The sequence below is a fragment of the Nonomuraea sp. B19D2 genome (genome assembly GCF_040137845.1).
Lineage (GTDB): Bacteria > Actinomycetota > Actinomycetes > Streptosporangiales > Streptosporangiaceae > Nonomuraea.
This window is the reverse complement of sequence record NZ_JBEFAK010000002.1, coordinates 281977-396210: the sequence shown is the minus strand read 5'-3', so window position 1 is coordinate 396210 and position 114234 is coordinate 281977. Positions and strand designations below refer to the sequence as shown.

Sequence of the window (114234 nt, the reverse complement as noted above, 5' to 3'; positions counted from 1 at the left end):
AGGCCCTGTCCAAGGTGGACAAGGGCGAGTTCATCGAGCCGTCCAAGCAAACCACGGGCGGCTACCTCGACGACTGGGTGAACGGCCTGCGCAAAGCTGACAGCACTGTCGCCTCGTACAAGAAGAACATCCGGCTGCACCTCAAGCCGTACATCGGCAGCATCCCCCTGGCCTCCCTCACCTCCGCGAAGATCACGGCGCTGTACGTGATGTTGGAGAAAGAGGGCATGCGCAACGGCAAGGGAGAGCTGATCGGCGAGGGTCTGTCCGCGCGTACGGTCCGTTACATCCACACCATCCTGCGGTCGGCGCTACAGGCCGCCGTGGGTGCCGAGCCTGCCCTTCTCGCCAAGAACCCCGCGGACAAGGCCAAGCCGCCGACCGCGAAGGAGGCCAAGGCCCCCGAGATGCACCCGTGGAACGACGAGCAGCTCCGGACCTTCCTCGACTGGTCGCGGCATAACAGCGCCCTCCACAGTGCGTGGCTCGTGCTGGCCTATACAGGCATCCGGCGCGGTGAACTCCTCGCGCTCCGCTGGCGGGACCTCGACCTCGACAAGGGCAAGATGAGCGTTCGGCGGTCGGTCGGGCTGATCAGGGTGAAGGGGGAGGGGAAGAAGATCCAGGAGGGCACCACGAAGAGTTGCAAAGCCCGCGTGATCGACCTCGACCCCGCGACGGTGGCGCTCCTTCGTCAGCACAAGAAGGAGCGCGGCGGCTTGGCCCTCAAGCTCGCCCAGGGCGACGCTCTCGTGTTCGGTGACCATGAGGGCGTGTGGCGGCACCCTGAGCGGTTCAGCCGCACGTTCAAGGAGCATCTCGCCCGCTGTCGTAGGGAACTGGCCAAGCAGGGGATCGAGCCGCCGACCGACATCCGGCTCCACGACCTCCGCCACACGCACGCCACGATCATGCTGATTGCCGGCGTGAACCCGAAGATCGTGAGCGAGCGCCTCGGGCACTCCACGGTGAGCATCACGCTCGACATCTACTCGCACTGCCTCCCGACGATTCAGCGTGAAGCCGTCGAGAGGTTCGCCGCCATCATGGGCGGCAACGGCTGATCAAGGCCGGGAAGTATCAGAGCAGTATCACGGCTCGTTCTGGTGGCGAAAAAGCAAAAGCCCCGAGCCTGTGACCTGCACAAGCTCGGGGTCTCCTGGGTGTCCGAGGGGGGACTTGAACCCCCATGCCCATCACTGGGCACTAGCACCTCAAGCTAGCGCGTCTGCCTATTCCGCCACCCGGACTTGGTGCCTGCACGCGAGACCGTCATCTCGCGTCGGCTCAGTAAGGTTAGCAAACTCTGGGGACTGCGTCATACCGAGAATCTCCGGGGCTGAGCAGTGGCTCAGTGACATGCGCGGCTCGAGGTTCTGATGGGGCTTCTGTGGCCTGCGGCTGGTGTACGGGGGAGGGTATTGGGGCAGTTGGGAGCGGTTTGGGCTAAGGGGAGTTGGTGAATTTCTGGCTCTCAGGTGAAAAGCCCTTGCGACAACCTTGAGTGCTGCTACGGTTACGGACCGTTGAGGGGTGAGTCCACGGACCGGCCTCACGGCATGAGGCCGGTTCTGGAATTGCGGGAGGTCACGTGGCACGCGCGGTGGTGTTGCAGCTGGGGGCGAAGGCCCTCGGTGCGCATCGCCTGCCCGTGACCGTCCCGGCGCAGGGCGCGACCACCGATCGGGTTGACCGGATGGCGCGGTTCGCGGCCGGTGCCCGTCGGCTCGTCGTGCGGGCAGTCACGATTGGTGCCCTGGTGGCCGCCGGGTGGTTGCTTGCTGTCGTGTTCGGCATGCTCATCGCCGACCCGGCGGCCGCCGAAACAGCGGTGACCGCAGATGTGACTGCGGTGAGTGACGCCGTGGCGCCTCAATCCCTCATCCACCCGGACCGTGTCTCGGAGTCGGACAACGCCGAGGCCATGGCCGGGCGTACGGTTGACGGGCTCAACAGCCAGCAGGATCCTGGCCTGCCAGCACCATCCACCGCCGGAAAGATCCTGGACACCAACGGCTTGGTGCCCAACGGCGGTGCCGGCGGCCTTTTCGGGGCCGCTCCGGGGGACGTCGCGAGGTCCGTGTTCGACCCGCGGCTCCAGGCGCGGCGCGCCCTCCTGGCGCGTGTGCTGCCCCCCGTTGTCCGCACAGCGGCGGACGACCCCTCCTTCTCGCCTGACTGACCCCCGCCCCCAGGTGCCGGTCTTCTTCCAGAACCGGTCACGAATCACGAAGTAGTGCGGCGGAGCGTGGTCTGACACCCCTTCGCCGGCGGGTGAAACACGTCAGTTCAGCTGGTTCGCGAAGTTGATCCGAGGTCTCCGCTGTGCGCGAAATCTCGTACGACCTCGGCTGCCCGCGAACCGTTCAGCTATCTCCCAAGTTCAGGTATCCCCCCAAGAAGAACCACTAGGAGCATTCATCATGCGTACGTGGGCAAAGGCATCTACTCCTGCGGCCCTGCTCGCAGTGGCCGCCATGTCGTTCGGCGGCGGCGGCACCGCGCTGGCCGACACCTCGGGCGACGGGTCCGTCGGCGGCGGCAACCAGGTCAACCTGCCGATCTCCCTTCCCATCGACATCAGCGGCAACTCCCTCGCCGCGGTCGGCTCGTCCGAGGCCTCCTCGCAGGGCGGCGCGACGGTCGTCAACAGGGGCGGCAACTCCAACAGGACCTCGGGCGACGGGAGCGTGCTCGGCGGCAACCAGGTGAACGCGCCCATCAGCGCCCCGATCAACGCCTGCGGCAACGCCGTCTCGCTGATCGGCAAGTCCGACGCGGGCTGCAAGGGCGGCGCCACCGTCCGTAACCAGGGCAAGGGCGGCGCGGGCGGCAACCGCACCTCGGGCGACGGCAGCGTGCTCGGCGGCAACCAGGTCACCGCGCCGATCAGCGCGCCGCTGAACGTCTGCGGCAACGCGGTGGCGATCTTCGGCGGCGCGACGGCGGGCTGCAGGGGCGGCTCCAGCGTCCACAACACCGGGACGGGCGCGGGCGGCAACCGCACCTCAGGCAACGGGAGCGTGCTCGGCGGCAACCAGGTCATCGCGCCGATCAGCGCGCCGATCAACATCTGCGGCAACTCCGCGGCGGTGGTCGGACGGGCGTTCGCGGGCTGCAAGGGCGGCTCCAGCGTGACCAACAACGGCGGCTCGCACGGCTACCACAAGGCCGTGGGCTCGACCGGCAACGACACTGACGGGCGCTTCGGGGTCGGCAGCGGCAACCAGGTCATCGCCCCGGTCAGCCTGCCCGTGGAGGTCTGCGGCAACGCCGCCGGCAACGCGGCCGCCGGGTGCAAGGGCGGCGCCAAGGTCGAGAACAGCGGCGGCGGCTCTGGGGCGGGCGGCAACGTCACCTCGGGCCGTGGCGGTGTGCTGAGCGGCAACCAGGTGATCGCGCCGGTCAGCGCCCCGGTCAACGTCTGCGGCAACGCGGCGGCCGTGCTCGGCCACGCGTTCGCCGGCTGCAAGGGCGGCGCCCGCGTGAAGAACGGCGGCAGGGGCGCGGGCGGCAACTACACGTCCGGCCGTGGCGGTGTGCTGAGCGGCAACCAGGTCATCGCGCCGATCAGCGCCCCGATCAACATCTGCGGCAACGCGGCCGCGGTGCTCGGCAAGTCCGAGGCCCACTGCAAGGGCGGGGCCAAGGTCAACAACACCGGGGGCGGCGGAAACTACACCTCCGGTCGCGGCGGGGTGCTCGCCGGCAACCAGGTGATCGCGCCGATCGCCGCTCCGGTCAACGTCTGCGGCAACGCGGCGGCCGTGCTGGGCGACGCCGCCGCCGGGTGCCTCGGCGGGGCGAACGTCGGCAAGCCGGGGCACGGGTACAACCACCTCGCCGGCGCCACCGCGACCAAGGAGGCCAAGCGCGGGCTGCTGCCCATGCTCCCCGCCGTCCCGGCGCTGGGCGGCATGCAGGACGTCGCCGGCGTCACGCAGAAGGTGCACGGCGTCGGCGGAGTCCCCCAGGAACTGGGCGTGACCTCGCTCCCGCTGGTCGAGGACGTCTCCAGGACGTTCGGCCTGCCGCAGCTGCCCGAGCTGCCCGGCCTGCCCGCCCAGGCGCAGGCCCCGGCCCAGCCGAAGAAGACCCGCGTCGCCGCCACCGCTGACGGCGCCCGGCGTCCCGCCACCTCGGCCGGCGCCGTGGCCGTGCTCGACCCGGCGACCCAGCTGGTGGCCTCCACCCCGGTCGGCGGTGCGGTCACCTCGGCCACCCGCGGCCTGCCGGTCAGCGGCCTGGGCCTGATGAGCGCCGAGCAGCCCGCCGGCCTCACCGGGATGAACTCGAGCTCCCTGCTGGCCCTGGTGCTCGGCTCGATGTTCGCCGCCTCGGCCGCGCTGTTCGGGACCGCCCGCCGGTTCCGGTTCGGCCGCAAGTAAGGGAATCAGACAGTACACATACAAAGTTCGGCTACTGCTCACAGCCTGTGAGTAGTCAGCGATAGACGCTTTGCCCGTTCCGGGGGCGCGGCCCGGGACGGGCAAAGCCATACCCATGTTCAGAGCGTGCTGCGTACCCGCATGACCTTGCGGCGTAGCCGTACGTGACGGCTCCCGTCAGGGTGCACGCGTACGCGGGCGAGCTCCCACTGGCCGTACTCTGCGTGTTCGGTCAGCAGTTGACGTGCTGCTTCGCGAGTGAGGTCGCGTGGAATGAAGATATCCATGTAGGAGTAGTCGAGCACAACGATTAGTCTCCAGGGTGAGTCAGGGCGCCATGCCGCTCGATGGGCCTTATTCTGCGTGCTTGTGGGTGGACCCGGAAGCTAGTGGGTAGCCCGCGGGGGAAGGAAATTTCCGCGAGTCGGGTTACCTTTCAGTCTGTGCCGACTCCCGGCAGGGGGATTTTGCAAGCGAACAGCGAGGTAGGAAGCAGCGTGCCAGCCAAGAACGGCAGCGCCGGCGGAACACGCCTGGTGATCGTCGAGTCGCCGGCCAAGGCGAAGACGATCGCCGGGTACCTCGGGCGCGGCTACATCGTCGAATCGAGCATCGGCCACATCCGCGACCTGCCGGAGAAGGCCGACGACATTCCCGAGAAGTACAAGGGCGCGCCATGGGCGCGGCTCGGGGTCAACGTCGAGCACGAGTTCGAGCCGCTGTACGTCGTCAACCCCGACAAGCGGTCGCAGGTCAACAAGCTGCGGCAGTTGCTGAAGGACGCTGACGAGCTCTATCTGGCCACTGACGAGGACCGCGAGGGCGAGGCCATCGCCTGGCACCTGCGCGAGGTGCTCAAGCCCAAGGTCCCCGTGCACCGCATGGTGTTCCACGAAATCACCCCCCAGGCCATCCAGGATGCCGTGGCCAACCCGCGCGACCTCAACCTCCGCCTCGTGGACGCCCAGGAGACGCGGCGTATCCTCGACCGTCTCTACGGTTACGAGGTCAGCCCGGTCCTGTGGAAGAAGGTCAAGCCCCGCCTGTCGGCCGGTCGGGTCCAGTCGGTGGCGACGAGGCTGGTGGTGGAGCGGGAACGGGAGCGCATGGCGTTCACGCCTGCGCATTACTGGGACCTGCAGGCGCTCTTCGACACCAACAAGCCCGAGGAGCGGCCGCGCGACTTCACGGCGACGCTGACCGGGGTGAACGGCAAGCGGGTGGCGCAGGGACGCGACTTCGCCAGCACGGGGCAGCTCAAGAACGCCGACGTGCTCCACCTGACCGAGGCCGCCGCGGGTGAGCTGGCCGGCAGGCTCAGGGATTCGTCGTTCGCGGTCAAGTCCGTCGAGCGCAAGCCGTACACGCGTAAGCCCTACGCGCCGTTCCGGACGACCACATTGCAGCAGGAGGCCAGCCGGAAGCTGGGGTTCTCCGCGAAATACACGATGCAGGTGGCGCAGCGGCTCTACGAGAACGGCTTCATCACCTACATGCGTACCGACAGCATCACGCTGTCGGAGACCGCGGTGGCGGCCGCGCGGTCGCAGGCGATCAAGCTGTACGGCGCCGCGTACGTGCCCGACAAGCCGCGCGTCTACAGCAGCAAGGTGAAGAGCGCGCAGGAGGCGCACGAGGCGATCCGGCCGTCGGGTGAGGAGTTCCGCACACCGGGCGAGACCGGGCTGTCCGGCGACATGTTCCGGCTGTACGAGCTGATCTGGCAGCGGACCGTGTCCTCGCAGATGAAGGACGCGGTCGGCGAGTCGGTCACGGTCAAGGTGAGCGGCAGGTCGTCCGGGGGCGAGGACGTCGAGTTCAGCGCGTCCGGACGGACGATCACGTTCTACGGGTTCCTCAAGGCGTACGTCGAGGGGGCCGACGATCCCTCGACCGACCGCGACGACTCCGAGAAGCGGCTGCCGAACCTGGCGGAAGGCGACGCGCTCAGCGTGTCCAGGCTCGACGTGGCGGGCCACTCGACCAAGCCGCCCGCGCGTTACACCGAGGCGTCGCTGGTCAAGGAGCTGGAGGACCGGGAGATCGGGCGGCCTTCGACGTACGCCTCGATCATCGGGACCATCCTCGACCGCGGCTACGTGTTCAAGAAGGGCACGGCGCTGGTGCCGTCGTTCCTGGCGTTCGCCGTGGTCAACCTGCTCGAGCAACATTTCGGCAACCTCGTCGACTACGACTTCACGGCCGAGATGGAGAAGGTGCTCGACGACATCGCCAACGACCGGGCGGAGCGGGTGCCGGAGCTGCACCGCTTCTACTACGGTTCCGACGGCGACGAGGGGCTGAAGGAGATGGTCACCGATCTCGGTGACATCGACGCCAAGGAGATCAGCTCGTTCCCGGTCAAGGGCACGGACATCGTCCTGCGGGTCGGACGGTACGGCCCGTACCTGGACAGGGACGGCGCACGGGTCAACGTGCCCGAGGACATGACGCCCGACGAGCTGACGGCCGAGAAGGCCGAGGAGCTGTTCTCGCGGCCGACGGGCGACCGGCAGCTGGGGCACGACCCGGTGACCGGCAACATGATCGTCGCCAAGGACGGCCGGTACGGGCCTTACGTGACGGAGATCCTGCCCGAGGCGCCGGAGGAGGAGGCGCCCAAGAGGCGGACGAAGAAGGCCGACGCGCCCAAGCCGCGCACCAGCTCGCTGTTCAAGACGATGTCGCTGGACACCATCACGCTGGAGGACGCGCTCAAGCTGCTGACGATCCCCAGGGCCGTGGGCGAGCTGGAGGGCGAGGAGGTCGTGGCGTACAACGGGAAGTTCGGCCCGTACCTGAAGAAGGGGACGGACTCCCGGTCGCTGGCCTCGGAAGAAGACCTGCTGACCGTCACGATCGACCAGGCCAAGGAGCTGTTCGCGCAGCCCAAGCAGCGCGGGCGGCGGGCCGCTGCCGCGGCGCCGCTGCGCGAGCTGGGCGACGACCCCAACTCCAAGAAGCCCGTCGTGGTGAAGGAGGGGCGGTTCGGGCCCTACGTGACCGACGGCGAGACGAACGCGTCGCTGCGCAAGGGCGACACGGTCGAGGACATCACGATCGAGCGGGCGGCCGAGCTGCTGGCCGAGCGTCGTGAGCGGGCGCCGGCGCCCAAGAAGACCACTCGGAAGGCGCCCGCGAAGAAGCCCGCGGCGAAGAAGCCGGCGGCCAAGTCGTAGTGCACACTCCGCTACTGCAGCGGCCGCTGTAGCGCACACCCTGCTACTGCGGCGACCGCTGGAGCGCGCGGCTTTCGGATTTCGGAGCCGCGGGCCCCGGTCGCAGGGAGAACGCGACTTCCCGAGGCGCCAGAAGCGGCTGCCGGAAAGTAGCATCGATGACGTGATCGTCTTGGTGTTTGCGGGCTTGATCCTGCTTGCGCACTTTTATCTGTGGCATCGGATGGTGCGCTCCACGACCGGCCCTGGGCGGCTGCGTACGGCGCTGACCTGGTGCGTGGTGGGTCTGGCCGTCCTCGTGGTGGCGACGTTCGCGGGCACCCGGATGGAGCTCGGCCACTGGCTGGCCTGGCCCGGATACGTCTGGCTGGCCCTGATGTTCTACCTGCTGGTCTTCCTCGCGGTGCTGGAGGTGCCGCGGGCGGTGGCCGCGTTCTTCGTCCGCAGGGCGGAGCGGCGGGCGGCGCCCGAGCCGGAGCCCGTGCCGGCCGTGGCGGGCGGCCCGGCGCTCCCCGAGCCGGCGCTTCCCGAGCCCGCGCCTGAGACGCCCCCGCTGAGCAGGAGGCTCTTCCTCGGGCGGGCCACCGCCGCCGTCGCGGGCGTGGGGGCGTTGAGCACGGTCGGGTACGGCATGACGAGCGCACTCGGCGACCCCGTGATCGAACGGGTGAAGGTGGCGCTGCCGAAGCTGGATGCACGGCTCAGCGGCCTGCGGTTCGCCGTGGTGAGCGACATCCACCTGGGGCCGCTGACGGGCAGGGGGCACACCGAGCGGATCGTCCGCATGATCAACGGGCTCGAGGCCGACGTGGTGGCGATCGTGGGCGACCTGGTGGACGGGTCGGTCGCCCAGCTGGGGGCGCTGGCGCAGCCGCTGAAGAGTCTTGAGTCCCGCTACGGGGCATATTTCGTGACCGGCAACCATGAATACTTCGCCCCAAGCGGGCCCATGGAGTGGATCGAGGAGCTCGACCAGCTCGGCGTACGGTCGCTGCGAAACGAGCGGGTGGAGATCAAGCACCAGGGGGCCGTGCTCGACCTGGCCGGCGTGAACGACCTCAACGGCGAGTCCGCGGGCGACGGCCCCGACTTCGACAAGGCGCTGGGCGGCCGGGACACCGGCCGGTCCACCGTGCTGCTCGCGCACCAGCCGCTCCAGGTGGAACAGGCCGCACGGCACGGCGTCGACCTGCAGCTGTCCGGCCACACTCACGGCGGGCAGATCGTGCCGTTCAACTTCGTGGTGGGGCTGCAGCAGCCCGTGGTCTCCGGCCTGGCCACGGTCGACGGGGTGCAGGTCTACGTCACCAGGGGCGCGGGGTTCTGGGGCCCGCCCGTACGCGTCGGCGCGCCGCCGGAGATCACGATGCTTGAGTTGAGCACCTGACTTTGCGCGATCCGCTAGCCACATGCTGTCATCGTGGCGTAGAGTATCCGACCGGATACCAAGCGGAGGTGGGCATGGTCTCTTCGCCGATGGAGGCGGCACACGCCGCCTTCTGGGCCAAGCGCGGCGGGCTGCTGTTCAGGCAGGCCAGGCATGCGGCGAGCATGAACCAGCGGCTCCTGGCGAGCGTGAGCGGCACGTCGAGGACCACGCTGTCGGCCTACGAGCACGGCAGGAAGTCGCCGACGCTCGAGACCGCGGGGCGCATTCTCGACGCGGCGGGGTTCCGGCTGGCACTGGAGGCGAAGATCGAGTTCGCGGCTCGCGTGAGCGAGCGGCGGACGTTCTACGTGCCGAGCCGGTTGCGGCGGCTGCCGGTCGGGGCCGCGCTGGGCGTCGTGCGGCTCCGGGAGCGGGTGTACGACCTGGCCGACCGGGGCGCGCGCCGGGCCGCCTACACCCTGTTGCTGTGCGAGGGCGGGCCCCAGGAGCTGCTCGACCACGTGGACGGGGTGCTGCTCGTCGAGCTGTGGGACGAGCTGGCGCTGCCCGCGGTCATCCGTGCCGAGTGGGAGCCATTGGTGGAAGAGGCCAGACATGAGGCCGGAGTTATCAATTGATGACCTTTTTGAGGACCCATTCGAGGCGGGTAACCTGCGCGCGAGCCCGCGGACGTAATACCCTCGGCCCGGAATATCCGGCTCGTCTGTTGTCCGCTCTCTCCCTGGATACGCTGAACTCATGACTGCCCTTGGCCGACGCCGCCCGACCCATGTGCTGGCCAATGCGCCGTTTCGACGGCTGTGGATGGCCATGTCGGTGTGCAGTCTGGGCGACTGGCTCAACCTCCTGGCCCTGACCGCCCTGGCCGCCAACATCACGCAGGGCGACTACCGGGTGCAGTCGCTCGCCGTCGGCGGCGTGTTCATCGCCAAGATGCTGCCGGCCGTGCTGCTCGGGCCGCTCGCGGGCGTGTTCGCCGACCGGTTCGACCGGCGGCTGACGATGTTCGTGGCCGATCTGGCCAGGTTCGCCGTGGTGCTGTCGATCCCGTTGATCTACAGCTTCGAGTGGGTGATCGGCTACCAATGGGTGATCATCGCGACCATCCTGGTCGAGTGCGTCAACCTGTTCTGGGTCCCGGCCAAGGAAGCCACCGTTCCCAACCTGGTGCCCAAGGATCAGCTCGAGTCCGCCAACCGGCTCAACCTGCTGGTCACGTACGGCACCGCGCCGGTCGCGGCCATGCTGTTCGCCGCGCTGTCCGTGCTGGGCGACACGTTCGGGAGCCTGATGCCCTTCGCGTCCGGCACGGACGCCACGGGGCTGGCTCTGATCGTCAACGCCTGCGCCTACCTCGTCTCGGCCTTCCTGATCTTCACGCTGCGTGACATCCCCAAGCGCGACGGCGCGATCTCCGCGCCTTCCGTGCTCAAGCAGATCGTCGAGGGCTGGCGGTACGTCGGCGGCAACCGGCTGGTGCGCGGGCTGATCATCGGCATGCTGGGGGCGTTCGCGGCGGGCGGTGCCGTGGTCGGGGTCGCGAAGATCTACGTGGGCGCGCTCGGCGGCGGCGACGCGGCCTACGGCGTGGTGTTCGGCGCGGTGTTCTCCGGCATGGCGCTGGGCATGTTCTTCGGGCTCAGGCTGCTCCGCGAGCTGTCGAGGAGGCGGCTGTTCGGCCTGGCCATCACGGTCGCCGGCCTGGTGCTCGTGGCCACCGCGCTGGTGCACAACCTGGTGATCGTGGTCATGCTGACCGTGCTGCTGGGGGCGTGCGCGGGCATCGCCTGGATCATCGGCTACACGTTGATCGGGCTCGAGGTCGAAGACGGGCTGCGCGGCCGTACGTTCTCGTTCCTGCAGTCCACGGCGCGGGTGACGTTGCTGCTGGTGGTCGCCGTGGCCAACCCGCTGGCGGCGATCTTCGGCGTGCACGTGCTGCGGGTGGGCGAGGTCGCCTACCGGTTCGACGGCTCCAACCTGGTGCTGGTGATCGGCGGGGCGCTCGCGATGGTCGTGGGCATCCTGGCGCTGCGGCACATGGACGACAGGAAGGGCGTTCCCCTGTCGGCCGACCTGATCGCGACGGTGCGGGGCGAACGGTTCCCGGCGGAGGCGGCCGAGCACGTGCCCGGGCTGTTCGTGGCGTTCGAGGGCGGCGAGGGGTCGGGCAAGACGACCCAGTCGCGGCTGATCGCCATCTGGCTGCGCGACCAGGGTTACGACGTGGTGCAGACGCGCGAGCCGGGCTCGACCAAGGTCGGCATGCGACTGCGGGCGATCCTGCTCGACGCGGCCGAGCGCGGGCTGTCGGCGCGGTCCGAGGCGCTGCTCTACGCCGCCGACCGGGCCGAGCACGTGGAGAAGGTGATCCGGCCCGCCCTGTACCGGGGCGCGCTGGTGATCACCGACCGCTACGTCGACTCTTCGCTGGCCTACCAGGGGGCGGGGCGGGCGCTCGACCCCAAGGACGTGTCCAAGATCAACGCTTGGGCCACGGGCGGGCTGGTGCCGCATCTGACCGTGCTCATCGACACGCCTCCCCAGGTGGGGCTGACCCGGCTGGGCGGGGCCGCCGACCGGATCGAGGCGGAGCCGCTGGATTTCCACGAGCGGGTGCGCAAGGAGTTCCGCGCGCTGGCCGCGGCGGCGCCCGAGCGTTACCTCGTGGTGGACGGCACGCTGGCAGCCGAGCTGATCACCCGCCAGATCCAGGACCGGATCCGCGAGATCCTGCCGGACCCGGTGCCGCAGGAGTCGGAGGACGCCACGGGCACGATGCCCGCCATCACCGACACCATGTTCTCCACACGCCGCCGCGACTGACCTGCCCCCGGCCGCGCTTCGGCGAAGGGCCTTGGGGAGGAGGGGTGCGGGGCGCCACTCGCGGCCGGCGGGGCGTTGTCGGCGGTCGGTACGGGCGTAAGGCGATGTGCAGCTAGCCTTACGTCGTGGCAGTTTTCGATGACCTCATCGGGCAGGACCAGGCGGTGGCCGTGCTGTCGCGGGCCGCGGCGGCGGCCGGAGAGGTCGTCGAGGGCGGGCGCGGCGCGGGCATGACCCACGCGTGGCTGTTCACCGGGCCGCCGGGCTCGGGCAGGGAGCACGCCGCCCGCGCCTTCGCCGCGGCGCTGTTGTGCCCCGATGGGGGCTGCGGCCACTGCGACCAGTGCCACCAGGTGTTCATCGGCTCGCATCCCGACCTGGAGTCCGTACGCCCCGAGGGGCTGTCCTACAGCGTCAAGCAGACCCGCGAGCTCATCCTGCGGGCGGCCGGGGCGCCGACGCAGGGGCGGTGGCGGGTCATCCTGTTCGAGGACGCCGACCGGGCCACGGAGTCCGCCGCGAACGCCCTGCTCAAGGCCATCGAGGAGCCGCCGCCCCGTACGGTGTGGCTGCTGTGCGCGCCGGCGCCGGACGACTTGATGATCACTATCAGATCGCGCTGCCGGGTGGTCAACCTGACCACCCCAGCCGCGGAGGCCGTCGCCCACGTGCTGGCCACGCGCGACAGCGTGCCGCCGGAGGTGGCCAGGTTCGCCGCCAGGGCCGCCCAGGGGCACGTCAGCAGGGCGCGGGCGCTGGCGCTCGACGAGGGCGTCAGGCGGCGTCGTGAGGCGGTGCTGAGCATTCCACGCTCGCTGACCGGCGTGGGGGAGTGCGTTTCGGCGGCCGAGCGGCTGGTGAAGACGGCGGAGGAGGAGGCCGCCGCGGCCACGGCCATGCTCAACGAGAGCGAGACCGCCGAGCTGCGCAAGCTCTACGGTGAGGGGTCCACAGGGAAGGGGCTCAACCGGGGGCTGGTACGCGGCGGGGCGGGGGCCTTGAAGGAGCTGGAGGACCGGCAGAAGTCGCGGGCCACCCGGATCAAGCGCGATTCGCTGGACTCGGCGCTGCTGGAGCTGGTGTCGTTCTATCGGGACGTGCTGGCCATGCAGTTCGGGGCCGGCGTCGAGCTGGCCAATGACGACCTCCGCTTCGATCTCGACCAGCTGGCCAAGGCATCCACGCCGGAGGAGACCTTGCGGCGGATCGACGCGATCATGCAGTGCCGTGAACGGCTGGCGGCGAACGTCAATCCGCAGATGGCCGTCGAGGCGATGATGCTGGCGCTGCGTTCCTGATCCACGCTCCTCCGAAACGGACCCGTGACGCGAGCAGCAGATGAGGCTGTGAGGCGTCTCTGATACGTGGAAGTCGAACTACTCACCCAACAAGAGGTCCTGGCGCGGCAGCGGGTCGACGTGGCGTCGATCTTCGCCGAGCACCACGTGGGCCTCGTCCGGCTGGCTCTGATCATGGTCGGCGATCAGGCGAGCGCGGAGGACGTCGTGCAGGAGGCGTTCGCGCGCACTCACGCGGGCCGCGGCCGGTTACGCGATGCCGACAAGGCGCTGGCCTACGTGCGTTCCGCGGTGCTCAACGGGTGCCGGTCCGTGCTGCGCAGGCGGGCTACGGTGTTCCGGCGCGCGGTGCCGTACGAGCCGCCCGTCTGGTCGGCGGAGAGCGCCGCGCTCATGGGCGAGGAGCACCGCGAGGTGCTGCTGGCCCTGCGTGAACTGCCGCGCAGGCAGCGCGAGGCGCTGACGCTGCGCTACTACTTCGACCTGTCCGACCAGGAGATCGCCGACACCATGGGGATCGGCGCCAGCACGGTCAGGTCCACGGTCGCACGAGGGCTGGCGGCCCTCGCCCGGGTGCTTGGGGAGGATTCATGACCAGCCGTGTGGAAGACAGACTGCGCGAGGCTCTCGTGGAGGCAGGGGCGACGGTCGACGCCAGCGCGCTCAGGCCGTTGCGGGAGCCGCAGCGGACGCGGTTCCGGGTGGACTTCCGGCTCGTGACGGTGGCGGCGGCGGTCGTGGTGCTCGCGGGGGCGGCGACCGCCGTGTGGCTGAGCGGCCCGGGTGACGAGGATCGTGCGGTGGCGGCCGACCCCGGGTCCGCCGAGAGCACGGAGGTAGCCGTCTTCCTGTGTACGAAGTCGGCGCCGAAGAAGACGTCGTGCCAGGGGCGCGACGCCAGCCGTGCGGAGAGGGCGGCGATCGAGCGGGCGCTGAAGGAGTTGCCGCAGCTCAAAGAGGTGCTCTACACAGACCAGACCACCGCCTACACGAATTTCCGAGCCACTTTCGCGCACAACAAGACGGTGCTGGACGAAGTCAAGCTCACCGACCTGCCGGCGTCGTTCAGGTTGAGGTTCAAGAAGGGGGCCGACCCGAAGGAGGTGGAGAAGGCGCTTCGGGGAATGTCCGGCGTGCGGAGCGTCATGCCGCAGGCTCTTCCCTCGGCCGAGCAACTGAAGCCGGTGATCAGCGTGTTCCTCTGCAGTAAGGGATCCGCCGTGCCAGCGTGTGGTGCCGAGCTTGAGTCCCGGGGGAAGAACGACTTCAAGGTCACCAAGGAAGGAAAGGCAGCGACGGCCGCCCAGATACGGGCCATAGAGAAGGCGATCAAGGCCATGCCTGGAGTACAGGAGGTCGTCTTCGAGGACCAGGCGGCGGCGTACGAGAACTTGAGGCGCACGTATCGGGACAACAAGAGGCTGGTCGAAGCCGTCAAGGTGACGGACATGCCGGAATCGTTCAAAGTGATGATGATGCCCGAGGCGGAGTGGGCCCCGGTGGTCCGCAAAATGAGGCGGCAGCCGGGGGTGAGTCAGGTCACCTACGCCCCGTGTTACGTCGATAAAGCCGTGTTGGACACCGCCTTTGGGCTGCTCCTGCCGGACGACAAGGTGTGCCCGGTAGGCATGTGATCCGGCTCCGCCCGCACTCTCCGCCCGCGGCGCACGTAATGTGGCAGGGAAGGCCGTACAACCCCCTAGGCCGTCAGGAGGCGAGCTCGAGCCCATGGGAATGATCATGGCTGTGAGCTTCACCCGCTACGGGAGGCTCTACTACCTCGACCCCGGCGAGCACAGCCCGAAGGTGGGGGACAAGGTGCTCGTCCCGACCGACTCGGGTCCCGAGGTGGCGGAGTGCGTGTGGGCGCCGCAGTACTCGAGCGAGGACATCGACGGGCTACCGGTGTGCGCGGGCCTCGCGGGCGAGGAGCATCTCGCCCGCGACGAGGCCAACAAGCGGCGCAGGGCCGAGGCGCGCAGCGTGTCCAAGCGGCTGATCAAACGGCACACGCTGCCGATGAAGGTCGTCGGGATCGACTACCTCGACGAGGACAACGTCTACACGGTCTACTTCTCGGCCCCGCACCGGGTCGACTTCCGTGCCCTGGTACGCGATCTCGCCCGCAACCTCCGGGCCAGGGTCGAGCTGCGGCAGATCGGGCCGAGGGACGAGGCGCGGCTGCAGGGCGGCATCGGCCCCTGCGGCCGCGACCTGTGCTGCGCCACGTTCCTGAAGGACTTCGAGCCGGTTTCGGTGCGGATGGCCAAGGACCAGGACCTTCCCGTCAATCCGCTGCGGATCGCGGGGGCGTGCGGGCGGCTCATGTGCTGCCTCAAGTACGAGCACCCGTTGTACGTCGAGACGCGATACCGGATGCCCCGCAACGGAAGCCGCGTGAGCACGCCGCAGGGCGACGGGACCGTGGTCGGGCACAACGTGCCCTCCGACACGGTGACGGTGCGCCTGGACGACGGCGGAAGGCGCTGCGCGTGCCCCTCGGCGTCGGTGTGCTCGCCTCGTATCCAGCACGAGACGATGTACGGCAAAGGGCAGGAATCGGCCGATCAGCCCCCTTCCGCATAGCGAACAAATCAGGATTTAGCAGCACGACCAGGTATAAGTCAGGAAGATTCCTTCGGCCTGTTGCGGGAGCTAGATGACAGCGTGGCCAAAAAGTTTTCGCGGTCCAGATCCCGTACGTCGTGTCGTGTGGGAGTATCTTCGAGCGGGCATGACACTTATCCCGTCGGCACCCGAAGCGCGTACAGGATCGGATGAAAATGATCACGGTTGAGGACGGGGAGCTGGTCTCCGAGGTCAAGGATCTGCGCGATGTTCCCTTCGGCGATATCGGGGCCCCGGGGGAGCGGATGCTCGAAAGCAATCTGCGCCGCGTGCTGCCAGACCGTTCCGCAACGCCTCCGGTGCCGGTCGCGGCCTTCTCGAACTTCGTCTAGCTTCTAGACAGGGATGGCTGAGTGGAGTGGTTACTCCTTTCCGGCAATTCGTACTGAAAGTACACAGTAGATGCGATCTTGCCTGTAACCACTGTTACGTATATGAGCATGCCGATCAGAGCTGGCGTAGCCGTCCCAAAGTCATATCCGCACACACCGTTGGCCGCGTCGCCGCGCGGATAGCCGAGCATGTGCGGCGGCACGATGTAGACAAGATCGATGTCGTGCTGCACGGCGGCGAGCCGTTGCTCGCCGGACACGAGCGCCTGGACGAGATCGCTCGGGAGCTGCGTGGTGCGCTCGACGGAGCCTGTCAGGTCGACCTCCACATCCAGACCAACGGGATCCTGCTCGATGAGCGCCACTGCGATCTGTTCGCCGAGCACGGCATCCAGGTCGGTGTCTCGCTGGATGGCGACAAGGCCGCCAATGACCGCCATCGCCTGTACGCGTCGGGCAGGAGCAGTTATGACCAGGTCCTCCGGGCCGTGGAGCTGCTCAGGAAGCGGCCTGAGGTCTATGCGGGCCTCCTGTGCACGATCGACGTGGCCAACGAGCCGATCACGGTGTACGAGGCGCTGCGGGAGCTCCAGCCGCCCAAAATCGACTTCCTACTGCCCTACGCCACCTGGGACAACCTCCCTGAGCGGCCGTCCCCGACCGCGTACGCCGACTGGCTGATCGCCGTCTTCGAGCGCTGGAACGCGGACGGCCGGCCGATGTCCGTGCGCCTGTTCGAGTCGATCATCCGGACGACCAGAGGCGAGGCGAGTCTGTCCGAGGCGGTCGGGCTCGAGCCGAGCACGATGATCGTCATCGACACCGACGGCTCGTACGAACTCGTCGACTCGCTGAAGGTCGCATATGACGGCGCCCCGGCGACCGGCCACGACGTCTTCCAGCACGCGCTGGACGAGGTCGCCACGCATCCCGGCGTCCTCGCCAGGCAGGGCGGGCTGGAGAAGCTGTCGGCCACCTGCCGGGAATGCCCCATCGTCACGAGTTGCGGGGGCGGGCTCTACACGCACAGGTTCCGCGCGGGGTCGTTCGACAATCCCAGCGTCTACTGCGCGGACCTCGTCAAGCTGATCTCTCACATCCGGGACGAGACCGAGATGCCCGCACACAAGATCCCCTACGCCGGCCTGGACTCGCTCGCGACCGGCTTCGGCAGCGCGGCCGACATAGAGCGGTTGGCGGACGCGCAGCTCAGCCTGCGCCGAGCGCTGATCGCCGCGCTGCGCCCGCGTGCCGCCGATGAGGTGTGGGATCTGTTCAGCAGGCTCGACCGGCACCACCGCGAAGCGCTGGAAGCGGTGCTGGCGCATCCGTATGTCCGGGTGTGGGCGGTCGAGTGCCTGCAGGGTGCGGGCGAGGCCACGTACCTGGCGAACATCGCGGCGGCGGCGATGATCCGTGCGGGCCAGGATGTGACACTGCGGGTGGCCGCCGTCCACGGCGCCGTCCACCTGCCGACCGTGGGCACGCTGCACGGCGTCGGCGGGGACACGGTGACGCTCGTCGCGCAGGCCGGCGAAATCGGGATCGCCGGAACCCCGAGGCACGGGGCCGGCCCGGAGTGGCGTCCGATTCGTACGGTGAGCTGTGGCGACTTCTCGCTCGTGCTGGAGGACGCCGATCCCCATCGTGACTGCCACCAGTGGCCGGCCGCCGACCGGCTGGACGCGAGCGCCTTGAGCGCCTGGCGGCACTCGTTCGAGGCGGCGTGGTTCCTCATCGAGAAGGAATACCCGCAGTACGCCCAGGGGCTGCGAGGCGGGCTCACCACGCTGACGCCGCTGGCCCCCGCGCCCACCGGGCGCGACGTGAGCTCCACCGCCCGCCACGCCTTCGGCGCCGTCGCGGCGGCGCTGCCCGCCGATCCCGCGACGCTCGCCCTGCTGCTCATTCACGAGTTCCAGCACGTCAAGCTGGGCGCCGTGCTCGACCTGTTCGACCTGTTCGACAAGAGCGACACCCGGCTCTACCACGCACCCTGGCGGGAGGATCCGAGGCCGCTGGAGGGGTTGTTGCAGGGGACGTACGCACACATCGGGGTGACCGATTTCTGGCGGACGCGGCGAACCGTCGTACGAGGTGCGGCGCAGGTCAAGGCGGAGGAAGAGTTCGCCCGCTGGTGTGGGCACACCCTCGCGGCCGCCGGCACGCTGGCCGGCAGCCAGGCGCTGACTCCGCTGGGTGAGAGGTTCGTCGCCCGGATGCGAGAGACGGTGGCGGCATGGCAGGCGGGCGAGGAAACCCCGTGGTCGTAACCGGCTAAAGGCTCCCGGTCTATTCTCCACACGGTGATATGTGCCGTGACTGCGAACGATTTTGAAAAGCCCGAATGTGTGACAGGTGGGCGTGCCTGGTAAGGGCACGTGCTTGATGTCCCATTCGGTAGACAGCCCGGATTACGTCCCCCACGCGGGGTAGGCCAGTCAGATGAATCGCGCGAGATAGGAGCTTTCTCCGAAGCTGCCCGAGTGTATAGTGAATCGTTCCGCAGTGAGGGAGGTTGATGTCAAGAATGTCGCCTTCCGGGGGGATCGGGCAAGTACCATATTTTTTCCTTAGTTATGCGCATGCGCCCGACGACGGCAACATGGGTGGCGGTGACCCGGACAGATGGGTGCACCGGCTGTTTCTCGAGTTATGCACTGACCTTCTCCAGATCACCGGGTTGGAGAAGGCCGCGCACGCGGGCTTCATGGACCGCAGGCTGCGCCTGGGCGAGCAGTGGTCCCCCGAGGTCTCCCGGGCCCTGGCCACGTGCCGGGTGTTCGTTCCCCTGTACTCGCCTCGCTACTTCTCCAGCGAGCACTGCGGCAAGGAATGGGCGGCCATCCAGATGCGAATGGCCGCCCACACAGCCGAACCCCCACCGGTGATCATCCCCATCGTGTGGACGGCCATCGAATCGTCGAGCATGCCCGAGTGCGCGACTAAGATCCAATTTCACGAAAACGGCATGCGCTCGCACGATCTCCAAGGCGGCCTGTACGGCATCATCAAGGTGTCATCGAGGCGCGCGGCACGCGAGCGGGTCATACTCCAGCTCGCCAGGCGCATCAAAGAAGTCGCCGAGTCGTCCCCGTTGCTGGAGGCGAGGGACGTTCCCGACTACACGGCACTTCCCAATGCCTTCGTCGGCTACAAGCTTCCGCGCACCATCAAGGTGACGGTGGTGGCGCCCGATATAGATCACCTCCCCGAGGGCCGTACCCCGTACTACTACGGTCAAATGCCGCACGAATGGAGCCCGTACCGTCACGAGGGCAACCACCGGCCGCTCGTATCCGAGCTGGCCGATTTCGCGCGAATGCGCGGGAGCGACACCGAGGTGGCCCCGCTCGACATGTCCGACGGCGAGCAACAGGAGCCTGACGCTCCTGGAATGGTGCTGGTGGATCCGTGGGCCACGCAGGTCCCTGACATGCGGGACACGCTCAGCAAGTTCGGCAGCTCGGGCAGGCGCTGGTACCCCGTCATGGTGCCGTGGAACGACGCGGACGTGCAGACCAGCAGGGCCGAGCCCCAGCTGCGCCGTTCGCTGGGCATGGTCATCCCGGGCGACTGCGGCGGGCCCGCCGCCCACGATGTGCAGTCCCTCGACGACCTGCGGCAGAAGATGCCCAAGATGCTGGCGCGCGCGTCCGAGCGCTTCCTGCAGACGGCCCAGGTGAACTCGCCGCCTTCGGGCAAGAGACCGAGACTGATAGAGCCAGGAGATGGCGATGCCCAAGGACGAAAGTGAAGGCCGGATCGTCACGTTCTACTCCTACAAGGGCGGGACCGGGCGGACGATGGCGGTGGCCAACGTCGCCTGGCTGCTGGCCAGCAACGGCCTGCGCGTGCTGGCCATGGACTGGGATCTGGAGTCGCCCGGGCTGCATCGCTTCTTCCGTCCGTTCCTCGACGACAGCGTGATGAGCGCGACCACCGGCGTGATCGACATCGTCAACGAATACCGGTGGGAGGCCGCGAGCTCGCGCGAGCACGACGCCGACTGGCATCTCGAGTACGCCAAGGTGGTGCCGCACGCGGTGTCGCTGGAGTGGCGGTTCCCGCAGCAGGGCACCCTGGACTTCCTCTCCGCCGGACAGCAGAACCGCGACTACTCCTCGCTGGTGTCCGCCTTCGACTGGGACACCTTCTACGAGAGGCTGGCCGGCGGCAGCTTCCTGGAGGCCCTGCGAGCCGACATCAAGCGCAACTACGACTACTGCCTGATCGACAGCAGAACGGGCCTGAGCGACATCGCTGACATCTGCACGATCGACATGCCGGACATCGTCGTCGACTGCTTCACCATGAGCGATCAGGGCATCGACGGGGCGGCAAGGGTCGCGGGGGCCATCAGCGGGCGTCATGACCGTCACCGCAGGATCCTGCCTGTTCCGATGCGGGTGGACGACGGCGAGAAGAAGAAGGCGGATGCCGGCCGGGCGTACGCGCGTTCCCGGTTCGAAAGCTTCCTCACGGACATGTCCGCCGAGGACCGAGAGCGCTACTGGGGCGCGGTGGAGGTGCCGTACAAGCGCTTCTACGCCTTCGAGGAGACCCTGGCCGTCTTCGGCGACGCCCCGCAGTCACCCGGATCGCTGCTCGCGTCCTTCGAGCGGCTGACGGAGATGATCACGCGAGGCCAGGTCACCGGGCTCGTGCCGATGGAGGAGCCGGTACGGCTGCGCTGGCTGGAGTCGTTCACGCGAAGAGAGCCCGCTCTGCACGAGGAGATCCTGCTCAGCTACGCGCCGGAAGACCGCATGTGGGCCGACTGGATCGCGATCGTGCTCCGCCAGGCCAACTTCCGGGTCATCCCGCAGGCGTTGTCGGCGGTCGGGGACGGCAACGGCGCCACGTCCGCGGACGGCGTCGTGGCCGTGGTGTCCGCGGCCTACCTGCAGGATTTCCAGGCCGCGGCCTGGGCGACGGCCACCGAGGACGGGCTGAACCTGGCGCCCCGGCTGACGATGCTGCGGGTCTCGGGTGACCTGCGGCTCGACCCGCCCTTCTCGGAGCAGCCGACCGTCGATCTCTTCAGGCTCTCCTCCTCGCAGGCCGCCGAGGCGATCCTGCGCGCGGTCGGCAAGCCCACCGCCGTCGTCAACGACCCGGCCGTGCTGAGCGCCCGTTTCCCCGGCACGGTGCCGGCCATCTGGAACGTCCCACCGCGGAACGCCGCCTTCACGGGGCGGGACAAGGCGCTGGAAACCCTGCGCGACCAACTCGTCGGCGGCAACCAGGCGGTGGTGCTCCCGCAGGCGCTGTACGGGCTCGGCGGCGTCGGCAAGACACAGGTGGCGCTGGAGTACGCCTACCGCTTCCAGGCCGACTACGACGTGGTGTGGTGGATCGCGGCGGAACAACCGGATCTGATCAATCCTGCCCTGGCCGAACTCGCCCGGCGGCTCCACCTGCCCGTCAGCGACAGCATCGTGGAGGCGGCCGAAGCGGTTCGCGAGACGCTGCGCCGAGGTGAGCCCTACAAGCGCTGGCTGCTGATCTTCGACAATGCCGGTGAGCCGGAGGACCTGCGGAGGTACATGCCCGGGGGCTCCGGGCACATCATCGTCACCTCACGCAATCCGACCTGGGTCAGCATCGCCAAGCCGCTCGAAGTCGACGTGTTCAGCCGGGAGGAGGGCCTGGAGCACCTGATGCGGACGGTGCCCGGCCTCAACCCCGAAGACGCCCTGCGGGTGGCGGAGGCGCTGGGCTACCTGCCGCTCGCCATCGCGCAGGCCGCGGCGTGGCTGAGAGAGACCGGCCAGCCGGCCTCCGACTACGTCGAGCTGCTGCAGAGCCAGGCGGCCGTCGTGCTGTCGGCGAACCAGGCCGCCGACTACCCCAGCCCGGTGGCGGCCACGTGGAACGTCTCGTTGAGCCAGCTCAAGGAGCGTTCACCCGCCGCCGAGCGGCTGCTGCAGCTGTGCGCCTTCTTCTCGCCCGACCCCATCTCGCTGTCGCTGCTCTACAGCAAAGAGACGATGAAAGTGCTCGTGCCGTTCGACAAGTCGCTCCAGGGGGAGAAGCTTGTGCTCGGCCGGGTCATCAGGGAGATCAGCAGGTTCGCCCTGGCCAAAACCGATCAGGGCAGCAACACGCTGCAGGTCCACCGTCTCGTCCAGGCCGTGATCCGCGACCAGATGACGCAGGAGGAGAGAGACAAGGTCTCCCACGTGGTGCACCGCATCCTGGTGGAAGCCCGGCCCCGCCAGGGAGAGGTGGACGACCCGGAGAACTGGGAGAAGTACGACCTCATCTGGCCACACCTGCTCCCGTCCAACGCGGAGACGTGTGTGGAAGAGGAAACCAAGCAGCTCCTGACCGAGCGCGTGCGGTACTGGTGGAAGCGTGGCGACTACGACAACGCCCTGCAACTCGGCGAGCGCCTGTCCGGCTACTGGGAGCAGAAGTTCGGCCAGCTGGAACAGCAACGGCTGCACCTGCTGACCAACATCGCCAACGTGCAACGCTCGCTTGGCATGTTGCAGGAGGCGTACGAGCTGGAGCAGTGGGTCTGGGGCCACCAGCGCGAGCTGTTCGGCGAGGACCACCCGCACACGCTGCTGACCGCCAGCGGGATCGCCGCGGACCTGCGGGCGCTCGGGCAGTTCCGCGAGGCGCTGGCACAGGACAGGGACGTCTATGAACGTTGGAAGGAGGTGTACGGCGAGGACCACCCGAGGGCGTTGCGGTCGGCGAACAACCTGGCCGTCTCCTACCGTCTCGTCGGCGACTGGCGCAACGCTAAGGAACTCGACGGCGACATCTACCAGCGCATGCTCCAGGCACTGGGGCCGATGAACCCCAACACGCTCAACTCGGCCCAGAACTTCGCCAGGGACATGCGGGAGGCGGGAGATTTCGAGGCCTCGATCGCTCTGCTGCGGCAGACGCTGCAGCATTACGCGGACCTGAATTTCGACGACTACCCCATCGCGCTGCGAGCCACGAAGAGCCTCGCCGTGTCGCTGCGCAGGGCCGGGCAGCGCAAGGAGGCGGCGGAGCACGCCCGGGACGTTTACAGCCGTTACATCCGGCTCTATCCGTCCGATCCCGAGGCCAAGGCCGCCGCGCTGGAGCTCGCCTGCTGCATGTCCTCCGCGGGAGACAAGGCGGGGGCCAGGGACATGGCGCGCAACGTGATGAAGGACTACAGCGAGCTGCTCGGTCCTGAGCACCCGTTCACGTCCGCCGCGGCCAACAACCTCTGCTCGTACCTGCGCGGACTCGGAGCCCTCGACGAGGCCCGTGGCATGGGGGAGCGCAGTCTCGCCGCGCTGCGCCGCCACCTCGGTGACACGCACCCGTTCACGCTGACGTGCTCGATCAACGTGGCGAACTGCGCCGCGGACCAGGCAGAGCTGGAGACGGCCGAGCGCATGGAGCAGCGCACGCTGGTCGGTCTCATCGCCACGCTGGGCAATGATCATCCCGATGTGCTGGCCTGCCAGGCCAACCTGTCGATCACCCTGCGTTCGCTCGGCAGGGACAAGGAGGCGGACGAACTACGCAGAAGGACCCTCACCGCGGTGACCGTCAAGCTGGGCGAAACGCATCCGTGCACCGAGGCCCTGCAGAAATGGCGGCGCGTCAACAGGGACCTCGAACCGCAGCCGACCTGACGCTCAGCCTGCCGGTTCGACGAGTTCGCGGGTGAGCCAGGGCAGCACCCTGGGCAGGACGCTCAGGGCGTCGAGATGCGCCAGCCCGCGCTGGATGCAGACCGTCGCGTTCGGGATGCGCCGCCCCAGCCAGCGGGCGTGCCCCACCGGGGCGAACACGTCGTTCTCGCCGTGCCACACCAGGGTGGGCACCCGGATGACGGCCGGATCGAACCCCCAATCCGAGCTGAACGCCAGCACGTCGTCCACCCACCCGTCCGCCGAGTGGCGCAGGGCCTCGGTGAAGTTGCGGACCATCATCCGGCGCAGGCCGTGGTCGGAGACGATCCGGCGGTCGGCGCGACCGCCCTCCTGGCCGATGGACAGCACCTTGCTCTCGGGATCCGCCCGGATCTGGTTCGCGAGCGAGGTCAGGCGGGTGGCCGCGAGATGCGGACCCGTCCGTGCGACCAGGTATTCGAGCACGTTCGACTCCGCCATGCCCGCGAACCAGTCGAGCCCCTCGGCGCTGTGCGGGGCGAGGCTGACCAGCGCGGCCGCTCGCCTCGTGCGCTCGGGAAGCAGCGCGGCGCAGGCGAGCGCGTGCGGCGCGCCGCCCGAACGCCCCACGACGGCGAACCTGTCGATCTCGAGCGCGTCCGCGATCGCCGCCACATCCGCGGCGATGCTGGCCACCGTCCTGCTCGGCATCCTGTCCGACAGCCCGTATCCCGGCCGGTCAAAGGTGATCAGCCGGACACCCAGCCGGTAGAGCACCTGCGCGCGGGGAGACGGGCCGAGCCTGCTGCCGGGAGTGCCGTGCAGGAGGAAGATCGGGGTGCCGCCGGGCTTTCCCCGCTCCTCGACCGCCAGCCTTCTGCCGTCCGGAGCGACCACGATACGGGGCAAGACATCCTCCGTCTGATCTTGGGAGAAACCCGTCACAGAGTCTTTCGGCGATCTGTCTTCTCTTGGAGAAACCCCGAGCAACCGGACGTACGCGTGCCCGGACAGTACGGTCACGGTACTACGGCGCAGCGGACCGGTGAATACCCGTACGAGACCGCCGCCCGGGGACGGTAGATCGATGGGAGCGAGAACCCCTTGGGCTCCTGTAGACTCTTCGAAGCTGCAGAGCCCGCCGCCTTAGCTCAGTCGGCCAGAGCACTTCACTCGTAATGAAGGGGTCTCGGGTTCGAATCCCGAAGGCGGCTCCAGTTCAGAAGCCCCCTGAGATCACTCAGGGGGCTTCTGTGTGACTGTCGCTCCCGTATCGACCTGTTGCGGGAGATCTTTCGTGGTCCATCATGGCGCGATGAATGTTCGCTACAACGACGTGCTCGGCTCGCTGCGAGCGGCCTACGACGGCAGTGCTGAGCGGCGTGATGGGAGCGGCAAGACGGCGTGGAAGCTGGCAGAGCGGGAAGGATTCCTGAGCCGTCTACAGCGCCATGAGTACAAGCGCCTGCTGGAGATCGGTGCCGGCACCGGCCAGGACAGCGCGTACTTCCAGGAGAACGGCATGGAAGTGGTGGCCGTCGACCTGTCTCCCGCCATGGTCGCACTGTGCCGGGAGAAGGGCCTTGACGCCCGTGTCATGGACTTCCTGAGTCTTGACTTCGCGCCCGCCTCGTTTGACGCGGTCTATGCCCTCAACTGCCTCCTGCACGTGCCCAACAGTGATCTCCCTGCGGTGCTAGCTGAGATCCACCGGCTGTTGCGCCCCGGCGGCCTGTTCTTCCTCGGCGTGTATGGCGGCGGCAACCTGACTGGTGAAGGCCTGTTCGAGGGAGACGACCACCAGCCTCCCCGGTTCTTCTCCTTCCGGAGCGATGAGGAACTCCAGGAGTACGCACGCAGAAGCTTCCAGATTGTCGACTTCCACGCTGTGGGTTCAGACGAGCTCCGGTTCCAGTCGCTCACCTTGCGCCGCTCCAAATGACTAAGCACTGAAGATCAGAGCCGGCGACAGGTGCGCAGGCAGCTGAGAAAGGTCGGTCTTTCGCCCCGCGGCCCCTGGAAGGTCCTCCGCGACAGGATCCTGGACGCAACCAGGAAGCAATGGAACGGATCTACCAAGCAGGCGGGCCTCAACATCGTGAAGCGTCTGAACCGGCCATGTTCCTGATCGGACCGATCACCACCTGACAGTCCTGGTCACGAGCAGACGTGACCAGGACTTTCTGTTTCGAGGGGGATGAGCCGTGTGTCGGCCGGGTCAGGACGGATGATCGCGGTGGGCGGCGAACCCGCCGCCGAGGAGGACGGGACCGGCTGGATCTGGATGTGATCGAGCTAGCTTGATCTTTGAGTGCACCACGAGCGTGGATGTCGGGTGGTTTGCTCGCCTCCTCGGTAATGATCTACTTGGCCTATGGGGTTACGTCGTTCGTTTCGGCCATCTGGGACGCTGTGCAAGGTGAGCGCCTTGGCAGTGTTGGCTTGCAGTCTGATCGGCTGCACACCTGGCTACGAGGGCATGTACGGGGGCGGCCAGATATGCCTGGACCGGGCGAAACGGGAGAACGACCTGTATTTGAAAGCGGTCAGCGCTGTTTTGCCATCTGACAAGCGTGCGAGTGTTGCCGCATGGAACGGATGCGACTCGGCCAACAACGGCGCTTCGCTGGCAGTTCTGGTGAGCCCGGAACTACGACGTGATGAACTGTGGAAAGCGTTCGTCGAGGCAGGATGGTCGCCTGCCGTACAGGCATGTACTCCAGGCTGCACCGAATTCCAGCTTGTCAACCGGGTGAACCAGCGGCTCGTCGGGATCGCGTTCGAAGTGATCGCGGACACATCTTCGGAAAGCCAACGAGGTGGCTTGTGGGTCAACGTGACGGCGGCCGACTCCTGCTGGGATGACCGCGGGTACAGGTGCGGCTAGGCGACATCATGACAAGCCCCGCCCGCTACGAGCCTCGGCATTTCGCCGCGTACTGGGAGTCGGAAGCTCTGGAGGGCATCGCCAGGAACGCTGCCCGCCCAGTCCCGGCGAAGGTCCCGGACACCACCCGGGCAGAACTGGCAGAAATCGTGCGTCGGATCGTGGCGGCCGACCCGGAGAGCGATTATTACTTGGCGCTGCTCGAAGCCAACGTGCCGCACCCGGAGGTCAGCGACCTGATCTTCTGGCCACCGGAAAAGTTGCGAGACGCCACCCCAGAGGAGATCGTCGACACTGCTCTCCGTCACCGCCCTATCCCCTTGTGAAACCGACTCCACTGGCGGCGCCGGCCCGCGATCCTTACCAGGTGAGAGTTCATTGGCTCAGAGAAGACCCGGACCCGTAATGATCGAAGCTGCCTCCCCACACAGCCGAAGACCTGCCTCCCTCTGGCTGATCTTGGTTCTCATCGTGCTCGGCACTGTCTTTCCCTCGGGCTGCGGGCTCTTGGACATGGCCGCCGGTGGGCACCTGTGTAAGAAACGGGCGGATTATGAGAACGCCCTTGTCCGAGAGGTCCTGAGCCCCGTTCTTTCCCGGGCGGGACTGGTCGGGTCCATGGAGGACCGGAACGACTGCGATTCCTCTACGTATGGTTCGTTCGTATATATCCACATTGAGAATGTGAAGCCGAAGGACGTCGTGGCCGCCTTCGTGAAGGCGGGGTGGAGCAGTGGCCCAGCCTCCGAGCGCAGCCGGGACTGCGCCGAGTGGTGCGAGGCGTACGACCTGAGCAAGAAGCTCGGGGAGCGAGTCGTCGACGTGGACATCGAGGGAGCCAGTGACGTGGTCATCTTGGCCTCGGTGGCCGACGACTGCTGGGATGCCGACGGCTACAGGTGTAGCAGTGGGTAAGGGACAACGCTGCCCTGATCGATCTCTGGCCTGATCTCCGACTGACGTTTACCTCCGTCAGTAAATCGAGTAGAACTCTTAGGAAGGTTTCTTATAAATAAGGGGATGAGCCGGTGCGCGCATCGCCCGCCTTGGTGGCGGCCCTCCTGCTGATCGCCGCCTGCGCCCCGGCCAGGTCCCAGGATGTCCCGGTCAACGCCGAAGACGTGATGTTCGTGCAGATGATGGTCCCGCATCACCGGCAGGGCATCGAGATCGCCAAGCTGGGCGCCGCCCGTGCCGCCACGCCGGAGCTCAAGACGCTGACCGCGGCCATCGCGAGCACGCAGCAGGACGAGGTCGAGATGATGCTGCGCTGGCTGCACTCCTGGGAGCAGCCGCGCACGCCCCCTTCCGGCGCGCACGAGCACCACGGCGGTATGCCGGAGACCGACGTCAAGCGCGTCCAGGCGCTGAAGAAGTCGAAGAACTTCGAGTACGACCTGCTCAGCCTGCTCGTCGCACACCAGGGCGACGCGGTGCGGATGGCCGCCGCCGAGGTGGCGGGCGGGGCGAACCCGGCCGTTCAGAAGTGGGCCGGCCAGGTGCGGGACTCGCGCGAGGGGCAGATCGCGATCATGACGAACCTGCTGAAGCGGTGACGAAGGCCCGCAGCGCCTGCTCGTAGCGTGCCTGGTCGACGTTCCACGAGCCCACGTGGCCGCCGCCGCGGGTGCGTACGAGCGTCACCAGGTCCGGCCTGAGCCGCGCGAACCGCAGCGAGGGCTCGATGGGCACGCTGGCGTCGTCGTCGTCCACGAACAGCAGGATCGGCTGCTTGAACTCCTGCGCGTGCCGCACGTGGTCGAGGTCGTCGAGCGAGATCCCGGTACGCCGCTCCACCGTGAACTTGCCCACCGTGGCAAGCCAGAGCGGCACACCCTGCTGTCGTGCCCCGAGGTCGATGGGCGCGTTCCAGTCCATGACCGGGCTGTCCAGGATCAGGCCCTTGATCGGCTCGCCGGGTAACTCGCGGGCCGCCATCGGCACGATGCCCCCGCCCATCGAGAACCCGTACAGCACCACCCCGGTCGCCCCCTGGCCACGGGCGTGGGAGATGGCCGCGGCCACCTCCCGCCACTCGGTGGCGCCGAGGTGGAACTTGCCGTCGTCGCTGGCCGGCACCCCCTCGTCGTTGCGGTAGCTGATCGCGAGCACCGGCATCCCCAGCGAGTGGAAGACCGGGAGGAAGCGCAGGGCCTCGGAGGGGTTCGCGTTGCGGCCGTGCACGGCGATCACCCAGGTCTTCGCGGTGCCCGGCAGGCGCCACGCGGGGAAGTCGCCTAACTCGCCGCGGATCGACACCGTCTCGTACGGCAGGCCGAGCGCCGAGCGCGGGTCCTCGTGGCCCCAGATCCACCGGTCGAAGTACGCGTGGACCCCGGGTGCGAGCGTGCCCCGCCGCACGCGGGTCACCTGTCTGACGACCGTGGAGCCGGAGGCGGAGACCACCGGCCCCAGCGTCGCGTTGCCGCCGGGCCAGGTCAGCCCGTACGTGCCGGGCGCCGCGGTGTCGGAGCCGCCCTTCAGGGTGACCTTCGAGCCGTCGAAGGCCAGCACCTCCAGGGGGTACGATCCCCCGTGCGAGGGGTCGATGACGAGGCCGGAGTAGTACCAACCCGCGCCGCCCACCCCGACCGCCGCCAAGACCGCCAAGACGGTCGCGATCCGCGCCACCGCACGCTTCATGACGAAATCATAGACGCCAACGCCGGAAAGTGATTAGATCACTTGATATGTCCGAGGTAACGCGGCCGACGCTGTCCGACGCTCTGACCGAGCGCATGCTGGAGCTCATCCGTACGGGCGGGCACCGGCCAGGCGACAGGCTGCCCTCGACCAGGGAGCTCTCCCAGCGCTTCGCCGTCACCACCCCGACGCTACGCGAGGCGCTACGCAGACTCGAGGCCACCGGGGCCATCGAGATGCGGCACGGCTCAGGCATCTACGTCGGGGCCGACATCGAGCGGGTGGTCCTGCCCAACCCCAACGTGCGCGAGCTGCACGCCAACCAGCTCCTGGAGCTGCTCGGCGCGCGCATCGTGATCGAGCCGCCGCTGGCCGCGATGGCTGCCGAGCACGCGGACCCCGAGGAACTGGCGGCGCTCAAGCGGGTGCTCGACCAGGCGGGCAGGCACCTGCGCGGCGACGACGCCCTCCTGCACGACGCCAACATGTCCTTCCACCGGGCGACTGCCCGGCTGGCGGGCAATAGCGTGCTGCACGAGGTCGTCGACTCGCTGCTCACCGTCCACGGACCCGAGCAGCGGGAGATCCTGCAGATCTTCGACGACCGGCGCCGCGACTATGAGGAGCACCTGGCGATCCTGGAGGTCATCGAAGCACGCGACGCGGCGCGGGCCGAGGAGCGTATGCGGGCCCACCTGGTGGACGTGAAGACCGTAGTAGAGCACAGGTTGCAATCCCCCTGATGAAAAACAAGGAGGCCGGTCCATGTTCCGGTCACGTGTGGTCACGCTCGGCGTGGCGGCGCTCGTCCTGACCGCCTGCGGTGGAAACGGCGCGCAGACGCAGAAGAAGACCGAGCTGACCCTGTACAACGACAAGGGCGCCTGGACGAAGTACTTCGACGAGATGGGCGCCCTGTCCAAGCAGAGCATCGGCCTGGGCATGAAGCCGACGGGATACACGGACTCGGCCCAGTACCAGGCGTTCATCAAGGCGTCGTTCCGCACGAACGTCAAGCCTGACCTGTTCACCTGGCAGACCGGGGGGATGCTGGAGGAGATCGTCAAGCAGAAGCAGGTGGCCGAGACCACGGACGTCTGGCAGCAGGCGATCCAGGCCGGCGACCTGTCGAAGGACCTCCTGCCGTACTACACGATCGGCGGCAAGCAGTACTGCGTGCCGATGAACGTCGCGTACTGGGGCATGTTCTACAACAAGAAGATCTTCAACAAGTACGGCCTCGAGGCGCCGAAGACGTGGGACGACCTGATCAAGGTGGCCGACACGCTGAAGAAGAACGGCGTCAAGGCCTTCTACCACACCAGCGTGCTGTTCTCCTTCGTCTGGTTCGAGCAGCTCATGGCCGGCACCGACCCCGACCTGTACGACCGCCTGTCCACCGGCAAGGCGAAGTACACCGACCCGGGCGTGGTCCAGGTGATGGAGAAGTGGAAGACGCTCATTGACGCCGGATATTTCATCAATCCGGGCGACAAAACGGATCCTGGTGACGTGCTGAAGAACGGCAAGGCCGCGATGGTCTCCTTCGGCACCTGGTTCAACACCAGCATGACCCAGCGCAGCCTCAAGCCCGGCGAGGACTACGACTTCTTCGTCATCCCCAACGTCAACCCCTCGCTGCCGAAGACCTCGATGATCTTCGAGAGCGGCCCGCTCTGCTCGCTGGCCAAGGGGGCCGACCCCGCCGCCAACCAGAAGTACCTCAAGTGGTGGACCACGCCGCAGGCGCAGGAGAAGTGGGCGACCAGCAGGGGCGACGTGAGCGCCAACCCCAAGGTGAGCATCGCGGACAAGGCGCTCGGCACCGTCACGAAGGACGCGGGCAGCGGGCAGTACCGCCTGGTCAACCGGTACTTCGAGGCCACGCCGCCGCCGATCCTGACGGCCGCGCTGGACGGGTTCGGCAAGTTCGTGACCGAGCCGGGCAGCTACAAGGAGGTCCTGGACACCATCCAGAAGGCCGCTGATGAGTACTGGAGTGCGCATCAGTGAGCGGATCTAGGCGCCGAGTTGCCCCGCGGGGCGTGGTCATACTCGGGCGCTTCGGATACGGATACGTGGCGCCCGCGGTGCTTCTGGTCGCGGGCCTGCTCTACGCGCCGTTCCTGTGGACGGCCTACCTCAGCTTCACCCGCTACGACGGCCTCGAGCCGGCCCAGTGGCTCGGCGGGCACAACTTCGGCAAGCTGTTAGAGGACCCGGCACTGATCACCTCGATCCGCAACACGCTGATCTGGGTCATCGGCACCATGGTGCTGCCCGTCGGGCTCGGCCTGCTGGTGGCGGTGCTGTCGTACGACATCAAGGGCGGCGTGTGGTTCCGGGTGCCGTTCCTGCTGCCGTACGCGCTGAGCGGTGCGGGCCTCGCCATGGTGTGGAGCCCGATCCTGTCGCACGACGGCATCGCCAACAAGCTGCTCGGCGTGGACACCGCGTTCCTGCAGGACGCGCCGACCAACACGTTCGCGATGCTTATGGTCTGGACGTGGCAGCAGCTCGGCGTCAACATGCTGCTCTTCGTGGTGGGGCTGCAGTCCATCCCGAGGGAGCCGATCGAGGCCGCCCGGCTGGACGGGGCCGGCGGCTGGCAGCTGTTCAGGCTCGTCATCTGGCCGCTCATGAGGCCGCTGACGGCGGTCGTGGTCGGGCTCGCGCTGGTGGCCAGCCTGAAGACGTTCGACATCGTGTGGGTGCTGACGCAGGGCGGCCCGGGGCGCAACTCCGAGACGCTTGCGGTGACCATGTACAAGGAGACGTTCGTGGCCAGCGACTACGGCTACGGCTCGGCCGTGGCGGTGATGCTGACCGTCGTCACCGGTCTGGCGTCCTACCTCTATCTCAAGCGGCAGGTGGCCTCGTGATCCGGCGTGCCGTCCTCGTCGTGCTCGGGCTGCTCTGGCTCGGGCCGACGTACCTGCTGTTCGTGAACGCCTCGCGGCCGGCCGGCTCGTACGATCCGGGCCGCGCGTGGGTGCCCTCGCTCGACTTCTCGCTGTTCGAGAACTTCGGGCGGGCCCTGGAGGGCGCCAACCTGACGCAGAGCCTGGCCAGCACCGCGCTGTACGCCGTCGTCTCGCCCCTGCTCGGAGTGATCATCGGGGCGCTGGCCGGGTACACGATCGTGGTGCTCCGACTCCGCCACGGCTTCTTCTGGTTCATCCTGATCTTCGGCGGCACGGTCTTCCCGTCGCAGATGCTGCTCGTGCCGCTCTTCGTGGGCTACAGCGACGCCGGCCTGTACGACAGCCGCCTCGGCATGATCCTCATCTACACGGCGATCAGCGTGCCGTTGGCCGCGTTCGTGCTGCGCAACTTCTACACCGGCGTGGCATTCTCGATCTTCGAGGCGGCCAGGATGGACGGGGCCTCCACCTGGCGCATCTTCTGGGGTATCTACCTGCCGATCTCGCTCAGCGCGCTGACGGCGGTGTTCATCCTGGAGTTCACCTTCGTCTGGAACGACCTCGTCTTCGGCCTGACCCTGAGCCAGACCGAGGACGTGCGGCCGGTGATGACCGCCATCGCCGGCCTGATGACCGACGTGTACGCCGGGACGCCCGTGCCCGTCGGACTGGCCGCGGGTCTCGTCGTCTCGCTGCCGACCGTCGTGCTGTTCCTGGCCACCCAGCGCCTCTTCGCCAGGGGCCTGTCTCTAGGGAGTGTTTGATGACGAGCCGGTTGCTCCAGCGGAGCCTGGGCAGTCCCGACTACGACGGGATCAGGCAGGCGCTGCGGGACGACACCTCGACACCGGTGATCAGCGTGCGCGGGCTGGAGGTACGGGTCGCGGTGCTGCCGCTGTTCACCCACGACGGCCGCCAGGCGGTCAGGGTGTCGAGCACCGAGCCGCTGACCCATGTGCTGGTGGGCGTGGACAGCGCGTCGGGCAGCGACGTGACGCTGCTGGTGCCCGAGGTGCACGCGCCGCGCGCGTTCACGCTGGAGAGCCGCGACGACGCCGGGGTGGTCGGCACCGCGCAGGTCACGGTGACCCCGCAGCGCAAGTGGAGCGTGTTCGTCGTGCACCACTCGCACCTGGACATCGGCTACACCGACCCGCAGGGCACCGTGCTCCGCCACCACCTCGACTACCTCGACGCGGCGCTGCGGCTGGCCGAGGAGACCGCGTCCTGGCCGGACGACGCCAAGTTCCGGTGGACGGTCGAGTCGTCGATGCCCGCGCTGAAGTGGCTGGACGCGCGGCCCGCCGACATGGTGGCGTCCTTCGCGGAAAAGGCCCGCGAGGGCGTGATCGAGGTGACCGCGCTGCCGTTCCAGCTCCACACGGAGGCGTGCTCGACCGAGGAGCTGTACCGGCAGCTCCGCTTCACCGCCCAGCTCAAGGAGCGGTACGGATTCGCCACCAGGTCCGCCATGCACACCGACGTGCCCGGCGCGGTCGTCGGCCTGGTGGACGCGCTCAACGCGGCCGGCGTGCGCTACCTGGCCGCGGCGCACAACTGGGCCGGGCGCTCGGTGCCCTACCTGCACGGCGGTGACAAGCTGACCAGGCCGTTCCGCTGGCGGGCGCCGAGCGGGAACGAGGTCATCGTCTGGTTCACCGACACGCCGCACGGCATGGCGTACATGGAGGGCAACACGGTCGGCCTGACCGACTCGTACGAGCTGGCCGACGACCTGCTGCCGCGTTACCTGTCCGCCCTGGCCACGCGGGGGTACCCGTACGGGCCCGGGACCTTCGGGTGGCAGGGGCCCGACGCGCCCAAGGAGCCGTACGAGCTGGACGTGCTGCACCTGAGGGTGCAGGGCGCGCACGCCGACAACGCGGGCCCCTCGATCGTGCCCGCCACGATCGCGCGCCGGTGGAGCGAGCGGTGGGCCTACCCGCGCCTACGCTCGGCCGTCAACAGCGACTTCTTCGAGCACGTCGAGGAGCGCTACCACGACCGGCTGGCCGTGCACGAGGGCGACTGGACCGACTGGTGGGCCGACGGGCTCGGCTCGGGCGCGCGTCCGCTCGGCTACGTGCGCAGGGCGCAGTCGGCGCTGCGGGTCGCCGAGACCCTGCACACGCTGGCCGGGGTGGACGCCACCGAGCAGGTCGACGCGGCCTACGACAAGGTCGCCCTGTTCAACGAGCACACCTGGGGCGCGGCCAACCCGTGGGAGGACGCCGAGGAGGCGGGCGACTCGGGCGGCCTGCAGTGGACGCGCAAGTCGTCCGGCGCCTACGACGCCCAGGACGACGCGGCCGACCTGCTGCACGCCGCGACCCGCAGGTTCGCCGCCGCGCTGTCGGAGGCGGGCGAGGTGGGCGGCGCGCTGGCCTCGTTCGCCGTCTTCAACCCGGGCACATGGGCGCGGACCGACGTCGTCCGCGCGTTCCTGCCGAGGGACGTGGTGGGCATCGACGTGCCGATCGCGCTGGTGGACTCGCGGACGGGGGAGACGCTCCCGCACCACGAGGAGTTCGTGCACCCGGAGGACTGGCCGACCCGGCCGATCGGGCGGCACGTGCACGCGGTCGTCCCCGACCTGCCCGGCTACGCCTACGCGCGCATCGACGTCGTGCCGGGGCAGACCCAGGCGCCCGAGCCGGTCGGGCTGGACCTGGGCGGGGTGATCGAGAACGAGTTCTACCGCGTGGCCTATGACGTGCGCGAGGGCTACATCAGCTCGATCTTCGACAAGCGGGCCGGCCGCGAGCTGGTCAACGGCGATGCGGCGGCCGGCTTCGGCCAGTACGTCTATGACCAGTACGCCACCGCCCCACATTTCAACCATTTGTCGGGACACGTTGGGGCGCACGACCGCACGCTCCTCGGCGACCGGGCCATCGGCAAGGGCGCCACCATCACCAAGGCCCAGCGCACGGCCGTCGGCGAGAAGCTGGTCGTGGAGCTGCACGGCAAGGGCGTGGACTGGATCCGCACGACGATCGAGCTGCACAACGGCGTGCCCAGGCTGGACCTGACCTACCAGCTCGCCAAGCAGGGCACCCCGGCCAAGGAGGCGGTCTTCCTGGCCTTCCCGTTCGCCGCCGGCCCGGCCACCGCCTGGGAGCTGACCGGCGGCGTCGGCGGCCCCGGCGTGCCGCGCGTGCCGGGCTCGGCCGAGTACATGCTGCCGATCAGGCACTGGATCGCGTTCGAGGACCCCGAGCTGACCGTCGCCTGGGCCACGCTGGAGGCGCCGCTGGTGCAGCTCGGCACCATCCACATGCCGTACGCGCCGTTCCCGCCCACGCTGGACCAGGAGGACGGCACGGTCTACTCGTGGGCGCTCAACAACATCTGGGACACCAACTTCCCTGCTCAGCAGCAGGGCGAGACCACGTTCCGCTACGCGGTCACGTCGGTGTCCGGGGCCGACGGCCGACGGCTCGGCGCGGCCGCGGCCTCGGGGCTGACCGAGCCGTTCGTCGGCGCGCTGATCGCCGACAGCCCCGACGTCACCAAGACGTACGTGTCGGTCGACCACCCCGACGTGCTGGTCACGTCGCTCGGGCGGTCGGGGGACGAGCGCGTGGTGCGGCTGCAGTCGCTGGCGGCCGAGCCGGTCGAGGTGGCGGTCCACCTGCCCGGGCTGCGTGCGGCCCGCGGGCTCGACGTGGTGGACGAGACGGTCAAGGTACGGCTGCCCGCCTGCGGGGTGGCCGCTGTTTGGGGGACGTGTTCGTGAAGATCGTTGACATCAGGGCCACGACGGTCGCGGTCCCGCTCGAGGCGCCGCTGCGGCACAGCAACGGCGCGCATTGGGGCAGGTTCGTCCGCACGATCGTCGAGGTCGAGGCCGACAACGGGCTGGTCGGCGTGGGCGAGATGGGAGGCGGAGGTGAGAGCGCGGAAGCGGCGTTCCGTGCGCTGATGCCGTACCTGAAGGACCATGACCCCTTCCAGCTCGAGGCGCTGCGCTTCAAGATCGCCAACCCGACGGCCTCGCTCTACAACAACAGGACGCAGCTCCTCGCGGCGATCGAGTTCGCCTGCATCGACCTCATCGGGCAGCACCTGGGCGTGCCCGCCCATGACCTGCTCGGCGGGCGGGTCCGTGACGCCGTGCCGTTCGCCTCGTACCTGTTCTTCCGGTACGCGGCCAAGGGGTACGGCGAGATCCGCACGCCCGAGCAGCTCGTCGAGCACACCAGGGAGCTCAGGGCGGCGCACGGGTTCACCGTGCACAAGCTCAAGGGCGGCGTGTTCCCGCCGGACTACGAGCTGGAGTGCTACCGGGCGCTGGCCGAGGCGTTCCCGGAGGACCGGCTCAGGTACGACCCGAACGCCGTGCTGTCGGTGGCCGAGGGGCTGCGTTTCGGCCGGGCCATCGAGGGGCTGAACAACGACTACCTGGAGGACCCGGTCTGGGGCCTGGAAGGGCTCAGGACCGTCCGCGAGCAGGTCAGGGTGCCGCTGGCGACGAACACCGTCGTGGTCAACTTCGAGCAGCTCGCCTCGAACGTCATGCGCAGGGCCGCCGACGTGGTGCTGCTGGACACGACCTTCTGGGGCGGCATCAGGCCGTGCGTGAAGGCGGCGGGCGTGTGCGAGACGTTCCAGCTCGGGGTGGCCGTGCACTCGTCAGGGGAGCTGGGCATCCAGCTGGCGACCATGCTGCACCTCGGCGCGGTGCTGCCGAACCTGACCTACGCCGCCGACGCGCACTATCACCAGCTCACGGACGACGTGATCGAGGGCGGGAAGATGGCGTACTCGGAGGGCGCCATCGCCGTCCCGTCGGGGCCGGGGCTGGGGGTGCGGCTGGATCCGGAGAAGGTCGCCCGTTACGCCGAGTTCTACCGGGAGACCGGGGGCTATCCGTACGACCGCGATCCCGGGCGGCCCGGCTGGTACGCGACCGTGCCGAACGAGCGGTTCGCCGACCCGGCCGTGTCCATCGATGTAGCTCCATAATTGGGCGATATGTCTGAAGCTCCCCAGCCGGCCCCTCCGGCGGACAACCTTGTCACCACCTCGCACAGCCTGCCGTCGGGGCAGGCGTACACCGCCACCACCGGCACCATGGTGCTGCGCGAGGAGGTGACCTCCGACGGCAAGTTCGAGGGCCTGCGTCCGAAGGCCGAGGTGTTCGTCACCTCGTACACGCTTGATGGGGCCGACCCGCTGAGCCGGCCGGTCACGTTCGCCTTCAACGGCGGCCCCGGCTCCTCCAGCGTGTGGCTGCACCTGGGCGTGCTCGGGCCGCGCCGGGTCGTGATGGGGGACGCGGGCTCGCTCCTGCCTCCCCCTTACGGCCTGGCCGACAACGAGGAGAGCCTGCTGGCCGTGAGCGCGTCCACGAGCCGAGCAGGCTGCGCCAGTCAGCGGACCTGGCCGCGTTCGTGCTCGGCCAGCAGGCCTGAGGCGCGGGCCAGGCGCTGCTTGAGGTTGGCGCGGAGCGCGGCGAAGCGCTCGGGATTGTCCCGGATGAGCGTGCGCTGGAGCTCCGCGTCGGTCGCGAACCAGGCGGCGATCAGGCCCGACGACCACTTGCAGGTCGTGTCCGCGAACGCGACCTGCTTCTCCTCCTCGCTGATGGCCGGCTTGTCCAGGTTCCAGCGGTTGTCGGCGATGGCGGCCTCGGGAGCCGGGTACGAGTGGCCCGCCTGGCTCATGCACGACTGCCAGCGCTTGACCGCTGCCGTCACGGACGGGTCCTTGGCGGCCTGTTCCAGCGTGAGCGAGTCCTGCAGGGCCAGCCACGGCCAGTCCGCCTTCTGTGCGCCCTTGCCGAGGGTGAGCGTGGCCCTGTCGAGGCAGCCGCGGTCGACGGCGCTGCCGTACAGGCGGTGGCGGGCCGGCTTGGAGAGCTTGCCCGCCCAGGCGCCGGTCGTGTCGGGAAAGCGCAGGCGGGCCAGGTGGTAGCCGAAGTGCTTGGTCGACACGGTGTCGGCGACGCCGTAGCGGCGGGAGTTGCCCGGGTCCACCGCGGCGATGGTGACGGGGTCTTCCTCGGGCAGGTCGATGGTGATCCCCTTCTTGCGCATGCACCGTTCGACGAGGTCGTTGTGGGCGTTGCCCAGGATGGCCCGCTGCTCGGGAGTGGTCTTGTAGGCGTCGAACGGCAGCACCAGTTCTGACACCGAGGAGACGCCCTTCACGGGCGCCCGTGGCGCGGGCTCGTCGGCGGCGCAGGCGGCGGCGGAGATCAGCAACAGCGTGCCCGCGAGGAGTCCGCGGCAGCCGGCTTCCGGCGGCCAGGCCCGGCTGTTCAGCGACACCAGATATCGAGCGCGCTGGCGCGGTTGTCGGAGACGGCGTTGTTGACCAGGAAGCCGTCGTTCGAGTCGTGCGTGAACGTGCTGTGCGCGCCGGTGTACCCCGGGTGCTGCCAGAGAGTGGCGCTGCAGCCGATGCGGTTCCTGATGGAGCTGGTCTCGTCGTTGACGCTGTGCCAGGAATCGGTGAAGTCCCAGTTCAGCCAGTTGTTGTCGGCGAAGTCGGAGTCGTCCTGGATGAAGTCGCGCCAGAGGTCGGCGTGGCCGCGGTTGAAGTCGAAGCTGGCGAACAGGCAGACGCGACCGCCGTAACAGGTCGAGCGGGGGCTCGCCGCCGCGGCGCCGGCGGGGGCGACCCCGGTGAGCATCGCGGCCGCGGCGACGAGGCCGGCCGCCTTTCTGGATAGCCTCACAGGTCTCTCCTCGATCAGTGGGTCGTTTCGAGGGTCCGTGCAGGGGCTGCTCGCCCGGCACGCCGAGGACCACTGGTATCAGCGGTACGACCTGGGAGATCGTCGCGTTGGCGCAACTCTTGCCAGCTTGGTGCGGGACCTTGGCAATCCGTGGGCTATTCGGGGAGTGCGGCCGGGTTCTGCGCGAGCAGGCCGCCGTCCACGCGGTGCTCGGCGCCCGTGATGAACGACGAGCGCGGCCCCGCCAGGAACGCCACCAGCTCCGCCACCTCCTCGGGCCGGCCCACGCGGCCCAGCGGGTGGGAGCGGCCCCACTGCTGGATCTGCTCCTCCTGCGACGACTCGCCCCGCCACAGGTCCGCGGCCCAGCGCAGCATCGGGGTGTCCACCGAGCCGGGGCAGACCACGTTCACCCGGATGCCGTCGGCGGCGTGGTCGAGTGCCATGGCCCTGGTCAGGCCGTTGAGCGCGGCCTTGCTCGCCGTGTACGCGGCGACCTGCGCCTGCGAGGAGAACGCCTGGACCGACGACATGATCACGATTGAGCCGCCGCCGCGGGCCCTGAGCTTGGGGATGGCCGCCTTGCAGGCGAGGTAGACGCCCTTGAGGTTGATGTCGAGCACCTCGTCCCAGACGTCCTCAGGGGTGTCCTCGACCGTGCCGTAACGCTGCACGCCCGCGCAGGTGACCACGATGTCGAGCCCGCCGTACTTCGCCACGGCCAGGTCCACCAGGTCCTGCATCTCGTCGGCCTTGCGCACGTCGGCGAGCACACCGGTGACACTTTCGGTGTCCAGCGAGGCGTCCTTGTCGACCCCGCAGAACACCACGGACGCCCCGCCGTCGGCCAGCCGGTCGACCACCGCCCGCCCGATGCCCATCGAGCCGCCCGTGACGAGCGCGACCTTGCCGCTGAACTCACTCATGCCAGTACCTCCGCGCGCAAGCGCAACACCTTCGTCTCGTGCGGGTCCAGGGTCAGGGCCGTGCCGTTGGCCACGGCGGCGGCCAGGCCGTCGGTCGGCATGCTGGAGAACGGCTCGAGGCCCACCGTGTACGCCCGTCCCCACCAGGGATAGTCGGTGGACGCGCCGAGCTCCTGCCACATCCACAGGTACGGCAGGAGAGTCGCGTCCCACTCCACACGGATACCGATATCCCCCGAAATTTCGTACCAACCCTCGTTAAAGCCGGTCAGATAGACGATGTCGCTCGGCGCTCCCGGCTCCTGGACCACGCTCAGATCGGTCTCGCCGCCCTGGTCGGCGGGCACTCTCGGCCAGTCCCAGGGGCCGCCTGCCTGCACCCTGCGGCCTTTCGCCGGATTTATCGCGCTTTCGTGGGGAATGACCTTGACGCCGTCCGGCAGCCGGATCCTGGCCCCCGGGCGCAGGAACGGCAGGCCGTACACGATGTGCTGCCCCCACATGGCGTGCAGCGGGATGTCGGCCTCGTTGGTGGCCCGGCCCTCGATCTCCAGTGCCGCCGTCCCGGACCGCAGCCTGAAGACCTTCTCCATCCGGTACGGCAGCCGCCGCGTGCGCACGCTGAGCCGTACCGCGACCTCCTCCGCCGAGTCGGCCACGACCTCGCACTGCCACGGCAGCCCGGAGACCTCCCCGTGCTGTGCCAGCCGCGCGCCGCGGTACTCGCTCGGCGCGCCGCCGCTGGGGAAGATCTCCTGCCAGCCGCCCTCGTAGTGGTCGACGAACTGGGCGACGTCGTCGGCCGCGCCCTGGAGGTGGTCGTGCGGGTTGCGCAGGCCCTGCGGGGAGAGCCAGACGAAGTCCGTGTCGGTGGGCTTGTGCAGGAACTCCACCACGTCGCCGCCCTTGTCCGGCACGACGGTCACGCGCAGCCGCTCGTTCTCCAGCACGACCGCCCGCAGCCCGTCAATCGTGACGTGCCGCAGGCGAGCCGCCCAGTTACGCCTCACTGGAAGGTCACATCCAGAAATCTCGGCCGGTAGATGGTCACGTCCCGGTAGTGGTCGGTGTTCACGAAGCTGTTGACGTTGTAGGAGACCACGAGCCCGTTGCCGGACACGTCGGGGTGTGCGTGGGCGTTGTACGTGAATATGTTCCCGGCGGTCTCCGGGGTCTTGTAGACGTGCTGCTTGCCGGTGAACGGTCCGGCCGGGGAGCACGAGGAGTAGGCCACGATGTTCGGGCTGAGCACCTCGGTCGTGTCATGCGTGATCAGGACATATCCAGATCCGACCTTGGTGACGCTGTACTCGTTCGCCACCCCGCTCATGATCCGCGCCGAGTCGGCCTCGCTCCCCGACCAGGTGCCGTCGGCCTTGAGGTACTCCCACGTGCCCAGCAGGCTCTGCCCCCACATCCTGGCGACGTGCATGTACTTGGGCGAGCCGAGGTCCTCGACGCCGTACACGTAGGTGTATCCGCCGTCCTTGAGGATGGCGGAGGCCCACGAGATGCCGTGCGCGGACGGCAGGTCGCTCACGCTGATCGGCCTGTTCAGCCGGCCGGGGGCGAACCTGGCCACCACGTTCCGGTGCCAGCGCCAGTCCCAGGCGCCGGTGCCGTACCGCTCGTACTCCTGGTAGGTGACCTCCACGATCCCGCCGGCCACCGTCGCGTCACCGGCCCAGAACCAGTGGTTCTTGTCGCGCGGGGGCATCACGGCGGTCGGCTCCTGCACGGTGCCGTCGTGGATCGTGGACAGCCTGCCGCCGCTCTCGACGGCGAAGGAGTTGTTGAGGAACACCGTGTCGCCGCCCTCCCCGACCACGGGTGGGCGCGAGCCGCCGGGGTTGACCCGGCCGAGGAATGTGTCGGAGAAGATCCACAGCTCTTTGCCGCTCGGCAGTTTCACCGAGTACGTGCCGTCGGCGCCCGTCCAGTCATCCACCCGGCTGTTGTCGTTGCCGTAGTTGGTGAAGAGGCTGGTCAGCCGGGCGTCGGTCGTGGTTCCCTTGACCGTCGGGGCACAGGCGGCGGCCGGCGTGGCCTGCTGCTGCTGTTGCACCACCGACGGGACGGGCTTGGGTGGGGCGGCCCAGGCGTGCTGCGGCGCGGCCGTCAGGCCGACCAACGCGATGGCGAGGGGTGCTAAGGCGGAGCGGAATCGCGTCATCACCGGTCCTTGGGGGAGGGAAGTTCCCTACAGTTCTAGTCATTAGATCACTTACTGTCTAGGGCCCTCTCACACTCGACCGCGACGGATTGTGCGGGACCGCCGGTGGCGCCTCGGCGCACTGCGGCCGGAAATATCTGCGTGACCAAGCTGAGCCTGTCCGGGTCGGTGCTCGGCCACATGTATCTCCTGGGCTTCGGGCATGGCGTGCAGATCGGCGTCGAGCCGTCGGGCGGCTCCGCCTACCTGTGGACGGAGACCGACGCGGTGAGCGACGGCGCGGGGTACGCGTGGGGGAGGCGGTTGGCGCGGTTCAGGTTCGTCAACGGCCGGACGCTCAGGCCGTCGTCCCCGGCGCTCACCAAGTACACCCTGATCCCGGGCGCGACCAGCACCACGTGCGCGATCGACCCGTCCACCAACCGGCTGATCATGCGCTGCCGGGTCGGCGGCCGGGCGCGGTTCGTGGTGTATTCGCTGGCGGCGGTCAAGGCGGGCAGGGCCAGGAAGCTGTACGACGTCGCGCAGCCGTCCGGCCTCGGCGTCTTCCAGGGCTACACGGCCTACGGCGACTACCTCTACCTGCTCGACGGCACGGCCTACGGCACCTCCAACCCCGCGCCGGGCAACACGTACCTGACCTGCGTCAACCTCCGCACGGGCGCCGCGGGCGCCCGCAAGGCCAGCATCTTCTACAAGGGTGCCCTCGTCTGAACCAGCTGTCCGGGCGGAAAATGTGATGACCGCGCCGGAACGGGGCGGCTACCCTGCCGGGATGGGCCACGTCGAAGTAGGACATCTCACGTACGTGCTGCCCGACGGGAGGCCCCTGCTCAACGACGTGTCCTTCAGGATCGGTGAAGGCGTCAAGGCCGCGCTCGTCGGGCCCAACGGCGCGGGCAAGACCACGCTCATGCGGCTGATCGCCGGCGACCTCCAGCCGGTCGACGGCAGCGTGGCCAGCTCCGGCGGGCTGGGCGTGATGCGGCAGTTCATCGGCAGCGTGCGCGACGGCAGCAGCGTGCGCGACCTGCTGCTCGGCGTCGCCCCGCCCGCCGTGCGCCGGGCGGCCGAGCGGCTCGACGAGGCCGAGCTGGCCATGATGGAGCGCGACGACGAGAAGACGCAGATGCGCTACGCGCAGGCGATCAGCGACTACACCGACGCGGGTGGCTACGACATCGAGGTGTTGTGGGACACCTGCACGGTGGCCGCGCTCGGCGTCCCGTACGAAAGGGTGAAATATCGGGACGTGGCCACGCTGTCCGGCGGCGAGCAGAAGCGGCTCGTCCTGGAGGCGCTGCTGCGTGGCCCCGACCAGACGCTGCTCCTGGACGAGCCCGACAACTACCTCGACGTCCCCGGCAAGGAGTGGCTGGAGCAGCAGCTCAGGGAGACGCCCAAGACCGTGCTGCTGGTCAGCCACGACCGCCAGCTCCTGGCGAACGCGGCCGATCGCATCGTGACCGTCGAGTCCGGCAACATCTGGATCCACGGCGGCGGGTTCGCCACGTACGCGGAGGCCCGCAAGGCCCGCAACGAGCGCCTCGACGAGCTGCGCAGGCGCTGGGACGAGGAGCACGCCAAGCTCAAGGCCCTGGTCAACATGCTCAAGAACAAAGCCAGGTACAACGACGGCATGGCCGCCGCCTACCACGCCGCCCAGACGCGGCTGCGCAAGTTCGTGGAGGCCGGGCCGCCCGAGGTGGCCCCGAGCGACCAGAACATCAAGATGCGCCTGCGCGGCGGCCGCACCGGCAAGCGCGCGGTCATCTGCGAGGGGCTGGAGCTCACCGGGCTCATGCGCCCGTTCGACCTCGAGGTCTGGTACGGCGAGCGCGTCGCGGTCCTCGGCTCCAACGGCTCGGGCAAGTCCCACTTCCTGCGCCTGCTGGCCGGGGAGCCGATCGCCCACGACGGCGTCGCCAGGCTCGGCGCCCGCGTGGTCCCGGGCCACTTCGCCCAGACCCACGCCAGGCCCGACCTGCTCGGCCGCACCCCGGTCGAGATCGTCATGACCGAGCACGCCAAGCTCAAGAACGAGGCCATGAAGACGCTGGCCCGCTACGAGCTGGCGGGGCGCACCGCCGAGCAGCGGTTCGACTCGCTCTCGGGCGGCCAGCAGGCGCGGCTGCAGATCCTGCTGCTGGAGCTGTCCGGGGCCACGTTGCTGCTGCTCGACGAGCCGACCGACAACCTCGACCTGGCCAGTGCCGAGGCGCTGCAGGCGGGGCTGGACGCGTTCGACGGCACGGTGCTGGCGGTCACCCACGACCGCTGGTTCGCCGCCGACTTCGACCGCTACCTGGTCTTCGGCTCCGACGGCACGGTCTACGAGTCGCCGGATCCGGTCTGGGACGAGGCCAGGGTCGCCCGTACCCGTTAAAGAGTTGGTACGCCCGGCGCGTGTCACCTGCCATCCGTGCCCATGCACGGGTTATCACGGCAAAGTGATCCCGCGTAGCCGAACCGCCAGCCTGCTCGCACTCGGGGCATTCGGGGCAATCTGCCTCTCCGGGTGCTCCAGCGAGAAACGACCAGCACAGGAGCTCAAGCCCCTCGCGCTCAAGGAACAGGTCTCGAATATCGTCAAATCCGCCGACGGGTACGCCGTCAGCTGGTCAGGCGTGCTCAACAACGCCAACCCCTGGCACTTCGGCGAGCACGTGGTGGCCACGATCGTCGGGCACGACGCCAGGGGCGCCGAGGTGGTCAGGATGGACCAGCCGCTCGACGCCGTGCCGCCGGGCGGGTCGTTGTCCTTCACCGGCCAGGCCACTGCAGCGGAGAAACCGGAGAAGGTGACGATCCAGTACCGTCCCGCGCGCTGGCGGATGGCGTCGCGCATTCCGTCGGCGTTCCAGAGCTTTCCCATTACCCGTAGCCAGACTCTGCTCCAGAAAGACGGCTCATACCTTATTACCGGATATGTCGGTAACCCATATCAAATGGCGGCCGGCAGCCTGGTCGTGAATGCGTTGCTGCGCGACAAAGCGGGCAAACTCCTCGGTGGCGGCAGCACGTTCGTGGACGACGTCAAAGCGGGCAGTCCGCCGCGATTCATTCTCACTGTTTCCGGGCTGCCGGCCGGGTCCAGCGTGGCGAGGACCGACATCACGGCCAGGACCTGGGGCTCCACCGGCCGTCCCTATGAGGATCTGGCGGCCGGCGGCGCCGTGCCGATCCACACGGCAAAGCCGGTGACCGAGCCTTTCGCGGTGGATCGGAGCACACAGGTCGTGTCGGAACATAAGCAATAATTCACCGCAAATTCAAAGGCGTTGCTATGCCGTAGGCCGAAACCGGTAGAACTACTAGTTACCAATCAATTACCTTCGGTCATATGAATGACCGCGTCCTGGTCGAAGCACTTCGCGCCCGTGACCCAGGTGCGCTCGCCGCGCTCTATGACACGTACGCGGAGAGCATCTACCGCTACTGCTGGTCCCTCCTCCTGAACGCCGAAAGCGCCCAGGTGGCGCTCCGCGACACGCTGATCGCCGCCGAGGCGCACGCGGGGGCGCTGGCCGAGCCCGACCTGCTGCGCGCCTGGCTCTTCGCGCTGGCCCGCGCGGAGTGCCTGCGCCGCAGGGCCGCCGCGCCGCCGGGCGCCGCCGAGGTGCTGGCCGAGGCGCCGCCCCTGGACGACCCGGCCGACGCCGACCTGCGGGTGATGGCCTGGAACGCCGTCCAGAGCCTGCCCGTCGCCGACCGCGAGGTGCTGGCGCTCACGCACCGGCACTCGCTACCCGCCGCCGAGCTGGCCCTGGTGCTCGGGACGCGGCAGGTCGAGCAGCCCCTGGAGGAAGCCCGCGAACGGCTGCGCGACGCGATCACCGCCGAGATCCTCGCCAGGAAGGGCCCGTACGACTGCCCGCGGCGGGCCGCGATGCTGGCCGGGTTCTCCGGCGAGCTGACCCAGGAGATGCGCGAGCGCCTGGTCAGGCACCTGCCGCGGTGCGAGATCTGCGCGCCGCACCGCCTTCGCGAGGTGGCGGCCGCCAAGGTCTTCGAGCTGCTGCCCGAGGAGGCGCTGCCCGACTCGCTCCGCATCCGGGTGATGAGCTGCTTCGTCGACCCGGAGCTGCTGCCCTACCGCCGTTACGTCGCCAGGCGCACGGCTGTCCTGGGCGCCGCCGGATTTCCCGTCTCCGCGGACAAGGCCGTTCAGGGGTGGCCTAAGGCGCTGGCGGGCGCGCTGGCGGCGGTCGCGACCGTGGTGGCGATAGTGGTGATCTTCCAGCAGCTCGGTGGGGGGAGCGGCGGCGTGTCCGGCGTGGCGACAGCCGCGTTCCCCGCGACGGGCCAGCCGCCCGGCATCCAGTTGCCCTGGCGCTCGGAGTCGCCGGACGTCCCGGTGACCGGGGAGCCGGTCCTGCACAGCACGGCCACTCACCCGATCGGTGTGACCGGCGGTCCGATGCTCGTGCCGCCCGTCGTGCCGGTCAACAACGTGGTCCAGACGACGCCGGCCCGTGGCACGCCTCCGTCTTCTGGGCCGTCCCGGTCCCAGCCGCGTGGGGAGCCGCCTACGTCGCAGGCCCCGCCTTCCACGTACGTACCGCCTCCGACGCAGACCCCGCCGCCCGTCCCCTCGCCGCCCGAGCACTCGCCGGGGCCCCGCACCCGCACTCCCTGCCCCACACCGACCCGCACGCCCACCGCGACGCCGCCGTCTCCGCCCACCACCCCGGCCGAGACGCCCACGCAGACGGCCGCTCCCACGGAGGCCCCCTCGCCCAGCACGACGGGCTGAGTTGCCCGGGCTCTGAACGGCCCCTCCACCGGCAGGAATGAGCCTCCGCCGACTACGTTACGTAAGCGGCCCACTGGGAACCGTGTGCATAGAGTAGCCATGTGTTTCCGGGGGGACTAATGCATGCATTTCGGACGGGGCTTCTCGTGTGTTGCCTGATGGTCGCCCTGTGCCCGCCCGCCGAGGCCGAGCCTGCCCCCTCCTCGCGGGAGGTGAAGAAGGCCCGTCAGTCCGCACGCGAGCGTTCGAAGGAGCTGGGGGCGGCCACCGCCGAGCTGGTCACGGCGCAGTCGCAGCTGGACGGGCTGGCGGCCGAGGTGGAGCGGCTGGTGGAGGCGTACAACGGCGAGCTGGTGCGGCTCCGGCAGGCCGAGGGGTTGTACGCGCAGGCCAGTGCGCGTCTGGCGGCGGCGGACGCGGAGGTCGAGCGGGTGAGGCAGGAGGTCGCGCTCCTGGCCACGGAGAGCTACGGCGGCCAGACCCCGATGGCGCCGGTCATCGGCATGATCTTCGACCAGGGCGGCAGCGAGGGAGCCCTGCACCGGGCGGGGGTGCTCGCGCAGCTCTGGGGCGAGCGGGCGGCGATCCTCGGCAGGATGGACGACGCCCAGAAGGTGGCCGCCATCCTGCGTACCCAGGCCGCGAACGCCTACGCCGCCCAGCAGGCCGCCTCGGAGCGCGCCGAAACCGCCAAGAGCGCCGCCGAGGCCGCCGTGGCCAGGCAGCAGGAGGAGACGAGGGAGCTCAGGGCGCGTACGGAGGTCCTGCGCCACGAGGTGGACAAAGCGCGCAGCCGCGCGAAGCTGCTGGCCCGGCAGCGGGCCGAGTCGCTGTCAGGGGGGCTGGTCTCGGGGGGCTCGGCCATGGGGGACGTGGCGGCCAACTGGGCGCTGACCCAGCTCGGCAAGCCGTACGTGTGGGCGGCCGCCGGCCCGGAGACCTACGACTGCTCGGGGCTGACGATGCGGGCCTGGGAGAAAGTGGGCGTACGGCTCGACCACTGGACGGGCACCCAGTGGACGGCGGGCCCGCACGTGCCGCTGGAGCAGCTGAAACGAGGCGACCTGCTCTTCTTCGGCCACGTCAAGGACGATCCGAGCACCATCCACCACGTCGGGATCTACGTCGGCGACGGGCAGATGGTGCACGCCCCGCAGACCGGCGACGTGGTGCGGGTCGCCTCGATCTGGCGCGGGGACCTGGTGGGCGCCACCAGGCCCCGCTGAAGGGGACGGTCAGTGATGGCCCGATTCCTTGGCCCGGCGGAAGGAGCGCTCGATCTCGGCTTCTGCCTCGATGCGGCCCACCCAGTTGGCGCCCTCGACGGACTTGCCCGGCTCCAGGTCCTTGTAGACCTCGAAGAAGTGCTGGATCTCCAGCCGGTCGAACTCCGACACGTGGTGGATGTCCTGGATGTGGTGCATCCGCGGGTCGGTCGAGGGGACGCAGAGGACCTTGTCGTCGCCGCCCTTCTCGTCGGTCATCCTGAACATGCCCACCGCCCGGCAGGTGATGTAGCAACCGGGGAACGTCGGCTCCTGCAGCAGCACCAGCGCGTCGAGCGGGTCGCCGTCCTCGCCGAGGGTGTGCTCGATGAAGCCGTAGTCGGCGGGGTACTGCGTGGAGGTGAACAGGAGCCGGTCGAGCCTGATCTTCCCGGTCTCGTGGTCCACCTCGTACTTGTTCCGTTGCCCCTTTGGAATCTCAACGACGACGTCGAACTCCACCGCGGTCCTTTCTCGTGGGCCGATTCCGCCTCACCAGTCAGTGCCTGGTCAGGCATCGTCTCCCGTACTCAAGCCCCCGGGCACCCCCGGCTGGGCGTTAATGTCTCGTAGGCGAACACAGGAGAGAGGGCAGCGACGTGGCGCGGCACGACCGGTGGCTGATGCTTACCACTCTCGCCGTGCTCCAGGCCCTGACGATCGTCACCGGCGTTTACGCGATGACCACCGACTTCAGCCTGGGCGCGTTGACGAGGCAGTCTCCACCGACCAAGCCGACGGCGTCCCCGCCGGAAGGGTCTCCCTCCGTCCCCGTGGTCACCTCGGGGCCTGTGCTGGCCCAGCTTTCGGTGAAGCCAGGAGACGGACCTCTCCCGACTAAGGGTACTTTGACGCGGCAGCTCACCCACGCGCTGGGTGACGAAGCACTCGGCAACCGGGTCGGCGCGGTGGTCCTCGACGCGGTCACCGGCGAGCGGATCTTCGCCTCCGGCGCCGACACCCCGATCGTCCCCGCCTCGACCACGAAGATCATCACCTGCGCCGCCGCCCTCGCGTCCCTGGGGCCGGACACCCGCCTGTCCACCAGGGTCGTCCAGGGGCCGAAACCGGGCACGGCCGTCCTGGTCGGGGGCGGCGACCCGCTGCTCGCCGGTCCGTCGGCGAAGCCGGGGTACCCGAAGCAGGCGAGCCTGGCCACGCTCGCGGCCCGCACCGCCGCGACCCTTAAATCGCAAAACATTCGAAAAATCGCTCTTTCGTACGACTCATCGCTCTTCGTGGGTCCGGCGGTCCCTCCCGGCTGGAAGTCGAACTACATCCCGGACGGCGAGGCGGGGCCCGTCCACGCCCTGGCCATGGACGAAGGCCGCCAGGACCCGCGCAACAAGCAGCCCCGGGTTTCCAACCCGCCCCAGTACGCCGCCGCGGCCTTCGCCAAGCTGCTGGCCAAGCAGGGCATCACGGTGTCCAAGTCCGTACGGCCGGGCAAGGCCCCAGCAGGCGCCCCGGAGCTGGGCCGGGTGGACTCTGCCCCCCTCTACTCCCTGGTCGAGCACACGCTCACGCACAGTGACAACGACCTGGCCGAGGCGCTGCTCAGGCACGTCGCCATCAAGGAGGGGCAGGAGGCGTCGGTCGAAGGGGGCGCCAGGGCCGTGATCGCGGTGCTCCAGCGCCTCGGGGTCGCGCAGGGCGTCTCCCTCTCCGACGGCAGCGGCCTGTCCCCCCGCAACCGCATCAGCCCCACCGCCCTGGCCACGGTGATCGCCATGTCCTCCTCCGCGAGCCAGCCCAACCTGCACGCCATCGCCTCGGGCATGCCGATCGCCGGCTTCTCCGGCACGCTGGGCAACGGCCGGCGGTTCACGGGGAGCGACAGCCGGGGCCAGGTCGGTCTGGTCCGGGCCAAGACCGGCACGCTCAACAACGTCAACACGCTGGCGGGCATGGCCACCACGAAGGACGGGCGGCTGGTGACGTTCGCCTTCATGGCGGACCGCGTACCGGTCACCGCCGAACCCGTGCTGGACCGCCTGGCGGCCATCGTGGCGAGGTCTTGAGTACGCTCCTTCGCGTGCTTATGGCGATCCTTCGGATCGCGGCTCAGTCGCTGGGATCCGGTGTCTTCCCTCGTCGTTCGGTCGCTTCGCTCCCTCTCTCCTCAGTCCAGACACCGGCGCTCCTTCGCGGGTTTGACGTGGAGCACGTACGGTGGACGTTATGCAGGTGATCGACTGGGATCTGGCCGTCACGACCGGCACGCGCCTGGTGCGCCCCGGTCCTCAGGTGAGCCGGGAGGAGGCCAGGCAGGCCGTCACCGAGCTCCGCACCCTGTCACGCGAGGCCGAGGGCCACGTGCGCAGCTTCACCAAGATCCATACAGAGACCGCGCCGCAGGCCGCGACCATCGTGGACCGGCCCGGCTGGATCAAGGCGAACGTCGAGGGCTTCCGCGTGGTGCTCGAGCCGCTGACGCAGCGCATGAGCAGCGGCGCCAACCCGCCGCCCGCCATCGTCACGGCCGTGGGCTCCCGCATCACGGGCGTGGAGGTGGGGGCCGTCCTCGCCTTCCTCGCCTCACGGGTCCTGGGCCAGTACGAGCTGTTCCTCCCGCCTGACCCCACTGGCCAGGAGCCCGCCGGCCGCCTGACGCTCGTCGCCCCCAACATCGTCCACGCCGAGCGCGAGTTGGGTGTCAACCCCCACGACTTCCGCCTGTGGGTGTGCCTCCACGAGGAGACGCACCGGGTGCAGTTCACGGGGGTGACGTGGCTGCGCGAATACGTCCGCTCGCAGATGACCGAGTTCCTGCTCGCCTCCGACCTCGACCTGCCCACACTGCTCGAGCGGCTCCGCAACGCCGCAGACACGGTGGCCGACGTGGTGCGCGGCGGCGAGGGCAACCTCATCGACGCCATCCAGTCGCCCGGCCAGAAGGAGATCCTCGACCGGTTGACGGCCGTGATGACCCTGGTGGAGGGGCACGGCGACTACGTCATGGACGCGGTGGGCCCGGCCGTGGTGCCCTCGGTGGCCGAGATCCGCGCCAAGTTCGCCCAGCGCCGTGAGGGCGGCTCCCGGCTCGACCGCACGGTGCGGCGGCTGCTGGGGATCGAGCTCAAGATGAAGCAGTACGCGGAGGGGTCGGCGTTCGTGCGGAAGGTGGTGGACCGGGTCGGGATGGATGGCTTCAACCGCATCTGGACCTCGCCGGAGACGCTCCCGACGACCCCGGAGATCGCCGACCCGGACACCTGGATCAGCCGCGTCATCGGCACCCCGGCGCTCCCGGCCTGACCTCCCGCCCCCCACCGGGTGGTGCAGGCGCGTATGGCCGGCGCCCCACTCGGAGGGTCGGCGGGACGGGGCGCGGGTGGCGTTGTGACGTGTGGCGGCACGGGACAATGGCACCCGTGGGCCCACATCCAGCCGTAGCCGACGTGCGCAGGGCAGTGCGTGAGGCGCTGGCCGACGTCCAGGAGGGCGCGCTGGTTCTGGTGGCGTGCAGCGGCGGAGCCGACTCCCTGGCGCTGGCGGCGGCGCTGGGGTTCGTGGCACCCAGGATGGGGCTGCGCGCCGGGCTGCTCACCGTGGACCACCAGCTCCAGCCAGGCTCGGCCGAGCGGGCGAGAACGGTCGCGGACATCGGGGAGACCCAGCTGGGCCTGCACCCCGCCGAGGTCCTCACCGTGACGGTGGGCACCGAGGGCGGCCCCGAGGCGGCGGCGCGGGAGGCCCGTTATCAGGCGCTGGCAGAGGCGGCAGACAAGCACCGGGCGCAGGTGGTCCTGCTCGGCCACACCAGGGACGACCAGGCGGAGACCGTGCTCCTGGGGCTGGCCAGGGGGAGCGGCGTCAGGTCGCTGTCCGGGATGGCGGCCCGCAGCGGCCGCTACCGAAGGCCGTTCCTCGAGCTACCGAGAGCCACCACCGTCAGGGCCTGCCAGGCCATGGATCTCGTCCCCTGGGACGACCCGCACAACGCGGACCCCCGCTACACCAGGGTCCGCGTCAGAAACAGAGTCCTTCCGGTGCTGGAGGCGGAGCTCGGCCCGGGAGTGGCCGAGGCGCTCGCCAGGACCGCCAGGATGGCCCGCGAGGACGCCGACGCCCTCGATCAGTGGGCGGAATCGGCGTACCAGAATTGCGCTCTTAGCGATATTCCGGGATCGGTGACGCTGGCCGTGCCGGAGTTGGAAAAGCTCCCCGACGCCGTCAGGCGGAGGGTTTTGCGGCGGGCGGCCATTGTGGCGGGGGCCCCCTCGGGAGCTCTGTCCGCCACTCATATCCTGGCCGTGGACCGGCTGGTCACGCGGTGGCATGGGCAGAAGGCCGTGGACCTACCGGGGGGTCTGTCCGCCGTGCGGCGGTATGGGACCCTGATAGTCGCCATCAGTCCCATCGCATAAGGAACCACAGGTGGACGCTGCCGACATGGGCAATGACCTGGAAAAGGTCCTCATTCCCGAGGACGAGCTCCAGGCGAAGATCAAAGAGCTTGCCGGGCGGATCGACGAGGACTACGCGGGTAAAGATTTGCTGCTCGTGGGCGTGCTGAAGGGCGCCGTCATGGTGATGGCCGACCTGGCCAGGGACCTGCACGTGCCCGTTCAGATGGACTGGATGGCGGTGTCGTCGTACGGCGCGGGCACCAAGTCGTCCGGCGTCGTGCGCGTGCTGAAAGACCTCGACACCGACATCATGGGCCGCCACGTCCTGATCGTCGAGGACATCATCGACTCCGGCCTGACCCTGCACTGGTTGCTGGAAAACCTGAAGTCGCGCAATCCGGCGTCGTTGGAGATCTGCACCGCGCTGCGGAAACCGGACGCGGTGAAGGTGCCCATCGAGGTGAAATACGTGGGCTTTGACATTCCCAACGAGTTCGTCATCGGATACGGGCTGGACTACTCCGAGCGATACCGCAATCTGCCGTTCATCGGCACTCTGGCCCCACACGTTTACAAGTAGCAATCTGGAACACGGCCGGGAACACCGCACAACGTGACGTACGTTGATAGGGCAAGGCCGGTGCAGCGGGCGGGTCCCCCCGTGCGCTCTGCCGGTGTACCTTCAGACTCCTGAGGGGTGACCGCGTGTCGCCTTCGGGTAGTCAGAAGTCGCGGTGTCGGATGCCGCGGCCCCGGGCCAGCCCGGGGTTCCAGGCCATGGTCAGGAAGGGACGGGCCCGCAAGGGGTTCCGCATCGGATGGATCTCAAGCGATTTACACGTGGGCCACTGCTGTGGATCCTGGGCATCGTCGTGCTGCTCCTCCTCGTCACTCAGCTCTGGAGTGGCGGCGGCAATTACAAGGAAGCCGACACGTCCCTGGTCCTCCAGCAGATTCGCGCCGGAAACGTCAGCAACGCCAGGATTGTCGACAAGGACAACCGAATCGAGGTGACGCTGGCCAACCCGATCGCGGTGAAGACCGGTGACACCCCGACGAAGCTGATCCAGTCCGACTGGGTCACCGGTTACGGCGGCAAGCTGACCGACGAGCTTCAGGCTCAGGTCGAGAAGGGCAAGACCAAGAGCTTCACCACCGAGGTGCCGCAGGAGAACTTCCTCGTCAGCATCCTGGTGAGCTTCCTGCCGATCGTCATCATCGTGCTGCTCTTCCTGTTCATCATGAACCAGATGCAGGGCGGCGGCTCCCGGGTGATGAACTTCGGCAAGTCCAAGGCCAAGCTGATCACCAAGGACACCCCCAAGACCACGTTCGCCGACGTCGCGGGGGCCGACGAGGCCATCGAGGAGCTCCAGGAGATCAAGGAGTTCCTGCAGGCTCCGGCCAAGTTCCAGGCGATCGGCGCCAAGATCCCCAAGGGCGTGCTGCTGTACGGCCCGCCCGGCACCGGTAAGACGCTGCTGGCCCGCGCCGTCGCGGGCGAGGCCGGGGTGCCGTTCTACTCGATCTCCGGTTCCGACTTCGTCGAGATGTTCGTCGGTGTCGGCGCCTCGCGGGTCCGCGACCTGTTCGAGCAGGCGAAGGCCAACGCCCCGGCGATCATCTTCATCGACGAGATCGACGCCGTCGGCCGCCACCGCGGCGCCGGCCTGGGCGGCGGTCACGACGAGCGCGAGCAGACGCTCAACCAGCTGCTCGTCGAGATGGACGGCTTCGACGTCAAGGGCGGCGTGATCCTCATCGCCGCGACCAACCGGCCCGACATCCTCGACCCGGCGCTGCTGCGTCCCGGCCGGTTCGACCGGCAGGTCACCGTCGACCGCCCCGACCTCGAGGGTCGCAAGGGCATCCTCAAGGTCCACGGCCGCGGCAAGCCGTTCGCGCCCAACGTCGACCTCGACGTCATCGCGCGCCGCACCCCCGGGTTCACCGGCGCCGACCTGGCCAACGTGATCAACGAGGCCGCCCTGCTCACCGCGCGGGCCGACCAGAAGCTGATCACGATGGACGTCCTCGAGGAGTCGATCGACCGTGTCATGGCAGGGCCCGAGCGCAAGTCGCGGGTCATGTCCGACAAGGAGAAGAAGATGATCGCCTACCACGAGGGCGGTCACGCGCTGGTGGCGCACGCGCTGCCGAACTCCGACCCGGTCCACAAGATCACGATCCTGTCCCGGGGCCGCGCGCTCGGCTACACGATGACGCTGCCGATGGAGGACAAGTTCCTGGCCACCAGGTCCGAGATGATGGACCAGCTCGCGATGCTGCTCGGCGGCCGCGCGGCGGAGGAGCTCGTCTTCCACGAGCCCACCACCGGCGCCTCCAACGACATCGAGAAGGCCACGGCCGTCGCCCGCCGCATGGTGACCGAGTACGGCATGAGCGAGCAGCTCGGCGCCCGTAAGTTCGGCACCGGGCAGGCCGAGGTGTTCCTGGGCCGTGAGATGGGCCACGAGCGCGACTACTCCGAGAAGATCGCCTCCACGATCGACGAGGAGGTCCGCCGGATGATCGAGACGGCGCACGACCAGGCATGGGACATCCTGGTCGAATACCGCGACGTGCTCGACAACCTGGTGCTCGAGCTCATGGAGAAGGAGACCCTCTCCCGCGAGCAGGTGCTCGAGATCTTCTCCGCGGTGGTGGTCAAGGAGCACCGTCCGTCCTACGCGGGCTACGGCAAGCGCCTCCCCTCCGACCGCCCCCCGATCCTGACCCCCAAGGAGCAGTCGGCCAACGGCTCGCTGACAGGGGGCCACCAGGACGCCCTCCCGTCCGGAGAAAGTGCGTGACTCAGCACGACGTCGACCTGGGCCGTATCGAGAAGGCCGTACGCGAGATCCTCTACGCGATCGGCGAGGATCCCGACAGGGACGGCCTTCTCGACACGCCCGCAAGGGTCGCCCGAGCCATGGCCGAGCAGTATTCAGGGCTCGGCCAGAAGCCCGAAGACGTGCTGACGAAGGTCTTCGACGTCGACCACGACGAGATGGTGCTCGTCAGGGACATCGAGGTCTACAGCACGTGTGAGCACCATCTGGTCCCGTTCCACGGCGTGGCCCACGTGGGCTACATCCCCAACGACCGCGGCCAGGTGACCGGCCTGTCCAAGCTGGCCCGCCTGGTCGACGTGTACGCCCGCCGCCCCCAGGTCCAGGAGCGCATGACGTCCCAGATCGCCGACGCCCTCATGCGGGTCCTGGAGCCGCGCGGGGTCATCGTGGTCGTCGAGGCCGAGCACCTGTGCATGACGATGCGTGGCGTACGCAAGCCGGGCGCCAAGACCGTCACCTCGGCCGTCCGCGGCGACTTCCGCACCAGTGACAAGACCCGATCCGAGGCGATGGCGCTGATCCTGGGTCGCTGATGAGCGAACGGGGTACCCACGATGTCAACATGTGTGGGGAAGCGCCTAGGCTTGGCCCATGACTAGCGTGCCCATCAACGTGCCGGGGGGTGCGGATCGGTGCCTCGTCATGGGTGTGGTCAATGTGACCCCCGATTCGTTCTCCGACGGCGGCCTGTGGTTCGACGAGAGAGCCGCCATCCAGCACGGCCTTGACCTGGTCGAGGAGGGGGCCGACCTGGTCGACGTGGGCGGGGAGTCCACCCGCCCCGGCGCGGCCAGGGTCTCGCTGGAGGAGGAGCTGGCCAGGGTCGTGCCGGTGATCAGGGCGCTCGACGCCGAGGGTGTGGCGGTCAGCGTCGACACGATGCGGGCCGAGGTGGCCAGGGCCGCGGTCGAGGCGGGCGCGCGGCTCGTCAACGACGTGAGCGGCGGTCTCGCCGACCCGGAGATGCCGCGCGTGGTGGCCGAGACCGGCATCCCGTACGTCGTGATGCACTGGCGCGGCCACAGCCATGACATGGACAGTCGCGCGGTCTACGCCGACGTGGTGACCGAGGTCCGCGAGGAGCTGAGCAAGCGGGTCGACCTGGTGCTGTCGGAGGGCGTCACGGAGGAGCAGATCGTGCTCGACCCCGGGCTCGGCTTCGCCAAGAACGCCCAGCACAACTGGGCGCTGCTGGCCGGGATCCCGCAGCTGGCCGAGCTGGGCTTCCCGCTGCTGATCGGGGCCTCGCGCAAGCGCTTCCTCGGGCGGCTGCTGGCCGATCCCGACGGGACGCCCCGGCCGTTCAGCCGCAGCGACGACGCCACGCTGGCCGTGACCGCGCTCGCCGCGCACGCGGGCGCCTGGTGCGTACGCGTCCACCACGTGGGCCCCAATGCCGATGCCGTGCGCGTGTCCGCCGCATGGAAGAGAGCCGGAGCAGGCACATGAGCGTCGACACCGCCGCCATCGAGACGGTCAACCAGGAGTTCTACGCCGCGATAGAGAGCGGCGACCTCGACAAGATGACCGAGATCTGGGCCGAGGACACCGGCGACGACCAGGTGAGCTGCGTCCACCCGGGCTGGACCCTGCTCGCCGGCCGGTCCGAGGTGCTGCGGTCCTGGGCCCTCATCATGGCCAACACCACCTACATCCAGTTCGTGCTGACCGACGTCAACACGACCGTGCTGGGCGACGTGGCCGTGCTGACCTGCGTCGAGAACATCCTCACCGCCGGCGAGGAGGGTGAGGCCAGCTTCGCCGCGGGCAAGGTGGTGGCAAGCAACGTCTACGTCCGCACCCCGCAGGGCTGGCGGCTGTGGATGCACCACGGCTCGCCGGTGCTCCAGGGGGACGACGACGAGGAGGAGGAAGGCGAGCTTGAGCGCTGATCGCATCGCTCTCAAGGGCCTGCGGGCCAGGGGAAGGCACGGCGTGCTCGCTGCCGAGCGGGAGCTCGGGCAGGAGTTCGTGATCGATGCGACGCTGTTCCTCGACACCGCGCCGGCGGCGGCCGGCGACGATCTCACCAAGACCGTCCACTACGGGGAGCTGGCCGAGGCGCTGGTCGAGGTCGTGGAGGGCGAGCCGGTCGCGCTGATCGAGACGCTCGCACAGCGGCTGGCGGACGTGTGCCTGGCCAGTGAGCTGGTGAGCAAGGTCGAGGTGAGCGTGCACAAACCGGCGGCGCCCATCCCGCTGACGTTCGACGACGTGGTCGTGACCATCGAACGGAGCCGCGTATGAAAGTCGTCCTGGCTCTGGGCAGCAACCTGGGGCCCCGGTTCCAGACGCTGCAGGGCGCTGTGGACACCTTGTTCGACGCACCGGGGCTGGAGTTCGTCAAGGCATCCCCGGTCTACGAGACCGATCCCGTCGGGGGTCCTGCCGGGCAGAAGCCGTACCTCAACGCGGTCGTGATCGCCGAGACCACGCTGCCGCCGCGCACGCTGCTGGAACGGGCGCAGAGCGTGGAGAACGCCTTCGGCCGGGTGCGCGCCGAGCGCTGGGGGCCGCGCACGCTCGACATCGACCTGATCGTGGTGGGCGACACCGTCTGCGACGACCCCGAGCTGACGCTGCCGCATCCCCTCGCCCACGAGCGCGCGTTCGTGCTCGTGCCCTGGGTGAAGGCCGACCCTGACGGCGTGGTGCCCGGGCGCGGCCGGGTGGCGGAGCTGGTGGAGGGCGTCGACCAGCAAGGGGTACGCCTGCGCGACGACCTCAGTCTGCAGAGGCCGGATTGAAGCCCACCCACCCCGGCCGTCTGGTCGGCATCGTCATCGTCGTCGCGTTGATCGCGTGGGCGTTGGTCCGGTCGTTCTACTCCGATCTGCCCCTCATGCCGTGGACCGCGATCCCCACGGTGCTGCTGCTGGCCATCGGCGAGGGCTACAGCGCGTGGACGACCAAGGCCAGGATCGCCAGGAAACCGGGCACGAAGCCGGTGGAGCCCCTGTCGGTGGCCCGGCTGGCCGCGCTGGCGAAGGCGTCGGCGTACGTGGGGGCGATGTTCGCCGGGTTGTTCGCCGGGTTCGCTCTCTACACGGTGCAGATCTTTGACCGGGAGACGCCGCGATCGGAGTTCTTCGTCGCGACGGGGTCGTTCCTGTCGTGCGTGGTGCTGATCTGCGCCGCCCTCTACCTGGAGAACGTCTGCCGCATCCCGAAGGACTCGGACGAGCAGCAGCGCGACTAGGAGCTACGCTCCCTCGCGGGTTCGGGCGAACGTCTACGCCCGAACAGGTAGATGACCGGGGTGGTGCAGATCAGCGGGCCGACGATGGCGATGGGGCGCTCCAGCCACCACTTCAGGTCAGGCGGGATCTCGGTGCCCAGGGTGCCGAAGAGCCACCATGACAGCCCCAGCGCGATGGCCATCCCGGTCGTGTGGAAGAGGAAGAGCGGTAGCGCGTACCGATTGATGAAGCCGTTCGCCCGGTTCCACCTGGGCCGCTCCAGGACGCGCTCCATCGACGGCCGCAGCACCTCCACCAGCCCGATCTGGAACAGCAGCAGGGCGACGATCACGAACGTGGGCGGCGCCATGTTCGACCACTTGTCGCCCGGCACGCCCACCATCGAGCCCGGGTAGATGCCGGAGTAGACCAGGCCGAACAGGGCGAAGAGGCCGGTCCAGAGCAGTGCGACGTCGTAGCGCCTGGGCAGGATGACGACCCGGTCGTAGAAGAACCCGGCCTGGTGGGCGAGCCCCCAGATGAGGATCATGTTGAGCCAGCCGGCCCATTCGACCCCGTACCGGAAGCGCACCACGTCGACCACCAGCGACGCGCCGCCGAGCCAGATCAGCGCCAGCACGTCGTAGCGGCGGTGCAGCCAGAGCGCCACCGGCAGCAGCGCGATGAGCACCAGGTAGACGCCGAGGAACCACAGCGGGCTGAGCACCAGCAGCACCACCCGCCACATCCAGTCCACCTGGAACGTGACCGTGACGACCGCGCCGATGGCGATCCACACCCCGGACAGGAACAGCGCCGGTAAAGCCAGCGCGCGGATGCGCCGCCAGACGAACGAGCCGATGCCGACGCCGCGCGCCCGGGCCCGCTCCCAGGACAGCAGGTGCACGTGGCCGCCGACGTAGAAGAACAGCGGCAGCACCTGCAGCAGCCAGGTCAGAATCCACAGCCCGGAGGTGAATCCCAGCGGGCTGGTGGGCTCGGGGCCGTTCGGCTTCCACTCCAGGATGGTGAACGCCCAGTGCCAGACCACCACGACGCACAGGCTCAGGGCGCGGAGCCAGTCGACGTACTTGTCGCGCTCGGCTTTCACTTGTCGATGTCACCCACGACGAAGAACATCGAGCCGAGGATGGCCACCATGTCGGCGACCAGGTGTCCGGGCAGCATCTCCCGCAGCACCTGGATGTTGCTGTAGGAGGCCGAGCGCAGCTTGAGCCGCCACGGGGTCTTGTCGCCCTTGGAGACCAGGTAGTAGCCGTTGATGCCGAGGGGGTTCTCGGTCCACGCGTACGTGTGCCCCTCCGGCACCTTGAGCACCTTCGGCAGGCGCTGGTTGATGGGCCCGGGCGGCAGTGAGCGCAGGTGCTCGACGCAGGCGTCGGCCAGGTCGAGCGAGCTCTTGAGCTGGTCGAACAGCACCTGGAACCGGGCGTGGCAGTCGCCCGCGTGCCGCGTGACGACCTTCACGGGCAGCTCGCGATAGGCGAGGTACGGGTCGTCGCGGCGCAGGTCGAAGTCCACCCCCGAGGCCCTGGCGATGGGGCCGCTGACGCCGTACTGCATGATCTGCTCGCGGGTGAGCACGCCGACGCCCCTGGTGCGGGCGATGAAGATCTCGTTGTGCAGGATGAGGTCCTCGATGTCGGGCACCCGGCGCCGGGTCTCCGCGACGGCGGCCGAGACCCGGTCGAGCCAGCCGAGCGGCAGGTCCTCCTTGAGACCTCCGACCCGGTTGAACATGTAGTGCATGCGCCCCCCGGAGATCTCCTCCATGACGGCCTGGATGCGCTCGCGCTCGTCGAAGGCGTAGAAGAGCGGCGTGATCGCGCCCAGCTCGAGGGGGTAGGAGCCGAGGAACATCAGGTGGTTGAGCACCCGGTTGAGCTCGGCCAGCAGCGTGCGCGCCCACACGGCCCTGACCGGGGGCTCCATGCCGAGCAGGCGCTCGGCGGCGATCACCACGCCCAGCTCGTTGGCGAAGCCCGACAGCCAGTCGTGCCGGTTGGCCAGCATGATGATCTGACGGTAGTCGCGGACCTCGAACAGCTTCTCCGCGCCCCTGTGCATGTAGCCGATGATCGGCTCGGCGGCGGTGATGCGCTCGCCGTCGAGCGTCAGCCGGAGCCTGAGCACTCCATGGGTCGACGGATGCTGCGGGCCGATGTTGAGGATCATGTCCTCGGTGGCCAGTTCTTTCGCGCCCGCGCCGATTCCGACCACACGTTCCGTCATATGGCCATGCTGCCACCGCACTGATTGGTGATCCAGCCGGGGGGCAGGTCAAGGAATCGTATGGAAATGCATCCCGAAGCCGGACATGGGGAGAAGACCGGGAACGGGGGGAGAAATCACCATGAAGAGAGCTGTGTTCGATGTCACGATGCTGATCGCACGCATCGTGACCGGCGTGATCTTCCTGGCTCACGGCCTGGAGAAGTGGATGGCCGGCCTCGGACCCACGAGTCGGGCATTCGGCGGGATGGGAGTCCCGATGCCCGAGCTCGCCTCCGCGTACGCGACCGTCGTGGAGACCGTCGGCGGCCTCTTCCTGATCCTGGGCCTGCTGGTCCGGCCGATGGGGCTGCTGTTGCTGCTCAACATGCTCGGCGCGATCGTCTTCGTGCACGCCGGCCGCGGCATCCTGGCCACCACCGGCGGCTGGGAGCTGCCCGGCCTGCTCGGGGCGCTGGCCTTGCTGTTCCTGGCGCTCGGTGGCGGGCGGATCGGGATCGACGGGCTGTTCGGCGCGATGTTCCGCAGGCGCGCGGAACGCCGGGCCGCCGAGGAGGAGCTCGCCGCGCACGCTCCGGGCGCACCTGCTCCGGAGCCGTCGAACGTCACGCCCGTGACCGGCGGCCCCACCACGCCCGCATCGTCCAATGAACCGGCGGAGCCGCGCGTGCCCAGGCAGCCTTCCGAGCACCGGTCAGGCATGATCGACGACGACATGAGGGACATCGACGCCCTGGTCTCCGACGAGCCGCCGCCGCACCGCAAGCCGCCGAACAGGGCATGAGGCTCAGCGGGCGACGAGCTCCCGCAGCGCCTGCACCAGCCGGTCCACGTGCTCCTCCGTGGTGCCGATGCCGATCGAGGCCCGCACCGCGGAGGCGGTGCCGTCCTCGCAACCCCCGTCGGTCTCGTCGAGGAGGTGCCGGACGAAGGGGTGCGCGCAGAACTTCCCGTCGCGCACCCCGATGCCGTACTCGCCGGACAGCACCTCGGCCACCTCGCGGGCCGAGTAGCCGTCCACGGTGAACGACACGATGCCGACGCGCGGGTGGTCATCCCCCCACAGCGACAGCTCACGCACGCCCTCGATCGCGGCCAGCCCGGACCGCAGCCGGGCGATCAGCCGCTCCTCCTCGTGCACCAGCGCGGTCCAGCCGGTGGCCGTGAGCGCGTCGCAGGCCGCGGCCAGCGCGATGGCGCCCAGCACGTTCGGGGTGCCGGCCTCGTGCCGCGGCTCGGGGTCGTCGTGCCACTCGGTGTCGTCCCCCACGGAGCGCACCGCGCCCCCGCCCTTGAGGTACGGCTCACCCTGCGCGAGCCAGTCCCGCCGCCCGACCAGCACCCCGGCGCCGAACGGCGCGTACAGCTTGTGCCCGGAGAAGGCCACGTAGTCGAGGTCGAGCGCGGTCAGGTTGAGCTGCCGGTGCGGTACGAGCTGGGCGGCGTCCACCAGGATGCGGGCCCCGTGCCGGTGCGCGATGTGGGCCAGGGCGGCGATGGGCCAGAGCTCGCCGGTGACGTTCGAGGCGGCGGTGACCACGAGCAGCTTCGGCCCGTCGATCCCGGCCAGCGCCTCGTCGGCGGCGCGGACGGCCTCGCCGGGGAAGGCGGGCGGCGCCAGCCGTACGGACTTCTTCCAGGGCAGGAGCGAGGCGTGGTGCTCGGTGTCGAAGACCACGGTGGTGGTGCCGGCGGGCAGGCAGCCGGCCAGGAGGTTCGTGGCGTCGGTGGTGTTGCGGGTGAAGATCACGGCGTCGTCCGGGCGGGCGCCGACGAACGCCCTGACCGTGTGGCGGGCCTGCTCGTAGCGGGCGGTGGTCAGCTGGGAGGCGTAGCCCGCGCCCCGGTGGACGCTGGAGTAGGCCGGGAGCGCGGCGGTGACGGCGGCGCTGACCGGCTCGAGACAGGGCGCGCTGGCGGCGTAGTCGAGGTTGGCGTAGCCGACGAGCCTTCCGCCCTTGACCGGCACCTCGAGATCGGCCCCGAGCACGGTGGGAATGGGCCTGCTCGTGGCCGTGGGAGCCGCCTCGACGGGCTGGGCGGGGATGGAGTTGAAGATCGTCAGCGTGGACACGGCACATCTCCCTCAGGGTCATCGGACCCCTGGAAGCAGCCACAGAGCCCGCGCTTGCCCGCCACACCTCGTGACGGACCAGGTCTTCACCCGGGGCACCCCGCCGCGGACGCGAGGGTTGCCGGCCAGCTAGCCGGGGCTTGTCGCTGGCACTCATGACCTACGACGGGCACTATAACTCAAACCCCTCCTTCGATCGCAAGTCGGCGAACTTCTGTGGCGCGTTACTCGTTGCTACCGGAAACCCCCGCCCACGTAGTCATGGAGGTGCGCAGAATGTTGGACTGGGTGACCGACCCGCAGATCTGGATCGGCTTCTTCACCCTGGTCGCCCTGGAGATCGTGTTGGGCATCGACAACATCATCTTCATCTCCATCCTGGCCGGGAAGCTACCCCCGGAACAGCGCGACAGAGCCCGCGTGCTGGGTCTGGGCGCGGCCCTGATCAGCCGCCTGCTCCTGCTGCTCGGCCTGTCGTGGGTGGTGCAGCTCACCGAGCCGTTGTTCGCCGTCTTCGGCCACGACATATCGGGACGCGACCTGATCCTGCTGCTCGGCGGCCTGTTCCTGCTGGGCAAGAGCGTCACCGAGATCAGCCACAGCATGGACGGCCCCGCGGGCGGGGACGGCAAGAAGGCCGCCGCCGCCTCCTTCACCTCGGTGATCCTGCAGATCATGGTGCTGGACATCGTGTTCTCGCTCGACTCCGTCATCACCGCAGTCGGAATGGTGGACCAGCTCCCTGTGATGATCGCGGCGGTCGTGGTGTCCGTGCTGGTGATGCTGTTCGCCTCGGGGCCGATCAGCAGGTTCGTGGACCGGCACCCGAGCATCAAGATGCTGGCGCTGTCGTTCCTGGTGCTGATCGGCGTGGTGCTCATCGCCGAGGGCTTCGGCCAGCACATCCCCAAGGGCTACATCTACTTCGCCATGGCGTTCTCGCTCGTCGTCGAGCTGCTGAACATCCGGATGCGCAGCAAGCGCGTCCACCAGGAGCAGGAGGATTCGGCTTCTAGTATGGAATAGTGCGCTTTGACCCTTGGGATCCGGATTTCGTGGCCTACCCGTACGACGTGTACGACGAGCTGAGGCGCGAGTCGCCCGTCAGCTACTTCGAGCCGACGAACCAGTGGCTGATCTCACGCCACGCCGACGTGAACGCCCTGCTCAGGGACCGCCGCCTGGGCAGGTCCTACCTGCACGTGGCCACCCATGAGGAGTTCGGCAGGCCGCCGGAGCCGGAGTCCCACGAGCCGTTCTGGCGGGTGATCAGGGCGGGCATGCTGGACGTGGAGCCGCCGGTGCACACCAGGCTGCGCCGGCTGGTCTCCAAGGCGTTCACGCCCCGCATGGTCGAGTCCCTGCGGCCCCGGGTGCGCGCCGTCGCCGAGGGCCTGGTGGACGCGTTCGTGGAGAAGGGCGGCGGCGACCTGATCGCCGAGGTGGCCGAGCCGCTCCCGGTGACGGTGATCGCGGAGATGCTCGGCATCCCCGAGCAGGACCGCCACCTGCTGCGCCCCTGGTCGGCGGACATCTGCGGCATGTACGAGCTCAACCCGACGCCGGACGCCCAGCACGCGGCGGTACGCGCGGCGTCGGAGTTCGCCGGCTACCTCAAGACCCTCGCCGCGCAGCGGCGCCGGACCCCGGGCGAGGACCTGGTCAGCGCGCTGGCGGCGATCGAAGAGCTGACCGAGGACGAGCTGGTCGGCACGTGTGTGCTGCTGCTCAACGCCGGCCACGAGGCCACCGTGAACGTGACAGGCAACGGCTGGTGGTCCCTGTTCAGGAACCCCGCCGAGCTGGCACGGCTGCGCGAGGACCGCTCGCTGCTGCCCACAGCCGTCGAGGAGCTGATGCGCTGGGACACGCCGCTGCAGATGTTCGAGCGCTGGGTGCTGGAGGACATCGAGGTGCACGGCGTGGAGATCCCGCGTGGGTCGGAGGTGGCGCTGCTGTTCGGCTCGGCCAACCGTGACCAGGCGGTGTTCGAGGAGCCGGACCGGCTCGACGTGGGGCGCGCGGACAATCCGCACATCTCCTTCGGGGCCGGCATCCACTTCTGCCTGGGGGCGCCGCTGGCCCGCATCGAGCTCATGGAGTCGTTCGGCGCGCTGCTGGCCCGGGCGAACAAGCTGGAGCTGCGGCAGGAGCCCGCCTGGAAGCCCGGCTACATCATCCGAGGGCTGGAGTCCCTGGAGGTCAGCGCCGCTGGCTGAGCCAGCCGAAGCCGCCGAGGCCGGCCGGATCGATCAGCTCGCCCTCCTCCGAGGCCCGGGCCAGGGCCCGGACATAGCCCCGCGGATCGGTGTGGGCCAGGTCGATGGGCGGCCGGGTGCCGGTGATCCCCAACGCCTTCAGCGCCGCACGCTGTGTGGACAAGGTTGTGGATATCGCACCGGCTCGCCGCCCGGCCTCCGCGCACGCGTCGAGGGCCACGTGAGCCGTGATATCGCAGGTCCCGTCGGGGATCGGGGCAACGACCGCGCCGTCGCGGTAACCGGTCAACGTGCCACAGAGCGGCCGGTTATCCACAGCATGTGCATAATCGATGGCAATCGCCCGGCCGCGGTTGAGACGTACCAGGACAGCGGCCCATGCCTCATCGCGGGGCCGGCCGATCTCCGCGCGCGAGCCCACGCGGGACAGCGGCCACCACCGGTCGAGCCAGGCGCGGTCGGCGGGACGCAGCGGCCCGCCGAGGCGCTCCTCGCCCGTGTGGACGTTGACCATGACGAGGCGCGGCCCGTCGGCGGTCTGCTCGGCCACGTCGAGCGGGATGTTGTCGAGCCACTCGTTGGCGATGGCCAGGCCGGTGATGCCGGTGGGCAGGCTCCGCCGCCAGGCGACGCGCTCGGGCAGTCCCTCTGGCCTGGGGGAGAGGTCGACGGCGGTGACGCGGAGCCGGTCGCGCAGCCTGGGCTCGGCGGCGGCGAGCACCTGGGTGACCAGCGTGCCCTCGCCCGCGCCGATGTCGACCAGGTCGAGCACGTCCGGGCCGCCGAGCTCGGCGTCCACCTCCGCCAGCAGCCCCAGCACCGCGTCGGCGAACGCCGCGGAGGCGCTGACCGAGGTGCGGAAGTGGCCCGAAGGGCGCTCGCGAAGGTAGAAGCCCTCCTCGCCGTACAGCGCACGCTCCGTCGCGGCGCGCCAGGTGAGCCACATGCTCTGGACTATCTCATGATTTCTTGTTGATACGCATCGCTATCAAACGACTACTCATTGTCGCCGACTTGCAGTAGCTTTACCCTTCGTCATCGAGTGATCGCGTTCCGCCAACCCTCATTTGGCGGAGCCCTTCGCTCCCGAGCAGAGCACCCCAGCGGCCCAGGCCGCGCAACTGAGAGGAACCCCCGTGCTGAAGAAGGTCATGGTCGTCGCAGGAGCCTTCGCCATGCTGTCGCTCGCGGCCCCGGCGCACGCCGACATCACCAGCGGCGACGGCAGCGTGCTCGGCGGCAACCAGGTGCACGCTCCGATCGCCATCCCGATCAACGTCTGCGGCAACGCCGTGGCCGTCATCGGCATCGCGTTCGCCGGCTGCAAGGGCGGTGCTCACGCCTACGTGCCGAGCCACCACTGACAACGCGACAAACCCGGGCCGGCGCTCGTCCGGCCCGGGCTGTCACTCCGGCTGGCCGGTCGGCGAGCAGCCAGCCGGCGCACCTCCAAGAGGTCACATCCGCGCGGGCGTCGGTCCTGGATGAGGGGACGCGGCGCCCGCTGCCATGCGATGGAACCCCTCTCCTCATCTCTTCCGACAGGGGGTGCACCGTTTTGTATGCCCTTGTCGCTTTTGTCGTTAACTCAACATGCGGCAAAACAGCGGTCACATCTGCAGTCGCGAAAGGCCGTTACGCTGGTCGGCGGTGCCATATCGACAGAGGTGTGACGTCATGGACGCAGGGGATCGCCCGGCACGGCTGACTGTCGGCGTGCTGGGGGCGGGCAAGGTCGGCTCGGCCCTCGGTGCCGCGCTGGCGCAGGCGGGGCACCGGATCGTGGCCGCGAGCGGCGTTTCGGAAAATTCACAGCGATGGGCGGCCGACCGGCTCGGCGTCAAGCTGTCCAGGCCCGACGAGGTCGTCGCGGCGGCCCAGCTCATCCTGCTCACCGTGCCCGACGACGCGCTGCCCGACCTCGTCAACGGGCTCGCCACCACGGGCGCCGACCTGCAGGGCAAGCTGCTCGTGCACACCAGCGGGGCCTACGGGCTGTCCGTGCTCGACCCGGCGGCCAAGGCCGGCGCGCTGCCGCTGGCACTGCACCCGGTGATGACGTTCACGGGCAGGGACGACGACATCAACAAGCTCACCGGCATCTCGTACGGCGTGACCGCCCCCGACGTGCTGCGGCCGATCGCCGAGGCCCTGGTGATCGAGATGGGTGGCGAGCCCGTCTGGATCGCCGACGCCGACCGCGCGCTCTACCACGCGGCACTGGCCGGGGCCGCCAACCACATGGTCACGCTCATCGCCGAGTCACAGGAGCTGCTCCGGCGTATCGGCGTCGAGCACCCGGGGCGCATGCTGGGCCCGCTGCTCGGCGCCGCACTCGACAACGTGCTGAGGCTGGGCATCGCCGGGCTGACCGGCCCGGTCGTCCGCGGCGACGCGGGCACCGTGCGCAAGCACGTGGACGCGCTGATCCTGGCGGCGCCCGAGGCGGCCGACGCCTACATCGCGCTGGCCAGACTCACGGCCGACCGGGCACTGGCCGCCGGGCTGCTCAAACCGGAGGAGGCGGAGCGGCTGCTCGACGCGCTGGGCGGCAATATATGGACTTAACCGTCCCGTTCGGAGGCTGAAGATGGAGCTGATCGTCGCCAGGCACAGGGATGACCTGGTCAAGGCGCGGCGTGGTGGTGAGGTGGCGCTGGTGCCGACCATGGGCGCGCTGCACGAGGGCCACCGGTCGCTGATCAGGCAGGCCCGGGCCCGCGCCGATCAGGTCGTGGTCAGCATCTTCGTCAACCCCCTGCAATTCGGCCCAAACGAGGATTTTTCCCGATATCCCCGTACGTTCGACGCCGACCTTGACGTGTGCCGGGCGGAGGGCGTGGACGTCGTGTTCCACCCCGACGCCGAGGTGATGTACGCGCCGGACCGCCAGGTGAGCGTCTCCGCCGGCCACATGGGCACGGTCGTCGAGGGCGCATGTCGCCCCGGGCACTTCGACGGCGTGCTCACGGTCGTGCTCAAGCTGTTCAACCTCGTCCAGCCCGACCTCGCCGTCTTCGGGCAGAAGGACGCCCAGCAGCTCGCGCTCATCCGCCGCATGGTCGCCGACCTCGACCTGCCGATCGAGATCCTGGGCGCGCCCACCGTACGCGAGCCCGACGGCCTGGCCCTGTCGAGTCGCAACCGCTACCTGTCCGACGACGACCGGCAGGTGGCGCTGGCGCTCTCCCGCGCCCTGCGGGCGGGCGCGGCGGAGCTCACCCCGGCCGGGGTCCGCGCGGCGGCGCGGGCGGTGCTCGACGCGGCCGGGCCGCGGCTGGAGATCGACTACCTCGCGCTGGTCGACCCGGCCACGTTCGCCGACGTCGACGAGACGTACGAGGGGACGGCCGTGCTCGCGGTGGCCGCCAAGGTGGGCACGACCAGGCTGATCGACAACGTCACGGTCACCTTGAGTCCCGCCTCATAGGACATCCGGACCCCGGGTCATGGGCACGCCGCGCCAGGCGTTATCGTCATGTTGACGAAATCGCCTCAGTGAGGAGACCCCTGATGAGTGCACCGGCGATTCCCCTGCGGCTGACCGCGCCCGCGCCGGGCTGGACCGTCGAAGCGGACGTGGTCGTCATCGGCTCGGGCATCGCGGGCCTGACCGTGGCCCTGCGCCATGCCGAGCTGGAGCCGTCCGCCAAGGTGCTGGTCGTCACCAAGGATGTGCTGTCGGCGGGCTCCACCCGATGGGCACAGGGCGGCATCGCGGCCGTGCTCGATCCCCGTGACACCCCCGGCGAGCACCTGAACGACACGTTGCTCGCCGGAGTCGGGCTGTGCGACACGCGGGCCGTGCGCACGCTCGTCACGGAAGGGCCCGGCGCGCTGCGGCGGCTCATGGAGCGTGGCGCCCGCTTCGACCGCACCCCCGATGGGGAGCTCCAGCTCACGCGGGAGGGCGGGCACCGGCGGCGCCGGATCGTGCACGCGGGCGGCGACGCCACGGGAGCGGAGGTGCAGCGGGCACTCATCGAGGCGGCCCGCGCCGAGCACATCGAGGTGATCGAACACGCGCTGGTGCTCGACCTGCTCAAGGACGCCAGGGGCCGGGCCACGGGCGTGACGCTGCACGTCATGGGCGAGGGCGCACGTGACGGGGTGGGCGCGGTGCGCGCCAGGGCGGTGGTGCTGGCCACCGGCGGCATGGGCCAGGTGTACTCCGCCACCACCAACCCCGCCGTCTCGACCGGCGACGGGGTCGCGCTCGCGCTGCGGGCCGGGGCCGTGGTGCGCGACATCGAGTTCGTCCAGTTCCATCCGACCGTGCTCTGGCTCGGCGAGGGCTCGACCGGTCAGCAGCCGCTGATTTCTGAGGCGGTCAGGGGCGAGGGCGCGTACCTGGTGGACCACGAGGGCGGCCGGTTCATGCAGGGCGTGCACGAGCTCGCGGACCTCGCGCCGCGCGACGTCGTGGCCAAGGCGATCATGCGCACGATGCGGGAGACGGGCCGCGACCACGTGTACCTCGACGGCCGCCACTTCGGCCGCGAGAAGTGGGAGTCCCGTTTTCCCACGATCTACGCCGTCTGCCGCGAGCACGGCATCGACCCGGTGACCGAGCCGATCCCCGTGGCGCCCGCCGCCCATTACGCGAGCGGCGGCGTCCGCACGGACCTGCACGGCCGTACCTCGATCGAGGGCCTGTACGCGTGCGGCGAGGTGGCCTGCACCGGCGTGCACGGCGCGAACCGGCTGGCCTCGAACTCCCTGCTCGAGGGGCTCGTCTTCGCCGAACGCATCGCCGAGCACATCCACGCGGTACGCCCGTCGCCGGGCGAGCCGGCCGCGGACGGAGCGGCGACCGGGCTGGTGGACCCGAGGGTCAGGCCCAGGATCCAGGCCCACATGAGCACCGGGGCGAGCGTGCTGCGCAGCCGCGAGTCGCTGCTGGCCACGGCCAGGGCACTGCGCGACGCCCGCTGGACGCCGGTCGAGGTGCCCGCCTGCACCGAGTCCTGGGAGACCACGAACCTGCTCACCGTCGCCACCGTGCTCACCGGCGCGGCGGCGGCCAGGCTCGAGACCCGCGGCTCACACTGGCGCGAGGACTACGACACCCGAGACGACAACGACTGGCTCGGCCACCTGGACGTGACCCTGACCGAGGAGGGCCCCCGCATGACGTACACGCCTCACGGAGACGCGATGCCGCCGCGCCTGGCGCAGGAGCTCACCGCGGCCGGGCTGGACCCGGCCGAGGTGGACGCGCTGATCGACCGGGCGCTGGCCGAGGACCTGCAGGAGGCAGGCGACGTGACGAGCCTGGCCACCATCCCCGCGGAGCAGTCCTGCGTGGGCGACGTGGTGGCCCGCAAGGACGGCATCGTGGCGGGACTGGCCGTGGCCGAGGCGGTCTTCGTCCGGCTGGGCGCCGCCCGTACGGAGAGAAGGGCCAAGGACGGCGAGCGGGTGCGGGCCGGAGACGTGCTCATGACGGTCGAGGGGCCGGTGCGGGCCATGCTGACGGCCGAGCGCACCGCGCTCAACCTGCTCACGCACCTCTCGGGGGTGGCCACGCTGACCGGCAGGTGGGTGGAGGCGCTCAGCGGCACGGCGGCGCGCGTGCGTGACAGCCGCAAGACGCTGCCCGGGCTGCGGGCCCTGGAGAAGTACGCCGTGCGCTGCGGCGGCGGCGTGAACCACCGGATGTCGCTGTCGGACGCCGCGCTGATCAAGGACAACCACGTGGTGGCGGCCGGCGGGGTGGCCGAGGCGTTCAGGGCGGTCAGGGAGCGCTACCCGGACCTGCCGATCGAGGTGGAGATCGACCGGCTCGACCAGCTCGAGGCCGTGCTGGACGAGGGGGCCGGGGAGATCCTGCTGGACAACTTCACGATCGAGGACACGGCTCGTGCCGTACAAGTCGTGAAAAATCGGGCAAAAAACAGGGTTGCACTTGAAGCCAGCGGGGGATTGACCTTGGAATCGGCTCGCAGTGTGGCCGAAACTGGCGTTGACTACCTGGCGGTGGGGGCGCTGACGCACTCTGCGCCAGCCCTGGACATCGCACTGGATCTGCGGGGGTAATTGATGCTGCTCACGATCGACGTCGGCAACACGCACACGGTGTTGGGGCTGTTCGAGGGCGAGGACGTCATCGAGCACTGGCGGCTGGCCACCGACGCCCGCCGCACCGCCGACGAGATCGCGGTCGTACTCCAGGGCTTGCTGGCGCAGTCGCCGCTGCTCAAGGGGGCCGACATTGACGGCATCGCCATCTGCTCCACGGTCCCGAGCGTGCTCAACGAGATGCGCGAGATGTGCCGCCGCTACTACGGCGACGTCACGGCGGTGATCGTGGAGCCGGGCATCCGCACCGGGGTGCCCGTACGCATGGACAACCCCAAAGAGGTCGGCAGCGACCGCATCGTGAACGCGCTGGCGGCCATCGACCAGTACGGCGGGCCCTGCGTCATCGTCGACTTCGGCACCGCGACGTCGTTCGACGCGGTGTCGGCCAAGGGCGAGTACGTCGGGGCGGTCACCGCGCCCGGCATCGAGATCTCGGTCGACGCGCTGGCCGCCGCCGGGGCGCAGCTGCACAAGGTGGAGCTGGTCAGGCCGCGCTCGGTGATCGCCAAGAACACGGTGGAGGCGCTGCAGGCCGGGATCATCTACGGGTTCGCCGGCCAGGTGGACGGGATCGTGGAGCGCATGGCGGCCGAGCTGGCCGACGACCCCGACGACGTGACGGTGGTGGCCACGGGCGGGCACGCGGGCCTGGTGGTGGGCGAGTCGCGCTCGATCGACGTGCACGAGCCGTGGCTGACGCTCATCGGGCTGCGCCTGATCTACAACAGGAACACGACCTGACACGAAACAAGCGGCCCCCGCTCTGGTAAGGGGGCCGCTCGCGCATGTCCGGGGTTGATCGTCACTCGCTCTCGGCGGTGTAGATGTAGTCCCAGGAGCCGCACTTCTTCGGGTAGTTGCTGTACTGGCCGATCTGGCAGACCTTCACCCGCAGGCTGTGGACGTCGTTCTCCTGGAAGAAGAACTTCTTGTAGCCGGGGTAGCCGCAGTACTTCCTGGATTGAACTCCTCTCCACCATGAATGAATGGTGGAGATTCTTCCCGTCACCCTCAAGTGCGGGGGTTCGCGCTTCACCGACCCGGGCAACCCCGAGTCTCCACGCGCTGTCACCGCCGTTCCGGCGGCCTAGCTGTACCGACAAGGACACGATCTCCCGATGGGCTTGGCTATCGCCTTCCCGTTCGATCACTCGAACCGTACCCACAGTGGCCGAGGGTGTGCAAGAAGTTACGTCAAAGGCGCGCTCGCGCCCCAGGCGGCACTCACGCGGGGGCGGGCCTTCACCTCCCGCCTCAAGGCGGGAGCACTGGCCCGTATCCCGGTAGACCTGGGACCAGCCGCCGTCGAAGTCGCCGGCTCCCCCTCGAGCTCGTGAGATATTGATAAGCGAGGGCTCTTGCACAGGTCCTGCAGCGTTCCTGTAGCGGACCGACGAGGTCTTGCAGTTCGCCATATCCCCTACCCTTTGATGTTGTGAGCGACGAACTTCCCGAGCAGATGCGCATCCGGAGGGAGAAGCTCGACCGCCTTCGCAGCGAGGGCGTCGACCCTTACCCGGTGAATTTCCCACGTACGGCGACCAACGCCGAGGTCAGGGAGAAATACCAGGGCCTGGAGCCCGACACCGCCACCGGTGACACGGTCGCGGTCGCGGGGCGCGTCATGCTCAACCGCGTGGGCGGCAAGCTCTGCTTCGCCACGATCCGCGACGGCGGCGGTGACCTCCAGGTCATGATCTCGCTCGACAAGGTGGGCGAGGAGTCGCTGGCCGCGTGGAAGCGCGACGTCGACCTGGGCGACCACGTGGGCGTCAGCGGCGAGGTCATCACCTCGCGGCGCGGCGAGCTGTCGATCCTGGCCGACAGCTGGCAGATCACCGCCAAGTGCCTGCGCCCGCTGCCGGAGAAGCACGTCGGCCTCACCGACCCCGAGGCGCGCGTCCGCCAGCGCTACGTCGACCTCATCGTCAACGACGAGGCGCGGAAGATGGCCCGCCTCCGCAGCGCCACGGTGCGCGCGGTGCGCGACTTCTGGCACGAGGAGGGCTACCTCGAGGTCGAGACCCCGATGCTGCAGCCCATCCACGGCGGCGCGACGGCCCGGCCCTTCAAGACCCACATCAACGCCTACGACATGGAGCTCTACCTTCGCATCGCGATCGAGCTCTACCTCAAGCGGCTCGTGGTCGGGGGCGTCGAGAAGGTCTTCGAGATCAACCGCAACTTCCGCAACGAAGGCGCCGACTCCACGCACAACCCCGAGTTCACGATGCTGGAGGCGTACGGCACCTACCTCGACTACAACGACATGGCCGACCTGACCCAGCGGATGTACCAGAAGGCCGTGGTGGCGGCCCTGGGCACGTCGGTGGTCGTCCACGACGGGGTCGAGGTGGACCTGGGGATCGCCGAGTGGCCCCGCATCACCCTGTACGGCGCCGTCTCGGAGGCCGTGGGTGAGGAGATCACCACCGCGACCACCCTGGAGGAGCTCCGCAAGCTCGCCGACCGCCGCGAGATCCACTGGGACCCGAAGTGGGGCGCGGGCAAGCTGGTGCAGGAGCTCTTCGAAGCCCTGGTGGAGCACACGATCGTGCAGCCCACGTTCGTCATGGACTACCCGCTGGAGACCTCGCCCCTGACCCGTCAGCACCGGGAGAACCCGCTGCTGACGGAGAAGTGGGACCTGATCGGCTTCGGCACGGAGCTGGGCACCGCCTACTCGGAGCTGATCGACCCGATCGAGCAGCGCCGCCGCCTGACGGAGCAGTCCCTCCTGGCCGCCGGCGGCGACCTGGAGGCCATGCAGCTGGACGAGGACTTCCTGCAGGCCCTGGAGTACGCCATGCCGCCCACTGGCGGTGTGGGCGTGGGGATCGACCGCATGATCATGGCCTTCACCGGCAAGAACATCCGCGAAACGATCCTGTTCCCGCTGGTCAAGCCCACCCACTGACCGGGTCAGGGGACGAGGACGAGGCGGCCGCGGAGGCCGCCGGCGGCCAGGCGGGCGTGGGCGTCGGCGGCCTTATCCAAGGGGTACGTGTCCGCCACCCGCAACGTCAGCCGCCCACCTTCCACAAGCCGCACCACCTCCGCGAGTTGGGCGGCGTCGGCCCGGAAGAACACGGTGGCGACGTCGATCCCACGCAGCCCCACGGGCGCCACGCCCGCGGAGAGGGCGACGAAGGCCCCGCCGTCCCGCACCGCGTCCAGAGCCGCCAGGCCGAGCACGGCCGTGTCCACGACGGCGTCCACGCCCCCGGGGACAAGGGCACGTACGGAGGAGGCCACGTCGTCACCGCGGGGCACGAACCACTCGGCCCCCAACCCTCGTACCAGCTCCTCGTCCCCGGCCCCCGCGATCGCCGCCACCCGGGCGCCGCGCAGCGCGGCCAGCTCGACCAGGTAGCCGCCGACGGCCCCAGCCGCCCCCGTGACCAGCAGCGTACGGCCGGGGCCGACGCCCGCGCGGTCGAGCGCCTGCCAGGCCGTGAGCGCGTTGAGCGGGATCGTGGCCGCCTCCACGGCGGTGCGGCCGCGCGGCGCCCGCGCCACCGCCGAGGCGTCCACCACCACGTACTCGGCCTGCGCCTTCACCGGTAGCTCGAGGCGCGCGACGAGCCCGATGACCTCCTCTCCCACACGGAACGCGGTCCCGTCCCCCACCTGGTCGACGGTGCCTGCGACGTCGAAGCCGAGCCCGTACGAGTCCAGCCTGCGGGCCACGCCGTAGTCCGCGAGCGTCCCTGCGGCCACGGCGAGGTCGAACAGGTTAACCCCGGCCGCCGCCATCTTGATCCGCACCTGTCCGGGCCCCGCGGTGGGCACCGGCACCTCCACGAGCCGAGGAGAGCCGGAACCGCCGATGAGTGCACGCATGTTCGTCATGCCGACGAGCGTAGGTAGAGTTACTCTCTCATGGTAAGTAGGCACCTGGAAGTGCGTAACCCACCCACAAGGAGGAACGGACGAATGGCCACGAAGACGGCGGCGGAGCGGCGCGACGAGGCCAGGCAGGCCTTCGACGCGTACTTCGCCCAATGCCCCTCCAGGAAGCTCCTCGACCGCCTCAGCGACAAGTGGGTCACCCTCCTGCTCAGCGCGCTGGCGGAAGGGCCGCGCCGCTACAGCGACCTGGCCAGGCGCATCGCGGGCGTCAGCCAGAAGATGCTCACCCAGACCCTGCGCGGCCTGGAGCGCGACGGCCTGGTCTCGCGCACACTCACTCCCTCGGTGCCCGTACGGGTGGACTACGCGCTCACCCCGCTGGGCGAGAGCCTGATGCCGCTGGTGGCCGCGATCAAGAACTGGTCGGAAACGCACATTGAGGACGTCGAGGCGGCCAGGGACCGTTACGACGCGGGCAATACCTGACCCCTCACGGGAAGTGGTCGTGGAACTACCTTCTGGCTTGCCGGTTTCCGATCCGCGGGCGGTTGTAAGCATCGGGTCAAGGTCGTCGGCGGGTGTCCCGTTCCATCCTCTCCGGTGCCCGGGTGTCGGCATGATCGCCATGAGGGGCGCCGGGTACGCGCACCCGGAAACCGGGCACTCCGCCGCGGCCGGTGACGCGTGCAGCCCGGTGGCGGCCGGATGATTACCCGCGGGCCAGGCGGAGCACGCGGCTCCGAACAATCCGGTAGGCGCGTCGGGCCGGCCATTTCAATGGCCTGACCTGGATCTCCCGGCGGGATATGAATCGCCGTACAAAGCGAGCGATTGGTGGCTCAACACGCGAGCGGAAGATCTTGCTTGGCGCGCTCAGCCGGCAATGACCGGCTTATGGATCACCCCGAAACTTCGCGCCGAACGGATCAAAATCGGGAACGTCCCGAGGCCCATTGATAGCGTGCGGTAAGGCCCGAAGAGATCACTCATCGCCTGCCGGGCGTCCTGACATATCGCGAGTGCGCCACATATAACGGATCATGTCAATAGCCCCCGTCAAGTGCGACGATTGTCATGCTTGACGTCCTTTCCGCGATGCGTTTACCGTCTCCGAGGAGCGGCTTTGGCCCATCTGTGAGGTCCGAGTTCTGCTGTTGGGGGGAGGGCTCCCGGTGGATGTGCTCACTGAAGGCGTTGAGCTAAGCCATGCGGATTTGGCGCTGCTGGCGGAGCTGGCCAGGGGAGTCACGGTCGATCGGGTGGGCAGACGTCTGGATATCAGCGGGCGCACGGTACGCCGGAGATTACGCGGCATCTGCGACCGCATCGGCGTCGCCACGGCGATCGAGGCCGTGGCCTGGGCCGCGCGCCGCCAGCTGATCTAGCTGCGACCTGGCTGTCAGTCGGCGATGCGCACCGCGCCGGCGAACGGCCGCCTGGCGATCGACGCGATCCGTACGACGTCGCCCGTCTGTGGGGCGTGCACCATCATGCCGCCGCCGATGTAGATGCCCACGTGGTGCAGGTCGCTGTAGAAGAACACCAGGTCGCCGGGCCGCAGCTCCGAGCGCGAGATGTGCCTCCCCGCGGTCCACTGGTTGCCGGTGTAGTGCGGCAGCGAGATGCCCACCCGCTGGAACGCCGCCATGACCAGCCCGGAGCAGTCGTAGGAGTTCGGCCCCTCGGCGCCCCAGACGTACGGCTTGAGCTGCTGTGTGAGCGCCCACCGCGCGGCCTCCGCGGCCTTGCCGCTGCCCGCGATGGGCAGGTTGACGCGCACGGCGCGCGTGCCGGGCTGTCCCGCCTCGCCTAGGGCCCGCTTGAACAGGCTGCTCTCGACCTTGGCCACCATCGTGGTGATCTTGTCGCGCTTGGACTTGAGGTCGTCGACGATCTTCTGGACCTCGTCGATGCGTGCCGTGGCGCCCGCCCTGGCGCGGGCTGCGGCCTCCATGGCCTTGGCGAGCTGGTTGATCTCCTCGCCCTGCTCCTGCTCCAGCGCGTACGAGGTCGCGGCGCGGTTGAGGAAGTCCTCCGGGTCCTTGGAGGTGGCGAACGCCAGGGTCCTGGTGAATCCGCCCGTGATGTAGGCGTTCTGGGCGAGCAGGGCGGCCTTCGCGCGCTTGGCGGCCAGATCCGTCTCGCTGGACGTCAACGTCTTCTGCGCGGCATCGGAGGCATTCTTGGCCGACTTGAGCTTCTCCCGCTGGCCGTTGTACTGCTCGGTCAGCGTCTCGATCTGGGTGTGCAGCTCCTGGGCCTGGGCGGCGAGCTCCTTCAACGAGGGCTTGGGGTCCGCGGACGCCGAACCGACGGGGATGGCGAACAGCAGCGCGGCGACTGTGAGACTCACCACACCGACGTGGCGCGGCCGCCGTGCCCGTTCCGGAGGGCGGGCGTGCTTGCCCGCTGACTTCCCCCCACCGTCACGCGTGCGCTTCACCAATCAGCTCCTCTCATAGACGCCTACCGGGTTAGCTGACGGGTTCGGGCCGGAGCAGCCCTACCGAGAGACTCGGACTCACCCCTGTGATGGCGCTGGAGGTCACCACCTGTGGGTCCCCGGCTCCCCTTTCGGGAATTGAGCGTGCCACCCGTACGACATACGGGGAGCATTGTCGCTGGACACTAATGCACTCCAGGTTCGTGCTCAACCAGAACTGCCAAGTCTGTAGAGGTTTCACAACCGAAGGGTCACAAGGTGATCTCGTGATCACCTGTGCGGAACTGACCTTATGCCCTCTATGTCCGTGCTTTCGCGCTTACCCCCACCGGGTGCGAGCTCCGTGCTCATCTGGCCACGAGATGTAACAGGATGGGCCGAGACATGGGAGTTAGGGCTGAGCCGTAATGAGATCTGTACTCTGGAGAACCATGGAGCAGGTGGCCGAACTGACAGCGCCCGAGACCGCGGTGGTGGTCCGGCGAGCCCGCACGCCCGACGTGCGCGCGGTCAGGCGCCTGGTGGACACCTACGCGGGCGCGGGTCCGCGGCTCCTGGAGAAGGCCACAGTGACGCTGTACGAGGACGTACAGGAGTTCTGGGTGGCCGAGCGAGGCGGACAGGTCGTCGGCTGCGGCGCGCTCCACGTGCTCTGGGAGGACCTCGCAGAGGTCCGCACGGTGGCCGTGGATCCCGAGTGCCGGGGGATGGGCGTCGGCCACCGGATCGTCTCCGCGTTGATCCAGCAGGCTAAAGATCTTGGTCTGCGACGTGTATTCTGTCTCACTTTTGAGGTCGACTTCTTCGCGAGGCACGGATTCCGCCCGATCCAGGGCACACCGGTCTCACACGAGGTCTACGCCGAGCTGCTGGCCTCGTACGACGAGGGTGTGGCGGAGTTCCTCGACCTGGAACACGTCAAGCCGAACACGCTGGGCAACACCCGCATGCTGCTCCATCTGACATCGGGTGACGCGGACCTTGACTAGCTGGAAAGGTGATTGTTGATACCTATGTCGATACGTTGGGCAGGACAGGCATGTGTCCTGACACGTGCCACACGCGCACTCGAAGCGAGGTGACACGGTGAGCACCGGACAGCCGCCGTATCCACAGGACGACTCCGGCGACAACCCCGCCGGCACCCCGGAATACGGACAACAGAACGCGGGTCGCCGCCCCGGCGAGCCCGACCCCGACGTGACTGTGGTCGGCTACCGGGCGGACGATGCCTACGGTCAGCAGCCCCAGTACGGCCAGCAGGGCTACGGCCAGCAGCCCCAATACGGCCAGCAACAGCAGCAGTATGGCCAGCCCCAGCACGGCCAGCAGCCTCAATACGGTCAGCAGGGTTACGGCCAGCCCCAGTACGGCCAGCAGCCGCCCTCGGGCCAGCAGTACGGCCAGCAGCCCCAGGCCCAGCCGGACTACGGCCAGCAGCCCCAGGCCCAGCCGGACTACGGCCAGCAGCCTCAGTATGGTCAGCAGCCCCAGTACGACCAGCAGTACGGCCAGCAGCAGCAGTCGGGCCAGCAGGGCTACGGCCAGCAGCCCCAGTATGGTCAGCAGTCGCAGTCCCAGCCGGACTACGGCCAGCAGGGCTATGGCCAGCAGCCGCCCTCGGGTCAGCAGTACGGCCAGCAGCCGCAGGCCCAACCGGACTACGGGCAGCAGCCTCAGTATGGTCAGCAGCCTCAGTATGGTCAGCAGCCTCAGTACGGGCAGCAGCCGCAGTCCCAGCAGGACTACGGACAGCAGGCTCAGTATGGCCAGCAGCCGCAGTCCCAGCCTGACTACGGGCAGCATCAGTACGGTCAGCAGCCCCAGTCTCAACCGGACTACGGGCAGCAGGCTCAGTATGGCCAGCAGCCGCAGTCCCAGCCCGGCTACGGCCAGCAGGGCTATGGCCAGCAGGCTCAGTCCCAGCCGGGTTACGCCCAGCCGGGCTACGGCCAGCAGTACGGCGACCAGCAGTACGCCCAGGGCTACGGGCAGCCGCAGCAGTACGGCCAGCCGGGCTACGGGCAGGCCTACGGTCAGCCGGGCCCGGTGGGCGTGCAGCCGCCAGGAGCGCCCGCCCCGCTGGCGGAGTGGTGGCAGCGCCTGGTGGCGAGGATCATCGATTTCGTCATCCTCTTCATCGTGAACGTCGTCATCGGCTTCATCCTGGTTGCGGCGCTGGCGGTCAGTTACTCCTCGATCGACGGCACCACCAGCGGCCTCCTCTCTGGAACGGTCGTGGGCATGATCACGGCGGTCATCGTGACCGCGTTGTGGATCGCCTATGACTTCTTCCTGCTGAAGATGAACGGTCAGACCGTCGGCAAGATGGTCATGGGCATCAAGGTCGTGCCTGTCGGCCAGGGCATGCCGCCGAAGGGCCTGCCGACCGACCTGGCGCTCAAGCGCGCCGCGGTGACCTGGGGCGGCTGGGCGCTCAACGTCCTCCCGCTGGGCTTCATCAGCTCGCTGCTCGGCTACATCGTCGTGGGGCTCAACGGCGCCTCGCAGCTCTGGGACAAGCCGCTGCAGCAGACGTTCGCCGACAAGTTGGCGACGACCGTAGTGGTGAAGATCAAGTAGTTCTCGCGACAGGTAAAAGCAGGGGCCGGCTTCGTGCCGGCCCCTGTTTTATGTGCGGAGGGCGTACCAAAATGAGGGGACCTGGGCCGCTGACGACGCGAGGTGGGGGGTTATGGCCGGGTCACCGTCCTGGGCGGACGCGGTGCCCGCGGAATGGTGGGAACGGCTCGCCGCCCGAGCGATTGAAGCGCTCGTCTTCGGGGTGTTCTATTACATTCTGTTCATTGCGCTGTGGGGCATCTTCCGAACTGTCGGGATGCTGGAGGTGCTGGACGGCCGGCTGCCCGGTGTGCTCGCGTGGCTGGTCGCGGGGCTGGGTTATGCGGGCTACGACTGGTGGGCGCATTCCAGGCGCGGCAGGACGTTCGGGAAGGCGATCATGAGGATTCGCCTGGCGCCGGGCGACGTTCCGCCCCGGGCGCTGCTCAAACGGTCCCTGGTCTATCCGGGACCTGTCATGCTGATGGGCATTCCCGTGGTCAATCTGCTCGCCGGAATGCTCCTGTTCTGTGTGGGTTTGCTCATCTTGATCGACAAGCCCCTGGAACGGGGGCCGCACGACAGGCTGGCCGGAACGCACGTTGTAAAAGATCTTCGCTGAGCCATCCGCACCAGGCGGGATGCCAATTCTCAAAATTTTCCCTTGATCCGGTAAGGAGCCTGGAGAGACTGGCATTAGGCTATGGGGCATCCGGGTTGCCGGATGTCGGCGCCCCCCGACCCGTAGGGCATCTGTGCGCCGCTATGGTCGTGTCTGGGCGGTAGTCGCCTTGTGCGTCACGAGGGGCTCAGCGCTCCTCCTGGTCGCGCTCCCATCCGCATAATGCGCCCCCGAAACCCTGTCAGCCGTGGAGGCGAGGACGAATGGAAGCCCTAACAGAGGTATTGTCAGCGCTCATCCCCCCGCTCGTGGTGGGCGGCGCCTTCATCTTTGGCGTAGTGAAGTTGGTCCGATCCGAGGCCCTCGGAGGCCGCCGAAACCGTGAGGATCAGGTCGAGGAGCCAGAACTGACCGGCCGCTCAGCCGAATCCCCGCAGCGCTGAATTGTCTCCGCGCCTTTCCGGGTATATGTTTGGGCAGGCGAATGAAACAATGCTCCGCGAAAGGATTGCGTAGATGGCCAAGCAGATCCAGGAGATTCTCATCGATGACCTCGATGGGGGCGAGGCCAATGAGACGGTCAGCTTCGCTATTGACGGCTCGTCCTATGAGATTGACCTCAGCGACCTTAACGCGAAGAAGCTGAGGGACGCACTCACGCCTTTCGTGCAGCACGCGCGCAGGGCGGGCGCAGTCTCCACGCGTCGCCGCGGTCGCGGCGGCAGCCGGGCGATGAGCCGCGAGAAGAGCTCCGAGATCCGGCAGTGGGCCAAGGCCCACGGCCTGCCGGTCAGCGAGCGCGGCAGGATCGCCTCCACGGTCGTCGAGAAGTACGAGGCGGCTCACTGAGCGAGCCGCGTATCGACCATGCGCTTATGCCGTTCGCCTAGGACCCCGGCGGCCGCCATAAGCGCATGATCGTATCTGGGGCCGGTTCTCGAATGCCGCGTGCCCAGATGGCGATCTTCCCCCTCGCACATATGCGGGCGTTTTGGTCGTGTGTTCCGGTCCGTGTCCGGCACCGTTTCACCGGCGGGGCGCCCGCATATGTGGTTACACCCCGTGCTGCGCCCGGAAAGCCGGAGGGCGGCCATACCTCATTCAACGTACGTTCGCGTCCGTACGTCGCAAGTGGGCGCCACGCTCATGGAACGCGCCATCGCCGTAAATCACGGCTGCCTATAGCCTCAAGGCGATCTCCGGCCGCCGCCGCGCCTATAGCGTTGATCTCTCCGAACGTAAACCCGGGACCGCTACTGTAAGTAAACCCGCGACCGGCGGGATGGACGGCGCGGGGCAATACCGGCGCCTCGCGGGCTCCCCGGTGCCGGGTAAAACCCGCTAACCCGAGCATGGCTCGCACAAACCGCGTTCCCCCGGCATGTGGCGCACAATGCCCGGCCATCTCCAGTGCAGAAGTGCCCGCGAATGCGGCGCCCGTGAGCGGTTCGGTCTCATGATGCGAGATGCACTCGGTAACCGGCCTGACCAGATGGCAAGATTCTCTTGGTGTGCAGTGCGTGCCGCGTTGTGCTCACGGCGTAGCCCGGCCGTTTGGACGGGGGCCCCTCCCGTACATAGGATGATTAGGTAACGATACGGACGCGGCATCTGTGATGTGCGGGCGAAGGGGCGGGCCCCGACGCCTACTCCGTCCCGGCGCGTCCGATGGCCGATCCGTGTGGGTCCGCATGCGTCGCGAGGGGCAATTTCCGACGCTTCCGTGAAGCGTCTTAAACATCGTTCGCTTGCGGCGTATCGGGAACACGTCACCCCCGAACAGTAGTTGGATGGAGGGTGAACGCCCTGCTCTCGGGGAACGTCTCTGCTATAGAGCGTGTCAGCGGCAGTGGGCACGGTTCGCCGAGCCAGGGCTAGCATGCGGGATGACGGGACCGGATTTACCGGCCTGACTGACCGCTCTGTGAGGAGCGACGAGATGTTCGAGAGGTTCACCGACCGAGCGAGGCGTGTTGTCGTCTTGGCCCAGGAAGAGGCCAGGATGCTCAACCACAACTACATCGGCACTGAGCACATTCTTCTTGGCTTGATCCATGAAGGTGAGGGCGTGGCCGCCAAGGCTCTGGAGAGCCTGGGCATCAGCCTTGAGGGTGTGCGTCAGCAGGTCGAGGAGATCATCGGCCAGGGCCAGTCGGCTCCGTCGGGGCACATTCCGTTCACCCCGCGGGCCAAGAAGGTCCTCGAGCTGTCGCTCCGTGAGGCTTTGCAGCTGGGTCACAACTACATCGGCACCGAGCACATCCTGCTCGGGCTCATCCGCGAGGGTGAGGGTGTGGCCGCCCAGGTGCTGGTCAAGCTTGGAGCCGATCTCAACCGTGTCAGGCAGCAGGTCATCCAGTTGCTCCACGGTTACCAGGGCAAGGAGCCGGCCGCGGCGGGTGGTCCGCAGGAGTCGGCCCCCTCGACCTCCCTGGTGCTCGACCAGTTCGGCCGCAACCTGACCCAGGCGGCCCGCGAGGGCAAGCTGGATCCGGTCATCGGCCGCGAGAAGGAGATCGAGCGGGTCATGCAGGTCCTCTCCAGGAGGACCAAGAACAACCCGGTTCTGATCGGCGAGCCCGGCGTCGGCAAGACCGCCGTCGTCGAGGGCCTGTCGCAGAAGATCGTCAGGGGCGAGGTGCCCGAGACGCTGAAGGACAAGCAGCTCTACACGCTTGACCTCGGCGCGCTGGTCGCCGGCTCCCGCTACCGCGGTGACTTCGAGGAGCGCCTGAAGAAGGTGCTCAAGGAGATCCGCACGCGCGGCGACATCATCCTGTTCATCGACGAGCTGCACACGCTCGTCGGCGCGGGCGCCGCGGAGGGCGCGATCGACGCGGCCAGCATCCTCAAGCCCATGCTGGCGCGCGGCGAGCTGCAGACGATCGGCGCGACCACGCTCGACGAGTACCGCAAGTACCTCGAGAAGGACGCCGCGCTGGAGCGCCGCTTCCAGCCGATCCAGGTGGCCGAGCCCTCGCTCAGCCACACGATCGAGATCCTCAAGGGTCTGCGCGACCGCTACGAGGCGCACCACCGCGTGTCCATCACCGACGACGCGCTGGTGGCCGCCGCGCAGCTGGCCGACCGCTACATCAGCGACCGCTACCTTCCCGACAAGGCGATCGACCTCATCGACGAGGCCGGTTCGCGGATGCGCATCCGCAGGATGACCGCTCCGCCGGACCTGCGCGAATACGACGAGAAGATCGCCAACGTCCGCCGCGACAAGGAGTCCGCGATCGACGCGCAGGACTTCGAGAAGGCCGCTGCCCTCCGCGACCAGGAGAAGCAGCTGCAGCTCAAGCGCGAGCGGCGGGAGAAGGAGTGGAAGGCCGGCGACATGGACGTCGTGGCCGAGGTCACTCAGGAGCTCATCGCCGAGGTCCTGGCGACCGCCACCGGCATCCCGGTCTTCAAGCTGACCGAGGAGGAGTCGCAGCGCCTGCTCCGCATGGAGGACGAGCTCCACAAGCGGATCATCGGCCAGGACGACGCGATCAAGGGCCTGTCGCGGTCCATCCGGCGCACCCGCGCCGGTCTGAAGGACCCGCGCCGCCCCGGTGGCTCGTTCATCTTCGCGGGTCCCTCCGGTGTCGGTAAGACCGAGCTGTCGAAGGCTCTGGCGGAGTTCCTCTTCGGCGACGAAGACGCTCTGATCAGCCTGGACATGTCGGAGTTCATGGAGAAGCACACCGTCTCGCGGCTGTTCGGCTCGCCTCCCGGCTACGTCGGGTACGAGGAGGGCGGTCAGCTGACGGAGAAGGTGCGGCGCAAGCCGTTCTCCGTGGTCCTGTTCGACGAGATCGAGAAGGCCCACCCCGACATCTTCAACTCGCTGCTGCAGATCCTGGAGGACGGTCGCCTGACCGACGCCCAGGGCCGCGTGGTCGACTTCAAGAACACGGTCATCATCATGACCACCAACCTCGGCACCCGGGACATCTCCAAGGGCATCGGGGTCGGGTTCGCGAAGTCCAACGACGCCGACTCCAACTACGACCGGATGAAGTCCAAGGTGCAGGAGGAGCTCAAGCAGCACTTCCGGCCCGAGTTCCTCAACCGTGTCGACGACATCGTGGTCTTCCACCAGCTCACGCCGGCCGAGATCATCAAGATCGTGGATCTGATGCTCGCCCAGGTCGACTCCAGGCTGAAGGACCGCGACATGGGGCTCGAGGTCTCGCAGGAGGCCAAGCAGCTGCTGGCCGACCGGGGCTACGACCCGGTCATGGGCGCCCGTCCGCTGCGCCGTACGATCCAGCGCGAGCTCGAGGACGCGCTGTCGGAGAAGATCCTCTACGGCGAGCTCCGGCCGGGCCAGGTCGTCAAGGTGTCGACCGAGGGCGAAGGCGACAACGCCAAGTTCATCTTCAAGGGTGAGACCGCCTCCAAGGTCCCGGACTCGGCCGCCGCCATCGCCGCGCCGATCCAGCACTGACGGATCCCAGAAAGCCCCCGTGTGAGATGCCTCACACGGGGGCTTTCGCATGCCCGCCGGTGGCGTCGAGGTTCGTCGCGCCCGCCCGGACGGGGGACCGTGCACTCCGGTCGTTGCGTAATTGTTGAGGTACCAGGTGTACGCCACCACCGCGAGTAGTACTACACTGCGTAGAGCTTCGCCAGTCTCATCCAAGCGACTCACAAGAGCGTGTTCCTAGGCTGAGGCCTGCTCCCTGGGGAGTAGTGCGGAATCAACTCAGGGCGGACGCGCGGCCCACCACCGAGCAGGCATGCTCGCAAGGGCCGGCACGTCCGCGGGCGGGCGACGGAACACCAAGAGCAAGCCGTGGAGGAAACCGATGCGCCTGCGTCACGATGACGGAACGCTCGTTCACCTCGCCTACAACGCAGGCGTCCACCCCGCTGAGGACCTGGAGAACCTGATCGCCCACCTGACCCGTTACGCGGTCCCGGTGCGCAAGCGGCTGGGCGTGGAGCGGATGGGCATCGGGCTGTGGCTCTCGCCGAGCGTCGCCGACCACCTGACGGCCGACCGCATCGAGCTCGTCCGGCTGCGCCGTTCCCTGGAGGAGCGCGGCCTGGAGGTCGTGAGCCTCAACGGCACCGGCGGTCGCAACCAGGAGGTCCCCGGCCCCGACTGGGCCAAGCCCGAGCGCTACCGCTACACCATGGCCCTGGCCAAGGTCCTGGCGTTCCTGCTGCCGGACGACGTGCGGTTCGGGAGCATCTCGACGATCCCGATCGGGTGGCGCCGCGACTGGCCCGCCGACCTGCACGCGATCGCCACCCGCCGCCTCGAGCGGCTGGCGCGCGAGCTGCGTGGCATCTACAGCGTGACCGGCAAGACGATCAGGGTCGGGTTCGAGCCGTGGCCCGGATGCGTGCTGGAGACGACCGAGCAGGCGCTCGAGCGGGTGTGCGGCATCGACTCCGAGCACCTGGGCGTGTGCCTGGACGCCTGCCACCTCGCCTGCGGCGCCGAGGAGCCCGGTGCGGCACTGAAGGGGCTGGCCGAGGCCGGCGCGCCGGTGGTCAAGCTGGGGCACGTGCACAACCACACGGGGGAGACGCCGAGCACGGGGGCCGTGCTGCACGACACGCTGACGGCGATGCTGTCGGGGGCGGTCAGCGGGAGCGCCCACATCGAGGTCGAGACGCACAACCTGACCGTGCCCGGGCGCGCCAAGGGGCCGGGGGCGCTGGTGTCGCTGCTGGCCGACGAGCTGGACTGGGCCCGTACGAACCTCACCAGCCTGGGCCTCCAGCTGGCCGCCTGACCCTCCCGGCGGCGCCCAAAGGCACGGAGCGAACCGCGCCCTCGCGGGTCGGGTAGCCGGAAGGACCGCGCCACCGTGCGTCAGGCAGCCGGGAAAACCGTGCCCGCCCCGCTCAGGCGTGGGGGAGGCGGTACGTGCCGTCGTCCAGGTGCTCGGCCAGGCCGTCGGCGATCAGGCCGTCCAGGGCGCGCTCGCGTTGCACCGCGTCGTCCCACACCACGTCCAGCGCGGCCTTGGGAACCGGGCCGTGGGCCGCCCGCAGCACCTCCAGGAGGCGGCCGCGGCACTGGCGGTCGGTGCCCGCGTACGTCTGGCCCTTGCGCGCGGGGCCGGTGTGCGGCGGCTTGCCCGCCAGCCGCCAGGCGCACAGGTGATTGATCGGGCAGTCGGCACAGCGCGGCGCGCGGGCCGTGCAGACGAGTGCTCCGAGCTCCATCACGGCCACGCCCCAGCGGGCCGCGCCCAGCTCGGGCAGGAGGGCCTCGGCGAGCCGCCGCTCCGCCGCTGAGGTGGCCGTGGGAGGGTACTCCTCGGCGCGTACGGCCCTGGCGAAGACCCGCCGGACGTTGGTGTCCAGGACGGCGTGGCGGCCGCCGTACGCGAAGCTGGCGACCGCGGCGGCGGTGTACTCGCCGATGCCGGGCAGCGCCAGCAGCGTCGCGTGGTCGGAGGGCACCTCGCCCCCGTGCTCGTCGCTGATGGCTCTCGCGCAGGCGTGCAGCCGGAGTGCTCTGCGCGGGTAGCCGAGCCGGCCCCAGTGGCGCACGGCCTCGCCCGGCTGCTCGGCGGCCAGCGCCTTGGGGGTGGGCCAGCGGGCCATCCAGTCGTGCCAGACGGGCAGGACGCGTACGACCGGGGTCTGCTGGAGCATGATCTCGCTCACCAGTACGCCCCACGGGGTCGCGTCGGCGGCGCGCCACGGGAGGTCTCGGGCGTTGTCCTCGTACCAGTCCAGAACGGGGGCGTGTAGGAGGTTCGACTCAACCACGCGGTCAAGCGTATTCGGAGAATGCGGCCTTCGGCGTGTCGTCACTCTTCGTAGCTGTCACGGGAACCATCCTTTGCGTATGGACCCGGATACTGTGCGTGGCGACGGCGGTGACGTTTACTGGCGGCGCCGGATGAGCCTCCTCGTGGCGGTGCTCGTCGTGGTGGCCGTCGTGGCATGGGCATGCTCCAGCGGGGGCAGCGGGCCGGAACGTGCGTCCAGCGCGCAGACGTCACCGAGTGCTACCCCGGTCGTCGATCCGCTGCTGGCGGGGCTCCGTACGCTCGCGATGGGCACGGCCAGCTCGACGCCGACCCCGTCCACCACCCCCACGGCCACCCCCACGGCCACCCCGGCGGCGCTCCCCAAGCGTCCCGGCGAGCCCTGTGCCAAGGAGGACCTGGTGCTCAGCCTCCAGGGAGGCAAGGAGGAGATCTACTCGGGCGGCACCCAGCCCAGGTTCATGGTGACGCTGGTGAACATCGGCCCCGTGATGTGCACGGCCGACGTCGGACCGCGCGCCATGGAGATCCGCATCACCTCGGGGGAGGACCGCATCTGGTCCACCGCGGACTGCGTCAGCGGGGTGGGCTCGGAGGTCAAGAAACTGCAGCGCGGGGTGCCCTACGTGCGGTCTCTGGAATGGGACCGCCACCGCTCCAGCACCGACTGCCGCGCCACCCCGGCCACCGCGCTGCCGGGGACGTACGTGGTCACGGTGCACATGGGCGAACTCCGCACTCCCAAGGGCGTCTTCCACCTCCGCTGAGCTTGCGGCTCGTCCATGCGCTCACCCCGACCTTCAACCTGACTGAAGCTTTCGTTAAGCTTCAGTCAACCTGAAGGTTGGAGGAAGAGGCATGCTGGAACATGTCCTGCTGTCGGTGCACGTGCTCGCCGCCATCGTGTTCGTGGGCGGCTCCGCCGTGGCCACGAGCCTGTTTCCCCGGTACGCGCCGGTCGCCACCGCTGTTCCCGCCGCCACCGCGGACCCAGCCGCGGCTGCGTCCGATCCGGATGTGCGCAACCGGTCCGTGGCAGTCGCACTCCACCGCGTCACCGGCGGGTACGCCCTCTTCGGCCTGATCGTCCCCGTAGCCGGGATGATCCTGGCCGGTGTGCAGGGCCGGATGGGCGAGATCTGGATCACCATTTCCGTGATCCTCACCGCTGCCGCGGGCGTGCTGCTCGCCACGCAGATCTACCCAGGTCAGCGTGATGCGCTCGGCCGTCCCGACGACGGCCGGAGACTGCGCCGGCTCTCCATGCTCAGCGGCATCTACAACCTGGTCTGGGCGATCGTCGTCGTCATGATGATCGTGCGGCCCGGCTACGGTACGCAGGCGTGAGCGGCATGCGTCTGCTGCGAATCGCGGCCGCCGTCGAGGCCGCCTCCCTGGCGGTCCTGCTCGGCAATCTGCTCACCCTCCACGCCAAGGCGGTCACGACGTTCGCCGGTCCGCTGCACGGCTGCGCCTATGTCGTCGTCATCGTGGCCACCTGGCTGGTCCCGTCCGCCCCCCGATGGCCGGCCTTCATCCCGGGCATCGGCGGCCTGCTCGTCCTGCGCGCCCGGACCCTCCCCGTGACCGATGACCCGCAGTGAGGACGACGTGATGGACATCTACTGGGGCCTGCCCTTCCCCTGGACCGAGCTGACGCTGAAGGCGACGCTCCTCGCCCGGGGCATCGAGCAACCGGCGATCTTCAACCACAGCATGCGCACTTATCTCTACGGACGTTTCCTCGGTGAGCAGCAGGGCCTGCGGCCCGGCGCGGACTACGACGACGAGCTGCTGTTCCTCGGCTGCGTGCTGCACGACGCCGGGCTCAGCGAGAAGGGCAACGGCGATCAGCGCTTCGACCTCGACGGCGCGGACCTGGCTGCTGACTGGCTGACCGAGCAGGGGTTGCCGTCCGAAAAGGTGGAGGTCGTGTGGGACGCGATCGCCCTGCATCTCCACTATGAGATCGCCATCCGGAAGCGGCCCGAGATCGCGCTGGTCACGGCCGGCGCCGGATACGACCTCGGGCCGACCGGACCCGCCCTTCCGGACGGCTACGCCGATCGCATCCATGCCGTGTTGCCGCGCCTGCACGCCGCCGCCGTGCTCCACGACGAGATCGTCGGGCAGGCGCTCGACAAGCCGCAGAAGGCGCCGCCGTTCAGCATGTCGGGCGAGTTGGTCCGTCAGGTCACCCGGGAGTCCTGGCCGACCTGGAAGGAGCTGTTTCAGACCGCCGGCTGGAAGGACTATGACGGCTACGACGCGGAAGGTGGAGGCGCTGTCTGAGTCGTCGCATCCGCGTAGCGGCCCATTGCGAAGGCATTGCCGACCGGCCCCGGGACCGTGGCCGGTCGCGTCCTAGACGTAGCGTTCCAGGATGGAGGACTCGGCCAGGCGGGACAGGCCCTCTCGGACGCTGCGGGCGCGGGACTCCCCGACTCCCCCCACCGCCTGCAGGTCGTCGATGCTCGCCGCCAGCAGCTTCTGCAGCCCACCGAAATGGTTCACCAGGCGCTCCACCACCGTGGCCGGCAGGCGGGGGACCTTGGCCAGGAGGCGGAAGCCTCGGGGGCTGACCGGGCTGTCCAGTTTGTCGGTGCCGTTGTGGCCGAGAACGTGGGCGACGGCCGAGAGGTCGAGCAGTTCGCTGGCCGACAGCTTGTCCAGGTCGTGCATCGCGTCGATCAGGCGCCGCTGGCGGCGGCCGGAGGGCGCCGGGAGGTAGTCGCGGATGACCAGCTCGCGCTCCGAGTCGACCCCGGCCACCAGCTCGTCCAGCTGCAGGGACAGCAGGCGGCCGTCGGTGCCGAGCTCGACCACGTAGCCCTTGATCTCGTCGGCGATCCTGCGGACCATCTCGAGGCGCTGGGCGACCGCGGACACGTCTCTGACCGTGACGAGGTCCTCGATCTCCAGGGCCGAGAGGGTGCCCGAGACCTCGTCGAGGCGGTGTTTGTAGCGCTCGAGGGTGGCCAGGGCCTGGTTGGCCTTGGACAGGATGGCCGCCGACTCCTCCAGGACGTAGCGGATGCCGTCGAGGTAGAGGGCGATGATGCGCATCGACTTGCTGATGGCGATGATCGGCAGGCCGGTCTGCCTGGCCACGCGCTGGGCGGTGCGGTGGCGGGTGCCGGACTCGTCGGTGGGGATGGACGGGTCGGGCACGAGGTGCACGGCGGCGCGTACGATCTTGTGGTCGTCGCTCACCACGATGGCGCCGTCCATCTTGGCCAGCTCGCGCAGCCTGGTGGCCGAGAAGTCGACGTCGAGCTCGAAACCGCCGCTGCAGACCTCTTCGACGACCCTGTTGTAGCCGAGCACGATCAACCCGCCGGTCTGCCCGCGCAGGATCCGTTCCAGGCCGTCGCGTAGAGGTGTGCCCGGGGCCACCGCGGCCAGGGCTTCGCGTCGGCGGTCGTCCAGACTCCTATCCACATGACCCCCGTGTCGATCGGTCACGCCCAGCTTAGCGGCGCTATGTCACGTGTGTGAGGGCGTCCCAGACGTTCTCTGCCTGCACCACCTCGAACCCCGGTGCGAACGCCACCGGCCCCACCGGCACCAATGCCCGCTGTCCTGTGCGCCTGCGGCCGCCTTCTTCCAGGGATCCGGCAGGTACGAGTGCCCGCTTGAAACCGAGCCTGGCGGCCTCCGTCAGCCTCCTGCGTACGTCCTTGACCGGCCGTAGCTCGCCCGCCAGCCCCACCTCGCCGAGCGCCACCAGCCCGGAAGGCAGGGGTTTGTCCCCGGCGGCGCTGGCGACGGCCAGCATGACCGACAGGTCCACGGCAGGGTCGGCCAGCTTGATGCCGCCCACGGTGGCGGTGAACACGTCGCAGCCGCCCAGCCGGGCGTTGAGCCGGCGCTCCAGGACGGCGAGGATCATCTGCACGCGGTATGTGTCGAGGCCCGACGACGTGCGCCTGGGCTGCTGGGCCTCGGTGCGGGCGACCAGGGCCTGGACCTCGGCGGGGAGCGGGCGCGTGCCCTCCACGGTGACGGTGACGCAGGTGCCGGGCACCGGCTCGCTGCGCCGGGAGACGAACAGCCCGCTCGGGTCGGTGATGCCCTCGATGCCCCGCTCGTGCAGGTCGAAGCAGCCGACCTCGTCGGTGGGCCCGAACCGGTTTTTGATCGCGCGCACCATGCGCAGCCTGGAGTGGCGGTCGCCCTCGAAGTTGAGCACGACGTCGACCAGGTGCTCCAGCGTGCGCGGGCCCGCGATCGAGCCCTCCTTGGTGACGTGGCCGACGAGCACGGTGGCCATGTTGCGCTCCTTGGCCAGGCGGACCAGGTTGGCCGCCACCTCGCGGACCTGCGTCACCCCGCCCGGCACGCCGGTGGCCTGCGCGGAGCCGACCGTCTGCACCGAGTCGACCACCAGCAGCTTGGGCTGGACCTTCTCCACATGGCTGACCACGGCCGACAGTTCGGTCTCCGCGGCGAGGTAGAGGTGGTCGCGGATCGCGCCGATGCGGTCGGCGCGCAGCCGCACCTGGGCCGCCGACTCCTCGCCCGTGACGTAGAGGACCGTCTCGCGCTCGGCGATGCGGGCCGCGGCCTCCAGCAGGAGCGTGGACTTGCCGATGCCCGGCTCGCCGGCCAGCAGCACGACCGCCCCAGGCACCAGGCCGCCGCCGAGCACCCGGTCGAGCTCGCCGACACCGGTCGTGCGCGCGGCCGCCACCTCGGCCTTGACCTGCCCGATCGGCACGGCGGGCGCGGTGGTGGCGCCTGCCTGGACGACGTTGACGCCGGCGCGCGCCCCCTCCTCGTCGACCGTGCCCCACGCCTGGCACTCGCCGCACCTGCCCACCCATTTCGTGGTGCGCCACCCGCACTCGGCGCAGCGGTATCCGGGCTTCTGGGCTGTCTTGGCCATGCGGAGCAGGCTAGCGGCATGTGCCGACAATCTTCGAGGGGTACGGCCCGCGTCACGCCGCCATCTCGCGGCACACGCCGAAGGATTACGCCAGGCCCAGCTCCGCGACGAGCATGCGCTTGGGCTTGGCACCGACGACCTGCTTGACCGGCTCGCCGTTCTCGAACAGCAGCAGCGTCGGGATGCCCATCACGCCGTAACGGGCCATGATCTCCGGGTTCTCGTCGGTGTTGAGCTTGCCGATGGTCAGCCCGTGCTCCGCCTCGATCTGGTCCAGCACCGGAGCCACCATGCGGCACGGCCCGCACCATTCCGCCCAGAAGTCGACCAGCACCGGCTTGTCGCTCTTGAGCACCTGCTCCTCGAAGTTCTCCGTGGTCAGCGTGATCATGTCTATCCCCTTACGAAGCAACCTGGGCATGACTGCGCGAGCTGGGCGGCCACCTCGGCGCGGCGGGCGAGCAGGACGCGGATCTCCTCGTCGATCTCGTTGAGCTTGCGCTCGTAGACCTCGACCGACTCCGCGCACGAACCCCCCGTGCTGTGCCCGCGGCGCAGGCAGTCGACGAACGGCCGCGTGTCCTCCAGCGTGAACCCCACCTTGAGCAGCGCCCGGATCTCGGACACCAGCTTGACGTCGTCCTCGCTGTAGTCACGGTAGCCGTTGGCCGTGCGACGGGCTCTGAGCAGGCCGTGCTGCTCGTAGTACCGGAGCGAGCGGGTGCTTACTCCAGTGCGGTCCGCCAGCTCTCCGATGCGCATGCCACCACGGTAAACGTTGACACCGACGTCAATGTCAAGGCGTCCGTAGTAAGGCGTCAGTAGTAACGCCAGCGCAGCACGTTCGGGTAGGCGAGCTCGAGGCCCGGCGTCTCGGCGATGGCCTGCTCGGCCACCTCGGGCGCGAACTCGATGCGCAGCACCGCCTCCAGGTCCGCCCGCCGCTCGAAGGCCATCCTGAGGTCGAGCGGCCGCCGCTGCCACCCCTGGCGGACCCAGAACGACTCGACCTCCTGAGCGGAGTACGTCGGCACCGTGCGCGAGAACCAGCGGCCGAACGACCCGCGCGTGGCGTCGAGGTCGAGAACGAAGGCCGCGCCGCCGCGGCGTACCACGCGGGACAGCTCGCGCAGGCCCGGCTCGCAGCCGGGACCGAAGAAGTACGCCCAGCGCGCGATGGCCACGTCCACGCTCGCGTCGGGGAGCGGAAGGTCCTGGGCCGCGGCGGCGTGCACGGTCACGTTGGCCAGCGCGGCGCAGCGGCGGCGGGCGAGCACGGCGAGGTCCCCGTGCGGCTCCACCCCGATCACCGTGTTCGCCGTGGCGGAGAGCGCGGGCAGGTGGTACCCGGTGCCGCAGCCGATGTCGAGCACCGTGCCGCCGTCCCAGGGACGCAGCGCGCGCATCGCCGTGTCGGCCGCGCCTTCGGGATCGACGGCGCGGTTCTCCAGCTCGTAGATCTGGGGCGTGTTCCAGATGTTCGGGCTGGGGATCGCACCTTTCGCTATCCGTGGCATGCCCCAAAGTTAAGACACCCGCTGGGCGCGGCTCACCAAAGGGGCTTTCGCGCCAGATCGGCTCCACCGGCTTAGGCTGGCAGCGTGGCTGATGTCATCCGCGTGCCCAATGCGAAGATCGCATTGTCCACCGCCTCGGTATATCCGGAACGCACTCCTGACGCGTTCGAGCTGGCCGCGCGCCTCGGCTACGACGGCGTGGAGATCATGGTGGGCGCCGACCCGGTGAGCCAGGACATCGACGTGATAGAGCGGCTCTCTGAGCACTATCAGGTCCCCGTCCTGGCCATTCACGCGCCCTGCCTGCTGGTCACCCAGCGGGTCTGGGGCCGCGACCCCTGGGCCAAGCTGGTCAAGGCCCGAAAGGCGGCCGAACGCCTGGGCGCCTCGACGGTCGTGGTCCATCCGCCCTTCCGCTGGCAGCGTGAGTACGCCAGGGAGTTCGAGACGGGGCTGGCCAGGATGCGCGACGAGACCAATGTCACGTTCGCGGTCGAGAACATGTTCCCGCTCAGGGCCAGGGGCAACGACGTGGTGCCCTACGCGCCCGACTGGAACCCGATCGACTACGACTTCCCCCAGATCACGCTCGACCTGTCGCACACGGCGGTGTCGGGCTCCGACGCCATGGAGATGGCCGTCAAGCTCGGCGACAGGCTGGCCCACGTGCACCTGGCCGACGGCATCGGCGTCACGAACAAGGACGAGCACCTCGTGCCCGGCAGGGGCAACCAGCCGTGCGCCCCGCTGCTGGAGCGCCTGGCCGGCACCGGCTACTCGGGGCTGGTGGTGCTGGAGATCAACACGCGCAAGGCGGCCAGCCGCACGGAGCGGATCGACGACCTGGCGGAGGGGCTCGCCTTCGCGCGGCTGCACCTGGCGGCCTCCTCATGAACATGGGGCCGATCAAGGATCTGGGCAGGGTGTTCGACCGGGTGGCCGACGCGTACGACGCGGGCAGGCCCGGCTACCCCGACGAGGTGTACCGCGCGCTGAGCGAGGTGTCCGGCGTCGAGCTCGACGGCGCCACCACGGTGGACGTCGGCGCGGGCACCGGCATCATGACGCGCGCGCTCAGGGCGCGCGGCTCCCACGTCATCGCGGTCGACCCGGGCGCGGAGATGCTCGCCCGCCTGGTCTCGCGCTCGGAGAGCGGCCTGCCCGCCGTCGCGGCCGTGCTGGCGGACGGCAACGCGCTTCCGCTGGCCGACGGCGTGGCCGACCTGGTGACGTACGCGCAGTCGTGGCACTGGCTCGACCCGGTGGCGTCGATCACGGAGGCCCGGCGGGTGCTGCGGCCCGAGGGGGCCATCGTGGGCTGCTGGAACTTCAACCACGCGGCCCAGGCCGACTGGCTGGCCGCCTACGAGGCCCGCCTGGCGGAGGCCGTGCCCACCTACTACGGCCCCGCGGTCGAGCAGTGGTCGGCGCCGCCCATCGCCTCGGCCTTCGACGTGCTCGAGGAGCGCTGGATCCCCTGGACCAGGCTGGTCGGCATCGAGGACTTCCTGCTCGACCTGCGCTCACACTCCTACATGGCGGCGCTCTCGCCGGAGCCCGCCGACGAGCTGGTCGAGCGGCAGCGCGTGGAGCTGCGCAGGGAGTTCCCCGAGGGCATGCTGCCCGTGCCGATGCGGGTCTACCTGGCGGTGGGCAGGTGAGCAACAAGCGCAGGCCCGGGCGCAGGCCGGGGTCGGCCGACACGCGTGGGGAGATCCTCACCGCGGCTAGGAAGGTGTTCGCGGAGAAGGGGTTCGACAAGGCCACCGTGCGTGCCATCGCCCGCGCGGCCGAGGTCGATCCCGCCCTCGTGCACCACTACTTCGACACCAAGGAAGGCATGTTCGCGGCGGCCATGCAGCTGCCGATCACTCCCGACCAGATCATCCCGACGCTGATCGAGGGCCCGCGCGAGGAGATCGGCGAGCGGCTCGTACGCCTGATACTCCAGGTCACCGCCGCGCCGGAGACGCGCGAGCCGATGGTGGCCCTGATCCGCTCGGCCATGACCAACGAGCAGGCGGCCACGATGTTCCGCGAGTTCATCTCCAACGCGCTGCTCTTCCAGGTGGCCAACCGGCTCGGCGTGCCGCACCTGCGGATCGAGGCGGCGTTCGCGCAGATGTACGGTGTGATCATGGGCCGTTACGTGATCAAGCTGGAGCCGCTGGCGAGCGCCAGTCACGACGAGCTCGCGGAGCTGCTCGCACCGACGATCCAGAGGTACCTCGTCGGCTAGAGCATTGTTCTGCATACACCGGTGACCTTAGGGTATGTCGCATATTCCGGGAATATTACCCACGGGTAGGATTCCCGGGAGATGCCGGCGAAGCGGGTGACCGTACGCTGACAGCCAACGTCGTCTGTGGGAGGACCCGTGCTCTGGGTAGCCATCATCGGACTTTTGATGACCGTCCTGGCGGTGGCCGTCGCCGGCCGCAGGGTGCTGTTCCTGTTCAAGCTCGCGACCGTGGGGCCGCCCGCGCCCGAGCGGATCGAGTACGCCAGGACCCATGCCAAGGACGAGGCCAAGGCGCAGCTCGTCGAGGTGTTCGGGCAGAAGAAGCTGCTGAAGTGGACGCCGTCGGGCACTGCGCACTTCTTCGTCATGTGGGCGTTCTTCATCCTGCTGACCGTCTACATCGAGGCGTACGGTGCGATCGTCCAGGGCGCGATCACCGGCACGCCCGACTTCCACATCCCGCTGATCGGCACCTGGGGCGTGCTCGGCTTCCTGCAGGACTTCATTGCGGTCGCGTGCGTGCTCGGCCTGATCGCGTTCGCCGCGATCCGGATCAAGAACTCGCCCAAGACGCTCGGCCGCACCTCCCGCTTCTCCGGCTCGCACCTGGGCGGCGCGTGGCTCGTCCTGTTCATGATCTTCAACATCATCTGGACGCTGTTCCTCGCCCGTGGCGCGTCGGCCGCCAACGGCAACTTCCCCTACTCCTCCGGGGCGTTCGTCTCGCTGGCGCTGGGCGACGCGCTGCCGCAGAGCGCGCTGCTCGAGGAGATCGCGCTGCTGCTGCACATCGGCTTCATGCTGGTGTTCCTGGTCATCGTGGTGCACTCCAAGCACCTGCACATCTTCACCGCGCCGCTCAACGTGCTGTTCTCGCGCCGCCCCGACGGCCTGGGCGGCGCGCCCGAGATGCGCGTGGACGGCAAGACCGTCGACTTCGAGGACGAGGACCTCGATCCGGAGAGGCTCGGCCGCGGCAAGATCGCCGACACCACGTGGAAGGGCTTCCTGGACTTCTACTCCTGTACGGAGTGCGGCCGCTGCCAGTCGCAGTGCCCGGCGTGGAACACCGACAAGCCGCTGTCGCCGAAGATGCTCATCCTCGACCAGCGTGACCACGCCTTCAAGGTGGCCCCGTACCTGCTGGCGGCCCAGCAGGGCGTCGAGCACAAGGACACTGACGTGCTGGCGCTGCTGGAGAAGCCGCTGGTCGGCGAGGACGGCGTGATCCACCCCGACGTGCTCTGGTCGTGCACCAACTGTGGCGCCTGCGTCGAGCAGTGCCCGGTGGACATCGAGCACATCGACCACATCCTCGACATGCGCCGCTACCAGGTGATGGTGGAGTCGTCGTTCCCGTCCGAGGCGGGAGTGATGGTGAAGAACCTGGAGAACAAGGGCAACCCGTGGGGCATGTCCGAGATGAAGCGGGCCGACTGGATCGAGGAGCTCGACTTCGAGGTCGAGGTCGTCGACGAGAAGATGCCCGAGGACGCCGAGTACCTGTTCTGGGTGGGCTGCGCGGGCGCGCTCGAGGACCGGGCCAAGAAGACCACCAAGGCCGTGGCGGAGCTGCTGCACATCGCCGGCGTGAAGTTCGCGGTGCTCGGCCCGATGGAGGCGTGCACCGGCGACCCGGCCCGCCGCCTGGGCATGGAGTACCTGTTCAACATGCTGGCCCAGCAGAACATCGAGACGCTCAACGAGGCCGGCGTCAAGAAGATCGTCGCCACCTGCCCCCACTGCTTCAACACCCTGGCCAACGAGTACCCGCAGCTGGGCGGCACGTACGAGGTCGTGCACCACACGCAGCTGCTGTCGAAGCTGGTGGACGAGGGCCTGCTCACCCCGATCACGCCGATCGAGGAGAAGATCACCTACCACGACCCGTGCTTCCTCGGCCGCCACAACAAGGTCTACTCCCAGCCCCGCGACATCATGTCCAAGGTGCCCGGCGTGCAGACCCAGGAGATGCACCGGCACAAGGACCGCGGCTTCTGCTGCGGCGCGGGCGGCGCGCGCATGTGGATGGAGGAGCGCATCGGCAAGCGCATCAACACCGAGCGCGTGGACGAGGCCCTCACCACCAACCCCGACACCGTCTCCACCGCCTGCCCGTTCTGCATGGTGATGCTCGGCGACGCGATCAACGAGAAGAAGAACAACGGCGAGGCCAAGGAGTCGCTCGAAGTCGTGGACGTGGCCCAGCTGTTGATCAAGTCGGTCAAAGGCGCTTCCTGACCGTTAGCCGTCAGACTCCCTCACCGTTGAAGTGGGGGAGTCTCGCACGTCAGAGAAGCAAGTGTCCGTAATCTGGGATCCACATAACGGGAAAATCACGGTAACCTCAACGTCGCATGGCTCTATTCGACGGGGAGGGGGCTCGTGATGGGCGTCGTCGTCACGGACGCCGAAGTCACCTTGGCCGACGTCCTCGCCCTCCGGCTCGCCATTGACACACCACTGGAAGACGGCACCGAGCTCGTGCTCAGGCATCGCACCACGGGGGTGGAACGCGACGTGCGACTCGGCACGCCAGGCGCACGGGCCCGCGAGGCCACGCTCGCGGTCTCGCTCGCGCCGCTGGAGCTCACCGCCGGCCGCTGGGACGCCTACCTGCGTCGCGGCGGCAAGCGCAGCAGGCTGCGCAGCGTCGACCCCGGATTCTCGCTCGACCACCTCGACGCGTACGCCCTGTGCAGGCGGACCCTCGCCTACCGCTCGTACCGCACGCGCAACGGCTACCTGGCGCTGAAGATCTCCGACGCCGAGCCGGTGGCCGAGGTGCGCGCGATCTGGTTCAGGGAGGGGCGGTTCGAGGTGACGGGCCTGCTGGCGTACACGGGCCTCGAGGACGACGACTCCCGCCACGAGGCCATGATGACCCTGGACCGCAGGCAGACGAACGCGCGGATCCGCGCCACGGCCACTGTGCAGGGCGTGCGGTTCCACGCCGCCGTGTCACTCGTGGACGTGGTGGCGGCCGATCCCGACGCCGGGGCGGGCTCGGGCACCTGGGAGCCCGCGCTGGAGGTCGAGGGCGTGTCCACGCCGCTCAAGCTGGGCGCGCGGCTCGACGACGTCGACGGCAAGAGACGACGGTTGCACTATCCCTCGGCCACCGTGGACGGCGTGCCCATCAAGCCCTGCTACACGGCCGACGACGAGCTGCGGATCGAGGTCGGCGGATGAAGGTCAGCCTGGTCCTCGCCTCCGCGTACGCCATGCGGGGCGACGTGCGCGCCACGCTGAACCTCGCCACCGCCCTGTCCGAGCGGCACGACGTCGAGGTGATCAGCGTCCGGCGGCAGAAGGAGAAGCCGTTCTTCCCCGTCGGGCCCAAGGTGAGCATGCGCAGCGTGATCGACGCCAGGCCGGGCGTCAGGCACCTGTTCCCGCGCGGGCAGGTGCGCACCGAGGTGGCGCTGTGGCGGTTGCTGCGCAACCTCAAGTCCGACGTGCTGATCACCACCAGGCCGGGGCTCGGCGTGCAGGCCGCCAGGCACGCCCCGCGCGAGACCCTGAAGATCGCCAGGGAGTGGGGCAGGCCGGTCGTGCCGGGTCCGGTGAAACGCCTCTATCCACGCCTGGACGCCGTCGTGACGGCCACGGAGTCGGCCGGCGAGGAGTGGAGCAAGCTGCTCACCGACGGGCCCGTCGTGCACCCCGTGCTGGACGCGCTGCCCAGCGGCCCGTGGCCGCGCTCGCGCATGGACAACAGGATCGTGGCGGCCGGCGGGCGGTGGGTGCCGGTCAAGGCGTACGACCGGCTGATCAAGGCGTTCGCGATCGTGGCGGACAAGCGGCCCGACTGGCGGCTGCGGCTGTACGGCGGCGGCCCGGAGGAGCGGCGGCTGCGCGCGCTGGTGCGCGACCTCAACCTGCACAACCACGTCTACTTCATGGGCACGACGTCCGACCTGGCGGGCGAGTTCGCCAAGGCGTCGATCGTGGCCACCACCTCGCGCACCGAGGACCTCGGCATGGCGGTGCTCGAGGCCATGGGCTGCGGGGTGCCCGTGGTGGCCTTCGAAGGGGCCAGGGGGCCGCAGGAGTTCGTGGCGACGGGCTACAACGGCGTGCTGGTGCCCGAGACCGAGGACGAGCTGCAGCTGTTCGCGGCGGCCCTGCTGGCGCTGATCGACGACGAGCGCAGGCGGCGCTCCCTCGCGGCGGGCGCGCTGGACACCGCGGTGCGCCACGCGGCCGGCGAGGTGGCCGAGCAGTGGGAGAAGCTGATCAACGACCTCCGCTGAACGCTGACCCCGGTACCCGTTCCGGGTACCGTAGAAGCATGCATGGGTACAGCGGAGACAAGCAGGCTTATCTGACGCGTCTCAGGCGCATCGAGGGTCAGATCAGGGGCCTGCAGCGCATGGTCGATGACGATGCCTACTGCATCGACGTGCTCACCCAGGTCTCCGCGGCCACGCGGGCGCTCCAGGCGGTGGCGCTGGGGCTGCTGGAGGAGCACATCTCCCACTGCGTGGCGGACGCGATCAACAGTGGCGGGCCGGAGGCCGACGCGAAGGTCAAGGAGGCCTCGGCGGCCATCGCGCGCCTCGTCCGCTCTTAGTCCTCCTTCAGAAGGACACGGTTCGGCGCGGTTGACTAGTTATAGGAAACCCCGGAAACCTGCTAACTAGGTCCCCGGGGCTAGTAATCGTGATTGATCCTTCAGCGGCTCGCTGAAGTCCGCAATCCGAGCGCGTCGTCGAGTTCGTCCAAGGTCAGCCGCCGCTCGCTGACAGCCACGGCCGTGAGCACCTCGGCGTAGAGCGCAATCTCGTCCAACGCGACACGGTCGTGGACCCGAGAGTCCAGGTCGTCGTGCCCCACCGCGTCGTCCTTCCTTCCGCAGCCCACACCCTCTACGAGGTTACGGCGATGCCCCTTCCGGCGACATGGCCCATCGGAGTCATTCCTTTCCGATCCTCGGGGGCCCCGGTGGAGTCATTTCCCCAATCCGAGATCACAATTCGGAGAATGACCGGTGATCAACGCGATGGAACGATATAGGCGGAGTAAGGGTGAAATAACAGCATTTGTGGTTTAGGTGTGGTCTGTGTGGTTGTCGTCGCGTTCGTGGACCACTCTGCGTACGAGTGCCGTCTGCCCGGCCAGCCCGCTCTGCGGCACCTTGGCCCCCGTCAGCCTGCCCCATGCGAGGCCGGTGGCGTACGCGGCACCGAGCACCGCCGCCGTGCTCGCCCGGTCGGGCGGCGCCACCTCCAGCGCGGGCGCGGGCTTGGTCAGCACCCTGCCCGGCACGGGGAAGCCCTCGGGCTCGGTCGACTCGCTCGCGGAGGTGCCGGTGAGCCCGGCGCGGTCCAGCTCCTCGTACGCGCGCCTGAGCCGATGGTCGAGCCGGGCCGGCAGCGCCCCCTTGGAGTCGGACAGGTCGGCCAGGAACGTGGCGGCGGCCATGGGCGGATCGGGCATGAAGGCGAGCGCCTCCACCAGGTCGTAGACGGTGTGTGAGAAGTGCGCCGCCGGATCGTTCTCGACGAGCAGGGCCCGGCACAGCCGCCGCGGGCAACGCTCCAGCCACGCCTCGCGCAGCGCCTCGGCGTCCTTGAGAGGGTCGTCCAGGCCCGGCAGGCGCAGCATGGGCTCGACCATCGTGAGCAGCGCCAGCGCGCGCGGCCTGAAGCGGGTGTCGGACATCAGGATCTGCGCCGTGTCCGCCATGACGGCGGCGAGCCTCAGCGCGGCACGCGGGTGGCCGGCCCGGTGCCGCTCGGACACAAGCGTCACGAGGTCGAGCAGCGGCGGTGCCGGCAACCAGCGCACCCACTCGTCGCCGGGCAGCGAGCGGCGCAGGTATTCGCCGAACACGGTGATCAGCCGCTCGTTGCCGTCGAACGCGGGCGCGTACGCGCACCACATGATCGTGCCCCAGATGGCCGCCACCGTGCTCGGCACGTCGGAGGCGAAGATCTCGTCGAAGGCCGTCAGCGGGTAGTCCAGCTCCGACTTGCGCCCGCTGGCCCGCAGCAGCACCCTGAGCCGCTCGGTGAGGTCCTCCGACACGTCAGGGCCGACGAACGCCTGGGTGGAGCCCGGCTCGGCGTGGAAGTCGGGCCCGTGCGGGATCACCTCGCCGGGCAGCACCGCCGCCGGATGCTGGACCTGCCGCGGCCGTACGCCCCTCGGAGGCGGCGCGAGGTGCCAGCGGCCGTCGGCCGGGTCGTGCAGGTGCCAGCGCGCGTGCGCGCCGAAGAGCCACCTGTCGCCATCTGGGGTCACAAGAATTCTGGCGGCCAGCACGTGGGCACGATCGGCCACGGAAAGCCCCTGCCAGCGTGGGTCCGCGACCATGGCACGGACCTCCGCCTCGGCGGAGGTGAACGCATCCCAGGCTCGCACGGGCGTCATCGTACTTGGCCGGTTCCGATCATCCACCGGCATTTCACGGCAGAATGTCTGCTATGAGGGCGAAGGTAGCGGGGGTACTGACGGTCGTCGGCGCGCTCTCCGCTTGCGGCACGACCACGTCCGCGCAGCCGTCCCTGACCGGGCCGGGCGTGCTCACGCTGGACAAGGCCCAGTCTCCGGCGCCCGGCGGCGAGGTGGGCGAGGCCTCGACGGAGTTCCAGGACGCCGCGGACATGTCGATGTGGGCCAAGCTGAGCGACACGGAGAAGGACGTCGACAGGATCGCCAAGCTCGACGTGAACAAGACCGTGAAGGGCTCGCTCTACCTCGAGCCCAGGACCTCCGCCTGGTTCGACGGCTTCCGTGGCCCCTTCGTCTACCAGGAGCTGGCGGGGGACATCCTCATGCACGCCCGGGTCAAGGTCGAGGGCAAGAAGGGCGGGCAGCCCAAGCGGAAGTTCTCGCTCGGCGGCCTGATGGCCCGCCGGCCCGGCTCGTACGCCAAGCCCAACTGGGTGTCGGTCACCACCGGCACGGCCGAGGAGAGCGGCCAGGTCGAGGTGAAGTACACCCAGGACGGCAGCTCCAAACCCGCCGAGCTGGCCGTCAAGGACGGCTGGGTGGACCTTGCGCTCGGCCGGGTGGGCCGCGCCTTCGTCGCCCTCTACAGGGAGGACGGCGGCAAGTGGAAGGTCGGCCGGCGCTGGCCGTCCGACCTCCCCGACGTGCTCCAATGGGGCGTCACCGCCTATACCGACTGGGACAGCTACAACTTGCTGAAGAAGGACGCGACCAAGGCCAACGCCAAGCAGATCAAGGGTGTGCCCGACGTGAAGCTGACCGTGGACTTCGTCCGGTTCCTCCGGCCGGAGCTGCCCGAGTACGCCGACCCGCTCAACACCGCATCGGTGTCGGACGAGGTCCTGATCAAAGCAATGACGCCTGCCGGTGCCTGAGCGCCTTGGCCATGTAGTTGTCCGGCGTGCGGGCGAAGGAAGCCCGGTCATCGTCGGTGAGCTCGCGTACGATCTTCCCGGGCACGCCGGCGACCAGCACGCCGGACGGGATCTTCTTGCCCGGGCCGACGAGCGCTCCGGCCGCCACCAGCGTGCCCGCGCCGATGCGGGCGCCGCCCAGCACGATCGCGCCGATGCCGATCAGCGCGCCCGACTCCACATGGGCGCCGTGGACCATGGCCTTGTGGCCCAGGCTGACGCGATTCTCCAGGATCGCGGGCTCGCCCGGATCGGCGTGCAGGCAGCACAGATCCTGTACGTTGCACTCTTCGCCGACCTCTATCCGCTCATCGTCCCCTCGGAGAACGGAGCCGTACCAGATGCTGGACGCCCGCCCCACGCGCACGCTGCCGACCACGACGGCGCCAGGGGCTATGTACGCCTCGTGGTGTATGTCCGGGACTGCACCGTTATCCAATGCTGCAATGTACATCCGAGACATCGTAATTCCAGGTCCGGCTGTGGCGTTCCGGTTGCGGACGTGGGCAGATGGCAGGAAAGTCGTTTCCTGATGTCTCGTCGTCAGACCCTCACAACCCGCGCAGTCTTCCCCCGCCTCACGCAAACCACCATTAGGTAGCCCCCATGATGAACCAGCACGAGAGCATTCCCGATCTGATGCAAGAGGACACCTTCGAAGTCGTGATGCGCGGTTACAACCGCCGTCAGGTCCACGACTACATGATCCGTACCCGAAACCAGATAAGGGACCTGGAAGAGCGGCTGGCCCGGGCCATCGACCAGGCAGAGCAGGGCCGTGTCGAGCTGGCGGAGGCCAGGCGGCGCATGGTCGAGACGCCACAGAACTACGAGGACCTCAGCCCCAGGCTCGCCCAGATCCTCCGGCTCGGCGAGGAGGAGGCCGCGGCGAAGCGGGAGGACGCCGAGGCCGAGGCCGCCAGCGTGCGCGACGCGGCCAAGTCGGAGGCCGACCGGCTCGTGACCACGTCCCGCGAGACCGCCGACAAGATCCTCACCTCTGCCCAGGCCGAGGCGGAGCGGCGGGTGAACGAGGCGACGCAGGCCGCGGAGGGGATGCTGGCCCAGGCGGGCACGGACGCGGAGGAGCAGCTCACGGCCGCCCGCACGGAGTCCGAGGACCTGCTGCGCGAGTCGCGCGCCGAGTCCGAGCGGCTGATCGCGGCCGCCCAGGCCGAGTCCGAGCAGCTCCTGCAGTCCGCCAACGCGCAGGCCGACAAGCTGGTGTCGGAAGCGCGTGACGAGTCCGAGGCCATGCTGGCCTCCGCGAACCAGCGCACCGTCGCGCTGGACGAGCAGGCGGGGCGGCGGGTCGAATACCTGACCAACACGCACACGGAGGTCGTGCGTCGGCTGACCGAGATCAGCTCGGTGCTCGGCGACCTCATGCGCAAGGAGTCGACGGCCGGGTCGCTGATCCCCGAGTCCGCCACGGCTCCGGCCTCGCCCCAGGACGACGTGCGGGTCATCGTGGACTCGGGCGTGGACCCGGACGAGACGGTCAAGCTCAAGGTCGAGAGCGACGTCTCCGAAGACACCGACGTGCACGTCGTCCGGCTGACCGAAGTCCACAAGTAACCCTGTCCCGGCCACCACCCGCCCGCCCGCGCCGACGGCCCCTTCCTTTGGGGCGACGCACGTGCGGGAGGCCGCCGCGCACCGGGGTGCCGCCCGCCTCGTGAATGGCCCCCGCCGTGCTCGGCCGGACGCGCGTGGGGCGCGTTGTGAAAGTCGCGCCGCCGGAGCCCGTCCGGGCGCCGCGGGTGGCGCACGTCGGTGGCGCGTGGTGCCCTGCCGCAGTGCGTGGTGCGTGCTGCGCGGGCGGAGGGGCGGGGCGGAAGCCTCCGCCCCCGATAGGGTCGGAGGCTTCCGCGATCGTGGCCCCTCCCGGATTTGGAGGCCCGGTGCCGAGGCCGCCGAGACGCTGGACCCGGCACCGGGCTGCTTGTGGACGCCGGCCGCGGAACGCTCCACGGCCAGCGTCAAGGAGGTGCGGGCCCTGCTTGCCAGGGGTGCTGCCCGGCCCGCCTCTCCTGGTCCCGGAGCTGGTCGCGCAGAGCGTCCGGGTCGTCCGCGTCGATGGTCATCGCACATCCCTCAGCGCGCTGCGCCGCGCTGAGCGGATGGTGCCTCGTGGCCCACCAGCGGCCGGCGTCGCTCCGCCAGATGGTCCACTGGGGGTGCTCCCGGGCGATCTCGGCAAGATGTCGATCAAAGGACATCTCTGTCCGCCTTTCCCGGCCCCCAGGCGAGGTTCCATCTCCTTCAAGATGGAGCAGTTCTCTAGAGAATTCAATGATCGTGATGGACAGGTCAACCTATCGCTTGACAGATGCTCTTGAACTAGGCGTCGAAGTCGTACTGGAGTACGTATGCCGCCGAGTCGAGCACCATCTCGTTGAGCTCGACGGGCAGCCCGCCCGACGTGTACGCGGTCCTGGCGATCACGATCACCGGTGTCCCGCCGGGCAGGTCGAGCAGCGTGATCTCGCGCGGTCCCGGCATGCGGGCGCGTACCTCCTCGGTGAAGTGGGCAGGAGGGACGCCCAGGTCGCCCAGCCTGGCGTAGACGCCGCCGGGTCCGGTGTCCGCGAGGGTGATCGCGCTGCCTTCGACCAGGTGCGCGGGGAAGTAGGAGGTGGCCAGCTGCACGGGCCTGGCGTCGACCGAGTAGCGGCGCCGACGTACCCATACCTCGCCGCTCTCCAGGACGCCCGCCACCTCCTCGCCGGCCCGCTCCAGCGCCACCTCCACCCGGTCCACGGTGAAAGGCCGGCCCCGCGTGTCCGCGTCCCAGATGGCCCGGCCCTGACCCCACTGCTCTCGTGACAGGCGACGCGAGCCGTGCCTGCGTATCGGTTTGAACAGCCGCACGTAAACCCCCGAACCTCGTTTGGGCACCGCCAGCCCTTCATTGATCAGTACGGCAAGCGCCTGCCTGGCGGTGGCGCGTGCGATTGCGTATTCGGCCATCAGCGCGTTCTCGCCCGGTAGTCGGTCCCCGTCGCGCAGTTCGCCGGACAGGATCCGGGCGCGGAGACCGTCGGCGATGCGGCGATAGATAGGGGGCTCGTGGGGTACCGGGGATTCAGACACTATTGATCACCCTCTGTCACCAACCAGGTTGTGGCGTCTCCAGAGAACTTGCCCCGTCTTGTCCACGATCGCACAGATAGAAAGCTTGGTCGTGGGCTTCTTTTGAGCGGATCGTGCCTGAGTGGTGAATTCGGCGGGGTTTTAGCGGACCGTTACCGTGGAACGGTCTCAGCCGGTATTCGAACGGCCCACCAGCGCCGAGTAACCAAAGCGAAGATCACAGCGCCTGCCGTGTTCAGGATGACATCGTCCACGGAGGAGAAACGGCCCAGTCGCAGGGCGTACTGGAGGACTTCGACGATGACCGAAAACGTGGCCGCGACCGCCGCAACGCGCGCCGTCGAGGACATCGCGCGGCTGCGTACCGGCAGCAGCGCGCCCAGCGCGGCGAACACCAGCAGATTGCCCCCGATCTGCACGAACACCGCCTCCCACGGTGCGCCGACCAGGTCCATGAGGTCTTCGAACGGGACCAGGCCGACTCCTGTCCGACCGCTCGACGGCGTGAGGATCATCCAGATCCACGGAGCCGTGCCGACCGCTATGCCGATGTCGGCGATGGACGTGCGCAGAGGCGCCGGATGGCCGGAGCGGGCGCGGTGGCGGGAGAGGAGCAAGATTGCTAGCAAGGCGACGGGGAGCGCAAACGTACCAGCAATAATGACGGTTCCCCACAATTCCCACGTCCGCGCCATCCGACCATGATGACGATGATCAAGGGGTACCGGAAGATGTCTATCTGGACAGGGTCACGGGCAGGTGCTGGGAGAGGAAGGCGAGCGCCACCTCCCATGTGCGCCCGGCTGCCTCCGGGTGGTGGAACATCGGGGCCTCGCTGTTGTGGAAGGCGTGCCCGGCCTCCTCCTCGATGTGCATGACCACGTTCGGTCTGCCCTCCGCGGCCTGCTCGACGGCGGCCACCCGCTCGCGCTTGATGTACGGGTCGCTGCCGCCGAAGACCAGCAGGAGCGGCGCCGTGATGCGGTCCATGAGGCCGGTCGAGTCGGGCACGGCGGAGCCGTAGAAGGACAGGACGGCGGCCAGTTCCACCTGCGCGGCGAGCGTGTAGTCGATCGAGCCGCCCAGGCAGAACCCCAGCGCGCCGACCCCGCCGCTCACCTCCGGCAAGGACCGTAGGTGGGCGACGGTCAGCGCGCAGTCGGCCACGCCCCGCGCGAAGTCGAACCCGCCCGCCACTTCGATCGCGGCGGCCGTGCCCTCGGGGGTGTGCTCGCCCTGCCAATGGGGATGGATGCGCCAGAAAAGGTCCGGCGCGGCCACCACGTAGCCGCGCGAGGCCAGGTCCAGCGCGACCTTCTCGATGTAGGGGCCGACTCCGTAGATCTCCTGGACCAGCAGGATTCCGGGGCCGGTCGTGGCGTCGGGGAGCCACAGGTGAACGTCGAAGGTGCCGTCAGGGGCAGCCACTTGATCGGTTCTGGTTTGCATGTGCAACAGCATCGCTCATAGCGCGGACGGCGTTACGGCGAGACGATGCGATCAGAGAGTCCCGAGGCACCACCCGTTGTCCGCCGATCGCTCAGCGATCTGTACAGGGGAGAAGAGGAGAGTGTCGTGCTGACCCATTTCATCGGTGGCGAGCCGGTGGGCGCGGGCAAGACGTTCCCGGTCCACGACCCCGTGACGGGCGCGGTGACCAGGCAGGTGCACGAGGCCGATCCCGAGGTCGTCGACCGGGCCGTGCGCGCGGCCAGAGAGGCGGCGCGCGACTGGGCGGCGCTGCCCGTCGGCGAGCGGGCCGGGTGGATGCGGCGCCTGGCTGCGGGCATCGAGTCCCGCTTCGACGACCTGGTGACGGCGGAGATCGCCGACACGGGCAAACCCCTCGACCAGACCCGCACGCTCGACATCCCGCGCGGCATCGCGAACTTCCGCGCCTTCGCCGAGATCGCCGCCCAGCGCCCGGACGACGCCTTCCACCTGTCCGGCGTGCTCAGCTACACGGTGCGCAGACCGCTCGGCGTGGTCGCGGTGATCGTCCCGTGGAACCTGCCGTTCCTGCTGATGACCTGGAAGCTCGCGCCCGCGCTCGTGGCGGGCAACACGGTGGTGGTCAAGCCGTCGGAGCACACGCCCGGCTCGGCGGCGGTGTTCGCCGAGATCTGCGCCGACGCCGGGCTGCCCCCGGGCGTGGTCAACATCATCTTCGGGTACGGCTCCGCCGGCCAGCTCCTGGTCGAGCACCCGTGGGTGGACGCCGTGACGTTCACCGGGTCCACCGAGACGGGCAGCGCGATCATGCGGACGGCGGCCGACCGGGTCAAGCCGATCTCGTTCGAGCTGGGCGGGAAGAACGCCGGGCTGATCTTCGAGGACTGCGATCTCGACCGGGCCGTCGAGGGGACCGTGAAATCGGTCTTCACCAACGGCGGACAGGTGTGCCTGTGCACCGAGCGGCTCTACGTGGAGCGGCCGATCTTCGAGGAGTTCTGCGCCCGGCTCGCGAACCGTGCCCAGGAGGTCGAGCCACAGCCGATGATCTCGCAGGAGCACCGCGAGAAGGTGCTCTCGTACTACTCCTTGGCCCGCTCGGAGGGAGCCAAGGTGCTCACGGGGGGCGGCGTGCCCTCGTTCGGCGACCCCCGCGATTCTGGATATTTCGTGGAACCGACGGTAGTGACAGGCTTGTCAGAGTGGTCCAGGTTCAATCGGGAGGAGATCTTCGGTCCCGTGTGCCACGTCGCGCCCTTCGACAGCGAGGCCGAGGCGATCGACCTGGCCAACGGCAGCGAGTACGGCCTGGCCGCCACGCTCTGGACGACCAGCCTCGACCGGGCGCACCGGGTGGCGCAGCGGCTGGAGGCCGGGCTCGTCTGGGTGAACACCTGGTACCTGCGCGACCTGCGCACCCCGTTCGGCGGCGTGAAGCTGTCGGGCATCGGCAGGGAGGGCGGCGTCCAGTCACTCGACTTCTACTCCGAACCCACCACGATCACCATCAAACTGGAGCAACCCGATGTATGACGAATGGTCCCAGGCCGTGGACACGCGGACCCAGGCCGCCGACCGACTGGCCGAGGCCGCGCGTTCCGGCGAACCATGTGCGCCGATCAGGGACCTGGTCAGTACGGCGGCCGACGCGTACGCCGTACAGGAGATCAACACGCGACGGGCGCTCGAGGCGGGACGGCGGCTGGTCGGTAGGAAGATCGGCGTGACCAACGTGCTGCTGCAGCAGCAGTTCGGCATCGACCAGCCGGACTTCGGCATGCTCTTCGCGGACAGGTCGTACTCCGACGGGCTCCCGGTGCCGGTGGACGGGTTCCTGCAGCCGCGGGCCGAGGCCGAGGTCGCGCTGGTGCTCGGCAGGGATCTGGCCGGCGGGCCGTTCACGGTGGCCGACGTGATCAGGGCGGTGGAGTTCGCGCTGCCGGCGATCGAGATCGCCGACTCGAGGATCGTCGACTGGGACATCACGCTGGCCGACACGATCGCGGACAACGCCTCGGCCGGCGCGTTCGTGCTGGGCGGCATGCCCGTCTCGCTGGTGGGGCTCGACCTGCGCGCGGCGGCGATGACGATGACGCGGAACGGCCAGAAGGTCTCGACCGGCTCCGGCGAGCTGTGCCTGGGCAACCCGCTCAACGCCGCCGTCTGGCTCGCCTCCCGGCTGGGCCGTACGGAGTACGCGCTGCGGGCCGGTGACGTGGTGCTGACCGGCGCGCTCGGCCCGGTGGTGCCCGTCGGCCCCGAGGACGTGTTCGAGGCTCGCATCGAGGGACTGGGCTCCGTGCGGGCGGTGTTCTCCAAGTGAGCGGAAGGACCAAGGGGCTCAGGGTGCCCGGCAAGGCCGTCCCCCGAGGCAGGTTCCCCCACGTCAAGCGGGCAGGCGACTTCCTGTACGTCTCCGGCACGAGTTGCCGGCGCCCTGACGACACCTTCGTGGGCGTGGTGGTGGACAAGTATGGAACGACGAACCTGGACATCCGCGCTCAGACCAGGGCGGTCATCGAGAACATCGGCGACATCCTCAAGGCGGCCGGAGGCTCACTCGCCGACCTCGTGCAGATCACCGCGTACCTGGTCAACATGAACGACTTCAGAGGCTACAACGAGGTCTACGCCGAGTTCTTCGACGACGAGGGGCCGACGAGGACCACTGTCGCGGTGCACCAGCTGCCCCATCCACACCTGCTCATCGAGATGCAAGCCGTCGCCTACCACCCGCAGGAGCGATCATGATACCGCCCATCGACTTCGCCAAATGGATCGACGAGCACGCCCACCTGCTCAAGCCGCCGGTCGGCAACAAGGTGGTCTTCGAGGGGGCGAGCGACTTCATCGTGATGGTGGTCGGCGGCCCCAACTCCAGGACCGACTTCCACGTCGACCCGTACGAGGAGCTGTTCTACCAGGTCCGCGGCAACATGCACGTCAACGTCGTGACCGAGCACGGCCCTGAGACCGTGCACATCCGCGAGGGACAGATGTGGCTGCTGCCGCCCCGCGTGCCGCACTCGCCACAGCGGCCGGAGGCCGGGTCCGTGGGGCTCGTGGTGGAGAAGATCCGGCCGGAGGGCGAGCTGGAGAAGTTCCAGTGGTACTGCATGGAATGCGGCAACCGGGTGCACGAGGTCGAGCTACAGGTGCGCGACATCGTCAAGGACCTGCCGCCGGTCTTCGAGGCGTTCTATGCCGACCAGAAGGCCCGCACCTGCGGTGAATGCGGTGCGCTCCACCCTGGCAAGGGCTAGATGGCCACCGACGTCCACACGCATTTCGTGCCCAGGGGTTGGCCCGAGCTGGGCTGGCCCGGGGCGCCCAGGCTGAGGATCGAGTCGGAGCGCGAAGCGACGATCCTCGTCAACGACCGAGATTTCCGGAAAATTCAGGATGACTGCTGGGATCCGAGGGTGCGGCTCGCGCGGATGGACCAGGACGGCGTGGACCGCCAGGTGGTCTCGCCCACGCCCGTCTTCTTCGGCTACGACCGGCCGGCCGTGGAGGGCGTGCGGATCGCGAAGATCTTCAACGACCTCGCCCTGGAGATCTGCGCGGACCCGCGGCTGATCCCGTTCTGCCAGGTGCCGCTGCAGGACCCCGACCTGGCCTGCGCGGAGCTGGACCGCTGCCTGGACTCCGGCCATCGGGGCGTGGAGATCGGCAACCACGTCGGCGACCACGACCTCGACGACGCGGGCGTCGTCCGGTTTCTCCAGCACTGCGCCGAAAGGAACGTTCCCGTCTTCGTGCACCCGTGGGACCTGCCCGCGGGCTCACGCATCGAGCGGTGGATGGCGCAGTGGCTGGTCGGGATGCCCGCGGAGACGCATCTGTCCATCCTGGCGATGATCCTCGGCGGCGTGTTCGACCGGGTGCCGGACACGCTGCGCATCTGCTTCGCGCATGGCGGCGGCTCGTTCGCGTTCTGGCTCGGCCGGTTCGAGAACGCCTGGCACCGCAGGCGCGACCTGGTCGGCGTCTCGGAACGGCCGCCGTCCCACTACCTCGGCAGGTTCAGCGTCGACTCTGCCGTCTTCGACGAGCGCGCGCTGCGGCTGCTCGTCGACACTCTCGGGGAGGACCACGTGATGCTCGGCAGCGACTTTCCCTACCCGCTCGGCGAGTCGCCACCGGGCGACCTGATCCGGCGCGCCGGCTTCCTGTCCGGCACGGCCCGGGCCAAGCTGCTCGCCGCCAACGCCGAGGCGTTCCTGGGCTGAGCCATGCGCGCATCAGTGCTGGGGCTAGTGGTGCTGATGGCCGCCGGTTGCGGCGGCTCGGTGCCGCTGTCGGCCGAGGGTGATCCGCTGGTCAAGGTCGGCGCGATCATCTCGCAGACCGGCGTGTACGCCGTGCTCGGCGACGATATGGAGACCGCCATGCGGCTCTACCTGGACGACCACGACGGCCGCCTGGGCGGCAGGCCCGCCGAGCTGGTCGTGGCCGACGACGCGGGCAACCCTGAGGAGGGTGAGACGCAGGCCAGACGGCTCATCGACGACGAGGGCGTGGACGTGATCACCGGGCTGATCGCCTCGCCCGTCGCCGAGTCGGTGGTCAAGGCGGCCGGCAGCACGCCCGTGGTGATCGCCAACGCCGGCGCCGACGCGCTGGGCGGCCCGAACGTCTACCGCGTCTCGTACACCGACCACGACCACGGCTACGCCGCCGGACGCTACGCCGCCGAGCGGTACGGCAAGGAGGGCGTGGTGCTCATGGCCTCCGACTACTCGGCGGGCATCGAGACGCTCAGGGGCTTCACCGAGGGGTACGGCGCCCAGCCGCTCAAACGCATCCTGACGCCCTATGGCCGGATCACGGACCTGGAGCCGTACTTCGCGCAGATCCCGCCGGAGGCGGAGCTCCTGTACGCCTTCTACGCCGGCGGCGAGGCGGTCGAGTTCCTGAGGGGATACCGGCAGCACGCCGCCTCCAAGGTCAGGCTGCTGGCCTGCCAGAACCTCACCGACGAGGACGTGCTGCGGGCCGTCGGCCAGGACGCCGAGGGCGTCACCAGCGTCGGCATGTACTCGCCCGCGCTGGACAACCCGGACAACACCGCATTCGTCGCCAGATGGCGGGCGAAGACCGGCCGGAACCCGTCCGCGGTCGCGCTCCAGAGCTGGGACGCCATGCGGCTCATCGACAGAGGGCTGGCCCAGGACGGAGGGCTGTCGGCAGTGGGCGAGCTGGACGGGCCGCGCGGGGCGTTCCGGCTCGACGCGACGCACAACCCGGTGCAGAGCTGGTACGTCCGCGAGTACCACAATGGCGTGAATCGGGTAGTTGCCACCATGCCCCCACAAAAGGAGTAACCATTGGACCGGGACCAGTGCCTCGCCCTCGACGCCGCCGACCCGCTGCGGGGCTTCAGGGACGAGTTCGTGCTGCCGGAGGGGGTCATCTACCTCGTCGGCAACTCGCTCGGCGCGCTGCCCCGCCGTACCGCTGAACGGGTGCGGCAGGCGGTCGAGGACGAGTGGGGCAAGGAACTCGTCGGCGGCTGGAACCACTCCGGCTGGTACGCGCAGCCGCTGACCACGGGCGACCGGCTGGCCCCGCTGATCGGCGCGGGCCCCGGCCAGGTCGTGGTGGGCAACACGACCTCCATCGCGGTCTTCCAGGCGGTGGCGGCGGCGCTGCGGCTGCGCCCCGAGCGCCGGGTGATCGTCTCCGACGTGCGGAACTTCCCCACCGACCACTACATGGTCCAGGGCCTGGCCGGGCTGCTCGGCGGCTACGAGGTGCGCGATTTCGCGGAGGGACGGTTCGACGACGCCGCCGTGGTGCTGCTTTCTGAGGTGGACTACCGCACCGGCGCCCGCCACGACGTGCCGTCGGTCACTGCCCGGGTCCACGAGGCCGGCGCGCTCATGGTCTGGGACGTGTGCCACAGCGTCGGGGCCATGGAGGTGGACGTATCAGGGGCCGACTTCGCGGTCGGATGCACGTACAAGTACCTCAACGCGGGTCCCGGCGCGCCCGCGTTCCTCTACGTCAACCCGCGGCACCACGCCGCCGCCGAGAACGTGCTGTCCGGCTGGTACGGCCACGCCGAGCCGTTCGCGTTCGAGCCCGGCTACCGCCCGGCGGAGGGCGTCAGGCGGTTCGCGGTGAGCACCCCGCACGTGTTGTCGTTCGCGGCTCTGGAGGCGGCGCTCGACGTGTGGGAGCGGGTGCCGATGGACCAGGTGCGGGCCAAGAGCATGGCGCTGACCTCGCTCTTCGTCGACCTGGTCGGCGACGCGCTGGAGCTGGCCTCGCCCGCCGACCCCGCCGCACGCGGCAGCCAGGTGAGCTTCCGCCACCCCGACGGCTATCCGGTGATGCGGGCGCTGATCGACCGGGGCGTGCACGGGGACTTCCGGGCGCCGGACATCCTCAGGTTCGGCATCGCGCCGCTCTACATCGGCTACACCGACGTCTACGACGCGGCGGCCACCCTGCTCGAGGTGCTGGACAAGGAGCTCTGGCGGGACGAGCGGTACACCACCCGCCTGGCGGTCACCTGACCG

General features: G+C 69.0%; 110 protein-coding genes, 2 tRNA genes and 2 riboswitches (2 of these 114 cut by a window edge). Of the genes, 80 read left to right on the top strand and 32 right to left on the bottom strand.

All coding sequences use genetic code 11. The features are described 5' to 3' along the window. Window positions 1-1064: the 3' portion of a tyrosine-type recombinase/integrase gene (locus ABN273_RS05490; RefSeq protein ID WP_349447522.1), read on the top strand. The gene continues 208 nt to the left of window position 1, outside the view; only the last 1064 of its 1272 coding nucleotides appear in the window; the start codon falls outside the window, past its left edge; the stop codon is at window positions 1062-1064. Window positions 1065-1164: 100 nt separating this feature from the next. Here ABN273_RS05490 and ABN273_RS05485 read toward each other — a convergent pair. Beyond that, window positions 1165-1250 (bottom strand) — tRNA-Leu (locus ABN273_RS05485). 341 nt (window positions 1251-1591) lie between these two features. Between ABN273_RS05485 and ABN273_RS05480 the strand changes: the two genes are divergently transcribed. After that, a complete protein-coding gene (locus tag ABN273_RS05480) occupies window positions 1592-2182 on the top strand; it encodes a hypothetical protein (RefSeq protein WP_349447521.1) in 591 nt (196 codons plus the stop codon). A 241-nt stretch (window positions 2183-2423) separates the two neighbouring features. Beyond that, on the top strand, window positions 2424-4388 hold the full coding sequence (locus tag ABN273_RS05475; protein ID WP_349447520.1) for a chaplin family protein: 1965 nt from the start codon (window positions 2424-2426) through the stop codon (window positions 4386-4388). Between the two features lie 119 nt (window positions 4389-4507). Here the strand turns inward: ABN273_RS05475 and ABN273_RS05470 are convergent, their stop codons facing one another. Beyond that, a complete protein-coding gene (locus tag ABN273_RS05470) occupies window positions 4508-4693 on the bottom strand; it encodes a DUF5703 family protein (protein WP_055508738.1) in 186 nt (61 codons plus the stop codon). Window positions 4694-4885: 192 nt separating this feature from the next. Between ABN273_RS05470 and topA the strand changes: the two genes are divergently transcribed. The 12 genes from topA (at window position 4886) to fxsT (ending at window position 23675) form a co-directional block, all read left to right on the top strand. After that, entirely contained in the window at window positions 4886-7567 is a 2682-nt protein-coding gene (gene topA / locus ABN273_RS05465) for a type I DNA topoisomerase (protein WP_349447519.1), read from the top strand. Window positions 7568-7730: 163 nt separating this feature from the next. Continuing rightward, entirely contained in the window at window positions 7731-8954 is a 1224-nt protein-coding gene (locus ABN273_RS05460; protein ID WP_349447518.1) for a metallophosphoesterase, read from the top strand. A gap of 74 nt (window positions 8955-9028) precedes the next feature. Further along, on the top strand, window positions 9029-9574 hold the full coding sequence (locus ABN273_RS05455) for a helix-turn-helix transcriptional regulator (protein ID WP_349447517.1): 546 nt from the start codon (window positions 9029-9031) through the stop codon (window positions 9572-9574). Between the two features lie 121 nt (window positions 9575-9695). Beyond that, the gene (tmk, locus tag ABN273_RS05450; RefSeq protein ID WP_349447516.1) at window positions 9696-11783 is read left to right on the top strand and encodes a dTMP kinase; all 2088 of its coding nucleotides are present in this window, start codon (window positions 9696-9698) and stop codon (window positions 11781-11783) included. Window positions 11784-11908: 125 nt separating this feature from the next. Continuing rightward, window positions 11909-13081, top strand: coding sequence for a DNA polymerase III subunit delta' (locus ABN273_RS05445; protein ID WP_349447515.1), 1173 nt, complete (start codon window positions 11909-11911; stop codon window positions 13079-13081). Between the two features lie 66 nt (window positions 13082-13147). Then, window positions 13148-13675 carry a SigE family RNA polymerase sigma factor gene (locus ABN273_RS05440; protein WP_349447514.1) on the top strand — a complete coding sequence of 176 codons (528 nt, stop codon included), beginning with the start codon at window positions 13148-13150 and terminating at the stop codon, window positions 13673-13675. Beyond that, complete coding sequence (locus ABN273_RS05435; protein WP_349447513.1) at window positions 13672-14715, top strand: permease-like cell division protein FtsX; 1044 nt, start codon at window positions 13672-13674, stop codon at window positions 14713-14715. Before ABN273_RS05440 ends, ABN273_RS05435 begins: the two co-directional genes overlap by 4 nt. A 106-nt stretch (window positions 14716-14821) precedes the next feature. Then, window positions 14822-15667, top strand: a complete 846-nt coding sequence (locus ABN273_RS05430) for a PSP1 domain-containing protein (RefSeq protein ID WP_502910938.1) — start codon at window positions 14822-14824, stop codon at window positions 15665-15667. A 197-nt stretch (window positions 15668-15864) separates the two neighbouring features. Next, complete coding sequence (locus tag ABN273_RS05425) at window positions 15865-16041, top strand: hypothetical protein (RefSeq protein WP_349447512.1); 177 nt, start codon at window positions 15865-15867, stop codon at window positions 16039-16041. Window positions 16042-16067: 26 nt separating this feature from the next. Continuing rightward, a complete protein-coding gene (locus ABN273_RS05420; RefSeq protein ID WP_349447511.1) occupies window positions 16068-18314 on the top strand; it encodes an FxsB family cyclophane-forming radical SAM/SPASM peptide maturase in 2247 nt (748 codons plus the stop codon). A 248-nt stretch (window positions 18315-18562) separates the two neighbouring features. Beyond that, the gene (locus tag ABN273_RS05415) at window positions 18563-19798 is read left to right on the top strand and encodes a TIR-like protein FxsC (RefSeq protein WP_349447510.1); all 1236 of its coding nucleotides are present in this window, start codon (window positions 18563-18565) and stop codon (window positions 19796-19798) included. Further along, a complete protein-coding gene (fxsT, locus tag ABN273_RS05410) occupies window positions 19779-23675 on the top strand; it encodes an FxSxx-COOH system tetratricopeptide repeat protein (protein WP_349447509.1) in 3897 nt (1298 codons plus the stop codon). The genes ABN273_RS05415 and fxsT overlap by 20 nt, the downstream gene beginning before the upstream one ends. Window positions 23676-23678: 3 nt before the next feature. On the opposite strand, the gene ABN273_RS05405 is transcribed toward fxsT, so the two are convergent. Further along, the gene (locus ABN273_RS05405; RefSeq protein WP_349447508.1) at window positions 23679-24563 is read right to left on the bottom strand and encodes an alpha/beta fold hydrolase; all 885 of its coding nucleotides are present in this window, start codon (window positions 24561-24563) and stop codon (window positions 23679-23681) included. A gap of 231 nt (window positions 24564-24794) precedes the next feature. Between ABN273_RS05405 and ABN273_RS05400 the strand changes: the two genes are divergently transcribed. The 6 genes from ABN273_RS05400 to ABN273_RS05375 all read left to right on the top strand — a co-directional run bounded on the left by ABN273_RS05400 (window position 24795) and on the right by ABN273_RS05375 (window position 28097). Continuing rightward, window positions 24795-24871, top strand: a tRNA-Thr gene (locus ABN273_RS05400). Between the two features lie 98 nt (window positions 24872-24969). Next, window positions 24970-25596, top strand: coding sequence for a class I SAM-dependent methyltransferase (locus ABN273_RS05395; protein WP_349447507.1), 627 nt, complete (start codon window positions 24970-24972; stop codon window positions 25594-25596). A 486-nt stretch (window positions 25597-26082) separates the two neighbouring features. After that, on the top strand, window positions 26083-26541 hold the full coding sequence (locus ABN273_RS05390) for a hypothetical protein (protein WP_349447506.1): 459 nt from the start codon (window positions 26083-26085) through the stop codon (window positions 26539-26541). An 8-nt stretch (window positions 26542-26549) separates the two neighbouring features. Beyond that, window positions 26550-26867: a bacteriocin immunity protein gene (locus ABN273_RS05385; RefSeq protein WP_349447505.1), complete on the top strand. Its 318-nt coding sequence runs from the start codon at window positions 26550-26552 to the stop codon at window positions 26865-26867. Window positions 26868-27000: 133 nt separating this feature from the next. After that, window positions 27001-27456, top strand: a complete 456-nt coding sequence (locus ABN273_RS05380) for a hypothetical protein (protein WP_349447504.1) — start codon at window positions 27001-27003, stop codon at window positions 27454-27456. Window positions 27457-27569: 113 nt separating this feature from the next. Further along, window positions 27570-28097, top strand: a complete 528-nt coding sequence (locus tag ABN273_RS05375) for a DUF305 domain-containing protein (RefSeq protein WP_349447503.1) — start codon at window positions 27570-27572, stop codon at window positions 28095-28097. On the opposite strand, the gene ABN273_RS05370 is transcribed toward ABN273_RS05375, so the two are convergent. Continuing rightward, the gene (locus ABN273_RS05370; protein ID WP_349447502.1) at window positions 28072-29184 is read right to left on the bottom strand and encodes an alpha/beta hydrolase; all 1113 of its coding nucleotides are present in this window, start codon (window positions 29182-29184) and stop codon (window positions 28072-28074) included. The two genes, ABN273_RS05375 and ABN273_RS05370, sit on opposite strands and share 26 nt — an antisense overlap. A 47-nt stretch (window positions 29185-29231) precedes the next feature. Between ABN273_RS05370 and ABN273_RS05365 the strand changes: the two genes are divergently transcribed. The 6 genes from ABN273_RS05365 to ABN273_RS05340 are packed head-to-tail and all read left to right on the top strand — an operon-like array spanning window position 29232 to window position 37076. After that, a complete protein-coding gene (locus ABN273_RS05365; protein WP_349447501.1) occupies window positions 29232-29927 on the top strand; it encodes a FadR/GntR family transcriptional regulator in 696 nt (231 codons plus the stop codon). A gap of 22 nt (window positions 29928-29949) precedes the next feature. Beyond that, the gene (locus ABN273_RS05360) at window positions 29950-31197 is read left to right on the top strand and encodes an ABC transporter substrate-binding protein (RefSeq protein WP_349447500.1); all 1248 of its coding nucleotides are present in this window, start codon (window positions 29950-29952) and stop codon (window positions 31195-31197) included. 32 nt (window positions 31198-31229) lie between these two features. After that, on the top strand, window positions 31230-32066 hold the full coding sequence (locus ABN273_RS05355; RefSeq protein WP_349447499.1) for a carbohydrate ABC transporter permease: 837 nt from the start codon (window positions 31230-31232) through the stop codon (window positions 32064-32066). Beyond that, entirely contained in the window at window positions 32063-32872 is an 810-nt protein-coding gene (locus ABN273_RS05350) for a carbohydrate ABC transporter permease (RefSeq protein ID WP_349447498.1), read from the top strand. The genes ABN273_RS05355 and ABN273_RS05350 overlap by 4 nt, the downstream gene beginning before the upstream one ends. Further along, a complete protein-coding gene (locus ABN273_RS05345) occupies window positions 32872-35847 on the top strand; it encodes a glycoside hydrolase family 38 N-terminal domain-containing protein (protein WP_349447497.1) in 2976 nt (991 codons plus the stop codon). Before ABN273_RS05350 ends, ABN273_RS05345 begins: the two co-directional genes overlap by 1 nt. Continuing rightward, window positions 35844-37076: an enolase C-terminal domain-like protein gene (locus ABN273_RS05340; RefSeq protein WP_349447496.1), complete on the top strand. Its 1233-nt coding sequence runs from the start codon at window positions 35844-35846 to the stop codon at window positions 37074-37076. The genes ABN273_RS05345 and ABN273_RS05340 overlap by 4 nt, the downstream gene beginning before the upstream one ends. Before the next feature lie 407 nt (window positions 37077-37483). Here ABN273_RS05340 and ABN273_RS05335 read toward each other — a convergent pair whose 3' ends face one another. The 5 genes from ABN273_RS05335 to ABN273_RS05315 all read right to left on the bottom strand — a co-directional run bounded on the left by ABN273_RS05335 (window position 37484) and on the right by ABN273_RS05315 (window position 41892). Further along, a complete protein-coding gene (locus ABN273_RS05335) occupies window positions 37484-38383 on the bottom strand; it encodes a hypothetical protein (protein ID WP_349447495.1) in 900 nt (299 codons plus the stop codon). Beyond that, entirely contained in the window at window positions 38374-38793 is a 420-nt protein-coding gene (locus ABN273_RS05330; protein WP_349447494.1) for a peptidase inhibitor family I36 protein, read from the bottom strand. The genes ABN273_RS05335 and ABN273_RS05330 overlap by 10 nt, the downstream gene beginning before the upstream one ends. A 155-nt stretch (window positions 38794-38948) precedes the next feature. Further along, window positions 38949-39719: an SDR family NAD(P)-dependent oxidoreductase gene (locus ABN273_RS05325; RefSeq protein WP_349447493.1), complete on the bottom strand. Its 771-nt coding sequence runs from the start codon at window positions 39717-39719 to the stop codon at window positions 38949-38951. After that, entirely contained in the window at window positions 39716-40729 is a 1014-nt protein-coding gene (locus ABN273_RS05320) for a DUF4432 family protein (RefSeq protein WP_349447492.1), read from the bottom strand. Before ABN273_RS05320 ends, ABN273_RS05325 begins: the two co-directional genes overlap by 4 nt. After that, window positions 40726-41892 carry a DUF5005 domain-containing protein gene (locus tag ABN273_RS05315; protein ID WP_349447491.1) on the bottom strand — a complete coding sequence of 389 codons (1167 nt, stop codon included), beginning with the start codon at window positions 41890-41892 and terminating at the stop codon, window positions 40726-40728. The genes ABN273_RS05320 and ABN273_RS05315 overlap by 4 nt, the downstream gene beginning before the upstream one ends. A gap of 141 nt (window positions 41893-42033) precedes the next feature. Here ABN273_RS05315 and ABN273_RS05310 point away from each other — a divergent pair, with 141 nt between their 5' ends. The 5 genes from ABN273_RS05310 to ABN273_RS05290 all read left to right on the top strand — a co-directional run bounded on the left by ABN273_RS05310 (window position 42034) and on the right by ABN273_RS05290 (window position 47874). After that, window positions 42034-42606: a phage baseplate protein gene (locus tag ABN273_RS05310; RefSeq protein ID WP_349447490.1), complete on the top strand. Its 573-nt coding sequence runs from the start codon at window positions 42034-42036 to the stop codon at window positions 42604-42606. A 61-nt stretch (window positions 42607-42667) separates the two neighbouring features. Continuing rightward, complete coding sequence (locus tag ABN273_RS05305; RefSeq protein ID WP_349447716.1) at window positions 42668-44278, top strand: ABC-F family ATP-binding cassette domain-containing protein; 1611 nt, start codon at window positions 42668-42670, stop codon at window positions 44276-44278. A gap of 64 nt (window positions 44279-44342) precedes the next feature. Beyond that, window positions 44343-45152 (top strand): hypothetical protein, encoded by an 810-nt coding sequence (locus ABN273_RS05300; protein WP_349447489.1) that lies wholly within the window; start codon window positions 44343-44345, stop codon window positions 45150-45152. 83 nt (window positions 45153-45235) lie between these two features. Then, window positions 45236-46648, top strand: a complete 1413-nt coding sequence (locus tag ABN273_RS05295; protein WP_349447488.1) for a sigma-70 family RNA polymerase sigma factor — start codon at window positions 45236-45238, stop codon at window positions 46646-46648. A 146-nt stretch (window positions 46649-46794) separates the two neighbouring features. Next, on the top strand, window positions 46795-47874 hold the full coding sequence (locus tag ABN273_RS05290) for a C40 family peptidase (RefSeq protein ID WP_349447487.1): 1080 nt from the start codon (window positions 46795-46797) through the stop codon (window positions 47872-47874). A 9-nt stretch (window positions 47875-47883) separates the two neighbouring features. Here ABN273_RS05290 and ABN273_RS05285 read toward each other — a convergent pair whose 3' ends face one another. Beyond that, entirely contained in the window at window positions 47884-48375 is a 492-nt protein-coding gene (locus ABN273_RS05285) for an inorganic diphosphatase (RefSeq protein WP_349447486.1), read from the bottom strand. A gap of 137 nt (window positions 48376-48512) precedes the next feature. Between ABN273_RS05285 and dacB the strand changes: the two genes are divergently transcribed. From dacB to ABN273_RS05230, 11 genes are all read left to right on the top strand, one after another. Further along, window positions 48513-49934, top strand: coding sequence for a D-alanyl-D-alanine carboxypeptidase/D-alanyl-D-alanine endopeptidase (dacB, locus tag ABN273_RS05280; protein WP_349447485.1), 1422 nt, complete (start codon window positions 48513-48515; stop codon window positions 49932-49934). 160 nt (window positions 49935-50094) lie between these two features. Continuing rightward, a complete protein-coding gene (locus ABN273_RS05275) occupies window positions 50095-51171 on the top strand; it encodes an Rv3626c family coenzyme F420 biosynthesis-associated protein (RefSeq protein WP_349447715.1) in 1077 nt (358 codons plus the stop codon). 107 nt (window positions 51172-51278) lie between these two features. Further along, window positions 51279-52283: a tRNA lysidine(34) synthetase TilS gene (gene tilS, locus ABN273_RS05270; protein ID WP_349447484.1), complete on the top strand. Its 1005-nt coding sequence runs from the start codon at window positions 51279-51281 to the stop codon at window positions 52281-52283. 10 nt (window positions 52284-52293) lie between these two features. Continuing rightward, window positions 52294-52845 (top strand): hypoxanthine phosphoribosyltransferase, encoded by a 552-nt coding sequence (hpt, locus tag ABN273_RS05265; RefSeq protein WP_349447483.1) that lies wholly within the window; start codon window positions 52294-52296, stop codon window positions 52843-52845. Window positions 52846-53083: 238 nt separating this feature from the next. Continuing rightward, window positions 53084-55078 (top strand): ATP-dependent zinc metalloprotease FtsH, encoded by a 1995-nt coding sequence (ftsH, locus tag ABN273_RS05260; protein WP_349447482.1) that lies wholly within the window; start codon window positions 53084-53086, stop codon window positions 55076-55078. Then, complete coding sequence (gene folE / locus ABN273_RS05255) at window positions 55075-55653, top strand: GTP cyclohydrolase I FolE (RefSeq protein ID WP_349447481.1); 579 nt, start codon at window positions 55075-55077, stop codon at window positions 55651-55653. The genes ftsH and folE overlap by 4 nt, the downstream gene beginning before the upstream one ends. Before the next feature lie 58 nt (window positions 55654-55711). After that, the gene (gene folP / locus ABN273_RS05250; RefSeq protein ID WP_502910937.1) at window positions 55712-56569 is read left to right on the top strand and encodes a dihydropteroate synthase; all 858 of its coding nucleotides are present in this window, start codon (window positions 55712-55714) and stop codon (window positions 56567-56569) included. Then, window positions 56566-57012 carry a nuclear transport factor 2 family protein gene (locus ABN273_RS05245; RefSeq protein WP_349447480.1) on the top strand — a complete coding sequence of 149 codons (447 nt, stop codon included), beginning with the start codon at window positions 56566-56568 and terminating at the stop codon, window positions 57010-57012. Before folP ends, ABN273_RS05245 begins: the two co-directional genes overlap by 4 nt. Then, entirely contained in the window at window positions 57002-57367 is a 366-nt protein-coding gene (folB, locus tag ABN273_RS05240; RefSeq protein WP_349447479.1) for a dihydroneopterin aldolase, read from the top strand. Before ABN273_RS05245 ends, folB begins: the two co-directional genes overlap by 11 nt. Continuing rightward, window positions 57364-57867, top strand: coding sequence for a 2-amino-4-hydroxy-6-hydroxymethyldihydropteridine diphosphokinase (gene folK / locus ABN273_RS05235; RefSeq protein ID WP_349447478.1), 504 nt, complete (start codon window positions 57364-57366; stop codon window positions 57865-57867). The genes folB and folK overlap by 4 nt, the downstream gene beginning before the upstream one ends. Further along, the gene (locus ABN273_RS05230) at window positions 57864-58319 is read left to right on the top strand and encodes a DUF3180 domain-containing protein (RefSeq protein WP_349447477.1); all 456 of its coding nucleotides are present in this window, start codon (window positions 57864-57866) and stop codon (window positions 58317-58319) included. Before folK ends, ABN273_RS05230 begins: the two co-directional genes overlap by 4 nt. On the opposite strand, the gene ABN273_RS05225 is transcribed toward ABN273_RS05230, so the two are convergent. Further along, entirely contained in the window at window positions 58316-59410 is a 1095-nt protein-coding gene (locus ABN273_RS05225; RefSeq protein ID WP_349447476.1) for an acyltransferase family protein, read from the bottom strand. The genes ABN273_RS05230 and ABN273_RS05225 overlap by 4 nt on opposite strands. Then, the gene (locus ABN273_RS05220; protein WP_349447475.1) at window positions 59407-60552 is read right to left on the bottom strand and encodes an NADH-quinone oxidoreductase subunit D; all 1146 of its coding nucleotides are present in this window, start codon (window positions 60550-60552) and stop codon (window positions 59407-59409) included. Before ABN273_RS05220 ends, ABN273_RS05225 begins: the two co-directional genes overlap by 4 nt. Before the next feature lie 121 nt (window positions 60553-60673). On the opposite strand from ABN273_RS05220, the gene ABN273_RS05215 reads away from it, so the two are divergent. Beyond that, window positions 60674-61336, top strand: coding sequence for a DoxX family protein (locus ABN273_RS05215; RefSeq protein ID WP_349447474.1), 663 nt, complete (start codon window positions 60674-60676; stop codon window positions 61334-61336). Window positions 61337-61339: 3 nt separating this feature from the next. Here the strand turns inward: ABN273_RS05215 and ABN273_RS05210 are convergent, their stop codons facing one another. Beyond that, on the bottom strand, window positions 61340-62617 hold the full coding sequence (locus tag ABN273_RS05210; protein WP_502910950.1) for an aminotransferase class V-fold PLP-dependent enzyme: 1278 nt from the start codon (window positions 62615-62617) through the stop codon (window positions 61340-61342). A gap of 54 nt (window positions 62618-62671) precedes the next feature. Next, window positions 62672-62787, bottom strand: a riboswitch (SAM riboswitch). A gap of 115 nt (window positions 62788-62902) precedes the next feature. Between ABN273_RS05210 and ABN273_RS05205 the strand changes: the two genes are divergently transcribed. After that, on the top strand, window positions 62903-63652 hold the full coding sequence (locus tag ABN273_RS05205) for a TerC family protein (protein WP_349447473.1): 750 nt from the start codon (window positions 62903-62905) through the stop codon (window positions 63650-63652). After that, window positions 63652-64845 carry a cytochrome P450 gene (locus ABN273_RS05200; RefSeq protein ID WP_349447472.1) on the top strand — a complete coding sequence of 398 codons (1194 nt, stop codon included), beginning with the start codon at window positions 63652-63654 and terminating at the stop codon, window positions 64843-64845. Before ABN273_RS05205 ends, ABN273_RS05200 begins: the two co-directional genes overlap by 1 nt. On the opposite strand, the gene ABN273_RS05195 is transcribed toward ABN273_RS05200, so the two are convergent. Continuing rightward, window positions 64829-65791 carry an SAM-dependent methyltransferase gene (locus ABN273_RS05195; protein WP_349447471.1) on the bottom strand — a complete coding sequence of 321 codons (963 nt, stop codon included), beginning with the start codon at window positions 65789-65791 and terminating at the stop codon, window positions 64829-64831. The genes ABN273_RS05200 and ABN273_RS05195 overlap by 17 nt on opposite strands. 190 nt (window positions 65792-65981) lie before the next feature. On the opposite strand from ABN273_RS05195, the gene ABN273_RS05190 reads away from it, so the two are divergent. From ABN273_RS05190 to ABN273_RS05170, 5 genes are all read left to right on the top strand, one after another. Further along, window positions 65982-66209, top strand: a complete 228-nt coding sequence (locus ABN273_RS05190; RefSeq protein ID WP_349447470.1) for a chaplin family protein — start codon at window positions 65982-65984, stop codon at window positions 66207-66209. A 313-nt stretch (window positions 66210-66522) separates the two neighbouring features. Beyond that, entirely contained in the window at window positions 66523-67413 is an 891-nt protein-coding gene (locus tag ABN273_RS05185) for a Rossmann-like and DUF2520 domain-containing protein (protein WP_349447469.1), read from the top strand. A 22-nt stretch (window positions 67414-67435) separates the two neighbouring features. Continuing rightward, window positions 67436-68275, top strand: a complete 840-nt coding sequence (gene panC, locus ABN273_RS05180; protein ID WP_349447468.1) for a pantoate--beta-alanine ligase — start codon at window positions 67436-67438, stop codon at window positions 68273-68275. A gap of 83 nt (window positions 68276-68358) precedes the next feature. After that, window positions 68359-70884 carry an L-aspartate oxidase gene (locus ABN273_RS05175; protein WP_349447467.1) on the top strand — a complete coding sequence of 842 codons (2526 nt, stop codon included), beginning with the start codon at window positions 68359-68361 and terminating at the stop codon, window positions 70882-70884. 3 nt (window positions 70885-70887) lie between these two features. Next, window positions 70888-71670, top strand: a complete 783-nt coding sequence (locus ABN273_RS05170; protein WP_349447466.1) for a type III pantothenate kinase — start codon at window positions 70888-70890, stop codon at window positions 71668-71670. A gap of 61 nt (window positions 71671-71731) precedes the next feature. Here ABN273_RS05170 and ABN273_RS05165 read toward each other — a convergent pair whose 3' ends face one another. Then, complete coding sequence (locus tag ABN273_RS05165) at window positions 71732-71938, bottom strand: hypothetical protein (RefSeq protein ID WP_349447465.1); 207 nt, start codon at window positions 71936-71938, stop codon at window positions 71732-71734. Window positions 71939-72364: 426 nt separating this feature from the next. Here ABN273_RS05165 and lysX point away from each other — a divergent pair, with 426 nt between their 5' ends. After that, the gene (gene lysX / locus ABN273_RS05160; RefSeq protein ID WP_349447464.1) at window positions 72365-73846 is read left to right on the top strand and encodes a bifunctional lysylphosphatidylglycerol synthetase/lysine--tRNA ligase LysX; all 1482 of its coding nucleotides are present in this window, start codon (window positions 72365-72367) and stop codon (window positions 73844-73846) included. Window positions 73847-73851: 5 nt separating this feature from the next. Here the strand turns inward: lysX and ABN273_RS05155 are convergent, their stop codons facing one another. Then, window positions 73852-74781 (bottom strand): NADP-dependent oxidoreductase, encoded by a 930-nt coding sequence (locus ABN273_RS05155; RefSeq protein WP_349447463.1) that lies wholly within the window; start codon window positions 74779-74781, stop codon window positions 73852-73854. Window positions 74782-74865: 84 nt separating this feature from the next. Here ABN273_RS05155 and ABN273_RS05150 point away from each other — a divergent pair, with 84 nt between their 5' ends. Further along, window positions 74866-75267 (top strand): winged helix-turn-helix transcriptional regulator, encoded by a 402-nt coding sequence (locus ABN273_RS05150; protein WP_349447462.1) that lies wholly within the window; start codon window positions 74866-74868, stop codon window positions 75265-75267. 686 nt (window positions 75268-75953) lie between these two features. Continuing rightward, the gene (locus tag ABN273_RS05145) at window positions 75954-76166 is read left to right on the top strand and encodes a helix-turn-helix domain-containing protein (RefSeq protein ID WP_132597751.1); all 213 of its coding nucleotides are present in this window, start codon (window positions 75954-75956) and stop codon (window positions 76164-76166) included. A 14-nt stretch (window positions 76167-76180) separates the two neighbouring features. Here ABN273_RS05145 and ABN273_RS05140 read toward each other — a convergent pair whose 3' ends face one another. After that, entirely contained in the window at window positions 76181-77134 is a 954-nt protein-coding gene (locus tag ABN273_RS05140; protein WP_349447461.1) for a C40 family peptidase, read from the bottom strand. Between the two features lie 95 nt (window positions 77135-77229). Next, window positions 77230-77379, bottom strand: a riboswitch (cyclic di-AMP (ydaO/yuaA leader). 276 nt (window positions 77380-77655) lie between these two features. Between ABN273_RS05140 and ABN273_RS05135 the strand changes: the two genes are divergently transcribed. After that, window positions 77656-78213: an amino-acid N-acetyltransferase gene (locus tag ABN273_RS05135; RefSeq protein ID WP_349447460.1), complete on the top strand. Its 558-nt coding sequence runs from the start codon at window positions 77656-77658 to the stop codon at window positions 78211-78213. Window positions 78214-78235: 22 nt separating this feature from the next. Here the strand turns inward: ABN273_RS05135 and ABN273_RS05130 are convergent, their stop codons facing one another. Beyond that, complete coding sequence (locus ABN273_RS05130) at window positions 78236-79057, bottom strand: hypothetical protein (protein WP_349447459.1); 822 nt, start codon at window positions 79055-79057, stop codon at window positions 78236-78238. 216 nt (window positions 79058-79273) lie between these two features. Between ABN273_RS05130 and ABN273_RS05125 the strand changes: the two genes are divergently transcribed. The 5 genes from ABN273_RS05125 (at window position 79274) to ABN273_RS05105 (ending at window position 86149) form a co-directional block, all read left to right on the top strand. Further along, window positions 79274-79807, top strand: a complete 534-nt coding sequence (locus ABN273_RS05125) for an RDD family protein (RefSeq protein ID WP_349447458.1) — start codon at window positions 79274-79276, stop codon at window positions 79805-79807. A 112-nt stretch (window positions 79808-79919) separates the two neighbouring features. Then, window positions 79920-80408: an RDD family protein gene (locus ABN273_RS05120; RefSeq protein ID WP_349447457.1), complete on the top strand. Its 489-nt coding sequence runs from the start codon at window positions 79920-79922 to the stop codon at window positions 80406-80408. Window positions 80409-80924: 516 nt separating this feature from the next. Beyond that, window positions 80925-81257, top strand: coding sequence for a histone-like nucleoid-structuring protein Lsr2 (locus ABN273_RS05115; RefSeq protein WP_090937978.1), 333 nt, complete (start codon window positions 80925-80927; stop codon window positions 81255-81257). 1090 nt (window positions 81258-82347) lie between these two features. After that, a complete protein-coding gene (locus ABN273_RS05110; RefSeq protein WP_349447456.1) occupies window positions 82348-84849 on the top strand; it encodes an ATP-dependent Clp protease ATP-binding subunit in 2502 nt (833 codons plus the stop codon). 361 nt (window positions 84850-85210) lie between these two features. Continuing rightward, window positions 85211-86149 carry a sugar phosphate isomerase/epimerase family protein gene (locus ABN273_RS05105; RefSeq protein WP_349447455.1) on the top strand — a complete coding sequence of 313 codons (939 nt, stop codon included), beginning with the start codon at window positions 85211-85213 and terminating at the stop codon, window positions 86147-86149. Between the two features lie 112 nt (window positions 86150-86261). Here ABN273_RS05105 and ABN273_RS05100 read toward each other — a convergent pair whose 3' ends face one another. Next, a complete protein-coding gene (locus ABN273_RS05100; RefSeq protein ID WP_349447454.1) occupies window positions 86262-87137 on the bottom strand; it encodes an iron-sulfur binding domain-containing protein in 876 nt (291 codons plus the stop codon). Between the two features lie 79 nt (window positions 87138-87216). Between ABN273_RS05100 and ABN273_RS05095 the strand changes: the two genes are divergently transcribed. The 4 genes from ABN273_RS05095 (at window position 87217) to ABN273_RS05080 (ending at window position 89431) form a co-directional block, all read left to right on the top strand. Next, a complete protein-coding gene (locus tag ABN273_RS05095; protein ID WP_349447453.1) occupies window positions 87217-87906 on the top strand; it encodes a hypothetical protein in 690 nt (229 codons plus the stop codon). Window positions 87907-88000: 94 nt separating this feature from the next. Further along, the gene (locus tag ABN273_RS05090; protein WP_502910949.1) at window positions 88001-88486 is read left to right on the top strand and encodes a hypothetical protein; all 486 of its coding nucleotides are present in this window, start codon (window positions 88001-88003) and stop codon (window positions 88484-88486) included. 5 nt (window positions 88487-88491) lie between these two features. Beyond that, window positions 88492-88743, top strand: coding sequence for a DUF3817 domain-containing protein (locus ABN273_RS05085; RefSeq protein WP_349447712.1), 252 nt, complete (start codon window positions 88492-88494; stop codon window positions 88741-88743). After that, complete coding sequence (locus ABN273_RS05080) at window positions 88730-89431, top strand: HD domain-containing protein (RefSeq protein ID WP_349447451.1); 702 nt, start codon at window positions 88730-88732, stop codon at window positions 89429-89431. The genes ABN273_RS05085 and ABN273_RS05080 overlap by 14 nt, the downstream gene beginning before the upstream one ends. A 72-nt stretch (window positions 89432-89503) precedes the next feature. On the opposite strand, the gene disA is transcribed toward ABN273_RS05080, so the two are convergent. The 5 genes from disA to ABN273_RS05055 all read right to left on the bottom strand — a co-directional run bounded on the left by disA (window position 89504) and on the right by ABN273_RS05055 (window position 93544). Beyond that, complete coding sequence (gene disA, locus ABN273_RS05075; protein WP_349447450.1) at window positions 89504-90580, bottom strand: DNA integrity scanning diadenylate cyclase DisA; 1077 nt, start codon at window positions 90578-90580, stop codon at window positions 89504-89506. Between the two features lie 40 nt (window positions 90581-90620). Then, window positions 90621-92027 carry a DNA repair protein RadA gene (gene radA, locus ABN273_RS05070; protein ID WP_349447449.1) on the bottom strand — a complete coding sequence of 469 codons (1407 nt, stop codon included), beginning with the start codon at window positions 92025-92027 and terminating at the stop codon, window positions 90621-90623. An 85-nt stretch (window positions 92028-92112) separates the two neighbouring features. After that, on the bottom strand, window positions 92113-92418 hold the full coding sequence (gene trxA, locus ABN273_RS05065) for a thioredoxin (protein WP_349447448.1): 306 nt from the start codon (window positions 92416-92418) through the stop codon (window positions 92113-92115). A 2-nt stretch (window positions 92419-92420) separates the two neighbouring features. Continuing rightward, complete coding sequence (locus ABN273_RS05060) at window positions 92421-92789, bottom strand: MerR family transcriptional regulator (RefSeq protein ID WP_349447447.1); 369 nt, start codon at window positions 92787-92789, stop codon at window positions 92421-92423. A gap of 56 nt (window positions 92790-92845) precedes the next feature. Continuing rightward, window positions 92846-93544, bottom strand: coding sequence for a class I SAM-dependent methyltransferase (locus ABN273_RS05055; protein ID WP_349447446.1), 699 nt, complete (start codon window positions 93542-93544; stop codon window positions 92846-92848). A gap of 84 nt (window positions 93545-93628) precedes the next feature. Here ABN273_RS05055 and ABN273_RS05050 point away from each other — a divergent pair, with 84 nt between their 5' ends. From ABN273_RS05050 to ABN273_RS05020, 7 genes are all read left to right on the top strand, one after another. Further along, complete coding sequence (locus ABN273_RS05050; protein ID WP_349447445.1) at window positions 93629-94438, top strand: sugar phosphate isomerase/epimerase family protein; 810 nt, start codon at window positions 93629-93631, stop codon at window positions 94436-94438. 2 nt (window positions 94439-94440) lie between these two features. Continuing rightward, window positions 94441-95205 carry a class I SAM-dependent methyltransferase gene (locus tag ABN273_RS05045; protein ID WP_349447444.1) on the top strand — a complete coding sequence of 255 codons (765 nt, stop codon included), beginning with the start codon at window positions 94441-94443 and terminating at the stop codon, window positions 95203-95205. Continuing rightward, window positions 95202-95783 (top strand): TetR/AcrR family transcriptional regulator, encoded by a 582-nt coding sequence (locus ABN273_RS05040; protein WP_349447443.1) that lies wholly within the window; start codon window positions 95202-95204, stop codon window positions 95781-95783. The genes ABN273_RS05045 and ABN273_RS05040 overlap by 4 nt, the downstream gene beginning before the upstream one ends. A 138-nt stretch (window positions 95784-95921) precedes the next feature. Beyond that, window positions 95922-98027: a (Fe-S)-binding protein gene (locus ABN273_RS05035; protein WP_349447442.1), complete on the top strand. Its 2106-nt coding sequence runs from the start codon at window positions 95922-95924 to the stop codon at window positions 98025-98027. Between the two features lie 147 nt (window positions 98028-98174). Continuing rightward, window positions 98175-98978 (top strand): hypothetical protein, encoded by an 804-nt coding sequence (locus ABN273_RS05030; protein ID WP_349447711.1) that lies wholly within the window; start codon window positions 98175-98177, stop codon window positions 98976-98978. Beyond that, complete coding sequence (locus ABN273_RS05025; protein WP_349447441.1) at window positions 98975-100042, top strand: glycosyltransferase; 1068 nt, start codon at window positions 98975-98977, stop codon at window positions 100040-100042. The genes ABN273_RS05030 and ABN273_RS05025 overlap by 4 nt, the downstream gene beginning before the upstream one ends. Before the next feature lie 38 nt (window positions 100043-100080). Next, window positions 100081-100362 carry a metal-sensitive transcriptional regulator gene (locus ABN273_RS05020; protein WP_138670633.1) on the top strand — a complete coding sequence of 94 codons (282 nt, stop codon included), beginning with the start codon at window positions 100081-100083 and terminating at the stop codon, window positions 100360-100362. A gap of 101 nt (window positions 100363-100463) precedes the next feature. On the opposite strand, the gene ABN273_RS05015 is transcribed toward ABN273_RS05020, so the two are convergent. Both ABN273_RS05015 and ABN273_RS05010 read right to left on the bottom strand, forming a co-directional pair. Continuing rightward, window positions 100464-100625: a hypothetical protein gene (locus tag ABN273_RS05015; RefSeq protein WP_020540796.1), complete on the bottom strand. Its 162-nt coding sequence runs from the start codon at window positions 100623-100625 to the stop codon at window positions 100464-100466. A gap of 213 nt (window positions 100626-100838) precedes the next feature. Next, window positions 100839-102164: a hypothetical protein gene (locus ABN273_RS05010; protein ID WP_349447440.1), complete on the bottom strand. Its 1326-nt coding sequence runs from the start codon at window positions 102162-102164 to the stop codon at window positions 100839-100841. Between the two features lie 53 nt (window positions 102165-102217). On the opposite strand from ABN273_RS05010, the gene ABN273_RS05005 reads away from it, so the two are divergent. Next, window positions 102218-103120, top strand: coding sequence for a DUF1349 domain-containing protein (locus ABN273_RS05005; protein ID WP_349447439.1), 903 nt, complete (start codon window positions 102218-102220; stop codon window positions 103118-103120). Here ABN273_RS05005 and ABN273_RS05000 read toward each other — a convergent pair. Continuing rightward, on the bottom strand, window positions 103092-103613 hold the full coding sequence (locus ABN273_RS05000) for a gamma carbonic anhydrase family protein (protein WP_502910936.1): 522 nt from the start codon (window positions 103611-103613) through the stop codon (window positions 103092-103094). The genes ABN273_RS05005 and ABN273_RS05000 overlap by 29 nt on opposite strands. A gap of 152 nt (window positions 103614-103765) precedes the next feature. Between ABN273_RS05000 and ABN273_RS04995 the strand changes: the two genes are divergently transcribed. Continuing rightward, window positions 103766-104737 (top strand): hypothetical protein, encoded by a 972-nt coding sequence (locus tag ABN273_RS04995; protein ID WP_349447437.1) that lies wholly within the window; start codon window positions 103766-103768, stop codon window positions 104735-104737. A gap of 404 nt (window positions 104738-105141) precedes the next feature. Here the strand turns inward: ABN273_RS04995 and ABN273_RS04990 are convergent, their stop codons facing one another. The 4 genes from ABN273_RS04990 to ABN273_RS04975 all read right to left on the bottom strand — a co-directional run bounded on the left by ABN273_RS04990 (window position 105142) and on the right by ABN273_RS04975 (window position 107683). Continuing rightward, the gene (locus tag ABN273_RS04990; RefSeq protein WP_349447436.1) at window positions 105142-105381 is read right to left on the bottom strand and encodes a hypothetical protein; all 240 of its coding nucleotides are present in this window, start codon (window positions 105379-105381) and stop codon (window positions 105142-105144) included. A 121-nt stretch (window positions 105382-105502) separates the two neighbouring features. Continuing rightward, a complete protein-coding gene (locus tag ABN273_RS04985; RefSeq protein WP_349447435.1) occupies window positions 105503-106255 on the bottom strand; it encodes a GntR family transcriptional regulator in 753 nt (250 codons plus the stop codon). A gap of 152 nt (window positions 106256-106407) precedes the next feature. Next, the gene (locus tag ABN273_RS04980) at window positions 106408-106950 is read right to left on the bottom strand and encodes a VanZ family protein (protein WP_349447434.1); all 543 of its coding nucleotides are present in this window, start codon (window positions 106948-106950) and stop codon (window positions 106408-106410) included. A 40-nt stretch (window positions 106951-106990) separates the two neighbouring features. Further along, entirely contained in the window at window positions 106991-107683 is a 693-nt protein-coding gene (locus tag ABN273_RS04975) for a dienelactone hydrolase family protein (protein ID WP_349447433.1), read from the bottom strand. Window positions 107684-107830: 147 nt separating this feature from the next. Between ABN273_RS04975 and ABN273_RS04970 the strand changes: the two genes are divergently transcribed. The 7 genes from ABN273_RS04970 to kynU are packed head-to-tail and all read left to right on the top strand — an operon-like array spanning window position 107831 to window position 114231. Further along, window positions 107831-109240: an aldehyde dehydrogenase family protein gene (locus ABN273_RS04970; protein ID WP_349447432.1), complete on the top strand. Its 1410-nt coding sequence runs from the start codon at window positions 107831-107833 to the stop codon at window positions 109238-109240. Further along, window positions 109233-110030 (top strand): 2-keto-4-pentenoate hydratase, encoded by a 798-nt coding sequence (locus ABN273_RS04965; RefSeq protein ID WP_349447431.1) that lies wholly within the window; start codon window positions 109233-109235, stop codon window positions 110028-110030. Before ABN273_RS04970 ends, ABN273_RS04965 begins: the two co-directional genes overlap by 8 nt. Beyond that, complete coding sequence (locus tag ABN273_RS04960) at window positions 110027-110458, top strand: RidA family protein (RefSeq protein ID WP_349447430.1); 432 nt, start codon at window positions 110027-110029, stop codon at window positions 110456-110458. The genes ABN273_RS04965 and ABN273_RS04960 overlap by 4 nt, the downstream gene beginning before the upstream one ends. Next, window positions 110455-110970 carry a 3-hydroxyanthranilate 3,4-dioxygenase gene (locus ABN273_RS04955; protein ID WP_349447429.1) on the top strand — a complete coding sequence of 172 codons (516 nt, stop codon included), beginning with the start codon at window positions 110455-110457 and terminating at the stop codon, window positions 110968-110970. The genes ABN273_RS04960 and ABN273_RS04955 overlap by 4 nt, the downstream gene beginning before the upstream one ends. After that, window positions 110971-111939 (top strand): amidohydrolase family protein, encoded by a 969-nt coding sequence (locus ABN273_RS04950; protein WP_349447428.1) that lies wholly within the window; start codon window positions 110971-110973, stop codon window positions 111937-111939. Between the two features lie 15 nt (window positions 111940-111954). Then, window positions 111955-113034 carry an ABC transporter substrate-binding protein gene (locus ABN273_RS04945; protein ID WP_349447427.1) on the top strand — a complete coding sequence of 360 codons (1080 nt, stop codon included), beginning with the start codon at window positions 111955-111957 and terminating at the stop codon, window positions 113032-113034. A 3-nt stretch (window positions 113035-113037) separates the two neighbouring features. Further along, the gene (gene kynU / locus ABN273_RS04940) at window positions 113038-114231 is read left to right on the top strand and encodes a kynureninase (RefSeq protein ID WP_349447426.1); all 1194 of its coding nucleotides are present in this window, start codon (window positions 113038-113040) and stop codon (window positions 114229-114231) included. On the opposite strand, the gene ABN273_RS04935 is transcribed toward kynU, so the two are convergent. Beyond that, window positions 114224-114234: the final stretch of an MmcQ/YjbR family DNA-binding protein gene (locus ABN273_RS04935; protein ID WP_349447425.1), read on the bottom strand. Its footprint extends 370 nt past the window's final position; the window shows 11 of its 381 coding nt (coding positions 371-381); its start codon lies off the right edge, out of view; its stop codon occupies window positions 114224-114226. The two genes, kynU and ABN273_RS04935, sit on opposite strands and share 8 nt — an antisense overlap.

Excerpts from the sequence above, each read along its gene's own strand:
- ABN273_RS05045 (WP_349447444.1), top strand. The coding sequence starts at position 94,441 with ATGGGGCCGATCAAGGATCTGGGCAGGGTGTTCGACCGGGTGGCCGAC.
- ABN273_RS05430 (WP_502910938.1), top strand. The coding sequence starts at position 14,822 with ATGGCTGTGAGCTTCACCCGCTACGGGAGGCTCTACTACCTCGACCCC.
- ABN273_RS04950 (WP_349447428.1), top strand. The coding sequence starts at position 110,971 with ATGGCCACCGACGTCCACACGCATTTCGTGCCCAGGGGTTGGCCCGAG.
- ABN273_RS05345 (WP_349447497.1), top strand. The coding sequence starts at position 32,872 with ATGACGAGCCGGTTGCTCCAGCGGAGCCTGGGCAGTCCCGACTACGAC.
- ABN273_RS05080 (WP_349447451.1), top strand. The coding sequence starts at position 88,730 with ATGACCCGCAGTGAGGACGACGTGATGGACATCTACTGGGGCCTGCCC.
- tilS (WP_349447484.1), top strand. The coding sequence starts at position 51,279 with ATGGCACCCGTGGGCCCACATCCAGCCGTAGCCGACGTGCGCAGGGCA.
- ABN273_RS05360 (WP_349447500.1), top strand. The coding sequence starts at position 29,950 with ATGTTCCGGTCACGTGTGGTCACGCTCGGCGTGGCGGCGCTCGTCCTG.
- ABN273_RS05170 (WP_349447466.1), top strand. The coding sequence starts at position 70,888 with ATGCTGCTCACGATCGACGTCGGCAACACGCACACGGTGTTGGGGCTG.
- ABN273_RS05005 (WP_349447439.1), top strand. The coding sequence starts at position 102,218 with ATGAGGGCGAAGGTAGCGGGGGTACTGACGGTCGTCGGCGCGCTCTCC.
- ABN273_RS04980 (WP_349447434.1), bottom strand. The coding sequence starts at position 106,950 with ATGGCGCGGACGTGGGAATTGTGGGGAACCGTCATTATTGCTGGTACG.
- ABN273_RS05030 (WP_349447711.1), top strand. The coding sequence starts at position 98,175 with ATGGGCGTCGTCGTCACGGACGCCGAAGTCACCTTGGCCGACGTCCTC.
- ABN273_RS05245 (WP_349447480.1), top strand. The coding sequence starts at position 56,566 with ATGAGCGTCGACACCGCCGCCATCGAGACGGTCAACCAGGAGTTCTAC.
- trxA (WP_349447448.1), bottom strand. The coding sequence starts at position 92,418 with ATGATCACGCTGACCACGGAGAACTTCGAGGAGCAGGTGCTCAAGAGC.
- ABN273_RS05415 (WP_349447510.1), top strand. The coding sequence starts at position 18,563 with ATGTCAAGAATGTCGCCTTCCGGGGGGATCGGGCAAGTACCATATTTT.
- fxsT (WP_349447509.1), top strand. The coding sequence starts at position 19,779 with ATGCCCAAGGACGAAAGTGAAGGCCGGATCGTCACGTTCTACTCCTAC.
- ABN273_RS05060 (WP_349447447.1), bottom strand. The coding sequence starts at position 92,789 with ATGCGCATCGGAGAGCTGGCGGACCGCACTGGAGTAAGCACCCGCTCG.
- ABN273_RS05185 (WP_349447469.1), top strand. The coding sequence starts at position 66,523 with ATGGACGCAGGGGATCGCCCGGCACGGCTGACTGTCGGCGTGCTGGGG.
- ABN273_RS05105 (WP_349447455.1), top strand. The coding sequence starts at position 85,211 with ATGCGCCTGCGTCACGATGACGGAACGCTCGTTCACCTCGCCTACAAC.
- ABN273_RS05395 (WP_349447507.1), top strand. The coding sequence starts at position 24,970 with ATGAATGTTCGCTACAACGACGTGCTCGGCTCGCTGCGAGCGGCCTAC.
- ABN273_RS05120 (WP_349447457.1), top strand. The coding sequence starts at position 79,920 with ATGGCCGGGTCACCGTCCTGGGCGGACGCGGTGCCCGCGGAATGGTGG.
- ABN273_RS04965 (WP_349447431.1), top strand. The coding sequence starts at position 109,233 with ATGTATGACGAATGGTCCCAGGCCGTGGACACGCGGACCCAGGCCGCC.
- ABN273_RS05085 (WP_349447712.1), top strand. The coding sequence starts at position 88,492 with ATGCGTCTGCTGCGAATCGCGGCCGCCGTCGAGGCCGCCTCCCTGGCG.
- ABN273_RS05365 (WP_349447501.1), top strand. The coding sequence starts at position 29,232 with ATGTCCGAGGTAACGCGGCCGACGCTGTCCGACGCTCTGACCGAGCGC.
- folK (WP_349447478.1), top strand. The coding sequence starts at position 57,364 with ATGAAAGTCGTCCTGGCTCTGGGCAGCAACCTGGGGCCCCGGTTCCAG.
- ABN273_RS05025 (WP_349447441.1), top strand. The coding sequence starts at position 98,975 with ATGAAGGTCAGCCTGGTCCTCGCCTCCGCGTACGCCATGCGGGGCGAC.
- ABN273_RS05010 (WP_349447440.1), bottom strand. The coding sequence starts at position 102,164 with ATGACGCCCGTGCGAGCCTGGGATGCGTTCACCTCCGCCGAGGCGGAG.
- ABN273_RS05195 (WP_349447471.1), bottom strand. The coding sequence starts at position 65,791 with ATGTGGCTCACCTGGCGCGCCGCGACGGAGCGTGCGCTGTACGGCGAG.
- ABN273_RS05305 (WP_349447716.1), top strand. The coding sequence starts at position 42,668 with ATGGGCCACGTCGAAGTAGGACATCTCACGTACGTGCTGCCCGACGGG.
- ABN273_RS05325 (WP_349447493.1), bottom strand. The coding sequence starts at position 39,719 with ATGAGTGAGTTCAGCGGCAAGGTCGCGCTCGTCACGGGCGGCTCGATG.
- ABN273_RS05000 (WP_502910936.1), bottom strand. The coding sequence starts at position 103,613 with ATGTACATTGCAGCATTGGATAACGGTGCAGTCCCGGACATACACCAC.
- ABN273_RS05315 (WP_349447491.1), bottom strand. The coding sequence starts at position 41,892 with ATGACGCGATTCCGCTCCGCCTTAGCACCCCTCGCCATCGCGTTGGTC.
- tmk (WP_349447516.1), top strand. The coding sequence starts at position 9,696 with ATGACTGCCCTTGGCCGACGCCGCCCGACCCATGTGCTGGCCAATGCG.
- ftsH (WP_349447482.1), top strand. The coding sequence starts at position 53,084 with ATGGATCTCAAGCGATTTACACGTGGGCCACTGCTGTGGATCCTGGGC.
- ABN273_RS05205 (WP_349447473.1), top strand. The coding sequence starts at position 62,903 with ATGTTGGACTGGGTGACCGACCCGCAGATCTGGATCGGCTTCTTCACC.
- ABN273_RS05215 (WP_349447474.1), top strand. The coding sequence starts at position 60,674 with ATGAAGAGAGCTGTGTTCGATGTCACGATGCTGATCGCACGCATCGTG.
- panC (WP_349447468.1), top strand. The coding sequence starts at position 67,436 with ATGGAGCTGATCGTCGCCAGGCACAGGGATGACCTGGTCAAGGCGCGG.
- ABN273_RS05385 (WP_349447505.1), top strand. The coding sequence starts at position 26,550 with ATGACAAGCCCCGCCCGCTACGAGCCTCGGCATTTCGCCGCGTACTGG.
- ABN273_RS04990 (WP_349447436.1), bottom strand. The coding sequence starts at position 105,381 with ATGTCCTTTGATCGACATCTTGCCGAGATCGCCCGGGAGCACCCCCAG.
- ABN273_RS05275 (WP_349447715.1), top strand. The coding sequence starts at position 50,095 with ATGCAGGTGATCGACTGGGATCTGGCCGTCACGACCGGCACGCGCCTG.
- ABN273_RS05220 (WP_349447475.1), bottom strand. The coding sequence starts at position 60,552 with ATGACGGAACGTGTGGTCGGAATCGGCGCGGGCGCGAAAGAACTGGCC.
- ABN273_RS05155 (WP_349447463.1), bottom strand. The coding sequence starts at position 74,781 with ATGACGAACATGCGTGCACTCATCGGCGGTTCCGGCTCTCCTCGGCTC.
- ABN273_RS05425 (WP_349447512.1), top strand. The coding sequence starts at position 15,865 with ATGATCACGGTTGAGGACGGGGAGCTGGTCTCCGAGGTCAAGGATCTG.
- radA (WP_349447449.1), bottom strand. The coding sequence starts at position 92,027 with ATGGCCAAGACAGCCCAGAAGCCCGGATACCGCTGCGCCGAGTGCGGG.
- ABN273_RS05435 (WP_349447513.1), top strand. The coding sequence starts at position 13,672 with ATGACCAGCCGTGTGGAAGACAGACTGCGCGAGGCTCTCGTGGAGGCA.
- ABN273_RS05370 (WP_349447502.1), bottom strand. The coding sequence starts at position 29,184 with ATGAAGCGTGCGGTGGCGCGGATCGCGACCGTCTTGGCGGTCTTGGCG.
- ABN273_RS05110 (WP_349447456.1), top strand. The coding sequence starts at position 82,348 with ATGTTCGAGAGGTTCACCGACCGAGCGAGGCGTGTTGTCGTCTTGGCC.
- ABN273_RS04995 (WP_349447437.1), top strand. The coding sequence starts at position 103,766 with ATGATGAACCAGCACGAGAGCATTCCCGATCTGATGCAAGAGGACACC.
- ABN273_RS05475 (WP_349447520.1), top strand. The coding sequence starts at position 2,424 with ATGCGTACGTGGGCAAAGGCATCTACTCCTGCGGCCCTGCTCGCAGTG.
- ABN273_RS05455 (WP_349447517.1), top strand. The coding sequence starts at position 9,029 with ATGGTCTCTTCGCCGATGGAGGCGGCACACGCCGCCTTCTGGGCCAAG.
- ABN273_RS05135 (WP_349447460.1), top strand. The coding sequence starts at position 77,656 with ATGGAGCAGGTGGCCGAACTGACAGCGCCCGAGACCGCGGTGGTGGTC.
- ABN273_RS05175 (WP_349447467.1), top strand. The coding sequence starts at position 68,359 with ATGAGTGCACCGGCGATTCCCCTGCGGCTGACCGCGCCCGCGCCGGGC.
- ABN273_RS05150 (WP_349447462.1), top strand. The coding sequence starts at position 74,866 with ATGGCCACGAAGACGGCGGCGGAGCGGCGCGACGAGGCCAGGCAGGCC.
- ABN273_RS05115 (WP_090937978.1), top strand. The coding sequence starts at position 80,925 with ATGGCCAAGCAGATCCAGGAGATTCTCATCGATGACCTCGATGGGGGC.
- folP (WP_502910937.1), top strand. The coding sequence starts at position 55,712 with ATGACTAGCGTGCCCATCAACGTGCCGGGGGGTGCGGATCGGTGCCTC.
- ABN273_RS05295 (WP_349447488.1), top strand. The coding sequence starts at position 45,236 with ATGAATGACCGCGTCCTGGTCGAAGCACTTCGCGCCCGTGACCCAGGT.
- ABN273_RS04955 (WP_349447429.1), top strand. The coding sequence starts at position 110,455 with ATGATACCGCCCATCGACTTCGCCAAATGGATCGACGAGCACGCCCAC.
- ABN273_RS05055 (WP_349447446.1), bottom strand. The coding sequence starts at position 93,544 with ATGCCACGGATAGCGAAAGGTGCGATCCCCAGCCCGAACATCTGGAAC.
- ABN273_RS05020 (WP_138670633.1), top strand. The coding sequence starts at position 100,081 with ATGCATGGGTACAGCGGAGACAAGCAGGCTTATCTGACGCGTCTCAGG.
- ABN273_RS05095 (WP_349447453.1), top strand. The coding sequence starts at position 87,217 with ATGGACCCGGATACTGTGCGTGGCGACGGCGGTGACGTTTACTGGCGG.